We start from the raw sequence: 115,343 nt of genomic DNA on the forward strand, positions 1-115,343 counted from the left end.
TTCGTTCACTCAGAGCTGGTCTACGGTTTGGTGAATGCCTTCTCAGACGTGTCCGGGGATCGATACCTTGGATTGAACGTAGGGGAGACATTTGACCTGCAAGAGTGGCCTCCGTTCGCTCAAGCCCTGCAATCGACAAAAACGCTGTTCGAGTTTTTTACCCGCTTTATTGGGCTTGTACCGCAAGAGTCCAATTCTGTTCGGCACAACCTTGTCATTGAAGCAGACAAAGCGACGTATCGTATCGATAGGCAACAGGAACCAACTGTCCCACCCATTCAGGTTACCGGTTTTGGTGCCGCAATCTATGTACGTCTATTGCAGACCGTCGTTGGAGATTCTTGGGATTCTTCCCGTGTGCGATGGGAAAGCAGATACATCAATGGTCTGCCTATCGACTACAAGGGGATCGAGATTGGCCTTGGGTCCGATCCCGGCATGCAAATTAGTTTTCCTGTGCAATGGTTATTTTTGCACCATGTCTCAGAGGTCTCTGCCAGGCCCATAGCCTCGCCTCGACAAGAGGGAGAAGTAACCGTGGTGGCAGCTTTGCGATCTGTCTTACGCGAAAAACTGGATGAAACCGATTTGGGACCAGAGGTGGTGGCTGGATTTCTGGGAATACAGCCGGAAAGGTTTCTGAAAGCGCTTCAGCGGCAAGGCACAACGCTATCCCGCGAAATCAAACGGCTCCGTGTTGATGTCGCCAAGGAGCACCTCAAAGAAGACCAGATGACGATTGCGGAGATTGGTCTGATGCTCGGCTATTCTGACAAGTCCCACTTCACTCGCTTTTTCCGAGGCCAAACCGGGATGACACCGACCAAGTTCCGAAGCAAGTAAAGGTGGTCGAGCCAAAAGAATGCTTAGAAGACGAGGTGCTCGTCGGATCAGTTTGGAAAAGTTGTAGTGCGGCGCGAAAGGAAAAGCCGACGATTCGAAAAGGTCGGTTGCCACCGTCGATAAAACCTCTGCAACTGGCAGTTTCGATGTGTATTTCGGAGTTTACAAAGCTTGGTTGCGAATAGTCCTTAATTACCCGACCTTCGACGGCTGCTTTGTCCCGCGATTCGTGAGTGTGACAGGCCTCCTTTCTCGCGAGTGCAGCGAATGGCGGCAAAGCCATGTTCTGTAACACCATGCCGATTTTCTCGGCCCGCACCTCACACAGATCGCGCGCAGACAACTGATTGACGTCCTGGCCTTCGATGAACAGCTGGCCGGATGTGGGTTCAATCAGGCGGTTCACGTGGCGAATCAGGGTCGATTTACCCGAACCGGACAAACCCATGATGCAGAAAATCTCGCCTCGACCGACCGTGAATGTAGCGTCCTTTACACCTACTATACAGTCAAATTGATCGCGCACCTCGAGCTTACCAAGATCTTGTTCCTGAACGGCTTTTATGGCTTCTGCGGATTGCTTCCGGAAAATTTTCCACAGATTTCGACAATCGATGACGGCGTCATCATAAGAGTCTTTCACCGACTCCTCCCAACCTGGAAATGGTGTGAATACTACATATTTTTTATTGTACACACTTTGTATTTTTATTAAGCTGTCCACTTAGTGGATTCACAGCGGTGAATCAGTCATCTCTATGGCGCGAAAGGTCCTGAGGGAGGTCAGACATGAAAGACGCGTCGCGGCGCAGAAAACAAAAGCTCTTTAAACACTTGAAAGTGTCAATCCTGACATTGCGCCTGCAACCCGGCGCTGATCTGGACGAAGCGACACTATCGGAGGAATTTGAACTGTCCCGCACTCCATTGCGCGAAGTGTTCCGGCAACTGGCAGGTGAAGGTTATCTTGAGCTGCGACAAAACCGCGGAGCCCGAGTATCGGGGATGTCCTATACCACTTTGCGGGATTTCTTTCTGGCGGCACCGATGATCTATGGCGCAATCCTGCAGCTGGCCGCCAAGAATGCAAAGCCCACTCAGATTGACCTGTTAAAGCAGGCGCAAGATACATTTAAATCGGCGCTGCGTTCCGGTTCGGGTGCGGATCGGGCAATGGCGAATAACCAGTTCCACGAGGTCACCGGCGAAATGGCCGATAACGTCTATCTGCTGCCATCCTTCAAAAGGCTGCTGATCGACCATGCCCGAATTGGCATGACGTTCTACCGGCCCAAGGACCAAGTTATGGCCGATAACCTGTCGCAAGCCAGTTCCCAGCATGACGCTATCATCGCCGCCATCGAGGCGGGTGATGAGGCAGCGGCTGCGCAGCTGGCCATTGATCACTGGAATCTCTCACGCGACCAGATCGAGCTGTTCGTCACGCCGTCCGGGCTTGACCTGCCGCTGGGGACTGTGGCTCGCAAAACCCCTGCATGAGGACGTAAATGACCCCCCTGTTCAAATTTGAAGGAATCTACACCCCGGTAGTGACCCCTTATTGCGAGGATGGCAGTGTCAACTGGGATGCTCTGTCGGAGGTGATCGAATTTCTAATCGAAAATGGTGTACACGGTCTGATTTCGGGCGGGTCTACTGGTGAGAACTACTCTCAGACCGTGACCGAACGCCTCGAGTTGGCCAAATTCACCCATGACCGCCTGAAAGGCCGCCTGCCGCTGGTGGTCGGCACGGGGGCAATGATGACGCCAGATTCTATTTATCTGGCTGCAGGTGCGCGTGAAATCGGGGCGGATTCAATACTTCTGGCCAGTCCTGCTTATTCAGTACCGACTGATCGGGAAAACGCGTTGAACGCGCTGGCCATCGACAAGGCGGCTGATCTGCCGGTGATGCTGTACAACTATCCGCACCGGACCGGCACCATGATGGGCGAGGAGTTTCTTGATCGCGTGGGCCGCAGCCGGAATTTCTGCGGCATCAAGGAGAGCTCGGGCGATATCAACCGCGTGCATCTATTGGCGCGGGATTACCCACATATCCAGCTGGGCTGCGGCATGGATGACCAGGCGCTGGAGTTCTTTGCCTGGGGTGCGCCCTTCTGGGTTTGCGGCGGGTCGAACTTCCTGCCGGCGGAACATGTGGCGCTGTACAATGCCTGCGTCGTGGAAGGAAACTTTGACAAAGGTCGCCGTATCATGAGCGCGATGCTGCCGCTGATGCATGTGCTGGAACAGGGCGGCAAGTTCATCCAGACCATCAAACACGGCGTCACCATGAACGGGATCGATGCGGGCATCATGCGCCCGCCGCTGCGCGGTCTGAACAAGGATGACAAACGTGCATTGGAACAGGTCACACGCGTGTTGAAACGCAAAATCGCCGACATCGTGGCAGAAGGATAAGAGACATGGATCTGCTGACACAGGACGAATACAAATCCATTGCCACGGGTCTGGACTTGCCCACCGGCGCATTCATCGATGGCAGCTTTCGTCCGGCCATCTCGGGCAAGACCTTCACAACCATCAACCCTGCGAGCGGCGAAAAACTGACCGAGATTGCCGCGTGCGATACCTCAGATGTGGACTTTGCCGTCGAGAAAGCGCGCGAGGCGTTCGAGGACGGTCGCTGGTCGAAACTGCACCCCTCCGAGCGCAAGGACGTGCTGATCCGATTGTGCAAACTCATGACCCGCAACGCACGCGAACTGGCGGTGATGGAGAGCATCGACAGCGGCAAAACGATCTTCGATTGTGAAACCGTGGACGTGCCCGAGACCATCCACTGCCTGAAATGGCACGCAGAGGCAATCGACAAGATCTACGATCAGGTCTCGCCCGCCTCTGACGATCATATCGCCATGGTTATCCGCGAGCCCATTGGCGTCGTGGGGCTGGTGCTGCCGTGGAACTTTCCGCTGTTGATGCTGGCATGGAAAATCGGCCCGGCCCTTGCTGCGGGCTGTTCGCTGGTCATCAAACCAGCTGCTGAAACCACCCTGACCGCGCTGCGCGTGGCAGAGCTGGCGATGGAAGCCGGTGTGCCTGCCGGCGTGCTGAACATCCTCCCCGGAAGCGGAGCCGATGTGGGTGAACCCATCGGGCGACACATGGACGTCGACATGGTCTCGTTCACCGGCTCGACCGTGACGGGCAAACGCTTTCTTACCTATTCGGCGGAATCGAATGCCAAAGAAGTCGTGCTTGAGATGGGCGGCAAGAACCCGGCCATCGTGATGGACGATGCCGAGAACCTGGACCGCGTCGCCGAGCATCTGGTCAATGGTGCGTTCTGGAATATGGGCGAGAATTGCTCGGCCAGTTCGCGCCTGATCGTGCATAAAGATGTGAAGAGCGAGTTGCTGGACCGAATCGCACATCACGCCAAGCAGTGGAATATCGGTGACCCGCTGAACCCGGAAACGCGCATGGGTGCGTTGGTTTCTGAAGGTCATTTCAACAAGGTGTGCGGCTATCTGGAACAGGCAGAAAACGTCCTTATCGGCGGCAAAGCCGATAAGGGCTTTGTTGAGGCGACGGTCGTCGAAGTCTCTGATAACGAGGCCATTCTTGCCCGCGAAGAAATCTTTGGTCCTGTGTTGTCAGTCATCGAGGTATCCGGCTTTGACGAGGCGATCTCGGTCGCCAATGACACGGAATACGGGCTCTGCGCGTCGATCTTCACCGCCAATGCAAAACGCGCCATCCGAGGCGCCCGTGCCCTGCGCGTCGGAACCGTCACAGTGAACAGTTTTGGCGAAGGAGACATCTCGACACCGTTTGGTGGCTACAAGCAATCCGGCTTTGGCGGGCGCGACAATTCGATCCATGCCCATGATCAGTACACCCAGTTGAAAACCATCTGGATAGATCTGGCAGATGATGCGGATGAGGCCGTGGATTGAGCCGGTATGACGCCAAACGCCTGCCCCGACAAACGGGATCGGCGGGATGGAATGCAATCCTGCCGCCACAGACTCCTCTACCCGAGCTCGACGACGATCTGACAGCAGATATAACGATCATCGGAGGCGGGTTCGCGGGCCTAAGCGCCGCGCGGCGATTGCACCAGATCGACCCATCTCTGAAAGTCGTCCTGTTGGAGGCTGGGCGCTTTGCCGAAGGGTCCGCCGGGCGCAATTCAGGCTTCATGATTGATCTGCCGCACGATCTGGCCTCGGAGAATTATACGAGCGCGGGGTTGGAGGCGGATCGGGCCAGTATTGCGCTGAACCGGCAGGCGATTGCTTTTGCTTCCCAGGCTGCGGCAGAGTGCGAACTGCCGGAGGAGATGTTCGAACCCTGCGGCAAGATCAATGCTGCCGCAACACCGGCGGGTGACCGGCATAACGCCGATTATGCCGCGCATCTGGCGCGGTTGGGTGAGCCTTGCGAGATGTATGATCACCACCAGATGCGGGCTTTGACGGGCAGTCCACATTATACCTCGGGCCTGTTCACGCCAGGGACGGTGATGATCCAGCCTGCCGCGTATATCCGGGCGCTGTCGGCACAGTTGGCGCGCCGGGTCAGGGTCCATGAGAATTCAGCAGTGACCGGATTCAGCAAGCAGAGCAGCGGCTGGGTGGTCGAGACCGGGAAGGCGCGGGTGTCGACAGGGCGAATCGTGCTGGCCAATAACGGGCATCTTGAGAGTTTCGGCTTCTATCAGCGACGCCTGATGCACATATGCCTCTATGCTTCGATGACGGAACCGCTGAGCGAGGCGCAGATCGCAACGCTGGGCGGGCAGCCACGCTGGTCGGTGACACCTGCGGACCCAATGGGAACCTCGGTGCGGCGGGTTTCAGGTCGCTATGGGGATCGTATTCTGATCCGGAGCTGTTCCAGCTTTCACCCGACGATCGAGACCAGTTCGATGCGTCTGCGTAATGCAGGTTGGGTACACGACCGCAAGTTCAGGGAACGCTTCCCGCATCTGCCTGATGTACGGATGGAACACCGTTGGGCCGGAATGCTGTGCCTCAGCCGTAATGGATCAGCCGCATTCGGTGAGCTTGAGACGGGCGTTTATTCTGCCTGCTGCCAAAACGGTCTGGGCCTCGCACGAGGGACATTGCAGGGTATGGCCGTGGCGGAATTGGTCACTCAGGGCGGGTCGGACATCGCCGACCACTTTCTGGCCCAACCGATGCCGCCACGTCTCCCGCCGGAACCGTTCGCGTCACTGGGGGCAAACAGCTATCTGATCTGGAAAGAATGGCGATCCGGGGCTGAATAGCCGTCGGACCGTTTACGGCGAGGCTGGATCAGAATATCGAATACATCTCCATTGCCATCGATCACACGCCACAGCCAATGTTTCACTCCATTGATCGGGACGATCACTTCGTCCATATGCCATTTGTCGTGCGGCCGGGGCTGGTCGCGTCGGATACAAGCCGCGAACTGAGACCCGAAACGGTTCGCGCAGAGACGAACCGCTTCACGACTGACGATGACGCCACACTCTGCCAGAAGGTCCCCGACATCCGCCGTGCTGAGAGCAAACCGATGATATGCCCACACCGCATAGGCGATGATTTCGCGAGGAAAACGGAAGCCCTTCAGCCGCGGCAATCAGGTCGGAATGGTCATGGTACCGCGCTATCCGAGAAGGACAACCCGATCAAATTGGCAATGCTGCAGCTTTCGAAAAGTCCCGCCGTCATGCAATGATTGCAAGGCGCATATGTGTTTTTTGATGGTGTTTTCGTCTCAAAGTTTCACCTATCTATGCGTCGTTATGGCAGCTCCTGTAGAGGATCAGAACAATGAACAACGTTGTAAAAGACACACTGGGTATCGCGGCTTTGGTGGCAGTAACCGGAGTATTTGTTGGTCTGCATTCTTGGATGTACGTCCTCTGAATACCCATCGCCGCAGGTTCCGCGCCGGGCAGGCCAGCTGCGAGCGACAAGTTAGGGGCTTTGATGCTCCGAACAATGAGAAAGGCGCCCGAACCCGGGCGCCTTTGTACATTTTCGATGGTCCTACTAGCGGCTTAACAGCAAGTCCGGCAACCACAGTGCCAGTTCAGGAATGAATGTCGTCAGCATCAGCGTCGGCAGCCAGGCAAACACGATGAAAACCAATGTCGGCCACAACATCTTTGAGACCGGCGTATCGCAGATTTGAGCCCCAAGATAAAGCAACGGAGCCGTCGGCGGCGTGATATTGGCCATCCCAAGATTGACACCGATGATCGCGGCAAAATGGATCGGATCAACTCCGACACTTTGGGCGATCGGCAGCAGGATCGGAGTTGCCAACAAAAGGCCCGAGATGTCGTCCATCAGCATCCCGATCAGGATCATCACCACGTTGATCATCAAGAGGATAATGACCGGATTGTCCGAAACAGAATAAACCATGTCCTTGGCCAGTTGCGGAGCGCCCTGCGAGATCAGATTGTCCGACACGATCAGAACCATGAAAATCATGACCATGACCACACCAATGGTCACGCCTGAGTTCTGGATCGTCTGCGCCAGGGTCTTCCAGGTCAGGCCACGATAGAAGTAGATCGCAACCGGGATCGCATAGCAAACCGCGATGCCTGCGGCCTCTGTCGGGGTCATGATGCCGCCATAAATACCACCCAGAATGATAATCGGCATCATCAGCGCAGGCCCGGCCAGGCGGCCTTGACCCAAGAGAGCAGGCATGAACGGATCAGGACGATCCGTCAGTTGGATATCGTCATACTTCCGCAGCATGAACTGGTTGGTAATGATCAGAAGCGTGATCAGGATGATCGCGGGGATGACCGTAGACAGGAAGCATTTCAACACGTGTTGCTGTGCCACCCAGCCATAAAGGATGTGCGACGAGCTGGGCGGGATCAAAAGGCCTAAGGGGCTTGCCGACACGATCAGTGCCGCGGATTGCCCTTTCGGATAGTTCGCCTTTTTCAGGTGCGGCATCATGATGCCACCGATACAGGTTAGCGTCGCATTGGCACTGCCCGAGATCGAGCCGAAGACACCGCAGGCCAGCACGGATGCCGCGTTCAAACCACCTTTGATGTGACCGATGAACATCTCGGCCAGCGCCACCAGGGGGGCTGCAATCCGGCCTTTCTCCATGATGCCGCCAGCAATCATGAAGAGCGGAATTGCCAACAACACCAGAGAGCGGATCCCGGTTGCACCGGTCGGCAAGTAGCCCGTAATGGACTGATCCCCAACCAGCGCAATAAAGATCAGAACAGCTCCAAACGCCACATAGACGCTGACGCCCAGCAAGAGCATCAGACAGACAATAATAAGACTTCCGCCGATAATCATTTCGCGGCTCCTTTAAGGGTTTCGGACCGCAAAGGAAGACCGAGCCCCTTTCGGATATGCACGTAAAGATACGCAGCTGTGAACATCGCCATGAAGCCAAATGCGCACATGATCGCGATACGCCAGGTAACAAAAGGAATGCGCAACACCGGCGTCGACCTCAACCGTGGGAACGAGAAGTCGTCCAGCAGCGACACGTAGCAGGCATAAACCATAAAGAGGATTATAAGCAGTTCGACCAACAGCACTACGAATCCGCGCCACCAGATCATCCGAGGATTATGGATCACGATGCCCAGGATGTCGGCGTTGATGTGCAGGTTGCGTGCAGATGCCAGAACCGCTCCGGCAAAAAAGCCCACGATAGAGAAGGCCAAAAGCCATTCTTCGTAAGCAAAAAGATCGCCGCCAAAACCGTATCTGATCACAACAACAGCACCAAAGGTGAAGGCCATCAGGAAGCCACTGGCCATCACGATCTGTCGCATAACAAATGCGATCAATTTCATGGGATACCCAATGATCGGTGGAAGTTCGTCCGTGACTTTCTGCGGTTTTTCGGCGTCGTCGTCGCCGACATACGTCGTCATGTCATCTTTCTCAATCGACATGCCTGTCCCCCCGCTTTTTTCTTTTTTGTGAGTAAATAGCGAAAGGGCCGGCAATTTTGCCGGCCCGATTGATTGTGCTGACTATCAGTTTTTGCTGGCCAGCAAACGGTCGATCACATCCTGGCCAACGTTCTGGGCCATCATCGGCCAGATCTGTTCCTGGATATGTGCGGCCATCGCGGCCTGTTCTTCGTCGTTCAGGGACAGGATGGTATAACCTTTTTCGACCAACTTCTCTCCAAACGCCGCATCGTTGTCGCGGTTATACTGGAAGAAGTCGTCCGACGCCTTGGTCATGGCTGACTGCAGGGCTTCGCGCTGCTCGTCATTCAGCTTGTCCAGAGTACGCTGCGACGCGTAGAACGTCGTCAGTTCCGAGATTGAGTTATACTCGATAAAATGGGTGCCAACATCCGACTGGGCGAAGATAGAATAGGTTGCCGTCTTGGTGCAGCAGATCGCGCCATCAACAATACCTGACTGGATCGCAGGGAAGATATCGCCCCACGCCATGGTCGTGGCCTGGAAACCAAGCGCTTCCACCATGCCTTTTACGGCGGGCGACGACCATACACGAATGTTCATGCCTTTATCGTCGAACGTGTTCCAGTTGGTCGGCTCTTGAGTAGCCACGATGCCAACAAACCCTTCAGGGTTCTGGGCCATAACGCTCACACCGTACTCGTCGGTGATTTCCTGCAGGATTTTGTTATATTCGGAGTCCATGTTGCGCATGATGTTGTCCATGTCATCCCAGCCACCCACGAGGAACGGCATCGACAGGAACTCAAGGCGCGGGTCGGTGTCGGCATAGATGAACGCCGCCGCCAGATCGATATTACCCCGCGCCACATCTTCAAAAAGCGCCTCGCCCGAGCCAAGCTGGTTGGCCGGGAAAACTTCGATTGTCAGTCCGACATCAGCGGCAGCAACATCGGCGGCCACCTGCTCCATCATCTTGGTGCCCTGGTGGTCAATCGGGAACACACCGGCAAAGCGCAGTTTCATATCTTCTGCCAGCGCTGCGGTGGACATCAGCGCGCTTACGGCGCCAAGCATCAGGCCCTTGGTGACATATTTGAATTTCATCTAGATTTCTCCCAGTTTGCGGTTCTTATTTCGTTTGGCATCTTTTGCTGACCGCTGCAAATTATTGCGTTTGGTCACACTATGCGAACACATATCGCAGTGCAATTTGATTCAAGGCTTGTTTTTGCTTGGATCGGGTTCCTCTCTATTTAGGATTTTTTCGGGGTGTGGTTTCTGGTGCCTGCGAGCGTAAGCTCGATCCATTATCGCCTCATCAAACCGATTGGCCGACCAATTTCGGCAGGGCGGGCGATCGGTTTGTGTTCAGCCGCCAACGCGGCGATTCGGGTTTGAATGTCTGCCGGATAGGGGGCGGAGCGGCGTGTGCCGTGATCGACATTCATGAGAACCTGTTCCATCACGCAGACAGTTGTTTGATCTTTCAGCTTTATCATCGATCCCGCGATGTGTAGGCGTTTTGCATCGGCATCCAATAGTAGAAACCGGCAGAGAAACTCATCGCCTGCCAAAAGCTCACCCAGGTAGTGGACGTGGTTTTGGAGTGCAAATGGCCCGGCGTTACAGGCCTTCACGAAACTGGGGCCAATGCCCAGTTCTTCGTCCAGCATGACATCCAGCGCTTCGTCAAAGGCCATCACGTAGTAAGCCAGATTCATGTGGCCATTGTAGTCAATCCACGCTTCAGGCACCTGACGAATCTCTGATGTAACTCCGTGGGTCATGGGGTACCGTCCGCAAACCCGCTGAGAAACGCATGCAGGTTGTCACCCAATTCGTTACAGAGGTACCCTCCTTCCTGAACAATCACTGTCGGGAGACCGAGTGCGGCCAATTCTTTTCCGATCTCGGAAAAACCGGAGGTCGATACCGTCAGCCCACCAAAGGGGTCGCCCTCGTAGGCGTCGAGGCCAAGCGCAATCACTACAGCGCCCGGCGCGAAATTTCGCACATGAGCCAGACCGTCCCGCAGACCCTTCATGAATCCGTCGGTCCCGGTACCGCGTGGCAGCGGAACGTTCAGGTTGTAACCGTGCCCTGCACCTTCTCCGACCTCGTGCGCGTGGCCCCAGAAAAACGGATAGAACCGCGCGGGATCCGCATGGATGGACAGTGTAAACACGTCGTCGCGCGCAAAGAAAATGCCCTGCGTGCCGTTGCCGTGATGCAGATCAACATCGATGATTGCAACGCGGTCGTGGGTTTGCCGCAGAAACTGGGCAGCAATGGCACTGTTGTTAAGGTAGCAAAAGCCACCCGCGAGATCGGTGAAACAATGATGCCCCGGCGGGCGGCACAGCGCGTAGGCCACGTGATCCCCGTTCAGAACGACTTCAGCCGCGGATACAGCGCAATTTGCGGACCAGCGCGCTGCCTCCCAGGTATGTTCACCAATCGGGCAGGACATGTCGGTGATATGAAATCCGGCCTGTCCCACCGCTGACAATGGATAGCTGGCGGTGCGGCGATCCGGATGAATGTTCGGGAAAATCTCGGGCGTCGCATCGGGTATGCGCTTCCAACGCTCATGAACCGTGGACAGAAATTTCAAATAGACGGGACTATGAACCGCCGCGATGGGGCCAAGCCCGTGATCCTTCGGCACATGCAGGTCATGCCCACCGGCAGCCACGCCCGAAAGCAGTTTTTCTAACCGCTCGGGTGTTTCGGGGTTGGGTTGCATGACACCATTCACCAGGAAACCGCTTGGATTGTGTTGGCTTTGCCGTTTCTGATCCGAAAACACCTTCATGTGTCAGAACCCCACCTTGTCCGCGCCTTTGAGGCTGAGCATCTTGCGCGTCTCAGCCGGAGTGGCGATTTCATATCCCAGCTCTTCCAGAATGTGCCGGATTTTTCTGACCTGCTGGGCGTTGCTGGTGGCCAGTTCCCCGCGCCCGATCATCAGGCTGTCTTCGAGGCCCACGCGCACATGCCCGCCCAGAATGGAGCTCATCGTGGCGAGCGGCATCTGCTGCCGTCCTGCCGCAAGTGCCGAAAACTCGTACGCATCGCCAAGAAGACGGTCAGCGGTTTCCTTGAGGCTCATCAGACTGTGCGGGCTTGCATCGATCCCACCAAGAACCCCCATGACGAATTGAAGAAATACCGGTCGCACAAGGCGTTTTTGCTTCAGGTAGAAAGCAATCGTCTGGATATGGCCCAAATCGTAGCATTCGCATTCAAATCGCGCGCCCGCCTCCTCACCAAGCATCCGAAACACGGTTTCGATGTCATGAAACGTGTTCTTGAACACTGTGTCACGGGTGTTTTCAAGAAAACTTTCCTCCCAGTCATAGGTCCAGTCCGAATATCGATCCTTCATCGGGAAAAGCCCGAAATTGACCGACCCCATGTTCAGCGAACACATCTCGGGTGCCAGTTCGGCGGGGGCTGACAAACGCTGTTCCACGCTCATCTGGGAACTGCCGCCGGTGGTCAGATTGATGACCGCATCTGTTGCGTTCTTGATCCGGGGCAGGAACTGGCGAAAGACGTTGATATCAGCACTTGGGCGCCCGGTTTCCGGGTCGCGCGCATGCAGGTGTAGGACAGACGCGCCTGCCTCAGCGGCCTCGATCGCCGAAGTCGCGATCTCGGCGGGCGTCACCGGGAGGTAGGGGCTCATGCTCGGGGTGTGGATCGAGCCGGTGATGGCGCAAGTGAGAATGATCTTTTGTGCCATGGCTAGCACTCCAATCCGCATTCTCGGGAAAAGGCCCCGAGACTGTCGTCAAGAATGTTCAGGATTTCATTGATCTGAGGTTCAGTCACAATCATCGGTGGACACACAAGGAAGTGGTCGCCCTCCACCCCGCCACGGGTGCGGCGCGAATACGTTATTAGATTTCGGTCGTAACAAAGCTCCACAAGCCGCTCATAGGCGTTCAGGTTCTTGGGCAGCGGTGCCATCGTTTCACGATCCGAGACAAGTTCGAATGCGGTCAGCAAGCCCTTGCCGCGTACATCGCCAATGAAGGCATAGCGCTTCATCAGGTCCCGAAGGCCCTCCATCAGCACATCCCCCATGACGCTTGCATTGGTCATCAGGTCATGCCGTTCGATCTCGTCCAGAACCGCAAGCCCCGCCGAACAGGCCAGCGGGTTTCCCGCATAGGTATGCCCGTGCGCGAACCCGCCGGTATCAAGCACCGTGCCGACCATTCCTTCGTCGGCGATCATTGCCCCTAACGGCGCATAACCCGCACCAAAGCCCTTGGAAAGCGCCACGAGGTCCGGACGCACATTCCAATGATCGGACGCTAAAAACGCCCCAGTGCGTCCGACGCCTGACATCACTTCGTCCATGATCAGCAGCACGCCGAAATCATCACAAATCTCGCGTACTCTGGCGTAATAACTGTCGGGCGCCACCAGCGCCCCGGTGGACGCGCCGCCTACGGGTTCCATCGCAAAGGCCAGAACGGTTTCGGGCCCCTGAGCGATGATCTCATCTCGCAGCATCTCGGCATATTTCAATCCCCTGTCATGGTCCGACAGGTTGTCACGATCCTGATAACAGGTCGGCGCAGGGATTTTCGGCATATCTTTGTACAGCGGCCCAAAGGCATTTGTCAGCGGCCCGTAGCCGGTGATTGCCAGCGCCCCCAGCGTGGACCCGTGATAGGAGGGAAAGCGCGAGATCACTTTCCAGCGGCTTGCCTGATCTGACGCGACGGCCCATTGCCGCGCGAATTTAACGCAGGATTCAACCGCCTCGGACCCTCCAGAGACAAAGAACACCTTGCTCAACCCATCCGGCATACGATCAGCAATCGCTGTCGCCAGATCTTCCGCTGGTGCGTTTTCGAAATGCAGCCGGTAGGCAAAAGTGGCGCTGTTCATCTGCGCCATCATCGCGTCCAGAACGCGCGGGTTGGAATGGCCGATATTGCTGACCATGGCACCGGATGATCCGTCGATATACCGTTCTCCGTTCTTCGCCCAGATATAAATCCCTTCGGCGCGCTCGACTTCGGGGCGGCGCGTACGGTTCTGATAAAACAGGTTCGATGTCTTCAAAGGGCTCCTCGCTTCGGTATTTTGGTAGAACAACGCCGAGCATAACCTTGTGTTTAAAAGTGACATGGAGCAAATAGATAATGCGAGCTATTGTTATTGATGAGATCAATGATGAACACCACTGATCAGGAAAAGCTGATCCGGGAACTGGATTGGAACTTGCTGCGCACCTTCATGTTCATTGTGCAGGAAGGCAGTATCACGCTTGCGGCAAAACGCCTTATGCGCCGCCAACCCTCGGTCAGCCAGGCTCTCAAACGGTTGGAGGCCCGGTTGGGCACGCCATTGATCGATCGCAGTCCGTCGCATTTTCGCGTCACCCCAGCAGGGCAGAGCCTCTATAAGGAATGCTTGGAAATGTTCGGCAGCCTGGCGCGCGCCATTCAGAGTGCACAGAGTACCGAGGACACCGTGACAGGCACGGTCAAGCTCGCCTTGCTCAGCCGAATAGAAAACGAATTCTTCGATCAGGTCCTTTCGGATTTCCACCGACAATTTCCCGAAGTCAACTTTGACATTGAGGTCATGTCGAGCAAGGACGTGCGCCAGGCCGTGCTGACCAAATCCGCGTCTCTTGGGGTGTGCCTCGTACATGACGCACACTCGAACCTAATGTATGATGTATTGTACCGCTCATATTTTGGGTTCTATTGCGGACCCAGCCATCCTTTGTTCGGGCAACGTGACCTTTCGCTGGACGATTTGCGAAATCACTCGTCTGTGTCCTTTCGGACCGATCAACTTTGGGATGCGCTGCGTCCGGTGGCGTTGCTGCGCGCGCAGCATAAGCTGGATAACAGGGTAATCGGCTACACATCCGATCTGGGAGAGGCCCAGCGTATGATCAGCGCGGGCCTTGGGTTTGGGCCGCTCCCCAACCATGTGGCTGAAAGGTTTGTCAGGCGTGGCAAGCTTTGGCGATTGCCCCCCTATGAAAACACGCTGGCGATTGATATTCATCTGGTTCACCATAAGGATGCCCGCCTGAACCGGGCGGAACACGCCCTTCTTGAGATGTTTCGTGCGCGACTCAACAGCGTCCCGCTCACCGAGCGTAGCCGCAATCTGGCTGTGGCCGGGTAATGGGTAGACCGCAGCAAATGCTAGGAAAGGCCAAGCCGTGACCTCAAATGACGCCCTGACGCTACTGGCCTGCCAGATAGAGGTCCCGGCTACGGAAAGTGCCGCAGCGCGGGACAAACATCTGGAGATATCAGCCGCCAAAATCCGCGCCCAATTGAAGACGCGGCCGGCTGACCTTGTGGTTCTGCCCGAGCTTTCAAGCATCGACTATTCCCGCGCGGCCTTCGACCGGCTCAACAAGATTGCAGAGCCGCTGGAGGGCGCATCCTTTGAAACCTGGCGGGCTGTGGCAATCGAGTTTGGCGCGCACGTGTCCTATGGGTTTGCGCGCAAAGGGACGCAGGGCACCCATATATCTGTTGCGGTGGTATCACCCGCAGGCTTATTGGTCGGGTACTATGACAAGCTCCATCTTTGCCAATATGGTGCATCGATGGAAAAGGAATATTTCGTATCAGGAGGTCATGTATTTACGTTCGAAATCAACGGCATAACGATTTCTCCCATCATTTGCTACGACATACGAATACCCGAACTGTCGCGCGTTCTGACATTGAAGCACGGTGTTGATCTGATCCTTCATAGCGGTGCATATTACCGGGATGAATCTTTCAATACCTGGCACAGCTTTGCCAAGACCCGCGCAATGGAGAACCAGATTTACTTTTTGTCCCTGAACCGTGCCGGAAAGACGTGGGGCAATTCGATCTTCTGCCTGCCTTGGATGGATGAGAACATTCCGCCGCAACGATTTGCCGACACGGATGAAGATTTCCGCCATCTGTCAATCAATCGCGAACATCTGCTGAAGGCGAGAGAGAACTACACCTTTCTCAAAGACCGTTTGGCGGATTATGACGCGCTTTGACAGAACGGGGACTTTAGTTCTCGCAGAAGTTTTGCAGACCAACTCAAACTCGATCGAGCCAGGTAAACTCAACGCCCATCTTTCCACGCAAAGGCCAGGTTGCTCGGTTTGAACCCGTTTCGTCCCGCTTCTCGATGAAGGATCTCGTTTGCGGCGAAAGGGCAGTCTGGCTTCGGCCGGTATTCGAGGCGTGAACAAAATTCTGAGGCGATTTGGGTGCCCAGCCAAAATACGGGTCCGTTGCATTAACGTAATAGAGCTGCGTTTATCGTCGGTAGTGCTCACCGTTCATGCAGTTTCCTGGAACAGGTTTTCGACAAAGATGATCTCGTTGATCACTCTGGTCTCACAATTCTCGAACTGGCCTTTTCGAATGGTGCGGAAAGTTTCGATGCCAGCGAGCGCGGCCTTCGCTCCTGCCAATGTCTGGAACCAGCGCATGGGTCGCAATCGCTGCTTCAGCGCGGCGTGATCGCTCTCGATCCTATTGTTCAAATACTTGCGGTCAATGTGCCTGATCGTATCTTCAGGCCCGAGGCGGTCGTTGATCTCGCGGATCACCTTTGCGTAGCTGTGCGCCTTGTCGGTGACGATCGTTTGCGATTGGTACTGTCGCACGGTATCTCGGGCCTGGCGCAGAAACGCCCTTGCTGCCTTGGCATCCCTCCGCGCCGTCAGGCGGAAGTCGATCAGTTGCAAACTTTTGGCTGTTGACGAGGTCGGATGCTGCGGGTGAATGACTTTCGGTATACTCAGCCGAAAGTCAGTTCATAATTTCCTTCAAAGGCCCGCAATATCCGAAGGATGTGATCCTGTTCGCGGTGTTTTTCTATGTCCGATACGGCGTGTCATACCGGGATCTGGAAGAAATCATGGCCGAGCGCGGTGTTTCAGTGGACCACACTACGCTAAACCGATGGGTAACACGGTATTCTGGTGCAATCGCTGAGGTAGCACGTCGCCGCAAAGGGCCATGTGACCGTTCGTGGAGAATGGACGAAACTTACATTAAAGTTAAAGGCGCGTCGGTTTACCTCTATCGAGTTGTCGACAAGCGCGGCAAGACCCTTGATTTCATGCTTTCACGACATTGAAACAAACCAGCCGCCACCAATTTCTTCGCCAGGATGTTAGAGATCAATGGATTGCCGAGGAAGATTGTGATCGACAAGAGCGGTGCCAACACCGCCGGGATCAAGGCGATCAACAAAATGCTCAAAGGCTTTGGCTGCCCGATCCCAATTGAGATGGTGAGGCGGAAATACTTGAACAATATCGTGGAACAGGACCACCGTTTCATCAAGAGACGCACGCGGCCAATGCTGGGGTTCAAGGCCTTCGCTTCAGCGGCGGCAACGCTCGGCGGAATCGAAGTGTCGCACATGATCCGCAAGGGCCAACTCACGCCTGGACTCTGTCCGTTTAAGCAGTTCGCTGAGCTCGCCACCTGACTTACAAGCGATTGCTGAAACAACTCAACGGGTTCAAATCTTTGCAACAAAACCTCATCACCGACAAATTGCGCAGCTATATCAAACCGATCAAGACACTGGTCCCGGACGCTGACCACCGAGCCCACAACGGCCTCAACAACGCGATCGAAGTGTGGCACAGGCCGACCCGCAAATGGGAGAAAATGTTCGGGCGGTTCAAATCCCACCGACAGGCTCAAAGGTTTCCATCCGCGCACGACCAGATCAATTTGATTTTCCGACCGCGTCGCTATCAACTCACCGCAGTTTCATACCGCCACGCTCGCACCGATGCTATCAACCTTTGGACCGATTACACCGTTGAAATGAAGGCGTGAGACAGCTTTCGCTAGACCCCTCACAATCTGCCCTAAACATCTTGGCAATTCCTCCGTTACGATACAGCCTCAGTTCTCCGAAAAACCCTGACGACGGACAAACAGCATCGGTGTTGTCGCGTTGACTGTCCCAACATTGATACGCAACACTCACTGTGGAGCAACCGAAGCTCTAAGCAATTCCTGCGAGTATTCATGCCTGGGGTTTCCCATCCGCAGAGTTTCGGAGGACATGACTTCCACAATCTCGCCGTTTCTCATGACAGCTAGTTGGTCACACATATGCGCAATTACAGGAAGGTCATGGGATACCATCAGATACGTCAGTCCGTGTTTCGTGCGCAGGTCAGCGAGCAAATTCAGAACTTCGGCCTGAACGCTGACATCCAAGGCCGACGTGGGCTCATCCAATAGCAGGATATCTGGCTCGCCTGCCAAGGCCCTTGCAATGGCAACGCGCTGACGCTGACCACCAGAGAGCTGGTGCGGGTATCGGAACCGGAACCGTTGCCCAAGGCCGACATCATCCAACAGACCCGCCACACGTTTGTCGATATTGTCCAATCCGTGCAGATGCAGAGTTTCGCTGAGCACCTGATCGACTGTGTGCCGCGGATGAAGCGAGGCGTAAGGATCCTGAAACACCATTTGCACCGTCCGGAAGAACACGCGATCCCGTTTCGCTCCGGACAGCGCCTGACCTTCGACCTCGATGGTACCGGACCATTGCGGCGCAAGGCCCGTTATTGCGCGCAGGATGGTCGATTTACCGGATCCGCTCTCTCCCACAAGACCAAAGCTTTCGCCTTGCATGACACTGAGGTTGGCACCTTTGACCGCATCAACGCGGTCATGTGTTTGGCCGAACCAGACGTCCAAATCTTTGATTTCCAGTGCAGTCATCTCACCCCCTGACACTTGGCGCACTCGACCAGGACGGGTCACGAGTCAGGACGCTCAGATGGGTGCGGGTGTCATCAAGTCGGGGAAGGGAATTCAACAGTCCTTGGGTGTATGGGTGTTGCGCTTGGTGCAGCTTTTTCGCTTCGCAAACTTCGACAATCCGGCCTGAATACATGATGAGAACGCGGTCGCAGAACTCGGACACGAGGTTCAGGTCGTGACTGATGAAGATCAGCCCCATGCCCCGTTCCTTGACCAACCCGTCCATGATGTTTAGAACCTGTCTCTGGACGCTGACATCCAGTGCTGAGGTCGGCTCATCCGCGATCAGTATCTTGGGATTGGGGATCAGCATCATCGCGATCATGATACGCTGTCCCATACCTCCGGAAACTTCATGAGGATAAGCGCGCATCACCCTCTCAGCATCACGGATCGACACATTCTCCAGCATCTCGATAGCCATCTTCCGTGCACGAGACTTGGAGCCGGAATTGTGTTGAAGGTAGGCCTCCATAAGTTGCTCACCAACAGTGACCACCGGGTTCAGTGAGAATTTGGGGTCTTGCATGACCATGGAAATCTGCTTCCCCCGGACCTCGCGCATCTCGCGTTCGCTTAACTTCAGCAGATCGCGACCTTCCAGATTGACGTGACTGGCCTCTACTATGCCGGGTTTGCGGATAAGGCGCAGGATAGCCCGACCCGTCATTGACTTGCCGGAACCGCTTTCACCGACAATACCCAGCCGTTCGCGTCCCAGCGAGAACGATACGCCGCGTACGGCGTCGAACACGCCCTGACGGGTTGGGAAACGGACCCAAAGATCTTCGATGTCCAGCAAACTCATTGTCCGTCATCCTTCGGGTCCAGGGCGTCCCTCAAGCCGTCACCCAGCAGGTTGAAAGCCAGCGATACCGTAAAAATCGCGAGCCCCGGCACAGTGGCAACCCACCAGTGGTCCAAAATAAATCTGCGACCCTCTGATATCATCGCCCCCCATTCAGGACTGGGCGGTTGTGCGCCCAGACCGAGGAAACCCAAGCCAGCCGCCGCCAGAATAATCCCAGCCATATCCAGCGTGACGCGCACGATCAGCGACGAAATACAAAGTGGCCAGATATGGCGCGTGATGATGCGCAAAGGCCCTGCACCTTGCAGGCGGATCGCGTTGATGTAGTCAGTCGATCGGATGGTCAGCGTTTCGGCCCGCGACATACGTGCATAGGGAGGCCAAGCCGTTAGCGAAATTGCAAGCACCGCATTTTCGATCCCGGCGCCAAGGGCTGCAACAAATGCCAGCGCCAGAACCAGGCGCGGGAAAGCTAGGAAGATGTCCGTGATGCGCATCAGGACCACATCGGCCCAACCTCCAGCATACCCCGCAACAGTCCCCACCAAAAGACCCGCAACTGGGGCGATCAGAGCAACCAGAGCGACGATGTAGAGCGTGATACGTGCACCATAAATCAATCTGGACAGAATATCCCGCCCCAAACTGTCGGTGCCCAAAAGATGCCCCTCGGTCCCTATGGGCTGAAGACGGCTGGCAAGATCCTGAGAAAACGGATCATGCGGGGCCAGAACAGGGGCAAATACGGCGGTGAAAACAAGAAGTACCAGAATGGTCAAACCAACCATAGCCATGGAATTCGTTCGCAGTGTTAGCCAGCCCTTATACAGACTGGACAATCTGGCGTGACGGCGTGACGTAGGTGCGTCGGCCAGCAGCCATTGTCGCAAAGTCAAATCGCTCATTTCGACCTCGGGTCAAAGAAACGGTAGAGAAGATCAGAGAGTATATTCAGACAGATAAAGATCAGCCCGACCACAACTGTTCCGCCCAGAACAGCATTCATGTCTGCGCTCAGCAATGCCGTTGTGATGTAACTGCCGATGCCTGGCCAACTGAAGATGATCTCGGTCAGAACGGACCCTTCAAGCAGGTTGGCATAGCTCAGCGCGATGACCGTGATCAGTTGCACCCGGATATTCTTGAATGCATGGCGCCAGATCACTTGCCGTTCCGACAGGCCTTTGACCCGTGCGGTGATGACATATTCGGCCGAAAGCTGTTCCAGCATGAAGGAACGGGTCATCCGGCTGATATAGGCCAACGAGTAATAGCCGAGTAAAGCCGCCGGCAAGATGATATGGGTTAAAGCATTACGGAAGACATCCCAGTCTTGAACGATAGCGCTGTCCAACAGGATCAAACCCGTACGCGTTGGCACAACATCTTCGTAGAAAATGTCCAGCCGTCCGGGACCACCAACCCAACCAAGAACCCCATAGAACACCAGCAGACCCATCAAGCCCAACCAGAAGATAGGCATCGAATAGCCGACAAGCGCGACAACCCGAGCGATCTGGTCAATCCACGAACCACGCTTTACTGCGGCAATCACCCCTAACGGAACGCCGAGAAAAATGCCGATCAGAACACCCAGAGTGGCGAGTTCCAACGTGGCGGGGAAAACCCGGGCGATGTCCTCGGATACAGGGCGCGCATTCAGCAGTGAGTTTCCGAAATCTCCGTGCAGGACATCCCACAAATAGTACAAGAATTGCACCAACAATGGCTTATCGAGACCAAGTTGTTGGTAGACCGCATCATATGTCGATTGTGATGCACGTTCACCAACGATGGCCAGCACCGGATCAATCGGCATCACGCGGCCGATGATGAAGGTTACGAACAGCAGCCCCAGCATTGTTATTGCGATGGTACCAAGAGTTTTCAGGATGCTCTTGATCCAATGGATGAGAGGCGCCGAACGGCGCCCCCCTGTTGGTCTTTCGGCCAGTGCCATTTACTTGGTCACCTGCCAGTATGACGCCGACGTAATCGCCTGTCCGGTCGAGAAATCCGTCACATTGTCACGCATCGCCGATTGTTCAATTTGCTGGAACATGATGACAAAAGGCGATGTCTCACGGAAATCTGCCTGAATTGTCTTATACATATCAGCACGTTTTACTGTATCGTTTTCCACAACGGCAGCATTCGTCTTCTCGGTCAGACCATCTGTATCCCAGGAATTCCGCCAGGCCAGCAAACCGGTGGCATTGGCCTCATCTGAATTGTCCGGGTTGTACGCAAACGTACCGGCGTTTGTTTGCGGGTCAGGGTAATCCGGCCCCCACGCCCCAAGATAAACGTCCAGTTCACGCGAGCGGTATCGCGCCAGAATCTGCTTGGCGGTTCCGACCGTGATGTTCATCTTGATGCCGACTTGTCCCAGCGCGTTTTGCATGGCCTGCGCAATCTCAATGCGCTCCTGTGCTTCGCGCACGCCGACCTCAATCTCAAGCCCGCTTACACCGGCCTCATCCAGCAAGGATTTGGCTTTTTCGATATCAAAGTTAAACGGGGCCTCGTCGGATGCGCCCAGATATGTCTGAGGTAGAAAGTTCTGATGGATCGTGTACTGACCCTTCAGGAAACTGTCGCGCATCCCTTCATAGTCAATGAGGTACTTAAAGGCCTGCCTAACCTGAGGTTTGCTCAGTTCGGGATGCTTCTGGTTCAGCGATACATACATCAGACGGCCTTTCAGCTCGTCTGCGATTTTGACCCCATCCACCGATGAGGCACCAGCCACATCTTCGGGGTTCAGATTGCGGGCAATGTCGATGTCCCCGCGTTCCAGCAACAGACGCTGACTGGCGCTTTCTTGAACGTGGCGCACGACCACACGCTCCATGGTCGGGGCACCCAGATAGAAGTCGGGGTTGGACTTCAGCGTTACGCTTTCATTCGGCTTCCAGCTGACCAGACTATAGGCACCCGATCCAGCGGTGTTGGTTTTGAGCCATTCATTGCCCAAATCGCCATCTTTATCGTGCTCCATCACTGTCTTTTTATCGACGATCCCGCCAATTGTAGAGGTCAGGCAGTTCAGGACAAAGGATGTCGCATAAGGCTTGTCCGTGGTGATGGTCAACGTATCGCCATCTGCAACGATTGTTTGCTCAATGTTTTCAGGCGTGAATCCAAACTGTGTTAGGATAAACGCCGGAGTTTTGTTCAGAATGATCGCGCGGCGCAGCGAAAACTGAACGTCCTCGGCGGTCACAGGGTTACCAGAGTGAAACGTCAGCCCGTCCCGGATTTTGAATGTGATGGACGTTCCGTCCTCTGACACGTCCCAGCTTTCGGCAATATCCGGCTGATACCCGGCATCCAAGTCCAGCGGGTCGAAATTCACCAGTTTCTGATAAACGTTCCTGCTGACATCGGACCCGGCAAATTCAAAGCTCTCGGCTGGGTCCAGTGTGGTGATGTCGTCAATGCGATTTGCGATAACCAGCATATTTGGTGGCGTTTCAGCCATCGCAGAAGTCGAAGTCACGGCCAGCGCCATTCCAAGCGCCGCTCCGGTAAGCAATCTACTAAATGCGTTCATGATGTCCTCTCTGTCACTATGTCTTTCATCGACGGTCACGCCCCCCAGGTCTTTTCGAGAACACGTAACCAATTTTCGTGGCAGAGCTTCTTGATGAGCTCTTTACCATAACCATGGCGCTCCATGGCATTTCGTAGTCGGGGCAGCATGGATACATCTGTCACATCCTCCGGCACCATTGCCCCGTCATAGTCCGACCCAAGCCCAACCCGATCCTCACCCAATATACCGATCAGGTGATCAAGGTGCCGCAGAACCTGCGTCAAAGGCACATCTGACAACATCCGCCCATCTTCACGCAGAAATGCTGTGGCAAAATTCAGGCCAACCATTCCGTCGCTTTCAGCAATTGTGCGAAGCTGATCATCCGTCAGATTGCGCGCGTGCGGGCATATGGCATGGGCGTTGGAATGGGTTGCCACCAATGGAGCCTCAGAATACCGCGCCACATCCCAAAAGCCCTTTTCAGTAAGATGTGACAAGTCCAGCATGATGCCGAGCGCATTGCAGCGCCGAACAAGCCTGAGACCATGATCGGTCAACCCGTCGCCAGTATCCGGCCCTGATGGGAATTTCAGCGGTACTCCGTGCCCGAAGATGTTCGGTCGGCTCCAAACCGGCCCAATTGACCGCAGGCCCGCGGCGTAAAAAACGTCTAGCGCATGCAGATCGGTGTCGATCGCCTCGGCACCCTCAATGTGAAAAATGGCGGCCATACGGCCTTGCGCCATGCACTCCCGGATGTCAGCGACCGAACGAACCACCTGCAATGCGCCCAATCGCTCCAGTTCGAGCAGGATTGCGATCTGGCCCAACGCGGCAGGCAAGGCATCTTCGGCATCAATCTGATCTGGAAGCGGCAGGTCATAACTCGGCTCGACCATCTTTTTCATCTTGGCGGCCAAATCCATCGATGATGGAACCCAGATCGCAAAGAAACCTCCGGCAAAGCCTCCACTTCGGGCTTTGACCAGATCAATCGAGCCATCAAGAGCTGTAAGGAAGCGACCAGCTTCTGACAAACCACCCGCCGAGGCAAGTTTCGACAATACGTCGTTATGCCCGTCAAAGATCAGCGGAGACGTTTTCACCATTGCACCACATGCTTCAGTATCATTTTGACACATGCTAGCAGACGGGATCATCATAATTGCAAAAAAGTTCAATGAGTTTTACTCATAGAGGTAGACGGAATCATGAGGCCGCAGAGAAATGGGAAAACCTCGCAATTGGCACTCGCTGCCGGAATACCAAGCATTGCGAGCACTCATGCAGGCCGGAACAACGGCGGCGGCGGCACGACAACTGGGTTTGTCGCAATCTGCGATCAGCCGTTCGATAGGCAGCCTTGAAACGCGGCTTGGAAAAATGCTCTTCGAGCGGGATGCGGGCAGGTTACGCCCAACGCAAGAGGCGGTCAGGCTCAACATGCGGCTTGATCCATTGTTCGAATCTTTGGACCGGATCGACGGTCCGGCCGAAGCTGTGCAAGAAACACTGCGTCTGGTCGCACCACCTAGCTATGCGCATCGATATATCGTTTCTCTCATCGCAAGCTTTTTGCGGGCAAACCCCGGGTTTTTCGTCAATCTGGAAGTAACCACTTCTGAATTGGTCACTCTCGGCGTCCTAGAAAATCGCTTTGATCTAGCAGTAACCGGTGTTGAACAAAGCCGTGCGGGCATCAAACTCATTCCATTTCGGGTATCTCCTGCTGTTTGTGTTATGCGACCAGAGCATCCACTGGCAACGCGCGGCACACTCACACCGTCTGACCTTCATGAACAGGATCTGATCGCCTTGACATATCGTCATGGACGGCGCGGACAACTAGATCGGTTGTTGCACCAGGTTAGAGCCGAACCCAGAATTGTTGCAGAAGTTTCGACCTCTTTCGCTGCCGCTGACATGGCGCGAGAAGGTCTGGGCTTGGCGGTGATCAACCCATTTCCGGTGTACATGTATCGATCCCCCGAACTAGCGTTTGTCCGGTTTGAATCCCCCATGCGATATCGCGGTCATTTTGTGGTTTCAGACCAAAGGCCCGTTCCAAGGATCGCCCGCGCCTTTATGCGGCATCTCCGGCTGAACACACCTCCTGATCCCTTTTCGGATCGTAGTTAGAAAGCGTACAGACCCACCCAAATCCGTTTTCTGTTTCCACCATCGCCACTGCGGTGGGGATTCTCCGAAGCAGGTCGACGATCCAGAGAAACATTTGGGTTAACTGATTCAATACAGACTTCATGAGTTCTTCTAACAAATGGATGATTGGAAAATTGAACACCGCGCGTTTTGTTCAGGGTATGTCACGCAGCCAGAACACTGGACAGGCGTTCAACCAACGCTCGCTTAACGATCGAAAACTTCGGGGTCTGCGCAATTTCATCCAGCGTCGTGACCCACAGAGGTACTTCAATTTCGGGACCACCCTCAACCGAAAGGTGAAGCCGAGGGTCCGCATTCCCGATAAATGTGGGTAAAAACGCTTTGCCTACCCCGGACGCGGCCATCTGCTGAAGCACTAAAAAGCTATCTGCGCCGTTAGTCATTTCATCCGCACTGACATGTTCGACCAACCATTCGGCCGGGAGCGAGCGGCTCAACGCCCCATCAAGCCGCATCCATTTTCGGTTGGGAGAGCCGTCGTCAAAAACTCCGAATGACAGCGTGCCTGCGCGATCTCCAACAAGCCCGTCTTCAAGGTTTATCGAGGGCCGCACAGCGATGTCCGCTGTCAGCCTCGATAGATCGTGATGGCTGTTTCCGCTCAATAAAGTCAGCTCCAAGCCGGGGTACAACTGCGATATCTCGTTTAGTATTTGAGGCAATACAAGCTGACAAAGACTATCCGTGGACGCAATGCGTACGCGACCTACCGGGGACCGGTCCGCACCCACAATTGCCCGCTCTACTGAAAGCACCGCTTCTTCGACGCTTTCCATCGCCGACAGAATTGTGCTGGCCTCGGGGAGGGCGGAATACCCTGATGGGCTTTTCTGAAAAAGCACGCAGTCAAAGCGTTCTTCAAGGGCAGCAACTCTGCGCAGAACTGTTGCATGCGTGACACCTAAAGCGCCAGCGGCTGCATTCAGTGATCCGCGTTTTCTTACGGCAAGCGCGTATCGAATATCGTCCCAGTTTTGGTTGTTCATAAATTAACAGGGGACGATGAATAACAAACAATTACAAGAAAATTCGTTCAAGGTAGTATTCGGTGTATAGAACAGGGAGACATACCATGATGAAGAGATTTGGCATCTTCGCGGCAGGTCTATTGTCTGTAGCCGCCATCGGCACAGCCATCGCGCATGAAAGCGAAAACCCGGCTGTGAAAGCCCGGACCTCGATAATGCAACTCTATTCTTTCAATCTTGGCACTCTTGGCGGCATGGCCAAGGGAGAGGCGGAATATGATGCCGAGGCCGCAACACGGGCCGCAAATAACATCGTCGTTCTGACGCAGATCGATCAATCCGCGATGTGGCCCGCCGGATCCGATAATGTGGCCGACCCGTCCACCCGCGCATTGCCTGCAATTTGGGAGAATTTCCCGGATGTAGGCGCCAAGGGGCAGGCTTTGGCCGACGCCGCGGTTGCGATGCAGGCTGCGGCAGGACAAGATGTCGACGCGCTTAAGGGGGCGATGGGTAATCTGGGCGGCGCCTGCTCAGCATGCCATAAAGCCTACCGAGCACCGAAAGACTAAAGGAGCGCTAGCTGTGCGGCGTTTTTTCATTTTCGCCGCGGTTGTTGCAGTTCTGGTCGGGCTGGCCGGTTTGGTGCTGACCCGACCGCAGACCGTTGATCGGACCCAACTGAACGGCGTTACTCCTGATCTCGCAAGGGGCGAGACCCTTTTTTACGCTGGAGGTTGTGCATCGTGCCATTCAGCCCCGGATGCCGTCGGAGAGGATAAGCTCGTCCTCGCAGGCGGTCGTCGGTTTGAGACGGATTTCGGCACGTTCGTAGCCCCGAACATATCCAGTGATCCGAAGGCCGGAATTGGGTCGTGGTCTGCGCTGGATCTGGCCAATGCCCTGATCCATGGGACCGGGCCCAAGGGGCAGCATTATTACCCGGCGTTTCCTTATACGTCCTATGCCAACATGACGCTGGAGGATTCCGCATCGCTGCATGCATTCCTCGCCACCCTGCCAGCGGCAGCCACTGAAAGTATCGCGCATGAGGTTGGATTCCCTTTCAGTATTCGACGCGGGCTGGGCGGATGGAAGCACTTGTATCTAGAGCCGGGTTGGGTGGTTGAAGGCGATCTGACCAACCAGCAAATACAAGGCCGGTATCTGGTGGAGGCGCTGGGACATTGCGCCGAATGCCATACACCGCGAAACGGATTGGGTGGATTGAAACGCGATCTCTGGCTGACGGGCGCACCAAACCCAAGCGGAAAAGGTCATATCCCCGGGCTGACCGCGGACCAGCTTGATTGGTCCGAAGCCGACATTGCGGAATACCTGAAATCCGGTTTCACACCAGATTATGACAGCGCCGGCGGCGAAATGGTTGAAGTTATCGAGAATACTTCTCGACTAAGCGACGACGAGCGTTTGGCGATCGCCGCTTATCTCAAAGCCGTTCCTGTGCCTCAGAGTGAGCCCCCGTCAGAGTAACTGGTGTTACAGGCCGCGATGCGGAGACCAAGGCTGTTGCCCCTGTTTGCAGGCCGAATGTGCAGAGGCTTTTTTTCTTTTCTGCCAAACACCTGTTTTAGGTCTTGAGCACGCGAACTCACCCATCGTTCAAGTTTTCTTTGACGTTTGATCGACGGTCGCGGCCGAATGACACTTAAAGTCGCTCTTTGGCCCACCCCGATTCCCATTGCGGTACTGGCCCTTAAGTTGCTGGCTTTGTGGTCGACAGGTTCAGTGGCACTGCTGTTAGACGCGATAGAATCTTCAGGGAACGTAGTGGCTGTGCTGCTTGCGCAATTTGCCGTGCGGGTTGCCTCGCTGACCAACTAAATGCTCCGAATTCAGCGGACCTCGTCCGCGCGCACACAAATGCAACGGACTTCATCCGTGAAGAATTCCAGTGACTTCTATCACATGCTCTCTAAACTCTGGGCAGTTGCAAGTCATGGATTGGCACGGGAGCTTAGGCACAGGTGGGGGACAAAAAGGCATCGGGGACGACGGCAAGTCCCACGCCATCGTCTGCCCAAAGTGCGGATCTAAGCGCCGCTGACCAGCAAGCGCGGTTTGAAGCCACCGCACATGTTATGCGCGCGATCTCTGAGGCCAAAGACGACGTGCAGCCAGTTTGCGATCTGATTGTCGCGCTCGCCAAGAATCTCTGCGACGCTGTTTTTGCCGGCCTGGTCCTTGGGCGAAAAGGTGACACGCTTCAGCGGCTCGTGGCCAGCGTCAACCTGCACCCGGACATTCAACAACTCTGGCTTGACGGCAAATACACAATGGAGCCGGGCAATTCTCTGGTGACCGAAACCATCCTCAGCGGCGAGACCAAGCGCGTTGTTGATATGGGAGACACTGACTTCCACAAATCCGGTGATGAGCGCTTTAGGCTCATCGTCGACACGCACGGGTGCCGCAGCAATCTGTTTGTTCCCCTGATGCTGGATGGCGCTGCAATCGGGTGCCTGATGTTGGCGCGTGACGAGGTGCGACCCTATACCGACGATCAGGTCAAGCTGGTCGAAACCTTTGCCGCCCAAGCGGTTATCGCCATTGAGAATGTTCGCCAGTTTCGCGAATTGCAGACACGTCTGGCACGTGAAGGCGCGACGCGTGAAGTCCTTGAGAGAATTAGTCGTTCGCGGGACGATGAGGCTCCGGTGTTTCAGACAATCCTGGAAAACACCGCCCGGCTTTGCGAAACAGATGTCGCCACATTGAGCCTTTTGAACGAGGCGGGAACCCATCTCGAATATGCGGCCCATTTCGGGGATCAATTGGCGACCTATGAGGTTGGCGTAGATCGCTGGTCACTGGACTCACACCTCCAGATCGCCGAATCCGTGCGAAAGGCGCGCGTCATTCACAATGTCGATTTGCGTAAAACTGAACCCTACATCAATGGCGACCCATGGCGCCGCCAGCTTGTAGACGAAGAAGGTGTCCGCTCGTTTCTGACGGTCCCACTCTTGTCGGCAGATGGCATGCCCGTGGGCGTCATCGGAATTTACCGACGCGAGGTTCGGGCCTTTACAGACGACGAGATTTCTTTGGTAGAAGGATTTGCTGCCCAAGCCGTGATCGCGTTGGACAACACGCGACAATTGAAAGAGCTGCACACGCAATTGGAGCGTCAGACGGCAACGCAGGAAATTCTAACAGTCATTAGCCAAAGCCGTGATGACGATGCACGCGTCTTTGATTCAGTGCTTCAGCAGGCCACTAAGGTGTGTGGCGCAGATCAGGCAGTACTTATTCTGATCAACGCTGCCGGGACCCACGGGCGGTTGGCCGCGAATTGGGGGCATCAGCAAACTGAGTTTGATGTTGGAGATGAGTGGCCGCTGGAGGAATCGATTCCCGTGTCTACCGCGATACGGACAGGTAAGGTTGGTCGCATTGATGATTTGACTGAAACTGACTTTTTCCGCTCGGGCCATCCTACGGCTGTCATGATGGTTGAGATCGAAGGCATTCGATCACGCGTTACAGTTCCTTTGATGCAAGGAGATCGGGCCATAGGTGCCATCGCGGTCAGCCGCCGTGAGGTACGTCCGTTTGCTGACCCTGACGTGCAGTTGATTGAAGAATTCGCCAAGCACGCAGTCATTGCCATCGAAAATACGCGCCAGTTTAGTGAAGTTCAAGAACGGCTTGAGCGGGAAGAAGCATCGCGTGAAATCCTCGAAGTCATCAGTCGCAGCCGCGATGACGATAGCCCTGTCTTCAATAGCATACTCGAAAACGCCAGCCGTCTGTGTAACGCGCCGTTGGCCTTCCTGTGCGTCGCTGATCACGAACGTGGTCTTGCTACAATTCCGGCTAATATCGGTGCTCGAACGGATTTTAGTGAGGCCCTGAAGGGGTTCGTGGAACCCTTGACGCGTACCGAACTCGTTGCGATCCGCCCCATGATCGATGGCCAGGTCATCCGGCAAGATGATATCGCAGATGATCCACTTTATTTTCGGGATCGCGACCCAAAACGGGTTCAGATGGTTGAGGTTGAAGGTGCCCGCTCGGTTCTTGCGGTGCCGTTGATGAAAGACGACACGGGTCTTGGGGTGATCGTTCTCTATCGCCGTGAGGTTGCGCCCTTTTCGGATGACGATGTCGCATTGGTCCAAACCTTTGCAGCCCAAGCCGTGATCGCAATGGATAACGTGCGTCAGTTCCGGGAGGTGCAGGACCGTACGGCAGAAGTCACGCAAGCTTTGGAGTATCAGACCTCAACATCCGAAGTTCTGCGCGTCATTTCGGCATCTCCCAATCAGCTGTCGCCTGTTCTGGATGCCATTCTCAAAGAAGCGTCGCGTATCTGCGAATTGCAGGATGCCTATGTCGCAATGTTGAACCCGAACGATGGGCTCTTTCATGTGCACTCAACACTCACACAGGACACGGCCTTTGCAGAATACGTCAAGTCCCACCCGATTTCGCCAGAAGAGAACGGTGTAAGCGGACGTGCGATCCTGTCGAAGCGCACAAGCTACGTCGAAGATGTCGAGGCGGATTCGACTTACACTTGGTTGGAAGAAAGCGGAGTAGGTGAATATAAATCTTTGCTTGGGCTTCCTTTGGTCAAGAACGGCGAGGCGGTGGGTGTAATATCTCTTGGCTCGCCAGTGGTCTCGGGATTTTCCCCCAAGCAGATCAAGTTGTTGGAAACGTTCGCTGATCAGGCCGTCATCGCGATTACCAACGCAAACCTTTTCCACGAGTTGGAGGAACGCACAGAAGAAGTCACTCAGGCGCTGGAGTATCAGACCGCCACGTCAGACGTGTTGTCTGTGATTTCTCGATCACCGAATGAGCTGGAGCCGGTGCTGAAGGAGATATTGAGGGTCGCCAGCCGGATTTGCGAGCCAAAATACGCGGCGATCTCGATTCTGAATCCACGGGATAAGCTCTACCACACTGATATCACGCTTGATTTTGACAGCGACTTCATGAGGTTCATCAGCTCCCACCCGGTTCCCGCAGGGCACGGGAGCGGGATTGGACAGGCCGCTGAATTGGGAAGAACAGTCTACTACGAAGATACGGAAGCAGACGATTACACCTGGAAAGAGGCTTCTCGCATCGGCAAATACCGCTCGCTTCTGGGTGTCCCGCTGGTCAAGGACAATGTTGTGGTCGGGGTAATTGTGCTCTGCCACGACAAAGTCGCACCATTCAACTCAAAACAAATCTCTCTCTTGGAAACGTTCGCCTCGCAGGCGCTGATTGCCATCAACAACACCCGGCTCTTTGAAGAAGTGCGGGCGCGCACTGCCGAGGTCGAAGAGGCATTGAAGTATCAGACGGCGACGTCCGAAGTGCTCGACGTCATCTCTCGCTCGCCCAACGATCTGCCACCGGTTCTGGATGCTATCCTGCAGGTTTCCTCACGTATCTGTTCCCCGGAATATGCGTTCTTTGCGATGAAGGATGCTGACGATGGCCTTTATCGCGTGGCCATTTCCCACAACGTCAGTGATGCTTTTCTCGAATTCCTGTCGAACAACCCGATCGCGCCAGAGGAGGGTTCTTGCATCGGGCGCACGGCCCTGCATGGCAAGACAGTCTATATTAAAGACACCCGTGGAGATCCCTCTTACACATGGAAAGAGGCGGCGGAGATCGGTGACTACCTTACGACGCTCGGGGTTCCCTTGGTCAGCGATGGCGTAACCGTTGGTGTTATTGTCATGGCGCACAGGCAGGCGGCAGCGTTTAGCGACAAACAGGTCAGCTTGCTGGAAACCTTCGCGTCCCAGGCCGTGATCGCCATCAACAACACGCGACTGTTCAAGGAAGTGCAGTCGCGCACCGCCGAAGTCGAAGAGGCGCTGGAGCAGCAAAGGGCCAGCGCAGAGATACTCAGCGTCATCAGCCAGTCGGTCGAAGACACGCAGCCGGTGTTCGAGAAGATTCTCGAAAGCTGTAAAGTGCTTTTTGGCGGCGAAGAACTGGATGTGCTTCTTGTTGATGATGACGGTCTCTTGCAGGTCGAAGCGTATATTGGTGACTTCCGTGAAGAAGTCGAAAAGACCTTTCCGGCACCGTGGCAGATAACGCCCGTTGCGCATGCGTTGCGGACCGGAGAAGTCGCCAATTATTCCGATTGTGCCAACAATTCCGACACGCCTGCCGTGCTTCAAAAGATAGCACGCATTGCAGGATACCATTCGGTCGCGTTCGCCCCAATGATGTGGGAAAAGAAAGGCATCGGCGCGGTCGGTGTCGCCCGGCGGGACAATCCTTTTCACGCCAAGGAATTGCGCGTTCTGAAGGGTTTTGCTGACCAAGCTGTCATTGCAATTCAGAACGCACGGCTGTTTCATGACACGCAGACTGCGCTGTCGCGCCAGACCGCCAGCGCGGATGTGCTGAGGGTGATCTCCGAATCCCCAGCCGATACAAGGCCGGTTTTTGAAAAGATTGTTGGCCTCGCAACCACGCTGATCGATTGTGACCTATCGGTTGCCCTGCAAGCCAATAAGACAGAGCTCTGGCAGGTTGCTGCCGCTACTCCAGATGGTGTCGAAAAGATCACGTGGACAAAGCGGCTCGCGATTGATCCTGAAGACAATTTACCGTCTCGGGCGATCAAAAGCGGCAAGACACTGAATATGCCTGAATGGAGCTATGATGACCTGCCTCCGCGTGACCAGGAAATCAATCGTAAGAAGGGGTTCAAGTCGTCTCTGACCGTGCCTTTGATGCGCGGGAAGGAGTGTTTTGGTGCTCTGGCGTTCATTCGAAAGACGCCCACAGTTTTCAGCGATGATGACGTTGCCATTGCCGAGTCGTTTGCCGATCAGGCTATCATCGCGCTCGAAAACGTTCGGCTGTTCAATGAAACGCAGGCTTCACTGGCACGTCAAACCGCAAGTGCGGACATATTGCGTGTGATCAGCCAGTCGCCCGATGATATCAAACCTGTCTTTGAGGCTATTGCCGAAGCAGGTGTGCGGTTGGTCTCGTCCGATATGGTCGCAGCTATGACTGCGCAAGACAACACGTTCGAGGTTCTCGCGCGGGTTACCGGAGAAGGCGCGGAAACCCTGGAAGGAAACCAGAGCTTTCCCATCGATCCCGATCCAATGTCCAGCTTCCCGGCACAGGTTTTGCACGAGAAAAAGATGCTCCACCTGCCGGATTGGGACGCGCTTGACCTCTCGCCATTCGAGAAGGTCACATATGACCGGCACGGAATCCGGGCGGCTCTGTTACTTCCCCTTATGAAGGGAGCGGCGTGTCTGGGTGTGCTGGTCTTTGCCCGGCAAACGGCTGGCGCATTCACCAAAGACGAAATCGACCTCGCGTATTCATTCGCCGATCAGGCTGTGATTGCGATTGAGAACGTGCGCCTTTTCCGTGAGGCCGAAGAAGCCCGTGAGGTGGCCGAGTCTGCCAATGAAGCCAAAAGCGCCTTCCTTGCCACCATGTCCCACGAAATCCGCACACCGATGAACGCCGTCATCGGGATGAGCGGGCTTTTGATGGATACCGAGTTGGATGCGGAGCAAAGCGATTATGCCAACACGATCCGCGACAGCGGCGATGCGCTGTTGGCCATCATCAACGAAATCCTCGATTTCTCGAAAATCGAAGCCGGGCAGATGGATATCGAGAACCATCCGTTTGACCTGCGTGAATGCATTGAAAGCGCGCTTGATCTGATCAGCGGTAAAGCCGCTGAGAAGCAGCTTGATCTGGCCTATGAGTTTGACGATGCTTTACCCCTTGCAATCAGTGCTGACCTGACCCGGTTGCGGCAGATCCTGTTGAACCTGCTTTCCAACGCGGTGAAGTTCACTGAAAGCGGTGAAGTGGTGCTCTCTGTTGAACAAACCGCCAAGAAACGCGGATCGCTTGAGTTGACGTTCAAAGTCCGCGACACCGGCATTGGCCTGAGCGAAAAAGGGATGAGCCGTCTGTTCCAGTCCTTCAGTCAGGCAGACAGCTCAACAACCCGCAAATATGGCGGCACCGGTCTTGGCCTGGCAATTTCCAAACGTCTTGCAGAACTCATGGGCGGCACCATGTGGGCAGAAAGTGACGGCGAAGGGCATGGCTCGACCTTTACGTTTACGATCCGGGCCAAACCCTCCAAGCCGGTCAAAACGTCATCACGCGATCTGGTAGGCGTCCAGTCCGAGCTTGAAGGCAAACGCATTCTTATGGTGGATGACAACACCACCAACCGTAAAATCCTGTCCCTACAGACCGAGAAATGGGGCACTCAAACCACCACCTGTGAAACCCCGTCCGAGGCGCTAACCGCGCTCGAGAGGGCTGAAAAGTTTGATTTGGCCATTCTCGACATGCACATGCCAGAAATGGATGGTGAGGAACTTGCCCAGAAAATTCACGCCAAGCATCCGGACTTGCCGCTGATCCTCTTCAGTTCTCTCGGTCTACGTGACATGGACCTTGAAGTCGGTCTTTTTGCGGCCAACCTCGCCAAACCGCTGCGTCAGTCGCATCTTTTTGACACGCTGGTCACGTTGTTTTCGACCGAAGATGCCCCCGTGAAACCGACCAAACCGGCGGGCAAACCCCAGACCGACCCAGAGATGGCCAAACGGCACCCTCTGCGTATTCTGCTGGCTGAGGATAATTTGGTGAACCAGAAGCTTGCGCTTCGCTTGCTTGAACAGATGGGTTACCGCGCGGATCTGGCCAGCAACGGCGCTGAGGCGGTCGAAAGCGTGAACCGGCAAACATACGACGTCGTACTGATGGACGTGCAGATGCCTGAAATGGACGGGCTCGAAGCCTCACGCCGCATTAACAATGATTTCCCCGGAGAAGACCGACCGCGTATAGTCGCCATGACAGCCAACGCCATGCAAGGCGACCGCGAGATGTGTTTGGATGCCGGGATGGACGACTACATCGCCAAACCGATCCGCCTGCCTATTCTTATCGAAGCCCTTTTGAATGTTCCCAGGAAAAGCAAGTAATCCATGACAAACGGACCAATTGATCTTGATATCTTCGCTGAGCTCAAGGACGCGACTGGCGACGAATTTGCCGCCGAGCTTGTAAACACCTTTCTTGACGAGGCCCCCGGCATGATTGCCGAATTGAAAGCGGCTGCCGACGCATCCGATGCCGATGGATATCGCCGCGCAGCTCATTCCATCAAATCGAACGCAAACACTTTTGGTGCGACTGCGCTGGCGGAGTTGGCAAGGAAAATCGAACTCGGGGGCATACCCGCAACTGGCGATCCTACGGATGCCAAAGCACTGGAGGCCTCTTTCGCCAAAGCTGCTGCGGCCCTGCGGACCCTGAACAATGACTGATGCACCCGGCCATCTCCTCATTGTTGATGACAACAAGGTCAATCGGCTGCTCCTGTCTCGCAATGTTGAACTGTTGGGGCACAAAGCTTCTGTCGCGGAGAACGGCCGCGTCGCGATGGAGATGCTGTCGAGCCAGTCATTTGACCTGCTTCTACTTGATATCGAAATGCCTGAAATGGACGGGTTTCAGGTTCTGGAGGCAATCAATGCGGACCCCGACCTGCGCGAATTGCCGGTGCTTGTGACTTCTTCGGTCGAAGGGCTCGACAATATTGTGCGCTGCATCGAGTTAGGCGCAGAAGACTACTTGCCCAAGCCAGTGAACAAGACACTTCTCAGCGCTCGCGTCTCCAGCGGCCTTGAAAAGAAGCGACTGCGGGACGAACAAAGACGCCTGCTTGAACGCTTCGCAACAACCGAGGTTGCGCAAGACCTGCAAGAGTCCGGTTTTGCCATCGGCGGCAAACGTGCAAACGCATCAGTCCTCTTTTGTGATATTCGCGGTTTCACGACCCTGTCGGAAAACCTTGCACCTGAGGCAACAATTGATCTGCTCAACACTTTTTACACGCTGATGTTCGAGGCGGTGACCAGCAATGGCGGCATTGTCAGCCTGATGCTGGGTGACGGATTGATGGCTCTCTTCGGTGTTCCGCAGCCGCTGAACAATACTGCGCAAAGTGCGGTTGCCGCAGGACATGAAATGCATAGCATGATCGAGATGCTGAATCACGACCGGCTCGCTGATGGCGAAGAGAGCCTCAGGATCGGCATCGGTATCGCTACGGGCGAAGTCGTCGCGGGCTATGCCGGCACTGACAACCGGGCGACCTATACCTGTATCGGATCCACGGTAAATCTCGCGGCCCGATTGGAAGCTGAAACCCAGAACACTGGAAGCCGGATTTTGGTTGATCAAGAGACCCTGGATCTGCTGGACGGGGCTGATGTACAGAAGACATTTGACAGGACCCAGATCAAGGGCTTCTCTGATCCGTTCGACATTCACGCGTTGTGATCTTCCCGCAGGAATACTGGTTCTTGGATATCATTTCTTGCAAACGTGCATTCAACTAAAGAAGCCTGCCGTTGCAGCCATTCGATCTCGTTTCGAGAGATCAGGTCGTGATTTTTCGCCCGGCCATTTGCCACATCGACGACATGTTCCTGACCACCAAATTCGACATAGGTAATTATCGGCATTTTCTTTCTTTGTTCATGGTACGGGAACTGATGGGCTCAGCTGTCAAAATCCGACCCTTCGGTGCGCAGGATATCCTTGATCTCGCTTAGGTGAGATTCGGCCTGACCGGGGAAACCCTCGAGTTCTAAGGCTATTTTTTCGGCGATTTCGTCCGACAGGACCCGCAGCGGCAGACCGGTTCGCACAGCACGGAAATAGGTTTCAGCTTCGCGTTCGAAATAATACAACCGGCTGAACGCATCGGCCGGGTCGGAACCGACACCAGCACACCGTGGTTGCCCATGATCATTGTCTTTTTCTTCGGGTCCTGAAGTGCTGCGGAACAGCGTTCTCCCTCTTCTTCAAAGGCCAGCCCGCCAAAGTAATTATCCAACACATAGCGGTTGAAGAATGTTGCGGTGTTCTGGTCGATCGGCGGCGAGGTGCTGTCGGCCAGAGAGGCGAGAACTGTCGCAAAGATCGAATGGGTGTGCATCACGCAATGCGCATGTGGACAGCGTCGGTGGATCGCGCCATGAAGGCCCCAGGCTGTCGGATCAGGCGCGCCGGGCCGGTTCAGCGTGTGGGGGTCGGGCGTCCAGCAACAAAAGGTCTGACGCGCGGATACGGCTGAAATGTACCTGATTGGGGTTCATCAGGAACTGCGTGCCATTGTCATATACCGCCAGGCTGAAATGGTTGGCCACTGCTTCGTGCAGACCCAGGCGTGCTGCCCATTGAAAGGCCGCGGCCATGTCGATACGCAGATCTCAATGGTCGATGTTCTTGGTGTCGGAAATAGATTTTGCGGTGGCCATGTTTTCGTCCATCCGGGATGGGTGTGCCTGACACCACGCGATCAGGCACTGTTTGTGTCAGCTTGACTTATGCACCTGCCCCTTGGCGAGCATTTCACGCTTGCGGTTCCGGGTGCGTTTCGTGGCGTTTTCGGACCCGTCATGATAGGTGCCGAACCATTTGTCCCAGGGCATTTCCGCGTTGCCATAGTTGCATTCGTAATAGCGGTGATGCAGCTGGTGGAAAAAGGTACCCAGCAGCAACGCCTGACGGTCACGCGCCCAAATCGCCTCATACCCTGAATGTGACGAGGCTGCGCCGAGCATCAGCCAATAGCCCAGAAACAGCATGTGAACCGGGTGGCTGGGCAGGATCAGAACGATCAGGATCGCACTGAGGAAACCAAACGATTCAACCGGGTGCATCGACATGCCGGACCATGGGCCGGTGTTCACGTTGCGATGATGAACGGCGTGCACATGACGGTAGATGAACGGCTGGTGCAGGAACAGGTGCACCACGTAGAAATGTAAGCTTTGCCAGATGGCAAGGATTGGGATCAGCAGGACGAACCAGATCGGATGCGCGGCAAAGCTGAGCGTGCCGATATAGTTGTTGGCGTACATCCAGCGCAAAAAGCACTCAAAGCCAGAAAGGAAGGTCGCGCCGAAGACCATGGAGTAAAACATGTTGTCCCAGGTCTGATAGCCAAATTTATACAAGGCGTTCTTGCGCTTCATATATGGGCGCCGGTCGTACTTTAGCAGCTTGCCCTGCCCGTCAATTCCGTAGAACCAGAAATGCAGGCCACCCGCGACGATCAGCAACAACACCCAGTTGCGCACAAAGACATGCGCCATCCAGCCAAAAGCAAATCCGGTCTGATCCGGGCCAACCGGCTGCAGCCAGAAGCCCACCAGAAACGCCAGTACCAGAAAGATCGAGCGATCCGAAAATTGCAGCCAGTTCTGCCAGGTCCATTTTGTCAGCGCACCAAAGTTTGGCGGCCAGTTCCAATAAGGTGCGAATTTCACCGGCAGTTCGGGGTGCCAATGCCATTCCCGGCTCATCGGGCCGGGTTCGGTTTTGGGTTGCGTTTCCGCGTTTGGGTTGGTGTCGGCTGTAGTCATGTCCTGTCCTTTCGTGAAAACGTAGTGGTTTCAGGAAAGGCGCGGGGGCGGCTCATAGGGGTATTTGCGTGATGCCTTGCAATTCATCGGCACTACTCGTGGAACGGGCGGCGCTTATCCAGCGCCTCGCGCAGCTTGTCATGCTCGCCGGGTTTCAAGGCAATACTGGTGGCTGCATCGGGATAACTGCCATTCAGCACGGCCGTGCGATAGGCATTTAAGCCTTTCGTACGTTCGGCCTACAACTGAGCACGGGCGCTGGCCATGTCAGCGAATGCCTTAGCATGACGTGGCGGGTGTTCGGTGTCTCCACAGGCATCATCCTGAAACAGGAAGATGACATCCGCAGCCCCACCCGATCCGATGGAATGAGTGATCAACCCGGTGCGTGGGCTGATCTCGGCAATCGCCTGGTCCGCGACGCATTCCAGTTCTACGGCATAGGCACCGGAATCCTCCAGACGACGCAGATCGTCGGCCAGTTGCATCGCCTCATCCGCTGTGCGGCCATAGGCGCGTAGCCCGCCAATCTGTGTGGACAGGCGCGGCACCAGACCCAGATGGCCCTGCACGGCCAGCCCTTCATCGGCCAGCAATTCAACCGCCTTGAAACTGTGCAGGGTGTAAACCGCATCCGCCCCCGCAGCAGCGGCGCGAATACCGGCCCGCAGGATGTCCTGATGGGTCTTATAGTCGCTGGCCATCAGGGCGGCGGTGTTAAAGGTGTCGGGCGCGCCGGCGCGCACCTCGGCCAGATCATGATCGACAATCGAAAGATGGTCGATCCCGGCGGCTTCGGCAGCGGCTGCCTCAATCCGATTCACGGCGGTGGTCTGGACAAACTTGCGCTTGCCCTTGCCCGCTTTGATATCCGCAACCGTCAGGTTGCGCGTCGCGGGAAACCCGCCAAAGGTGTAGATCCGTTTCATGACAGCCACCGTCCTGACTTATTCAGCCGCCTTGAGCTGCGTGCCCTGCGGGATCACCTCGTAACCCGGCTCTTCGGGTTCATCGTCCAGCATTTCCGGCGGGAAACCGGGCGCGCGAATATCCAGCCCTGTTGCCTCTTCCAGACGTTTGATGATGTTGGGCGAATAGCAACGTTCGCCAAAGCGTTCGATACCGTCCTCGAAGATCTGCACCAGCATCGGTGAGATTTCCAGCGGCACATTGTGGCGATCTGCCACCTGCTGGAACAGGCCTGCGTCCTTTTTCACCAGATCCATAGTGAACGAGATATCGCGCGACCCGTTCAGGATCACCTGGCTTTCCGTTTCATGCACAAAAGACGTGCCCGAAGAGATCTTCATCGCCTCATATGTGGTGTTCAGGTCCATACCTGCCGCCTTGGCGGTCACCAGCGCCTCGCAGCAGGTGACGAGGTTGGCGGTCGCCAGATAATTGGTCACGACTTTCAGAACCGACGCAGAGCCCAACTCGCCCGTATGCAGGATGCGGCGTCCCATCGTGGTCAGGAAGGGCAGAATACGTTCGAACGTGGCGCGATCACATCCGGCAAAGATCGAAATGTTGCCTGTATCCGCGCGATGGCACCCCCCTGAGACTGGGCAATCGACGGCCGCCCCACCACGTTCCATCACCATGGCACCCAGGCGTTTGACCTCAGCTTCATCCGTGGTGGACATTTCCATCCAGATCTTGCCCTCTTTCACTTCAGGCAACATTTCCTGCATGACCACATCCGAGGCTGCAGGCGATGGCAGACAGGTGATAACCGCATCACAATCTCGCATCAGTTGCGCGGGGTTTTCACCGCGCTTTGCGCCGCGCGACACGAAGTCATCAACAAATTCCTCATTGAGATCATGCACTGTCAGGTCGATACCGTTGCGCAGCAACGAGCCCGATAGCTTGCCACCCACATTTCCAAGACCAATGAATCCAACTTTCACTTGCGCGTTCCTTTCTTCAGTACGATCCGCCAATTTGCGCCACTGACATTCCGGAATGTTAAATACCACTTGAAGCCTTGCTCAAAACGAATAAAACGGGCGAATATAGGCAAAAAAATTTGGTGCTAAAAGTGTCAAAATCGCCCAACCTGATATGGCTTCGATCCTTTGAATGCGCAGCACGGCACATGAGCTTTACCGCCGCCGCCGTTGAACTTGGTATAACCCAGACCGCGCTGAGCCTGCATGTCCGCTCGTTGGAGGCCCAGTTGGGCTGCCCTTTGTTTTTTCGCGCAGCGCGCAATCTCAGCCTGACGGAGGTCGGGCAGGCCTATGCCTTCTCTGTTCGGCGGGCTTTGGGTGACATCGACCTGTCAACTGCAAGCCTGTTTGGGACCAGTCAGTCGCAGGAGCTGATCGTGCGGGTGCCGATATCGACGGCAACCTTGTTTCTTGCTCACAGGTTACCTGAATTCTCTCGTCGTTATCCGGAATTCCCCATCAGACTTGTTTCGAACATCTGGGCAGAATCCGCCGGGCGCGAAAACGTCGATGTAGAGTTGCGATTGGGGAAGGGGGGGTGGAGTGATGCGCCGTTCCGGAAGATTTCGGATGAGCGTATTGTCCCCATCGCGGCCGTCGCTCAGGGGGCGGATAAAGTCCCGGCCAGCGAGCTACTGAACATGCCCCAGATTCAAATATTGGGGTTTCAGGATATGTGGCCCGAGTATCTCTCGGCGTTTGATGAACAGTACACGGCCGCATCCCCATCCGTGGCTGTGGATACGACAATTGCAGCAGTCGATATTGCAGCCGCTGGCGGTGGCTGCGCACTGGTTCTTGAGAGATTTGCCAAGACGGCCATCGCAACAGGAAGAACCATCGCAATTGTCGGAGATGCCGCTCCGATAGAGCAGAGCCACTATCTTGTCGGGGGGCGGAAATCCCAATCCAACGACGCTGCCAAGAAGATGCTCGAGGTCTGGATTGAACAGATATTTGCGTGATTGCCCTTCTACCTTTGAAAGAATGCCGACAGTTAACTGAGTGCCTAGCTTTTCCGCGTGGTCCGCCACGCGAGAATTTTTTACTCGATCTTGTTGCGCACGGTATAAATGACCGATCTCGAGTCTGCATTGCCGCAATAAGCGTTGAAGCAATCCGGCGGATTTCGTGCTGTGAGCGCACACAGCAAAAATTCGACACTTCAGCAACACAACCTACAAATCACCTCTTTCGGAAAATACGCACCCTTGAATGAGATCGTCACTGTCAGCTCCTGTGAAATTGGAGCATGCGCTACCAAAACTACGCTCGACCTGACAGGTGGGAACAAAGTTGGCGACAGAACTTGCATACCTCTATCAACCCTCGGTGTCCGACACACGCGCAATTGCAGAAGCGGATGTGATCTTTATCAACAGCCTTGGTTTTGAGACCGGATCCGTAGCAATATTTTGAAAAGCAATACGGAGGTTCTTGCCGCCCGGTTGAAGGGTCATCTATGTGTCTATTCGAAGCGCGTCGCGCTGAAGGGTGACAGATTAGTGTTGTTTCGCGCGCCCGTGATGACATCCGCCACGAACTGGCCGGTTTTCGGTGCCATCATCAACCCGTAGTGGCTGTCGCCGAAGGCGGCTATGAGGCCGGGTAGACCCTTGATTTCGCCGATGCAGGGCAAACTGTAGGGCAGGCTTGGCCGTTGACCTGACCAGGTGGACGTTTGTTTGTCGTTGAGATCAGGCAACAGCGCGCTGGTCAATTTGACCACACCGTCCAGCCGCTTGTGATTGGTTGGGGTGCCCAACCCGGGAAATTCTGCGGTTCCGGCCACGCGCAGACCTTTGGACATCGAAGAGGCGACGAACTTCATGTCAATAGGGGGCCAGAACTGCCAGCCCGAAGGGTTGCCAAGGAATTTGCAAATGTCGACGGTGATGCCGAATTCGGCCAGGAAACTGGTAAACAGGGCGGTCGCGGCCTCGGGATAGGCCGGTCAAGTAATCCGGTCATCCCAACGTCTCAACACTGGCCGTCAACGAATTGGTTGTGGCTGGATCCATAGACTGCCTTCCCGTCCCTGTCTGAAATCACTCGGACGGATAATGTCGTTGTCACAACCAATAGGTTGCGCGGCGAATTTGGTTTTTTCCAAACCGCATGATGTATTTAACTGCTGACAGCAATCATGACCCGACCATCGATCCCGGCTGAGACAGCCCAAATCGGTGATCCGGATCCTTTGGAAATCTTGTCGGTGCACCGAATGGAAGCGACCGTCCGTTACTCGAGTGACAAAGGGTTCGTCTTGAGAAACACTGCAGGACATGGCCAAAACGATTAATGATCAACGCAATTCTGGCGGGAAGGTGCGTAAAGCATGGTCCGGCGATCCGGGCGCTGCGGCCAATGCTGTCAATTCTTAATGTGATGCACACCTGGTCGGGTGTTGTTGCCGTCAGTCGCTGTTTTTTATCTGTGTTTGCCCAGCCCCGGCCTAACGTTCTTACCATGGGCGGGTTCAACGCGCGCGTCATGCCCCGAGGTACTGCGCTGGCCAAACGGCTGGTGGACGAGTTCGCGGTGGTTACATCACGAATACCAGATCCCCCCAAATCATGGCTGAGTTTACGTGAGAACACGCATTTCGAACTTCAACCCTGTTTCAGGAGTCAACGGACGACATGAACTGAGCAATTAGCGTGCCGTACGATTCGTGCAGCCGTCGAGCCCAGAAAGTAATCTTGCAGGCCAGGGCGATGACTTGCGATCACGATGCAATCGAAATTATGTGCGTCGGCATAGTCGAGAATACCGCGCCCCGCATGCCCCTCGACAACGTCGATACGCGCGTCGTTTACGTCTCCGATCAAGGGTTTAAGCTTTTCCGTAATCGCGGCCTTGGCGATTTCACAATGGTTCTCGGGCAGCAGATCGCTGGTGTATTGGGGCAGGTGCTCAACCACATGCAACAGCGTCAGAGTGCCGGATGGTTGTGCGAGAGCACGCCCAACGCGGATGGATTGGGCCACATCTCGATCAGCATCGAGCGACACCGGAATAAGAATGTTCTGGTACATCTTTCAAACTCCTTGAGAGAAAAAATCAACGGGCTGAAGCCACGGACGACGCGGCTTCAGCCCGTTGAATGGAAACCCGCGGATCGAGGAGAGCCGCCGCGAGTTTGGGGAGCGAAACTTCACGCTACTGCAAACATATCTTTGTATTGGTCACGCAGAATGTTCTTTTGAACTTTGCCCATTGTGTTACGGGGCAGTTCTTCCAGCAGGATCAGCTTGCGGGGGTGCTTGAACCGCGCCAGGCTGCCGTGCACGGCACCCATCATGGCATCCAGATCGGGGATCTGGCCCGGTTCGGCAACGATCACACCCAGAACGGTTTCACCAAAGTCGGGATGCGGCACACCAACAACTGCACTTTCCAAGACACCAGGCTGATCATCCAGCACCAGTTCGATTTCTTTCGGATAGATGTTGTAGCCGCCCGAGATGATCAGGTCCTTGTTGCGACCGACGATATGAACATATCCTTCATCATCGATACTACCCAGGTCACCCGTGATGAAGAACCCGTTCTCGCGCAGCTCGGCTGCGGTCTTCTCAGGCATCTGCCAATAGCCTTTGAATACGTTAGGACCGCGCACCTCGATTTCGCCGATTTCCCCTTGGGGCAGGGCATTGCCATCAGAATCACAGATCTTCAGCTCGACGCCGGGAAGCGGGAACCCGACAGTTCCGGCGCGGCGCTCGCCATCATACGGGTTTGAGGTGTTCATGTTGGTTTCGGTCATGCCATAACGCTCGAGGATGCGGTGGCCGGTGCGGTCTTCGAACTGCACATGGGTTTCCGCCAGCAGTGGGGCCGAGCCCGAAACAAACAGCCGCATATCCGCAGCCAGTTCTCTGGTGAACCGGTCATCATCCAGCAAGCGTGTGTAGAATGTTGGTACGCCCATCATGGTCGTGGCGTTGGGCATCCGGCCTATGATTTCATCCAGATCGAATTTGGGCATGAATACAATGCTGCCGCCCGCCGCCAAAGTGACGTTGGTCGCCACAAACAGTCCGTGAGTGTGAAAGATCGGCAGCGCATGCAGCAGCACGTCGTCGGATGTGAAACGCCATTCGTTGACCAGCGTTTGCGCATTCGACAACAGGTTATTCTGTGTCAGCATCGCACCCTTCGAGCGACCCGTTGTGCCCGAGGTATAGAGGAAGGCGGCCAGATCATCACCATCGCGATCGACGGTTTCAAAGCTGGCAGACATGGTCGCAGCCTGATCCATCAATGTGCCGCTGCCATCAGCGTTCAGGGTTTCCACCTTAGCGCCTAGCTGTGCGCCAACCGGTGTGAGCTTTTCTTTGCTCTTGCTGTCACAAACGATCAGAGACGCACCGCTGTTTTCGATGAAATAGGTCAGCTCATCTACCGTATAGGCGGTGTTGAGTGGTAGGAACACCAGACCAGCTTGCGCACATGCAGCATACAGCGCCAGCGCCTCGGGCGACTTTTCGATCTGCGCGGCGACACGATCACCGGGTTTCAGGCCCAGTTGGGTGGCGACATGCGCAATCTGCGCGGCGGTGCTCAGGAAACCCTGATGCGTGATGGTTGTCCCGTCTAGCAGGTGAAAAAAAGGTGTATCTTTACCGGCATGAACGCCGAACAAGCCATCATAGAGAGGGTTAGCCATGAGGTTTACCTTTCTTGTGTCGTGGTGAGAGAGGCGGACGCAGCGAGGGATTTTGCCTCGGCTGATGCGATCACCTCGCGAGTATTGGCGAATTGCTCGTGGTTTTGGGAAACGCGGGACAGGTCATACAGATAGTTGACCATGGTGCCGCCGGACTGCGCCCGCCCCTTTTCCGAGATATCGGCATCGGCATGAACCGCGTGGACCAGCGCGCCATTGCCCAGATGAAACCGGGCTACCGGGTCGAACGGCATATTGCCCCTGCTTTTGGCGTTCAGCAGATAATGCGCCGCCAGCGCCTTCATCTGATCAGATTGTTCGACATCCCATTTGAAACCCTCTTCTGAGAGCCATTTGGTCAGACCCGGAATGGGCGAAAGGGTGACGAAGGCTTTCAGCCCCGACAATTCGGCTGCCAGATCCGAAGCTACCTGTTTTATAAGCGAATTTCCGAACGAGATGCTGGCAAGGCCCGCCTGACAGTTGGAAATGGAATAAAACACCGCTGTGTCGGCCTGATCCTCTGGCATCGGGTCACGGTCTTCGGCGAGCAGGGCCTGAACCGATCCCGGAATGCCGCTGTTCAGTGCGACTTCGACGAAGATAAGCGGTTCGTCGGGCATTGAGGGGTGGAAGAAGGCGAAACACCGCCGGTCTACGGGTTCCAACCTGCGGCGCAGGTCGTCCCAGCTGTCTATGGCATGCACTGCCTCGTAGGCGATGATCTTTTCCAGAATATGCGCTGGGCTTTCCCAGTTGATTGGGCGCAGGACCAGAAATCCTCGGTTGAACCAGCTGGCAAACAGGTGCCGGAAATCCAGATCCAGCGCTTGCAACTCGGGTTCTTTACCGCCCAGCCGAAGCAGATCGGCGCGCATCTGCACCAGCGCGCCAGTGGCCCCGGGTACGCGGTTCAGCCGCCGGATCATTTCCTGCCGGGCTGGTTCTACCGCAGCCGCAAAGCTGCGATAGGTCGCTTTCGAGGGGGCACGCTCGTATGCGTCCAGCGATGACCGCACCGCATCGGGGTCGATATTCATAGCCGTGGCGAGATAGCGGAAGAACTCCAGCTTTTCGTCATCCGCCAGTGCGTCGAACCGGGTCAGTATTTCCTCGGCCAGAGCCAGCCCCGAGGTTTCCCCGGCGGACCCAACCAGCGCGTCGGCCAGTTCAGTCAGCGGGCGGCCATCCAGGGCCGCGCCCGCCGCGCCGCGGCGGTAGCGCCGCTCGAACACGGTGGACAGAAGATCCGCCAGCAGGGTCATATCGCCGCTCCCATCACCATATCAGGCAGCCATGTGGCCAGACCGGGGAACAGGCACAGCAAGACAATCGCAATCACCATGCAAGCCACAAAGGGGAGAGAGCCTGTCAGGATTGTTTTCAACGAAATGTCGGGCGCGATGCCGTTGATCACATAGAGGTTCAGGCCGACAGGGGGTGAGATCAGGCCAATCTCCATATTGATGGTCAGCACAACCGCGAACCAGATCGGGTCGAAGCCAGCGGTAGTGATGATCGGCAGCAGGATCGGCGCTGCCATCAGGATCACCGCAACGGGGGGCAGAAAGAAGCCGGCGATCAGCAGGAACACGTTGACCGCACCCATCAGAATCCAGCGGTTCACATCCAGCGTACCGATCCATTCGGCAATCGATTGCGTGATGAACAGCGAGCTGAGCATGTACGAGAACACACCGGCGGCGGCGATGATAAACAGGATCATCACGCTTTCTTTGGTGCTGTCGCGCAGCACAACCCAGATGTCCTTTGGGTTCCACAGCTTGTAGATGATCATCGCGATCAGCAGGCAGAGCAGGGCGCCCACGGCCGCGGTTTCCGACGGCGTAGCGATACCGCCATACATGGCATAGAGCACGCCCAGAATGATGCCGAGGAAGGGCAACACGCGTGGCAGGATCTCGAACCGCTCGGCCCATGTATAGCTCCCGGAACCCAGTCGGGTCGCGTCACCCGATTTCCATGTGGAATACAGCGACCAGGCCATGAACAGGCTGACCAGCATTAGGCCCGGGATCACTCCGGCCAGGAACAGGCGACCAATCGATGTCTCGGTGGCGATACCGTAGACGATCATGGTGACCGACGGCGGGATCAGGATGCCCAGCGTACCTCCTGCAGCGATCGAACCGGCAGCAACACCGTCGGGATAGCCGCGCTTGCGCATCTCGGGGATGCCCATCTTGCCGATGGCGGCACAGGTTGCGGGCGACGAACCGGACATGGCGGCGAACAGGGCGCAGGCACCAAGGTTCGAGACAACCAGACCGCCCGGAACACGGGTCAGCCAGCGTTCAAGTGCTTCATACAAGTCCGCTCCGGCCCGCGTTGAGGCGATGGAGGATCCCATGATGATAAACATCGGGATCGAGAGCAGGGCGAAGTTGTCGAGCTTACCGAACAGGATTTCCGGCATCAGTTCCAACGACCGGGGGCCGTCGAAGATGATCAGGAACCCGGCCGAGACGATCAGCAGGCCGATAGCGACCGATACGCCTGAGAACAGAACGAGAATGGTGGCAATGGCGACTACAGCGCCGAGCAGAAGAGGGTCCATCGACTTTACTCCAGTCCGAAGGGTTTATCGATGCCAAGCAGGACGGCGACGAGGTCAGCAATCAGTTGCAACAGCAGCAGTCCAAAGCCGACGGGGATGGACAGGTAGGGAATCCACAGGCGGACACCCCAGACAGTGTCGGATTTCCAGCCACGCTCCCACGCGAAGTGCCAGTATTCATAGCCGTAGAACAGCATGACCGAGATGATGGCGATAGACAGGACCGAGGTCAGGATCGCCATAAAGAACCGTGCGCGCGGGGCCAGCGATATTGGGATCAGGTCGACATTCACATGCCCGCGCAGACGCTGCACATAAGGCAGACCAACCAGTGTGGCGGCGATGACCAAATAGATAACCGCTTCGGTCTGCCAGATGGTCGAGCCATTCAGGACAAAGCGCACGATGATCATCTGACAGGTGATGGCGACGGCTGCGACGATCATGCCTGCCGAAAACCAACCCGCCAGAGTTGACAGTGCTGCGACAAAGCGAAGGAAGGGATTGTTCCCGGTGTGGGAAGCAACGGCAGAGCTGTGGCCAGCCATTTGCGCCTCCTGTGATTGAGATGCAATTAAGTCTGAAGATCAGAGAAGTTCAGATGAGATAAAGCAGGTTCCGGGCGACGGCAACGCCGCCCGGAAGTGGGGGTCACTCGACCGCCAGCGCCTTGTTCAGCAGGTCCTGACCATCAGGAACCTCTTCTACAAAGGCTTTGTAGGATGTCTCTTGCGCCAGTGTGCGCCATGCTTCGAAATCTTCCGGGCTCATTTCCGCGATTTCGACGCCGGCTTCTTCAAAGACCTTGGCCGAGTTGGCATCCTGTTTCTTGGCTTCTTCCAGATAGAAGGCCTCTGCTTTTTCCGAAGCAGCCAGCAGGGCGGCCTGCTGTTCTTCGTTCAGGCCATCAAAGGTGGACTTGTTCATCAGCAACGGCTGGTACATGAACCACAATGCCACTTCGCCCGCAGGAGTGTAGCAGGCAACCTGCTCGTAGATGCGGTAGCTGACGAAGGAAGACGACGACGTGTTGGCGGCTTGCAGAACGCCGGTCTGCATGGCGTTGTAGATTTCTGACGATGCCATCGACGCGATTGATGCGTCAGCACCAGCCAGCATCTGTTCGAACGACTTGCCCGCCGCGCGGGTTTGCAGGCCCGCTATGTCTTTGGGATTGGTAATGCATTTGTCCTTACCGGCAAAACCACCGGCCAGATAACCGTGGACCAGAACCATCACATCGTCCTCGGCCATCTTTTCCTCCAGCGCTTCCATGAAAGGAGAGGCGGCCAAACGAGCCGCATGGTCATGGTTCTTCACCAGACCCGGCATCAGAGTCAGGTTATAAGCAGGCTGCTGTCCACCGGCATAGCTAAGCGGCAGAACGGTCATGTCCAGCTGGCCACGGCTGAGCGGCTTGTACTGCTCGCGCGGTTTGAACAGTGATTTCGAACCGAAAATCTTGATCTCCAGATCGACATCTGCTGCGGCCACCTCATCCGCAACGATCTGGGCGACCTGATGTCGGATGTCTTTGTTCGACCACTGATGCGACAGGCGCAGTTCTTCCGCGGAACCCAACGTGCCCACGGATCCAAGCGCCAAAGCAGCGACGGCTGTTTTGAACATGGCTTTCATTTTTTTCCTCCCTTTTTCAACCCGGGCTTGCCGGGGATAACCAGAAGCATACGGGCAGTATGTTTTTTAAGTCAATATTTTTGTATACAAGATTTGAAATCTTGAGTTCTCACCCATTCGTGAGTAAAACATAATCCTATGGACCAAAGACTTGCCGATACCATCGCTCAGGACCTTGAAGAGTTGATCTTCGACGGCACCTTTTCGGATGGAGAACGTCTGGATGAAGTCAAACTGTCAGAGCAATTCGGAGTATCCAGAACACCACTTCGAGAAGCATTTCAGAGGCTTGCCTTGTCGGGGTTGGTTGACCTGATCCCGCGTCGCGGTGCCTTTGTCAGACAGCCTGGTCCCGTAGAACTGATGGAGATGTTCGAAGTCATGGCCGAGCTCGAAGCCGCTTGCGGTCGGCTTGCCGCGTTGCGTATTTCTGATGAAGCAATGAAAGACCTAATTGACGCCAACGCGAGATGTCAGGAGGCCGTCGATGCAGTTGATCCGGACACATATTACCTCGAAAACGAACGTTTCCACAAAATCATATACAACCAATCCGGCAACTCGTTTCTGGAGCAAGAAGCGTCAAAGTTGCACAGACGGCTCAAACCCTTCCGCCGACAACAGCTTAGGTTTCGGGGCCGTATGGATCAGTCAATGTCCGAGCATGAGAACATCGTGCGCGCGCTGGACAGTGGCAACCCTGAGGAAACGGCAAATGCGCTGCGCGATCACGTGGCAGTTCAGGGTGAAAAGTTTCATAACCTGATGGCAACGCTCAAGTGACATAGCTGAAAAGCCCATTGGTTTCTTCACACTGTTTTTTATACCTCGCTGTCGAAGTGCGACCGGGCCGCGAGGGGTCGTAGCTTGGTATTGTTCTGCGGTGGGTGCGCTTGGGGCGCTCTTCGTCTCAGGCCATAGCGTTTGAGAGTGACCCCTTGATTACTCGGGCAGTGCGCCAAACCATGCCGCAGGCCAGTCAGGGGCAGGGGGCTATCGCGAGCGCGACATTCTGGTGATCACTGAGGATGGCAACGAGAACATTACTGGTTATCCTTACGGGACAGAGTTCAACGTTGTCGCTTAGTAAACGCGGTTGAACCCAAACTCAGCCGTGATCTCCTTGTTATCACGGCAATAGACAACCGAGTGAAGATAGAAAAACGCGGCGGGGAGGATAACGTCCTACGGCTTTCTCGCCGCTGTGAATGAGGTCAATGGCAGACCCTCAAATGTTTGCCGATGCGGGGCCATTTCCTCGCTAAGATCTGGCCCAAAGCTTTGCAACAAATTCGGTCGTATGTTGTGGACCTGAAGCGGGCGGGTGCAATCGGATGGCTCCTTCAGAATCCAACCGGATCATCCTGCGTCACCCTTCATAAGAAGAGTATTTTCAGCCGAGCACAAACGATGACGGGGCTCAGTCAGCCTCGCGAGCTGCCTGGTTTTTTGCGGTGACGTATTCCGACGGTCAGGATGCAATGGACAGTTAAGAGAGCCACAATACTCCTCCCTTGCCGATGAAGCGTGTCTGATGCAGAATTATTGCGGAAAAAGGGCTTCTGGTTCACCACCAGATCAGCCCGATGCCATGCTTTGGGAGGAGTGTGTCATGACGTCCAAGCCCGAAAGGTCAACACAACCAGACAACACGACGCCTCAGCAGGCGATGCCCAAGGTCAATAAGCTGACTGCGGGGGATATCACCGCATCGCTGAAAGCCGGTTTTTCGGACTTTCTGGCACGCCCCATCATGAGCAGCTTTTTCGGGCTGTTCTATGCGGTCTTTGGATTTCTGTTGGTTTGGGCCCTGGTGTGGCTGGGAAAGATCTGGATGATTATCCCTGCCATAGTGGGCTTTCCGCTGGTTGCGCCATTTGCCGCCGCCGGGCTTTATGAGATGAGTCGCCGGTTACAAACCGGCGAGAGTTTCGGTTGGTCTGAAATCCTGACCGTCATGGCCGATCAGCGAAAGCGCGAAATGGGCTGGATGGCTTTTGTCACCCTGTTCGTTTTCTGGGTTTGGGTTTACCAAATTCGACTTTGGCTGGCGATCATCCTGCAGAACGCGTCCTTTTCGAATTTTGAGGGGTTTCTCAACACGGTTTTCTTTACACCTCAGGGCTGGACCTTTCTTGCTGTTGGTACCTGCGTCGGCGCATTTTTGTCGGCTGCGCTGTTCTCGGTGACTGTTATTGCCATGCCCATGCTGCTTGATCGGGAAACCAATTTCGTTTCTGCCATGCTCACCTCTGTTCGTGTCGTCACAGAAAACCCGGTGGTCATGCTCAGTTGGGCGGCGATCATCTCCTTCACCATGCTGGTGTCGCTGATACCGGCATTTCTGGGCCTGATCTTCACGCTGCCGATCCTTGGTCACACCACATGGCATCTCTATCAACGCGCTGTTTCACCCGCACAGACTTAATACGCCCAGATTTAGCTCTTGAGTGAGCGAGCACTTCTGACACAGCCGTCGGATCACCTGATCTGGTAATAGAAGGACAGTTTTCGGCTGACACCGCCTGGAGGGCGGGGGAAGGGGGCAGCGGTCCGGACCTGTTCCTTGGCGGCGCGTTCTATATCTGGCGAGCCGGAACTTTCGACGACATCTACCCATGCCAAACTGCCGTCGGCGCTGATCTCAAAGAACACGCGCGCATATCCGCGAGCCGCGACATAGACGAGTGGCGCGCGGTTCAAGTGAACCAGAACCTGGCCAGCATAGTTCGTTGAATCCGAGTTGCCCGGCCCGCGCCCACCGGAACGGGTGCTGCCCCTGTTTTGCCGAAAGACGTCCACACCCTCTCTTCGATAAGCGGTGAGGGGCGACTCGATTGTCTGCTCTGGAAAGCGCAGGTTGTCAAAATTGTTGAACCGGTCAAGTGTTCTGGGAAGTGCCGCTTGTGGATCGCGGTTCGGCGGGCGGGGCCGCAGCGACGAGACCACGGCCTGCTCGGATTCGCTGGTCTCTGTTTCAGGTGCCGGCAGCACCGCATCTTCTTCTGAAGATTCCGGGGCCGCATCTGGTGTGACGGGTTCTTGAGTTTGAATGTCTTCCGGGACGACCGGAGACAGCTCGGGCGGAAGTGCGGCAAGCTGTTCCTCGGACACCGGTTCTTCGACAGATGAAGGTTCGACCGGATCGACCTCTTCGCTCGGCGGAGCCTCTGGTGTTTCGGTGACGGGATCGGACGCCGCGGTTTGACCGTCTGTATCTTCGCCCGTGTCGTCCACGCTCTGGTCCACAGGTTCAGTGACTGCCTCGTCGGGTGCCCTCGGCTGAATGATCGTAGAAGAGCCGGTGTCCGGCGCATATGTCTGTTGCGGGTCAGGTGACGCAACACGGGCGTCGCTTGTGGGGATCTTGGCCTCTTGTGGCTCGATCGGTGGTTCTTCAGGAGGGAGCGGGGCCTCAGCCGGTTCCGGCTGAACCGGTTCGATCGCGGCATCAGCAAACTCTTCGAAGCTGTTGCTCAACTCGACTGAGTCCGTGCGGCTTTCACTTGGACGCGGGTTCGACAAGCTTGGTACCGTCATACTTAAGCCGAGGAAATGAGCCAGAACTGAAATCGAAATCGCAAGGAATGCGACGAATAAAGACCGCCTGATCATTCGAGCGCCTGCTCGGTCACCAGAAAAACCGAAGCCGCCCCTAACCGTCGCAGACTGCTGGTGATCTCCATCAATCGCGGCGCGGATGCGTTCCTGTCCGGAATGATCCGAACAGGCCCAGTGTCATGATTTGCCATGAAGGTTTCGGCATCTATCGGCCTGCCACGAAAGCTTAATGCCCCGTCCTGATGCAGGACAAGTGCATCCGGTGGTTCGCGGCCTTCAAGATCAGCGGTGTTCACCAAATCCAAGTCGGGGTCAAGTGGTGGCGCTATTGTGCCCGCGATCAGGAAAAAGACCAGTATCAGGAAAACGACATTGATCAGTGGAATGGTCGAGTCGCGGTTTCGGTTGGTTCGGATGTGACGGATCATAGTTTTACTCCAACACCCTTACTGTCAAACCTTCGCGCCCGCGCAATCGAACAAGAAGGTCCACAAGGCGTTGTGCAGACGTGTCAGGATCAAGGTTGACCAGAACTTGACCAGTTAAGGCCTGATCCGCCATGTCCTCAAGCGATATGGGTTGACCGTTCAGAACCACGCGCGTGGCTCCGAGTTGGACGAAAAAGCGTTCGGTTGGCTCGGCCTCGCTTTCTCTGCCCGTGGTCACGCTGCTGAGTTCAATCTCGCTGAACCGCGAAAAGGTCGAGGACAACATGAAAAACAGCAAAAGCAGAAAGATCACGTCGATCAGGGGCGTCATCGACATGCGCCGCCGGACAAATGGCGCGGTGTTACGCATGTTCCGGTACAACGGAAGCCGCTGTGGCCCCCGTTGCGCTGTCAATCGAGGGACCCGGGACCAGAACCGTGCGCAATGCCTTGTCTGCAAAGACACGCTCGCGCGCTGTGCGGCTTTCCAGCCAGGACAAAACCATCGAAGTCGGCATCGCAACGGCCAACCCTACGGCGGTGGTTATCAGGGCGACCCAGATTCCGCCCGCCAGAACCGACGGATCTACCGATGACCCCGCGGTTTGGAGACTTTGGAAGGCGCTGATCATGCCCAGAACCGTGCCGAAAAGACCCAACAGAGGTGCAAGTTGCGCCACGGTGTCCAGCAGGCGGAAACCGCGTTCCAGCCCGGCAAGAACCAGACCGGCCTCGGCATCCAACCGGTCGTCGGCCCCGGGAACGTCGGATGCATCCATCGCGGCGCGGACAATGGGGGCAAGGTAGCTGCTGCTGTCAGCCAGCCGTTCACGCGCTGCAGCCCGGTCGCCTGCGTCCCAGGCCGCAAGTGCCTGGGACAGAACCTTGTGCCGCCCGACACCGCAGGCGGCAAACTGCCAGAGTTTGTAAAGAGTGACAGCCAGTGTCAGGACGGACATCGCGATCAAGATCGCGACAACCGGCCCACCAAGTGTAAAAATTTCACGAAGTGCGTTCAACGGGTTCATCCCAAAAGCTCCATGTCTACCCGGCTGCTGAGCGTCAGGGCCTTTTCGCATATCTCGCTTTCGGAACCGGCCACCACGCATGAGTTCGTGCCATTGATCAACGCTTGCCCGACTGTGTCACACGCTCTGTTAGGCAGGTCGAATTGGCGGACACGAGGTCTGCTTGCCGGTAATTCACGGAAATCGAATAGTGAAAGGCTTATTACACCACCTTCAGCATCAAAAACGACAGTTTCAAAAACTGCGCCATCGATCGAATGCTCGGTTTCATTTTTGACCAAGAACGTCAACCTGCACGATCCGGAGACATCCTCTATTACGTTCAACTCAACGATTAGATTGCCTAGCGGTTCGGTGTCAGATTGCGCGAACGCCATGGAGGGCAGACTGCCGCAAAACAATGCCGCGACAATAAGGCGACGAAAAAACATGTGCTTACTCCGTTTTGCTGCGTTCAGTGTATCAGGCAGCGACCATCAACTGACTCTTTTGTTTGTTGTCTTAGTTGTGCGCCAAGTAAAGGGTAACGAAGGTTCGAGGAGTAAAAGGATCGTCAGCGCCAGTTGATATGTGTTTCCACAGGATAAGAGATACGGAGCCAAGACGGAATTTCAACTGTTCTGGGGAACATCAAACCCGCCCTTCACTAAACTGGGGGTCAAGTCGCAAATAGGTGCACGACAGCAGGCAGAAATGCTTACCCGATCAAAAGGATGTACGGCACCACCAACCGACAACTAGAACGCGATCTGCACATAAAACTTGCTAAGAGCGCTAAAAATAATGAATATTTGTATATATTTTTAGTGAGTCAATAAAGCTGCAAACAAGCTTATTGTGAGGCAAGTCTCGAGCACAGTGCGATCCGCACGCATCAGGACCCAAAGGGGGAAGGGGCTCGATTTTGTCGTGGTTAAAGATTGTTTTGATTCTTTTCGTCGTCGTGATCATACCGTCGCAGACGATTGCTAACATTGGGAAAGTCATCAGCGCGGAACAAGGTGCACAGCTTATTCGAGGGGGAAAAGCACAGCCCGCATATTCAGGGATGGAGGTCGCGTCAGGGGATACTATTTCGACGGACCGGACGGGTTTGATCCAAATCGTCTTTGTGGATGAAACCAAGATCGCAATTGGACCCAATGCTCGTATGGTGTTGGATGTGACCCTGTTGCGTGGCAATCGCAAAGCCAAGAGCTTTGCTGTTCAGGCGCTGGGCGGCAGCTTTCGGTTCATTTCCGGCAAAAGCCGAAAGCGGGCCTATTCGATCAGGACACCATCCGCAACGATGGCGGTGCGCGGCACAACGTTCGACATGTGGATTGTGTCAGACCAACAAAGTGCCATGCTTGTCTTGCAGGGTACGGTTCGAATGTGCGGTCTCAAAGGCTCGTGTAGGTCTTCAGGACGCCAGTGCAGTATGTACGCAACAAGCGGGCGTGGAACTGTCGGACGCCCTGCTGATCAGGCGCAATACGAACAAGCGCTGAAAAGTGGATTTCCTTTTATCCAATCGCAAGAGAGTTTGTTGCCCCCATTGCAGGTAAGAGTGGAAGGTTGCGCCGGCGAAGCCGCACCTGTGCGACGGGTCAAACCCAACAGATCAGAACCCCGCGCAGCCGCTCCTCAGCGGCAAGTGTCAACCGAAACCGTGAATGTGAGCCCTTCGTCAAGCCCGTCACCTTCAGGTAGTCCGTCACCTACAGAGCAAGCTGAACCGGAAAGAGAAGAACCAGAACAAGAGGAGCCGGAAAGAGAAGAACCAGAGTATGATGAGCCTGAGCACGACGAACCAGAGCATGACGAGCCGGATCGAGAAGGATCTGAAGAGGGGCTCTCGATAAACGTATTTGATTAACAAGGGCTTGTTCCTCTTTTCCGGAGGATAGATTGAGCGAAAAGACACGAAAAACCAAGAATGGGCGATGGGCTTTTCGCCTTGTGGGATTGGTCCTGATCCTCGTGGGCTGTTTTATCCGGGTATTGGATCCTTACCCCGTACGAATGACGCGTCTTGTCTATTTCGACGTTCTTCAAAGATTATCCCCTCGCGAGTTCAATCCCGACCTTCCAATACGCGTCGTGGATATAGATGAAGATGCACTTGCCAATTGGGGGCAATGGCCGTGGCCGCGCACCCTCGTGGCTCAGCTGGTTCAAAACCTGGGCGAATACGGTGCCGCAGCTATCGCATTCGATATGCTGTTTGCCGAGCCTGACAGGTATTCACCATCGCGCCTTCTGAATGATCCGTCCCTGGCGGGAATTCTGACCGTGGAACACCATGCCAAGAGATTGGACAATGATATATTGCTTGGGATGGAAATCGCCTATTGGCCAGTGGTTTTGGGCGCGGCCGCACGGTTGTCTGAAGAAGGCAAGAATGTCACCTCCAAAGCCGGTATCGTCGAGTTTGGTGAAAATCCGACTGCGGGTCTGATCTCGGTTCCTCATTGGACGCCAATTGCACCGCCTTTGGATCGCACCGCCGCGGGTATAGGTGGGGTCAATGTCTCTCCTATCGGCGGGACCGGAATTGTGCGTCGCGTGCCGGTTCTTTGGAACGGGCCGGATGGGCCAATGCCAGGATTGGCCGTTGAATCTCTGAGGGTCGCACTAGGAGAAACCAATATCTTTGCCGAAGGCTCAATGGATGAAGAGGGCATCATGCTGGCTGTTGAGGTCGGCGGATACCAGGTGCCAACGACCGAGAATGGCGAGCTTTGGCTGAAATACAGGCGAGACACGCCCGATCTCTACATTTCGGCCGGTGAGGTCATGACCGGTTCTGCCGACCCGGTATTGCGTGCCGAAATCGAAGGGCGCATCATACTTGTTGGAACCTCTGCCGCCGGTTTGTTCGATATTCATCAAACGGCGCTGGGTGAAAGCGTTCCCGGCGTTTCCATTCACGCACAGATGATCGAACAAGTCCTGACCCAGGAAATGCTCAGTCGGTCTGACGTGACTTCGGCGCAGGAATTGCTTGCCTTTGCGCTTCTTGGGCTTGTCGTGATCGCGGTCATGTCCAGCTTTGGCGCCGTAGCATCCTTTATTGCCGGAGGTGTTGCCGCAGCAGCTGTTCTTGCCATCAGCTGGCTGGTTTTTCAAAATCAGTCGGTGCTGTTTGATGCAACGTTTCCCCTGATCGGCGGAATCGCAAATTTTGGTCTGTTGGCTGGATACTTGTTCATATCGACCGAGCGAGAAAAGCGTGAGATCCGAAAAGTCTTTTCGCACTACGTTGCACCGGAAATCTTGGATGAAATGGAGCATACGGGCCACCAACTAAAACTGGGAGGCGAGATTCAGGAAATCACCGTGATGTTCTCGGATATCCGTGGGTTTACGGCTTTGTCCGAGTCTGCGTCGGCAACAGAACTTGTTTCGCTTTTGAATGCGCTGTTTTCCAAGATTGGGGATCAGATTCTGTATGAGCGGGGGACAATCGACAAGTTTATCGGCGACGCGGTCATGGCTTTCTGGAACGCACCTTTGCCCGTTGCGGATCACCCATGCCGTGCGGCGCTTGCTGCGCTCAGGATGAGAAGTGCCCTTGCGGAGTTCAACGCATCCGACATTATGCAAGACCGACAACCCATCGCACTGGCAACCGGAATTGCCACAGGGCAGGCTTGTGTCGGGAACATCGGGTCACAAAAACGGTTCAACTACACGGTTATTGGTGATGTGGTGAATGTTTCGGCGCGGATCGAGCAATGCTGTCGCACCGTGGACTATGACATTGTTGTCTCAAGCGCAGTCCATCAAGCAGGTCAGTCTGATCTGGCCTTATTGGAGGCTGGCCACGTCGACCTGAAAGGCAAAGCTTTTCCCGAGCCCGTCTTCATTCTGGTAGGAGACCGCTCAGTGCGGGAAACTGATGCTTTCCAGAATCTCCTTGCTTTGCATGGCGAGTTGTCTTCGGCGTTGGCGGCGCGAGAGGCTCAGGCCAGTATTGAGCATATATGTCAACGTTGCGAAGAAATAGCCGAAGACATCGAGCCGGGGTTATGCCAGTTTTATCGCGCAATACCGGGTCGCGCGGCTGATTTCAGGTCAGACATGCCGACTGGGCATTATGTGTTCAGTAGATACAATCGTAGAGTGGGAGCTGAATAGCCTCTGGATCCAACGGCTTTGCGTTATTGGTCAGCTTTGGATCTTTGCGCCACGCCTCCCAAGGGTGTCGGTTGACAGCTGACCCAAGATTGGCAGCAGAGCGACCAAGGTCCATATATGGGCGCGCGGCTGTCATTGTCGTCGGGATTGAAATCCTGGGTTTATGAGTTTCAGGTCAGTTTCAGGTTCAAGATAAACGCGCTGCAGGCGTCTATCAGACCGTCGAAGCGGGAACTCTCCTTTACGTACAGGTAAACCTGCCGTCTGTCGCGTAGATCGGATAAATCCCTGAATGTGACGTTCTCGGGGATTATGCGAGCGACGGTCTGAGGAAGAAGTGTGATCCATTTGCCGGTTCCCACCATCGTTATGAGTGATTGTGTATTGTGGATGGTGACATCGACGTCGTCGAGCGCATTTACAAACTCTGGCGTCTCAATGAGGTCACACAGAGTATTTCGCACGAACGAGGTGGTTACTACATCTTCTACGGTTGGGGGCTCGGGCTTAGTCATCAGGGGATGATCAGCCGCGCACACCAGTCCGAACTGATCTTCAAACAAAGGATGCGCCTTCACACCTTTCACAGGATGAAAGCCGGACGCAATTCCAATATCGGCTTTGCCATCTGCAAGCGCATCCAGCACTTGACGCGTATCGGCGTCCCTGAGCTCGACCTTTGCACCGGGAAAACGACGCGTCATGTGTTCAAGCACAGTTGGGAAAACCAAAGCGGCGACAGAAGGGACGGATGCTATTCGGATCAACCCATTGGCCGCATGGGCGGCGGTTTCGATGGATTGCACTGTCTGGTCGAACTGGCGAACCTGTTTGAGGGACATCTCAAACACCTGCTCGCCCAAGACTGACAATTGGTTCTTTCTTTCCCCAACAAACAACTTTTTCCCCAAATGATCTTCAAATTGCTTCAGGGTCATCGAGACGGCGGATTGGGTTCGCCCTAATCGATCCGCCGCTTCGGACAAGTTTCCCGTTTGCGCGACGGTGCAAAAACAACGCAGCATTTCGATTTTAAGTGTCACGTTTCAGAAATCCTGAAATTTAGTTAATTTAATTGAATTTGACTGATATCGCGTAAGAAGTCCATTCTGGCCTCAACTTCTTTTATCTTGGGGCAAACCGTGACCAACCTGAACCTGATTGCTGGCGAATGGCTTGCCGGCGAAAGCGAGATTGAAAACCGTAATCCTTCGGACCTGAGCGACCTGGTTGGCCATTTCGCGCAAGCCAGCGCGGATCAGCTGGAGGCGACACTGGATCAGGCGCGCATCGCGCAAGCCGAATGGGCAGCCTATGGGCTCGAACGCAAGCAGGCCGTGTTGATGAACATTGGCAATGAGCTGATGACCCGCGCCGAAGAGTTGGGCAATTTGCTCAGCCGGGAAGAGGGCAAGCCGCTTGCAGAAGGGAAGGGCGAGGTCTATCGCGCTGGGCAGTTCTTCACCTACTATGCCGCTGAATGCCTGCGCCAGGTTGGAGAGAACGCGGATTCCGTGCGTCCTGACATTGAGATTGACGTGCGCCGCGAGGCGGTTGGGGTTGTCGCCGTCATCAGCCCGTGGAATTTCCCGACCGCAACAGCCTCGTGGAAGATTGCCCCGGCGCTGTGTTACGGCAATGCAGTGGTCTGGAAACCGGCCAACATTACACCTGCCTCTGCGGTGGCCCTGGCCGAGATCATCAACCGTCAGGACATTCCCGAGGGCTTGTTCAGCCTTGTCATGGGCTCGGGTCGGTCCATTGGACAACGGCTGGTGGAAAGCCCCAAGGTTAACGCCATTTCGTTCACTGGGTCGGTGCCAGTGGGTAAGGGCATTGCAGCGGCGGCCATCCAGAACCTGACTAAGGTGCAGATGGAGATGGGATCGAAAAACGCGCTTGCCGTGATGGACGACGCCGATCTTGACCTTGCAGTTTCGTTGGCGTTGGGCGGTGCGTTTGGGGGAACCGGTCAGAAATGCACCGCCTCGTCGCGGCTGGTGGTTCATGCTGCTGTGCATGACGCATTTGTCGAGAAACTGGTGGCTGGTGCACAGGCGATGAAAGTCGGTCACGCGCTGGAAGAGGGGACACAGATGGGGCCTGTCGTCAGCGCACAGCAATTGGCCGACAACCTGGCTTATGTCGATCTGGGCAAATCCGAAGGGGCGGAACTGGCCTGTGGTGGGCAGCGTTTGGAAATGCCGCATGATGGGTACTACATGAGCCCCGGCGTGTTCCTGAACACGACCAACGACATGCGTATCAACCGGGAAGAGATGTTCGCGCCGCTGACCTCGGTGATCAAGGTCGACAGCTACGATGAAGCGCTCGCAACCGTGAATGACACCAATTTCGGTTTGACCTCGGGCATCGTCACGCAAAGCCTGGCCCGCGCCACGCATTTCCGGCGCAACGCGCGCACCGGGGTCGTGACTGTGAACCTGCCGACGGCGGGCACCGACTATCACGTGCCTTTTGGCGGACGCGGCGACAGTTCTTACGGCCCACGTGAACAGGGCAAGGCCGCGGCCGAGTTCTATACAACGGTCAAAACCGCATATATCAGCGCGGGAAAGCCAGTGTGATGCGGATAGATGGTCTGCAATACGCCAATTGGTCCGAGAAGATTTTTCGGCAATTGCGCGAAGGAGGCGTGGACGCGATCCATGTCACCATCGCCTATCACGAGAATTTCCGCGAAACTGTTCTGAACTTTGAAAAGTGGAACCGCTGGTTCGAACAATACCCGGATCTGATCATGAAAGGGCTGTGGGCCAGCGATATCGACACCGCTCGGGCAACAGGGCGCACGGCGGTGTTCTTTGGGTTTCAGAACCCATCGCCCATCGAAGATGACATTGGGTTGGTCGAAATCGTCCATACGCTGGGCGCGCGGTTCATGCAGCTGACCTATAACAATCAATCGCTGTTGGCGACGGGATGTTACGAAGCCGAAGACACCGGGATCACCCGCATGGGGCGTCAGGTGATCAAAGAGATGAACCGGGTCGGGCTTGTTGTTGACATGAGCCATTCAGCCGACCGTTCCACCATCGAGGCGGCCGAGTTGTCCGAGCGTCCGATTGCGATTACCCACGCAAACCCGTTTGATTGGGCCCCTGCCCTTCGCAACAAGCGCGACACGGTAATCCGAGCGGTGACTGAAAACGGTGGGATGCTGGGATTTTCGGTCTATCCTCATCACTTGAAAGACAAGTCGGGCTGCACCCTTGAAAGCTTCTGCGAGATGATTGCGCGGACCGCTGAGCGATTCGGAGCGAAACATCTCGGGATCGGCACGGATCTGTGTCAGGATCAGCCCGACAGTGTCGTCGAATGGATGCGGGTTGGCCGTTGGTCGAAGCAGATCGACTATGGCGAGGGGTCGGCAAGTAACCCCGGATTCCCCCCGATGCCGTCCTGGTTTCGGGACAATCGGGATTTTGGAAACCTTGAAGAGGGATTGCGTGCGACCGGCCTGAACGATGAAGAAGTGGCGGGTATCATGGGCGGAAACTGGTATAGGTTCTTTGCTGAGAACTTCGGTGCTCAGGGGTAGTCGGATGGACACTCAAGCGCAGACACAGATTGAAAGGCGAGACCCGGCCACCGTTATGCGGCTGTCGCGGCTGGGGTCGTTGCATCAGTGTCGGCTGAGTTTCATGCGGCAGTTGACCCGCCGAATGGCCAGTGAAAACTGGTCATTCACGCGGCCTGTCTTCGACATTGACACCAATGGCGTCGGTCGGGCGGTCTATACCGCTCAAGGGCCGGACCGGGCGTACTCTCTGGTTGCCTTCGCACATGACCTACCACCGGAACAACGCTCGGACCGCGTGATTGCCGAGGCGTGGGATGCCACTTTTGCCTTGTTCGACGGTATTCCGACCGAGGCTGATATCGAACGCCTTTCTCAAAACGTACCTCTGCAAGAGGCCGGACGGGTGTGCGAGAGCGAGTTGTCCTTGTCCCGCGCCAATCGCTCGGTTCGCCTTTGGGATCATGTTGTGGAGTCTCTGGCCGCAGGGCATCAGCCGGATGTGGAGCAGATCTATCAGGTCGGGTACCTGATGCGTACGACTGCTGTCTATGGCTCGGGCAAATTTGGCGCGGCAGATCGGGAGAAAGTTGCAGACCGGTCCGAGACTCAGGCCCCATTTCAGGTTGAGATGCTTTCGGTCTTCCTGACCCGGACGTTTGTACGTGATCTGGTGCAGCATATGGCAAATGTCAAAGGCTGCGGCCAGGCCGCGACTTTGGACCCCGAGATTGCCCGCTGGCTTGGCATTGGTAACTCCACCGGTCTTGGCATGGCGCCCTTCATCGTCAACCACCCGGTTCTGTTCAACAACTGGATCATGGTGCGGGAAGAGGCGATAGCACGGGTTCGGTCTGTGGAAGTGGCCAGTACGACTGAGATCTCTCAGTTCCGGGATGTCTTTGAACGCAGCCAGTTGTCGATGTCGTGGTGGCGGTCCGAGCATCCTATCCAGATTGGTAAACTTGAAGAACTAAACGCGGACCTGCATTTGATTGCCGAGTACTTGCGCCACAACGACCTGAGGGGAAGCAGCCCTTGGAATCGGGTGATGAGCTGGTCAGAAACCAAGCTTAGCGAAGAAGGTCAGGAGTTTCTGGCGTCGTTGATCCTGGAGCCTTATGGCGATCTTGTGGATGGGCTGACCTCTTGCATGGCAGACAGCTGCACGCAGGCGTTTGTGATCGATGGGACCATGCTCATCGGGAAGGTCTGCGACCTGATCCGGGAAACATACGCCTGGGCTTTAGACCTGGATTGGGAAGCCCGCGAGAACTGCGCCCGGGCCTGGTACGTGTCGGAGGAAAAGCTGGAACCCCGCATGGGCGAACGGTTTGATGAACCCATTTCAGACTATGAACAACCTCTGGCCCCGGCACGGGATGCAGCGGCTGTCTATGACGCGCTGCAGGGTTGGGAAGACACGAAACCCGTGGCCGAATTCCTGCTGCACCACCCGGAACATCGCCATACGATCCGGCGTATTCAAATGACCACCTCCGCGCCTTACGGCGAGATCCGGGACAACACAATTGGGTCTAAGGTGCTGCCCATCGACATGCTGCGGGCAAAGCTTTCTTTCTTTGGCGCGACCCATTTTGACCCCCGCTCAGATCGATGGGTTCGTATCTGCATGTATTCCGGTGCGCCGTATCCGGAAGAGCTGACTTCAGAAAGCGCGGATCTCTGGGTCTACCCGCAGGAACCAACATGAATTTTTCACTTAACGAGATGGAAGCGACCGCCAAACGCGCGACACGTGGCGCGGGCTATTCCTGGGGGCAGGCTGAAGAGGCGTCGAAGGCGGCCCGCTGGCTGTGCGCGCAGGGAATGGACGGGGCCGGGGTTTTGGCAGGGCTGTTGGAGCAGGGGCTGGCCTCGGACCCGGCGGCGCATCGTCCCGGGCGGATTGATCGTCTCTGGCTGAGTGAAGGAGCGTTGTGTCCATTATCCGCGGGGCCTTTGTTGTCTGATGCCGCCCACTTGTTGAAAACGGGCCCGGTAGAGATGCGGAATGTCGCCGCGCCCGCTTTGTTGCTGCCGTTTGCGTGCCATGCAGCTCGCCTTTTGAAAGAGGTGCTGACGATCGAGATCGACGGTGCGCAAATGATGACGGACGGGGAACGGCTTGTGGCCCCGGACAGTTTGCCCGAGACGGTCCACAAGGTTGTGGTTACACATGGGGGGGCGCTTACTACCCCTCGTAAACAAAATGCGCGCGCTTGTCCTGACCCACAGGATTGGGGCGTACTGAACCGCTTTGCCCACCGCACCTATGCCCCCGCAACCGAAGAATCCCGCCTGCTGGGTGCAGGGTCCGGGCTTTCTGACAATGATTGAAGAGATGCCAAAGTGACCGATACACAAACCCTGACCCTTGCTGAGATCGAAGACCTGTCCTTCCGCGCGCTGGTTGCCGCAGGGACATCCGAAGAAAATGCCCGCCCGCTGGCGCAGGCCACGGCGGCAACCGAAGCCGATGGCGTTGCAAGTCACGGGCTGGCCTATATCCCGATTTATTGCGAGCATGTGCAATGCGGCAAGGTCGATGGGAAGGCGGTTCCGGTTCTGTCGCGCCCAAAACCCGGCTTGGTGGCGGTTGACGCCGCAACAGGCTTTGCCCATTCGGCTATCGACGCAGGGTTCGAGGCCCTGATCCCGGCGGCTCGAGAACAGGGTGTTGCGGTGCTGGCCATCAAAAACAGCTATAACTGTGGCGTTTTGGGCTACCACACCTATCGGCTGGCCCAGGCTGGGCTGGTGGGTCTGGGATTTACCAATGCCCCTGCCTCGATTGCACCTTCCGGGGGATCGAAGCCCGTGGTTGGCACCAACCCCTTTTCCATCGCAGCGCCCGGAGTCGATGGCGAACCCGCCCTTTTGATCGACCAAAGCGCCAGCACCATTGCCAAAAGCGAGGTCATGAAACATGCCCGCGAAGGCAAGCCGATCCCTGTCGGGTGGGCACTGGATGCAGAGGGTAATCCCACAACCGACCCGGAAATTGGTTTGAAAGGGTCGATGGCACCGTCGGGCGGGTACAAGGGCGTTGGCGTTGCTTTGACCGTCGAGCTTTTGGCCGCAGCGCTGACCGGTGCCACATTGGGCATCAACGCGTCACCATTTTCCGGAACGGCGGGTGGTCCACCGAAAACAGGCCAATTTTTCATAGCGATTGATCCTGATGCGACGGCCTCTGGTGGATTTGAAAACGGCGTTTCAGCTCTGGTAGGGGCGATCCGTTCTCAAGAAGGCGCTCATCTACCCGGAGATGGTCGCGGGGCCAAACGGTTGGCCGCCCGCACAACGGGCGTCGCGGTCAGCAAGGCAACACTGGCCAAGATCGAAAGCTTTTTGTAGGGCGCGTCCGAAACGGGTTTGGCGGGCCCACACGCATAGAAATCCACTGAGGCCAAAGGCGAAAAGCACGTCGGATTCACCGGCGTGCCAAATGGATTCCTGCGATAGTGCAGCGTACCGAACCACCGGCCATTTCGATTGTCGGAATGGGAAGCGGTACGAGTTCCGCGCTCTTTTCGATGATTATTTTCTGATCTTCCGTCAACGCATCAAAAGCTGTTTGTGACAAAGCAAGAATTCGACCGTTTCTGCCCTGAAGTTCAATCGCGTTACCAGCGAAGGCTTCGATCTGGTCATGGCTGAGTTCGACCACGTCACGGCCGGATTGCCCGAGACGCTCGACGATTTCTTTGCGGCGGTTTTCGTCAGTGATCATGCCTGCACCGATCAGCGCATAGTCCGTACCGATGCACATAAGAACGTTTGTGTGATACACTGCCACACCCTGTGCATCAGTTGCGGCGAACGCCATCGGCTCATAGTTGAAGTGAGTGCAGAAACGCTCCAACAGGATCGGGCTTGTTCGATCAGATTCAACTGCATAGGCAACACGTTCGGCATGATCGATGACCATGGCGCCGGTACCTTCAAGGAACAGATTGTCCTGCTCAAGCCCCGAGTAATCGATGATATCCTGCACTCGGTACTTTTGCTTGAGCAATTCGATCACGTCGGTTCGACGCTCCAGACGTCGGTTCGGCGCCATCATCGGATAGATCGCGACATGTCCACCAGCATGGGTTGAAAACCAGTTGTTGGGGAAAACGCAGTCTGGGGTGCGGTTGTCGTCTCCCTCGAATACATGAACAAGTACACCGTGCTGGCGCACGATTTCCGCCGACCGTGTTGCCTCGTCATATGCCTGCTTGGCGATATTGTTGCTTGAAGGCAGGCTTGCCTGGAACACGTTGTCGCCGGTTTCCGTATTCACCGAAAAATGGTGCGGACGGATCATGACCACAGAAGAAGGGGCTTGAATGCTGGGCTTTTCCATTTGGTGATCTTTCAAACAGTCCGTTACTTTGCGCGCAGCAACATGCCGAACAGATCGCGGGGATCGTCCGGGTCAGCCAACATGTCTAGGTCTTGATAGAATTCCGTATCTTTGACGCGGTCACGGATGAAACGTAGGGCCGAGAAATCCTCGATCGCAAAGCCGACACCGTCGAACAGAGTGATCTGACGATCGCTGGTCCGGCCTTGCTTGGCGCCGGTGATGACTTCCCACATTTCTGTCACACCGAAATCTTCTGGCATCTGTTGAATCTCACCCTCAACACGAGTTTGCGGCGGATATTCCACGAAAACGTCCGAGCGCAGCAAAATGTCCTTGTGCAACTCGGTTTTGCCGGGGCAGTCGCCACCGATGGCGTTGATGTGCACACCAGCGCCGACCATGTTGTCGGTCAGAATTGTTGCGTTTTGCTTGTCAGCCGTACAGGTGGTGATGACCTGAGCGCCCTCGATAGCGTCTTCTGGTGTTTCACAAGCCTTAATGTTGAACCCGCGCCCTTCAAGGTTGCGGACCAGTTTCTCGGTCGCCTTGCTGTCGACGTCATAGAGGCGCAGAGTGTCGATACCGCAGAGCACTTTCATCGCGGTGGCCTGGAATTCGGACTGGGCGCCGTTCCCGATCATCGCCATGCAGCGTGCCCCCTTGGGGGCCAAATGCTTGGCAACCATAGCAGATGTTGCTGCGGTACGCAGCGCCGTCAGAATCGTCATCTCGGTCAGCAGAACCGGATAACCTGTATAGACATCCGCAAGCAGACCGAAGGCGGTGACGGTTTGCAGACCTTCTTTGGTGTTTTTCGGATGGCCATTGACGTACTTGAAGCCATACGCTTCGCCATCCGAAGTCGGCATCAATTCGATCACACCAACTTCCGAATGGCTTGCCACGCGCGGGGTTTTGTCAAATTTTTCCCAACGACGGAAATCGTCCTCAATGTAAGACGCAATTCCTTCCAGCATGGCCTCAAGTCCGATGCTGTGCACAAGGCGCATCATGTTTTCGACACTAACGAAAGGAACATATGCGAGTTCGGATGGGGACGGTTTGGTCATGGGTGCACTTTCGAATCTTGGTTTTCTTCATTATCTTCTGTAAGAAATTTTGAATAAATGAGCTAATTGCTTAAAATTAGCCCCCTCGACTAAGCGAAATGCTAAGCAATTTTGTGCAGAAAGCTAAACATGACAAAGCAAAGCCATAGCAAGCACATCTACGATGACCTCGACCGCAAACTAATCTCTTTGCTTCGTCGCGACGGTCGAGCACCTGTATCAAAGCTTGCGGACGTGCTTGGTGTGACACGGGCCACGGTTCAAAGCAGGATGGACCGATTACTGGAAACGGGCGCGCTTCTGGGGTTCACGGCCCGCGTTCGCGAAGATTATGAAGAAGACTATATCCGTGCGATCATGATGATCGAAGTCATCGGAAAATCCACCAGTCAGGTCATTCGGGCGCTGCGTGGAATGCCCGAACTCTTCACGTTGCACACGACAAACGGCAATTGGGATCTGGTTGCGGAAGTCAGGGTTGCCAGGTTGCACGATTTTGATCGGGTTTTGCGCGAAGTTCGCATGATCGACGGAGTGTCGAACAGTGAAACAAGCCTGCTTCTTTCGAGTGTTTGACTGTCCGTTGTCAGCCATTTCTAGCGCTGGGAAGAAGAGCAAAGGCTGCTCATCTGATCCAGCTTAGCGGTTAGTTTCCTTGCAAAACCGCAAACCGTAACGCTTTCCATAATTGGCCATGAATAGTTGCACGTGACGTTGGTCCTTGTATCCGCGATGCTTGATTTGTGATCGTGTGCTTGGCAACACATCAGAAATCGACCCGCTACCCTTTTCTATCGCGCTTCAGAGGGACATGAACAATGAAATGGAAAAAGACACTTCAGATTGTTGATGCTCACTGCGGAGGCGAGATCGGGAAGGTTGTGACATCGCAAGTGCTTGAGATTCCGGGCGCGACGATGCTGGATCGGATGAACTATATCAATAATACCGATGACAGCCTGCGCCGCTTGTTGACGATGGAGCCACGAGGGTCTGCGCCTATGTCCGTCAATTTGCTGATGCCGCCACTGCGGCCCGATGCAGATGCGGGTTTGATCGTCCTTCAGGCCGACAGGGCACATCCGATGTCCGGATCCAACGCGATCTGCGTCACGACTGTTCTTCTAGAGACCGGCATTCTGCCGATGCAAGAGGGGCAGAATATTGTGCGGCTTGACACCCCGGCCGGTCTGGTGACGGCGAACGCCACATGCCTTGATGGGCGTTGCGAAAAAGTCGCGCTGGATATGACGCCGGCCTTTGTTCAGGATCTCGACGTCGCCATCGACACTGAACGCTTTGGCCGTGTGTCCGCAGATATCGCTTTTGGCGGTGTCTTTTACGCGCTGGTGGATGTGGAACAGCTGGGCTTTCGGATTGATCCTGACAACGCAACACAGCTTGTCGATGCCGGAACTTACCTGAAAACCCAATTCGAACAGCACGTGGCTGTGCGACACCCTGAAAACCCGGACCTGAATAACTTGGCTTACGTGATGTTCCGCCAACGTGAAGAGGATGGGGCCATTCGCACCTGCACGACCATGAAGCCGGGGCGGCTGGATCGTTCTCCATGCGGGACCGGCAGTTCAGCGCAGCTGGCAGTGATGGACGCAAAGGGTGAGGTCAAATCTGGCGATGTCCTTGTTACACGTTCGATTATCGGGTCGGAATTCCGGGTCGAGCACAAAGGCGCGAAAACGCTATCTAGCGGCGATCCGGCTATTCTGCCCAACATCACCGGCAGCGCGTGGATTTATGGGGTGTCGCAGATTGGGCTGGACCCAACCGATCCTTTCCCAAAAGGTTTCATACTGGGCGACACCTGGGGACCGTACGCCCACGAGCTTTAGGTCAATCACCTGCGGTCCGATTGTCCCAGACCCCAAGTTTCCTGCGCATTTTGAAGTAATGATGAAGATGAAAAAATTCCTACGCCATGTCGAAAATCGATCCGCATTGACGTCCTTGAGGTGTGAACCGAATGATGAAAGGAAATTCACAATGAAATACATGCTATTGCTCTACGCAGCGCCCGACAAAGAACCTGCTTACGGGACCCCGGAATTTGATGAAATGATGGCCAGTTTTGCTGCAGTCAGTGAAACCATGGTGAATGACGGTGTATTCATAGGGGGTGAAGGTTTGCAGGGGACCGAGACGGCAACCTCGTTGCGGATCAAATCCGGCCAGGTTGAAACGATGGATGGCCCCTTTGCCGAAACCCGCGAGCACTTGGGCGGGTACTATGTCTTGGATGTCCCGGACCTGGACACCGCATTGAAATACGCCGCGTCAATTCCCATCGCCCATTTTGGCACTGTCGAAGTTCGGCCACTGTTGGATTTCAATCAGGCAGGTTAAGCGATGAAGAACGCCGCCCCCAAAGCTATTGCAGTCAACCGATTGGTTGAGCACGTGATGCGCCAGAACAGGGGGCGGCTGTTGGCTGGGCTGTTTACACGGCTCGGTGATTTCCAGCTGGCAGAGGACGCATTGCAGGAAGCGTCCGTTTCCGCCCTCAAGCATTGGGGTCGATCCGGGCCTCCTCATGATCCGGTTGCTTGGTTGATGAAGGTTAGTTTCCGCAAAGGGATCGATCTTATCCGAGACAGACAACGGGAACTAAGGAAATCGGACGTGATACGTATCGAGGAACTGGCTGATGCTGAAAGCAAAACACCTCAGATTATTCCCGACGAACGTCTTCGTCTGATCTTCGCATGTTGCCACCCCACGCTAGAAGAAAAATCCAGAGTCGCCCTTACACTGCGAACAGTTTGCGGCCTGACCACTCGAGAAATCGCAGCCGCTTTTCTTGATTCCGAACAAACAATGGGACAACGCCTGTCTAGGGCCAAGGCGAAAATCAAGTCCAAAGGGCTATGTTTCGCGGTTCCGGAGCCAGCAGAGTGGGACACACGCCTTGGAACTGTTTTATCGACACTCTACCTGATTTTCACTTCCGGCTACGTAAACGAGGACACTGGGCCTCGGGACCTGTGCCAGGAAGGTATCTTCCTGGCGCGCCTCTTGAATGAACTTCGATCGAATGAGGCTGAAATCAAAGGCGCGCTGGCCCTTATGTTGTTAACGGATGCAAGGCGTCCTGCACGAGTTGACGTTCACGGGGCTATCGTGCCCGTGGAAGACCAGGATCATCGTCTCTGGCCGGAAGACATTGTGGCAGAAGCCCGCAAGATCTTGGGAAATGCCGTAAGGCAATTGCAGCCAGGTCCGTTTCAGATCAAGGCGGCCATCGCAGATTGCCACATGGCGCGCCCCACACCCGATTGGCCGCAGATGGCGCTACTCTACGGGTCGCTTTGGGTGTTCGAACCAACACCTGTTGTCGCGTTGAACTGGGCAGTGGTTCTTGCCGAAACTGGACAAGCTGAACTTGCGTTGCAGAGGCTCGACGAGTTGCAGTCAAGTCTAAGCAACTTTCAGCCCTGGTATGCGGCCCGCGCGCATATTCTGGAAAAGCTTGGACGCACTTCGGAAGCGCACACGGTTTATCAGACAGCCATTCGACTGGCACCAAATGATGCATCGCGAAAGTTCCTGAGCCGGAAGGTGCAAGCCATCACCATCTGAAAGCGCGCGTTTTCAGGTGCAACACCATCGGAGAGTTTTCGACCCCCTCAATTGGACGCGAAGTAGTTCAGAGCCAAAGACGCAGCTTTGTCTGAAAACGGTGCCTGTCAAACCTCTAAGGATCTTGAGAGGGTTGGCTGCCGCCGTTAGCTGACCACATGGCTGGCAACACCACCCGTCCTCATGCAACCTGCGCCGATGCCGTTGATCAAAATCATCCGCTTCAGTACGGGTTCTTTCCAAAGGAATGATATCTAGCAGAAACTGCCTCAACCGAGTCAGTTCAGCATGTTGGTTGGTGTGGAATACAGCCTGAGGCAACATGTTTTCCCAATGGCTCACTAGGCGCATGAGACGCAAGTGTTTCCACTTTCCCTTCGGCCTGACGTGTCAGGGTGGTGACAGTGCGCGACCCGGTCGGTTTTTCGGCCTCAACCAACCAAGATCGGGTTTTTGGCGGTCTCGCATGCGGTGGGGTCCTTTCCCAAAAACTCTATGACTTGAGCCTTAGCCTGCTTGAGCTTACCAATCAGGTAGAGAATGGCAGGCAAAAGAACGGCGTGACTGCTTCAGATGCTAGGGAAAAGGGCGATCAAATGAGCTTTAACGTCAAACTCTCAGGCGTAATGCCTGCGCTTGTCACCCCCTTCGGGGTTGATGACAAGATTGATTTCAAGGCGTTCGAAAACCTGCTGACCCATTTTCGCGAAGCGGGGGTGACAGGCTGGGTTCCAAACGGATCGACCGGCGAATACTTTAGTCAGTCGACAGAAGAACGCCGTCAGGTGCTGCAATTCGTCAAGGATTTTGCCCGCGGTGATGAGGTTCTGATTGCCGGAACCAACGCGCCTGCGACCCGTGAGGTGATCGAACAGACCGCGATGGCCAAGGAAATCGGGTATGACAATGTGCTGCTGGCGCCACCGTTCTACACGCGCCCCACGCAAGAAGAACTGATCACGCATTACGAAGCGGTTCTGGCCGAGGTTGACGTGAACATCGTGCTTTACAGCTATCCGCTTAAGGACGGGGCCGATATCTCTTTTGAATTGATGGACCATTTCGCCGACAATCCCCGCGTGATTGGTATCAAGGAAAGCTCTGGCGTGTTGCAGCGTGCGATCGATATCGCTTCGCGCTACGAAGGCAAGATTCAGTTGGTATCCGGTTCGGACGACATCGCCCTGGATTTTATGTTCTGGGGTGCCGATAGTTGGATTTGCGGACCGTCGAACTGCATGGCTAAGGCGTGTTGCGAACTGGACCGCCTGTATAGAGCGGGTGAATTGGCATATGCCAAGGACCTGATGAAAAAGCTCTACCGTGCGATGAATATCCTGGAATGCGGCAAGTTTGTTCAGAAAATCAAGTTCGGTGCAGAGTTGCAAGGGCTGAATGTAGGCGAATGCCGCGCCCCTCTGGGGCCGTTGACTGACGCTGAGAAGGCTGAGTTTGCTGAGGCCATGAAGCCCATTTTGGCGATGTAAGCCACAGGCCGACCCAGAAGTATCGAAAAAAGAACAGGAGCGAACCATGACCGAGAAAACATGCCTTATCATCGGTGGAGGACGTGGGATGGGAGCAGCCACTGCCCGTGAGATGCACGGGCGGGGCTACAAGATGGCGTTGATGTCGCCTTCTGAGTCCTGTGAGTTGTTGGCTCAGGAACTGGATGGGGTCGCACATCGTGGTAAAGCGGAAAATGCCGAGGATACGCAGGCAGTCTTTGATCTGGCCATGTCTACTTTTGGCCGCATCGACGCCTGCCTGATCCATGTTGGTGGACCGCCCAAAGGTGACCTGCTGGACATTCCCGAAGAAGACTGGGACCGCGCACATGAGATGGTTTTGAAACCTGTCATCCGCATGGCCAAGCTGCTTACCCCCGTGATGGAGGCGCAGGGCGGTGGGTCAATCGTGAACATCACCACGTTCTCGGCCTTCGAGCCATCCCTGACGTTCCCGACCTCCAGCGTGTACCGCGTCGGTGTGTCCAGTTTCACCAAGCAATTCTCGGATCGGTACGGCCCGGCGAATATCCGTATGAACTGCTTGCTGCCGGGGTTCACCGACAGTCTTGACCTGCCACATAAATTTGCCGAAATGTCTGCGCTTGGTCGTTTGGCCCGGGCCGAAGAACAGGCCAAGGCTGCCGCCTTTTTGTTGAGTGAAGACAGTAGCTATATCACCGGTCAATCCCTGCGCGTAGATGGCGGCGTGACCCGGCATATGTAAGTGTTTACGGCGCTGGTCTTGGGGCGGCTTTTTCAGAGTTGAGGAATGCGCAGATGCGTTTGGGGTTCATCGGAACGGGCGTTATTACCGAGGCTGTTATAACCGGGCTTCTGGCGTCCGATGTCGATATCGATACAATTTTTGTAACACAGCGCAATCGCTTGGTGTCTGCCCGGCTGGCTGCATTCAGCGATCACGTGATGATCTGCGACACGTCGCAAGAGGTTTTAGACCGCTCGGATCTGGTGTTTCTGGCAGTTCGCCCGCAGGACGCGCAAGAGGTTCTTACACCCTTACTCTTCACCGAAGGACAGCACCTGTGCAGTCTGATTGCTTCTGTGACCCATGAGACGTTGCAAGATTGGATTGTTACACCTGTCCGCCTGTTCAGGTCGATCCCTTTGCCTTCGGTGGCACAACATCGTGGCGTAACCATTCTGTTTCCGCATGATCCGGTAGGCGACATGCTGTTTGGTCCACTTGGCACAGTGGTCAGCGCCAGAACCGTGGAAGAATTCGACGCGTTTGCATCCGCCAGCGCCCTGATGGGGACGTATTTCGGCGTACTTGAGGCAGCTTCGGATTGGATGCAATCTAGCGGGATCGGGCAAGAGGATGCGCGAAGTTACCTGAGCGGCGTATTTGCGGGGCTGGCGCAGACGGCGGTGGAGAACCCTGGAAAATCGTTTGATGTGCTGCGCTCCGAACATTCGACACCGGCGGGGTTGAATGCTCAGGTCTTTGAGGTTTTTTCTGAAGCCGGTGGAACAGACGCGCTGAAAGCTGGCTTGGACAGCGTCATGCAGCGGCTTACTACAGCCCGAGAGGCGGCCGTAGAACCAGAGACTTAGGTCGGCACTCATGAGCTGACAGGGCAATGCAGCTGCCATCCTGCCAAATGTCACAAGCGGTATTGGGACAACAATTCGCAAGCATTTCGAAACCAAGACGACGCTGGTTGTCTGCGTGGGACCGTGATGACAGTTTAGGGGCTGACAGAATTTCAGGGTTGATCGATGTTGCGCCCCGCCCTAGCGTTCGACATATGTCAAAGTTTGTTCATCTTGTTATCCTGGAGCGCCACTGCGCTCATCGTCGAAAGCGTTTCGCAGGATAGCGGTTCCCGGCATGTACCACCTGGGCGAAACTTTATCCGGATACTTGAGATGAATGAATTTACCGAAATTCCAGTGCTTGATCTGGCACCCTTGATCCATGGCGAAGACACAACCAAACTGTCGCTGGAATTCCTTGAGGCGTATGGAAAGACGGGGTTTGGTTATGTGATAAACCACGGGGTGGACCCGAATGTGCGCGCTGCCGTGTTTGCTGCCTCGAAACGGTTTCACGCTTTGTCAGGGGCTGCAAAAGGGGCCATCGCTCTCGACAAAAACCATCGCGGTTATATCGCCATAAACACGTCGACGGACGTGAACTCCGATTTGGCCAAAGTGACAAAGCCGAACCAGTCTGCGTCGTTCATGATGATGAGAGAGGACGCAGAGGTTGACCCGAATGTCTATCTGTCCGGGCCAAATCAATGGCCGGAACTGGATGGGTTCCGAGATTCCTGCGAAACCTACGCGAAAGCGATGACCGGATTGGGTCACAAGCTGTTAGGGTTGGCCTTGGACGCAATTGGGGTAGAGGATCGTGCGATCCTTGCGGCGTTTCAAGAGCCGACGATCTGGTTGCGTCTGCTGCACTATCCGCCACAGCCCCCGCAAGCCCCGGATGATCTGTTCGGATCAGCCCCACACAAGGACTTTGGGGTTTTGACACTGTTGGCGCAGGATGATGTTGGAGGTTTGCAGGTTCAGACACCTTCGGGCCATTGGGTCGACGCGCCGCCGATTGAAGATGCATTTGTGGTCAATGTTGGGGACATGTTGCATCGGTTGTCCAATGGCAAGCTCTTGTCCACGCCACATCGGGTGATCAATTCCAGTGGGCGAGAGCGTTATTCCGTGCCGTTCTTTTTCGATCCGAATGTATCTGCTGATATCGCACCGCTTCCGGGCACAGGGAGGGCCGAGTTTGCGCCTTTGAATTTTGGCGAATTTTTAAGGAGCGAGCTGGAAGCCAGTTATGAGGCCCACCAAGATGACACATCGGGTTCCGAGCCTTGACCGCAGCTTGAGAACACTCTAGGCCCGGCGTCCTTTGCAAATACATCTCGGAGACATGCGCCATGGCCCCTACCAGCCCGTGGATCGGAATCGACTTTGGCACGTCGAACTCAGCGGTTGCCTATCTGGATGCTGGCGCGCCCCGACTGCTGAAGGTGGATGCCGCTGCGACAACGCTTCCCACCACCTTCTTCTTTGATTTCGACACGCGCGCAACCCTGATCGGTGAGACAGCCAACCAGGCGCTGCTGGAGGGGCTGGAAGGGCGCTTCATGCGGGCGCTTAAACGGGTCTTGGGCACCACGCTGATGCATGAAAAGCGACAGATCCTGAATGAACGGGTGACATTTGTCGAGGTCATCGGCTCTTTTTTGCGTAAGCTGAGACAGCGGGCGGAGGCCGAGCGCGGCGTTCCGTGCACACGTGTCGTTTCAGGTCGCCCCGTGGTCTTTCACGGTGTGAACGACCCGCGTGAAACTCAGGCCGAGGCGGACTTGCGTGCGTGTTATGAGGCCGCCGGGTTTACGGACATTCGATTTTGTCCCGAACCTGCCGCAGCTGCCGTCGCAACTGGCGCGATTGGGCGGGGGTCGATGACGGGTGTGGTTGTCGATATCGGCGGCGGTACGTCGGACTTTTCGGTTTTTCAGGCCAGTCCGTCAGGGGTTGAAATTCTGGCCAATTATGGTGTGCGTATCGGTGGTACGGACTTTGACCGCGCGATCAGCATAGATCGGGTAATGCCCGTATTGGGCAAAGGCTCGATGATCCGGGATGTTTTTGGAGACGGGCTATCGCAGACTCCCAATGCGATCTTCAATGACCTTGCAACGTGGGAGATGATCCCGTTTCTCTATACGGCGCAAAACCGGCGTTTGGTTGGTGATATGCTGAAGCAAGCGGAATCGCCCGAGCGGTTAGGTCGGCTCGCTGCGGTTCTTGAGCATGAATTGGGCCACGAACTGGCTTTTGCGGTAGAGCGCGGGAAAATTGCTGTGAACTCAGGCACGAAGGACCCGGCAATCGAATTGAACATGCTGGAGAAAGGGCTGTCGGCCCCACTGAACGATGCTCTGGTGGCAGACTGTCTCGCTACACATGCAGCACGTTTGGATGGCGGAGCGCAAGAGGTGCTGCGCCTTGCCGGGTTCAGCGCAGATCAGATCGACCGTGTCGTCTATGTTGGCGGTTCCAGCCTGATGGCTGTGGTACCGGAAACGATGCGGCGCGTGTTTCCGGCGGCAGAGCATTCCTTTGCTTCGGTTTTTACCGCGGTTGCCGAAGGTCTGGCCATCATGGCTGGACGTGAGGGCGAATAAAAGACCGCGTTCAATAGCGGAAAGAGCCCCGCCTCGTATCGGAAACGGGTGTCATCCAGCGACATGTACAGGTGAGCTGCGTACTGTCAAACTGCGCTGATGAGTGGCATTTCGTCTGCGCGACCTTGTGGGGCGCGCCGTTGCGTGGCCCGGTGTTGCCCCAGCACGCGCAGGCGCGTCTCTTGGAAACGTTCAGCTGGTTGAGTAAATGGTTAATACAAGCACGACGACGAGCGGGGCTCAGTAGGGCTGCGCGTTCAGGCCTGCAAATCATCCACTGGATGATTTACATTTCGGCCTTCATCCCTTGTGGCTTCCCTCAGGATCAGTTTGTCCAACGTCAGATCAGAAACTGCACGTCGCAATCGCTCGTTCTCTTTTTGAAGCCGCTTCAGTTCTTTCAACTGATCTACGCCCATTCCCCATTCTCCGTTAGGCTCGAACCAATGGCGCCTTCAACAACGCCAATCTGTCTCATCGCATCAAGACGGGACATGCCTTGCCCCATCAGAACTTCAACCAGCCGTAACTTTGAGACAATCTCTTCGGGCTTCGGTCTCATGTTGGCCATTCTTAGTCCTCCGTTTCCTAAACATAGGGGTGGACCAGTTCAGGTGTGGATGCTCATTGGATGTCCGCCATGCGCGCGGGGGATAAATTGACGATTGCAGGAATCAATAGGATCGGCGAACCGATTTCCTTTACGAATGACCTGAAAGGCGAGATCGCAGAAGGGCCTCGAAGATGCATGGCCGCACCACATACTGACACACTGAATTTTAGGCAGACAAAAATAAATTTTGATCTTCCCTAAATAATTCTATTGAATGGCTTGCACTTTCCGAACCTCAGGAGACCACGAATGCAAGCCCCTACCGAGCGTGCCAAATCCAAGCAGAAAGGTAAGCCGACCGAGCTGGGGCAGGCCATTCGCAGGCGTCGAAAGGCAATGGGAAAGACACTGGACCAGGTGGCGAAATCTGCTGAGCTGACAACCGGATTTCTGTCACAGGTTGAGCGCGGGTTGAGCTCTCCTTCACTGACATCCTTGATGTCGATTGCGGCCGCGTTGCAGACCAGTGTCGAACAATTGCTCAGCGTGCCCGAGGTGTTCTCGCAATACGTTGCGCGTGACAATCGCCAGTCATATTCGCTTGGAACGCGTGGTCGGTTTTATGAAAAACTGGGTCCAGGCTTTGCCGGAGCGTTGTTTCACCCACAGATTGTGCACCGCCCACCAGGGCATGTATCCGAGCACATGTGCCACACCGGGGAAGCCTTTTGCTATTTGCTGTCCGGGCAGTTGGAATATCACCTTGGAGATCAGGTTTTTACGATGTCACCGGGTGACGTGATTCATCATGACACGTCAACGCCACATTACTCGATTGTGCTGGGTGAGACCGAGGCGGTTGAGCTTTGGGTGACGACTTCACCAATCAATAACACCGCAAACGAAAATTCACCTTCATAAAAAAATTTGCAGCGTTACTAAAAAAAACTTTAGTATTGTTAAAAACTGGGTATTCTCCCATCGCATGAAGCAGATGCTTTTGCGGGAGGAAAAGAGAATGCACTTGAAATCGGTATTGGGACTGGTTGTTGCCTCATCATTGGCAATGCCGGCATTAGCGCAGGAAAGAGGCGGCACGCTGAACTTCGCGCGATACGACGGGTCAAGGTTGATTGACCCGATCTATGCGGATCGAAACCCCGATATTTGGATGGTCGGGAGCCTTTTCGACACGTTGCTGCGTGGCAGTGCCGATGGGAATTCCGTTGAGCCCGGGCTGGCCGAGACGTTTTCGGTCTCTGACGATGGCAAGACGGTTTCGCTGACGCTGCGAGAGGGTGTTCTTTTTGCCGACGGATCATCCATGTCGGGTGAAGATGTCGTGTTCTCTCTGGACCGGGCGCGGAACCCGGATCTTAGCCCATGGGCGGGCCTGCTGGGTTCGATTGACAGCGTTTCAGCCGATGGCAATGCGGTCACGATTTCCTTGAAGGATGCGGACCCGACGATTCTGTCGATGCTGGCCACGTTCAACACGGCGGTTGTGTCAAAAGCGGCATATGACGCAGCACCGGGTGATACGGATCAGAATAAATCTGCGGCGATCTTTGCCTCGACATCTGCCGGCGTCGGCTCTGGCCCGTTCTATCTTTGCGGTTTCGAACAAGGGGCCTCGATGGATTTCTGCGCCAACGAGCACTACTGGCGTATTGGGGCGGACGGAAAGCCGCTGCCTTATCTGGAAGGTGTACACTTCGAGATCATCCCGGATGACGCCACACGCATACTGAGCTTGCAAGCTGGTGAAGTAGACGCAGCCGAGTTTATCCCGTTCAGCCGCGTGGCCGAGCTGGAGGCTGATCCAAACATCAACATGCAGCTCTACCCATCGACTCGGATCATCTATTCTCCGATCAACACGCGCGACACGCGCGCTGACGGATCGCCAAACCCGTTGGCGGATGCCCGCGTGCGGCAGGCGTTGAACTATGGCACCAACAAAGATGCCTTGATCGGTGTGGTTCTGCACGGCGCGGGTCAGCCGATGAGCTCACCACTGATGGCGAAGGCAACTCAATATGCATCTGATCTTAGCCCTCTCTATTCGTACGACATGGACAAGGCCAAGGCGCTGATCTCCGAAGCCGGTCTGGAACCGGGGACCGAGGTCACGCTGACGACGCTGGCAGGTTCAGCTGATGACGCGACCATCTTTGCGGCATTGCAACAGATGTGGGCGCCTTTGGGTATCGAATTGGTGGTCGAACAGGTTGATGGCGCCACGCGTGGTGCCAAGAATCGCTCGGGTGAGTTCGACATCCACACCTATGGCTGGGTCAACGATGTAAACGACCCAAGCCAGGTCGTGGGCTGGCTGGGATATACGCCCACCGCCAAGGCTGTCGGCACGGGTTGGGAGAATGCCGAGTTCAACTCGCTTTTCGAAGAAGCCGCGAAAGAGATGGACCCCGAGGCGCGCAAGGCCAAGTTCGCCAAGATGCAGGACCTCTATGCCGAAGCAGCGCCTCTGCTGTTTATGTATGAGACCCCCTTCGCAGTGGCGCTGGGAACTGCGGTCGAGGGCTATGTTCAGACGCCCTTGGGTAATAACATCTTCGATGAAGCCACAGTCAGCCGGTAAGAGCTGAAGCCTTTGCCTCGCCGCACCCTGGCGGCGGGGCCTTTTCGCGGAGTGCGGATGTGTCCAGCCTGAACTATATCTTCAAGCGCCTGCTGCTGATGGTGCCAACCTTCTTTCTGGTCATGGTCATCATCTTCATGCTGGTGCGTATGTTGCCGGGTGATCCGGCCATTGCGATGGCGGGTGACCGCGCCTCGGATGCCGATATTCAGGCGATCCGCGAGCGGTTGGGTCTGACCGAGCCCATGCTGGTGCAGTTCTGGTTGTTTCTCAGCAATACGGTGCAGGGGGATCTTGGACGATCGATCCTGATGCGGACGGACGTGATAGACGTCATCGCAGACCGCCTGCCGATTACAGTGTTTCTGACCGTTTACTCGGTGGTTTTGTCGCTGCTGATTGCGGGGCCGCTGGCCTTTGTCGCCGCGCTCAATCGCGGACGTTGGCCGGATGCGGTGATCCGCACGATTTTCCAGATCGGGCTTTCAATGCCTGTCTTCTATATCGGTCTGGTTCTGCTGACTTTCTTGGCAGCACAGCTGCGCCTGTTTCCGGTGGGCGGTTACGGGGACACGTTTGGAGAAAAGCTCTATCACCTGTTTTTGCCATCGGTCACGGTGGCGCTTTACACCTCGGCCATTATCATGCGGAACCTGCGCAGCGCGATTATCGAGGTGCTTGACGCCGAATATGTCCAGTTCGCCCGCGCCAAGGGTCTGCCGTCGCGCCTGATCCTTGGACGGCACGTGTTGCGCAATGCGCTGATCTCAACCGTTACACTTCTGGGTCTGTCCATTGGCAATCTGATGAGCGGAACGCTGGTCACCGAGACAGTGTTTGCCGTGCCCGGTATGGGACGGCTGATGCTCGAGGCGATCTTTGCGCGCGACTACCCGCTGATCCAGGGTCTGACCCTGACCTTTGCAGTGTTGGTCTCGCTGGTTTTCCTGATGACGGATCTTTTCCAGAGCCGCCTTGACCCACGGATGCGCCTGCAATGAGTGATGTAGCTTTCAGTTCGGACCGGCCTTCTTTCGTTCGCAAGGCGTTGCGCAAGCCTGGTCTTGTCGCCGGGATGCTGATCATCGGTTTCTCAATCCTGCTAGCGATTTTTCCCGGTCTATTTGCGCCGTATGATCCAAACGCGATTGACTACAACGCGATCCGTCAGCCCCCGTCTTGGTCGCACCCGTTTGGTACCGATCTACTGGGTCGTGACAGCCTGTCCCGCGTGATCTGGGCCTATCAGGTCAATATGCAGATGGCTGTGCTCGGCACCGTGTTCGCGCTGGTGACGGGTGTGATCATCGGAGCGCTGGTCGGGTATTACCGAGGCATCGCGGATATGATCTTTGGCCGGATCGTTGATGCGGTCATCACCTTCCCGTTTCTGGTTCTGGTTATCGCGGTGGTTGCGGTGCTGGGACCGGGGCTGGTCAATATGTATATCGCCATCTCAGTGGTCTATTGGGTGTATTATGCACGTCTGATGCGGGCTGAGGTCATTGCACAGATGGGCAATGACTACGCCGCCGCCGGGGTCGTCATGGGTTATTCTGACAGGCGCATTATATTCCGCCACTTGCTGCCCAATGCGATCACGCCCGTGATTGTCTATTGGATGACCGACATGGCGCTGGTGATCCTTTTGGGTTCTTCGCTGGGCTATCTGGGGTTGGGTGCGCAACCGCCGCAGGCCGAATGGGGCGTTCTGATTGCCGAAGGGCGAAACTTTATCTCAACCGCCTGGTGGCTGAGCCTGATGCCCGGACTTGCAATCGTTCTGACCGGCCTTGGTTTTTCCCTGCTGGGCGACGGGTTGGCCGATCTGTTGAGACCGAGGGGGTAAGGGATGGACGAAAACACACCGATCCTGCAGGTCGACGGCCTGAACACCACCTTCTACCGCAATGGCAGCGCCTTGGCTGCCTTGCGTGACATCAGCTTTTCTGTCGCACGGGGTGAAGTGTTGGGTCTGGTCGGGGAAAGCGGGTCGGGCAAAAGCGTCACTTTGCGTTCGATCATCGGATTGGCGCGCCGTTACGGGGATGTAACCGGAGCGGTGTGTTGGCAGGGGCGCGATCTGGTCGGGATGGCAGATCGCGCCTTACGTCAGATACAGGGCCGCGAGATCGCGATGATCTTTCAAGAGCCGATGACCTCACTCAACCCGCTGTTGACGGTTGGTCTGCAACTTGAAGAGACGCTGCGCGCCCATACCGACCTGCCGCGCACAGCGCGTCGGGATCGCGCAATCGAGATGTTGGATCTGGTCGGCATCCCTTCGGCTTCACAACGGTTGAAGGATTATCCGCACCAGTTTTCCGGCGGAATGCGGCAACGGGTGATGATCGCCATTGCACTGGCGGCGAACCCGAAATTGTTGCTGGCGGATGAGCCTACCACGGCGCTGGACGTAACCATTCAGGCGCAGATCCTCGATCTGATCCTTCAGTTGGCGCAGGACTTGGATATGGGCGTGGTGATGGTCACGCATGATCTGGGTGTCGTGGCGCAAACCTGCGACAACGTTGCGGTGATGTATGCGGGCCGGATCGTCGAACAAGGACCGGTAAGGGATGTTCTGCGCGAACCGCGTCATCCTTATACCGTCGGCCTCATGCGCTCGGTGCCCGAGAATTTGCCGCCGCGCACGCCTCTCTATTCCATACCCGGCGTGCCACCGGGGCTGGACGCTTTGCCAGTGGGGTGTGCCTTTGCCCCGCGTTGTGCGTCTTGCATTGCGCCATGCAGTCAGGATCGCCCGGCCTTGTCCCTGATCACCGAAGGGCGGCAGGTGGCCTGTTTCAATCCGATTGCCACGTCTCAGGGGAATGCCGCATGACCGCCACGGTGATGGAAATCCGCGACCTGCATCTGCGCTTTCCTTTGGGGCGCAGCCCGGCTGATTTTCTGACGGGCCGGCCGGGTCGCGTCGTGAACGCTCTGAATGGTGTCAGCCTGGATCTGATCCGGGGCGAAACACTGGGTGTCGTTGGAGAGTCCGGTTGCGGCAAGTCCACACTCGCCCGATGTATCGTGCGGCTTTACAAACCCAGCGATGGTGAAATCCGTTTTGATGGCAATGACATCTTTGCGGCCGATCAGCGCTCGGACCGGGTGTATAATCGCCGGGTCCAGATGATGTTTCAGGATCCGTACTCGTCGCTCAATCCGCGGATGACAACGGGACAGATCCTGACCGAAGCTTTGCGCGTGCATGAGATGCGCCCGGAAGCGGACATACCCGGGCGTGTCGCTGAACTTTTGGAACTGGTGCGATTGCCGCAGGATGCGCAACACAAGCTGCCCCATGAATTCTCGGGCGGTCAGCGTCAGCGCATCGCGATAGCCCGTGCATTGGCGGTCGAGCCCGAGGTTCTGATCGCGGATGAACTGGTCTCGGCACTGGATGTTTCGGTGCAAGCTCAGGTGGTCAATCTGTTGTTGGAGTTGCAGGATACCCTGGGGCTCACGATCCTGTTTGTCGCCCACGACCTGCGCTTGGTGCGTCACGTTTCAAACCGGGTTGCCGTGATTTATCTGGGCCGGATTGTCGAGATCGGAGACAGCGAGACGCTGTTTTCCGCCCCGTCGCATCCCTACAGTCAGGCGTTGCTACAAGCAGCTCCGTCGCTGAACCCCGATGATCGGGGCAGGGCGGTCAAGCTGGAAGGTGAACTGCCCTCGCCCCTGAATATGCCGTCCGGTTGCCCGTTCCATGTGCGCTGCCGTCACGCCACCGATATCTGCAAGTCCACACGGCCCACCTTGCAACCGTTTAAGGAGCAGGGCGAGGTTGCCTGTCATAATGTTGAAGAGATCAATACACATGCTTGACGCCCCTGATGCAAACCGGGCCCCAATTGTCGCCGCCTTGCGGGCCGAACTGCGGGCCAGACAGTTGGATGTCTTTGTTCTGCCGCGATATGACGCGCATCAGGCGGAATATGTCGCGCCCCATGATGAGCGTCTTGCTTACGTGACAGGTTTCACCGGATCCGCCGGTCTGGCCATCGTAACAATGGATACGGTCGCTTTGTTTGTGGATGGGCGCTATGTGATTCAAGCGGCGAACCAATGCCCCAAGCCACTGTTCTCGCACCACCATTTGTTCAATGATCCGCCCGAGCATTGGCTGGCGGGTGCGACGCAGCCCGGCTGGCAGGTCGGGTTTGATCCGATGCACGTTCCGCCGGCCCAGTTCGACCGGTTTGCCAAAGCGATCCAGCAAGGCACGTTGGTCGCGGTTGAGGACAATCCCGTTGACAGAATCTGGGCGAACCAACCGCAGCCGACAGCAGCACAGATAGAGCCGTTTCCGCTTCAGATTTCAGGCCAGTCAACCGGTGATAAGATTGAAGAGTTGGTCAGCCGGATGCGGGCCAACAGTGCGGATCTTTTGGTTGAGACGCAGCCCGACAATATTGCCTGGTTGCTGAATGTTCGGGGGGCCGATGTCGCCTTCAACCCAATCCCGCAGTCGTTTGTTCTGGTGAACGCGAACGGCAAGGTGTTTTGGTTTGTTGCGGCGCAAAAACTAAACTCTGATGTGACCGAATTCCTGCCGGACACGGTTCAAATCTGCGGACCTGAGGAGTTCCTGCCCGCAGTGAAAAAGCATGTGGAACCCGGACAAAGTGTCTTGGTCGACCCCGCGTTTTCGCCGGTTGCCGTGCGCACGACCATAGAACAAGCTGGTGGCATTGCGCAGCTGCATTCCAGCTTCCTGACTGCACGCAAGGCCATAAAGAACCCTGTAGAACTGCAAGGGATGCGGTCGTGCCATATCGAAGATGGCATTGCATGGGTTGAGTTCTGCGCCTGGCTCGCCGCCGAAGTCCCGCGCCGCAGCGATGGCGGACAGCCTGTTACCGAGCGCGAGGCAGAAGATGCGATCCTGCGCTTTCGTCGACTTCAGTCCGGTTTTCTTGAGCAAAGCTTCAATTCCATATCTGCCTCGGGCGGTAACGCGGCGATGTGTCATTATTCGACGCACGAGGCCAACCAGGTGGCGATCGGTTCCGGCGATACATACCTGCTGGATTCCGGTGGCCAGTACGAAACCGGCACCACCGATGCCACCCGCAGCTTTGCTTTTGGTCCGGTCCGTCCGCAGGGATACGATCGCGCCTATACGGCTGTGTTCAAGGCGTTTCATTCCATAGCAACCCTGCGCTTTCCGCATGGCACGCAAGGCCACCACATCGATGCCATCTGTCGTCGACCGCTGTGGGATCTTGGGCTGGATTACGATCATGGGACAGGCCATGGCGTTGGCCACCGGCTGTCCGTGCATGAACACCCCCAGCGAATTGGAAAGCCTTACAACCCGGTTGATCTGGTGCCGGGCATGATCCTCTCGCTGGAGCCCGGCTATTATGAGCAGGACAGGTTCGGAATTCGGATTGAAAACCTGTTTGAAATTGTCGAGGCAGATGACGGGTTCCTGACCTTCTCGAACCTGACATGGTGTCCTATTCAGACAGATATGTTGCAGACCGAAATGTTGACGGAAGCCGAGTGTGAATGGCTGAACTCCTACCATCAGAATGTTCTGGATCGCCTTGGGTCGAGCTTGTCTTCTGATGCCCTTGCATGGGCAGAATCAGCCTGCGCGAGGGTTTAGTCCAATCTGGTCAACGCGCAGAGCACTCCTAAGCCGACGGAATATGGTCTTGCGCCGCGGTGTTTCGGTATTGGCAATTGCGTCTGTCGTCTTTCGTTTCTTGTTCGTGCATTTGCGTAATCCTGGCGGAAACAACTCTGGGTATTTCCGCGAAGAAAGAAAGCGAAGAAGTTGTTCCCCCGAAAACTAGAGGTAAGGAAGTTTGCAACGCGCAGCGGATTCAAGCTGCGCGTATCATCGGCAATTTAGACCTTGCCGCAGCATGGACAATTGACGGTCGTTAATGTGAAAAGACGCCGAAGCCGGATACACAAGAGTTTTCCAATTTCATTGGGCACGCTAAGAGACTCGGAACATGTCTGGACCGAATAGCAAGGAACCTGTCATGACCGACACCTCCCAATCTGCATTGGTATTCGATGCGGCTGCCGTGCAGGATCTTTTGTCGAAGGTCGACGCCTTGGGCGCGATGCGTGCCTTGTTCACAGAGCTTGGACGCGGCCAGGCAGTGCAGCCGGCGCAGACCCTGACGCTTTTTCCAAAGGACAAAGGCGACTTCATCACTTATCTGGGTGCAAGCACTGGCGCTGAATTGTTTGGGGCCAAGCTGTCGCCTTATCTTGTGAAGCCTGGCAAGCCGGTCATCACCGCTTGGACGGTATTGATGTCCATGAAGACAGGTCAGCCGTTGATGCTGTGCGATTCAGGTGAACTGACCACGGAACGGACTGCCGCGACCACAGCACTGGCCATTGATCATCTGGCGCGCTCGGAGGCGGAAATACTGGCGGTAATTGGGTCGGGTAAAGTTGCTCAAGCGCATCTGAAGCATGTTCTGGCCCTCCGGGATTGGAAAGAGATCCGCGTTTTTTCCCCAAGTCTGAGTGGCAATGATACTCTTGCAGCGAAATGGCGTGATGCAGATGCACGCGTAAAGATTTTCGAAAGCGCCAAATTGGCCGGAATGGGCGTGGATGTGGTCATGTTGTGTACCTCTTCCGGAACGCCTGTCTTTGACACAGCGTCAGTCTCGCCAGGCGCTCTGGTCACGTCGATCAGTACCAATGTGGCCAACGCACATGAGGTCGACCCGGCCTTCCTGAAAAGCGCCGAGGTTTATTGCGATTATCGCGCGACCACCCCTGCGTCCGCCGGAGAAATGAAGCTGGCCGCCGAGGCTGGGTGGTCTGCCTCTGCCATCCGTGGCGATCTTGCCGAACTGCAAACCGAATCCTGTGACAAACCGTCGGGCAGCAAGCCGGTGTTTTTCCGCTCGATTGGACTGGGTCTGGAAGATATTTTCATAGCGCGCGCCATTTACGATGCGGCTTTGGCGTGACCGAGACTTAAGGAGAGACCCATGGACATCAGACCTTTCGGCGTCGAAATGTGGATGAATGAGTTCGAAACCAAATGCGAACTTAATCTGGCGGAAACCTGTGTTGAGTCCATCACGCTGGGTGAACTGTTCGAAATGGCCGGTCAGCATAACAGTATTCTTGGTGACCTGTCGGCCATGAAGATGACCTATGGTGCGATCGAAGGGTCGGATCGTTTGCGTGACGCAATCTGTGGGCTGTATGAAAGACAGACGCGCGAAAATATCCTGACAACACATGGCACGATCGGTGCCAACGCGCTGGTACATCAGACACTTGTCTCGCGCGGGGATCACGTGATTTCTGTGATCCCGACCTATCAGCAACATTATTCGATCCCCGAAAGCATCGGCGCGGATATCGAGTTGTTGCACCTGAAACCTGAAAACGAGTTCTTGCCTGATCTGGACGAGTTGCGCACGATGGTGCGGCCAGACACGCGACTGATTGCGATAAACAACCCCAACAATCCGACCGGCGCCCTGATGGATCGCGCGTTGCTGGAGCAGATCGTCGACATTGCCCGCAGCGTTGATGCGTGGGTGTTGTGCGATGAAGTCTATCGCGGCACCGACCAGACCGGCGATGGGTTCACGGCTGCGGTTGCGGACCTTTATGAAAAAGGGATCAGCACAGCGGGCATGTCCAAGGCTTATTCCCTGGCGGGCTTGCGGGTTGGTTGGATCGCGGGACCTAAGGACATGCTGCATGAGGTGATGGTTCACCGGGACTACAACACCATTTCGGTTGGTCAAGTTGACGAGTTGTTCGCGGCTATGGCGCTGGAAAACCGCAACAGGATTTTGGCGCGGGCGCAGCGGATCACGAGGGAGAACCTGCAGATCGTTGAAGCGTGGATCGCGAAAGAACCGTTGATCACTTGGGTGCCTCCAAAGTCGGGGACCACCGCTTTGCTGAAGTACGACCTGCCCATGTCTTCGCGTGATCTGTGTGTGGCGCTGTTGAAGGAGGAGGGGGTGATGCTGACCCCGGGCAGTGCCATGGATATGGAAGGCTGGTTACGCCTCGGCTACACCAATCCGACAGCAGACCTGAAGGCCGGGTTGGCAAAGCTCTCGGGTTTCTTGGCGCGCCACAGCGCCGCGTAGAAGGGCACATCTGGGCTTTTAAGGAGTGACCCTGGCTGACGCCTTTGGGATCATTTTGCAAGATTTGGACAAGGTCCGTGAAGCATTTCTGTCTGGCAGGGGCTGACATCAGGTGCACGGGGTCGCTGGTTCGGGTTGCGCCATGCGGTCGCTACACCGAACAATCCGCGATGGCTTTGGAAACCGATGGGTCGCCACATTCGCAGTCATCTTCGTTTGAACAGGCGCGCAGCCCTCGTGTCCCGCGCAGATGAGCAGGCTTGCTCTGAAAGGTCCATCCCACCAAGATAGAGTTCCACGGATCGAAAAATTCAACGAGTCGGAGGAAGCAGGATGTATCGCGTCAGACTATTTGCAGTCCGCCATTCTCGTTCGTTTGAATGGATCTATCGCCGTGTTGAAGCCTCTCTGGTTTCGCTTGACCCGGTATTTCGACGGATCGGGTATGAACGCGTCGAGCCTTTTGTTGCGACCTTGGAAAGATGGACCAAGTCCTTTCTGTTTGATTGCAAGATGTGCGGGCAATGCGCATTGTCTTCGACGGGTATGTCCTGTCCTATGAACTGCCCCAAGACCCTTCGGAATGGACCTTGCGGGGGTGTCCGGCCGGGTGGGTATTGTGAGGTCAAGCCCGAGATGAAATGTGTCTGGGTCTGCGCATGGGATGGCGCGTCGCGGATGAGACACGGGAACCAGATCGAAATCGTCCTGCCGCCTGTGGATCATTCGCTGAAAGGCACATCTTCCTGGTTGCGTGTCGCGCGTGAGAAGGCCGTCAGCCTGCGCGAAGCGCGAGAGGTCCGCCGCTCGACCGTCGCCAGAGCCTTTAAATCCGCGCGGGAAAAGGAACCGGCCACGGCACCGCTTGCCCCCGAGCCCGGTGAGAAGAAAGACACATAGGACCATGGCCACGGGACTAGATATACCAACCAATTCCTACCCTGAACTGTCCGAAGGTATTGTCTCTGGCAGCCGTCTTGAACTTGCTCTGAAGGCCGGAAAATTTGCGATCACGGCAGAGCTTAATCCTCCGGACAGCGCGGACCCCGATGATGTTTATCAGGCTGCAAGGCCGCTGAGCGAAGTTGCTGACGCAATCAACGCCACCGATGCCTCGGGGGCGAACTGCCACATGTCGTCGCTGGGAATCTCGGCCTTTCTGGTTCAGGCCGGTTACGAGGCCGTCTACCAGATCTCGTGCCGTGACAGGAACCGCATCGCCATTCAGGGGGACGTGCTCGGCGCGGCGGCGCTGGGTGTCAAAAACGTTCTGTGTCTTACCGGCGATGACGTCGGGGCGGGGGATCAACCGGGGGCAAAGCCAGTCTTTGATCTGGATTCCGTTTCTTTGTTGCGCACTTTGCGCACGATGCGGGATGAAAGTGTGTTTCTTTCAGGTCGAAAAATCAGTCGCCCGCCCCGGCTATTCATCGGCGCGGCAGAAAACCCATGCGTCGATCCCTTGGAGTGGCGTCCGGACAGGCTGGCCAAAAAGGTCAAGGCGGGTGCCGAGTTCATCCAGACAAACTATGTCTTTGACCTCCCGAGGTTTGAGAAATTCATGTCCAGAGTGCGGGATCTGGGCTTGGATAAACAGATCTTTTTGCTGGCTGGCGTTGGTCCGCTCGCTTCGGCGCGGGCCGCGCGTTGGATGCGATCGAACGTGCCGGGAATTCACATTCCAGATCATGTTATCGCGCGTATTGAGGGGTCGGAAAACCAGGCAGCTGAAGGCGAGAAGATCTGCATCGAACTGATACAGCAGATCCGCGAAATCCAAGGTGTGTCGGGTATGCACATCATGGCCTACAGACGCGAACACCAAGTTTCGAAGATCATAACAAGCAGTGGCTTGCTGGATCGCCGAAACCGACGCTGACGCAGCCCTTGTGTGACGTTAAGACCAAGTCCACTGAGACTGAGAACCGTGCGTCGGACCGGGTTTTGTGGGCGCAGGCCCGGACACAGAGGTGTCGGCGGCAGTCACAGTGTCGAACATGATACAGCATTGAGTCGATGGTGCGCTTGCAAGGTCGGATGGCATTTCCACACGGTCCGGCTTATATATGGCGTATGAAAGATACGGCTCCGGATTGGTTCGAAACCTGCATCAGCCAGCTGACTGCCAACGGCACGCAGCGGGTATGGTCAGTGCTGGTCACGATTTTTGGTGATCTTGCCCAAAGCGGGTCAGATCAGATCAGCGGTGCGCTGATCACGGCGCTCACCAGTCTGGCGGGGATCAAGTCCGAGGCGACGCGTGTCGCGCTACACCGATTGCGCAAGGAAGGTTGGATCGAAAGCACGCGGGTGGGGCGCAACAGTGTGCACCGTTTGACGGATTTTGGTCGCGACCAAAGTGCCGCCGCCGCGCCACGAATTTATGCCCGTGACACCAACAATCCCGACACCTGGCATGTGCTTATCGCCAGCGTTTCCGAGAGGTCCCGGAAAGAGCTGTCAGACCTGATGCTTATTGGCGACTATATCTCGGTCAACCCGTCCACTGCCATAGCGCCCGGTCCAGTTCCAGATGGGCTGGAGGATCTGTTGGGGATTGAAAGCAGCGCCATTTCAGTTCCCGACTGGATGCGGGATTTGTGTGGACCTGAACCCCTGAAAGCAGCTTATGAGCAGTTTTGGACAACGCTTCAGCTTGTCGAGCGGCATTTGCCTGCCAACGGGTTGGACGACCCCTTACAAACCGCCGTTCTCCGCGTTCTGATCGTGCATGGGTGGCGGCGACTTATCCTGCGTCATCCCTCTTTGCCCCCCGCTTTTCTGCCTGCAGACTGGAAAGGTGCAGAGTGTCGCCAGAAGGTGTTGCAGTTACTGGACAGGTTGCCTCGTCCAAGTCTTGCATCGCTGGAAGCCGTGCTGGGTGATTGATGTTTACCTAGACCCGCGCATCGACTGGTCTGCTAAGTATTGTTTGGTTCGAAACTCTATTCTGTCCGAACATCGAAATGATAAAGTCTTGCCTCAATATGTTACAGAAAACTTGAAAAATTTCGTAGTGAGGTAACATAAGGCTTGCCTCGAATCAATTGATTCAATATCAACCGACCAGACGGTTAATAAATTTGGGCGCGAACAGGAGATCTCAGAGATGGACGCATTCATCTGCGACGCGACGCGAACACCGATAGGACGGTATGGCGGGGCGTTGTCGTCGGTTCGCACAGATGATCTTGCTGCTCAGCCCTTGGCGGCGTTGAGGGAACGCAATCCTCAGGTCGACTGGGCCAGTGTGGACGATGTGATCTATGGAGATGCCAATCAGGCCGGAGAGAGCAACAGGAACGTTGCACGCATGGCGGCCTTGTTAGCCGGGTTACCGATCGACGTGCCGGGCACAACGGTGAACCGTCTTTGCGCCAGCGGCATGGACGCAGTTGGAATGGCAGCGCGTGGCATCAAGGCAGGCGATTACGATCTGGCCATTGCGGGGGGCGTGGAAAGCATGTCCCGCGCGCCGTTTGTGATGCCCAAGGCAACCACGGCGTTCACGCGCAGCAATGCGGTTTACGACACCACTATTGGCTGGCGCTTCGTGAACCCAAAGATGAAGCAGGAATACGGCGTGGATTCCATGCCGCAGACCGCCGACAACGTGGCCGAAGACTATGGTATCAGCCGCGAAGATCAGGATGCCTTTGCCGCGCGCAGCCAGGCCCGATGGGAGGCCGCTCATGCGGCGGGTGTCTTCAAGGATGAGATCACTCCGGTTTCAGTGCCCCAGCGCAAGGGCGAACCGATCATCATGGACACTGATGAGCACCCACGCCCCGGAACCACAGCGGAAAAGCTATCGGGCCTCAAAGGGGTGAATGGACCGGACAAGACGGTTACGGCGGGCAATGCCTCGGGTGTCAATGATGGTGCGGCAGCCATTCTGATGGCAAATGAGGCGGCAGCGGCCAAGAACGGACTGAACCCCATGGCTCGAGTGGTCGGTATGTCGGTTGCGGGTGTTGCGCCGCGCGTCATGGGCATCGGCCCGGTGCCCGCCAGCCGAAAGGTTCTGGCCCGCGCAGGGTTGAGCATCGAACAGATGGATGTGATTGAATTGAATGAGGCTTTTGCCTCTCAGGGCCTTGCCACCCTGCGGGAACTGGGCCTGCCGGACGACGCACCGCACGTAAACCCCAATGGCGGGGCCATCGCTTTGGGCCACCCACTGGGCATGAGTGGTGCGCGTCTGGTGCTGACCGCAGCTTATCAATTGAAACGTACTGGGGGTCGCTATGCGCTCTGCACCATGTGTGTGGGTGTCGGGCAGGGTGCGGCTCTTATTCTTGAACGCGTGTAACGGAGGAGACGGGACATGTACGCTCAGATGGTTAAATCCGAGGCGTCGAATGACGATCCGGAAAAACTGGCAGAGTTCCAGGCGCGGATTGATGCCGATATCAAGATCGAACCAAAGGACTGGATGCCTCAGGGGTATCGCAAGACCTTGATCCGACAGATCGGCCAGCACGCGCATTCCGAAATCGTCGGGCAATTGCCAGAAGGGAATTGGATCACCCGCGCACCCACGTTGGAGCGCAAGGCGATCCTTTTGGCCAAGGTGCAGGATGAGGCCGGGCATGGGTTGTATCTGTACTGTGCCGCTGAAACGCTGGGCGTCAGCCGGGATGAGTTGACTGAGATGCTGCTGGACGGGCGCATGAAATACTCGTCGATCTTCAACTACCCAACGCTGAACTGGGCCGATATCGGTGCGGTCGGATGGCTGGTCGATGGGGCCGCTATCATGAACCAGGTACCGCTGCAGCGGACATCTTTCGGGCCATATTCGCGCGCAATGATCCGCATCTGCAAGGAAGAAAGCTTTCACCAGCGGCAAGGTTATGACGCGATCCGCAAGATGGCCGAAGGTACGCCAGAACAAAAGAAAATGGCGCAGAATGCGATGAACCGTTTCTGGTATCCGTCGCTGATGATGTTCGGGCCGTCCGACAAAGAATCGGTCCATTCCGCGCAATCGATGGCATGGAAGATCAAGATCAACACCAATGACGAGCTGCGCCAGAAATTCGTCGACCAGACTGTGCCGCAGGCTGAATATCTGGGCCTGACCATTCCTGATCCGGATCTGAAGTGGAACGAGGAACGCGGACATTACGACTTCTCGGAACCCGACTGGTCCGAATTTTTCGATGTGATCAAAGGCAATGGTCCCTGCAACGTCGACCGTCTGGCGGCCCGCAACAAGGCGTGGGACGACGGCAAATGGGTCCGAGACGGGCTGTTGGCCCATGCTCGCAAGAAAAAGGCTGGCAATCTGGCCGCTGAATAAGCTTACCCTGAGGAGGAAACCCGATGAACACTGAATGGCCCCTGTGGGAAATCTTCATCCGTGGCCAACATGGGATGAGCCACCGGCATGTCGGCTCGCTGCATGCCCCGGACGCGGAAATGGCGATCAAGAACGCGCGCGATGTTTACACCCGCCGTAACGAAGGCGTTTCGATCTGGGTGGTTGAGGCCAACAATATCTCTGCCTCGTCGCCCAGCGACAAAGGCCCGCTGTATGAACCCAGCGAAAGCAAAGTGTACCGCCATCCAACCTTCTTCGACATTCCCGATGAAGTGGGAGCGATGTAATGAGTGTTTCGGTTTCCAATGACGCTTTGCTGCAGTTTCTGCTGCGGATGGGGGACAACACTCTGATCCTCGGCCACCGGGTCAGTGAGTGGTGCGGTCACGCGCCGGTCCTGGAGGAAGACATTGCGCTGGCCAATACCGCGCTGGACCTGATCGGGCAGACGCAGATGTGGCTGGGTTTGGCAGGTGAGATTGAGGGCGGCAAATCCGCCGATGATCTGGCCTTTCTGCGCGACGCCTGGGATTTCCGCAATGTGCTGCTGGTCGAGGTTCCGAACGGAGATTTCGGCCGCACGCTGATGCGCCAGTTCCTGTTCGATGCTTGGCATTCGATCATGCTGGGGCGCTTGATGACATCCTCGGATGACCGTGTCGCCGCCATTGCCGCCAAGGCCAGCAAAGAGGTTGCCTATCACCTCGAACGCTCGGGCGACACGGTTGTGGGTCTTGGTGACGGCACCGAGGAAAGCCATGCCCGGATGCAGGAAGCTTTGGATTATCTGTGGCCTTATGTCGGTGAGATGTTTGCCAGCGACGAGGTTGACGCCAAGATTGTCGCCGCAGGTATCGCGCCGAACCCAATCGACCTGCGAGAGGAATATGACGCTCTGGTCGAGCGGATTCTGACCCAGGCAACGCTGACTATTCCAGAAAGCCGCTTTGCTCATAAAGGCGGTCGCGACGGGCGAATGCATACCGAGCATCTGGGCCACCTGCTGACACAGATGCAATGGTTGCAGCGCGCCTATCCTGGGGCAAAGTGGTAAGAGCAGATGCAGACCTCGACTGATCAGATCTGGAGCTGGCTGGACGCCGTTCCCGACCCAGAGATTCCGGTGATCTCGGTCGTGGATTTGGGCATCGTTCGCGATGTGCGTTGGGACGCTGAAACGCTGGTTGTGAGGGTCACACCAACGTACTCCGGCTGTCCGGCAACGTCCGTCATCAGTATGGATATCGAAACCGCATTACGCGACCACGGGATCGGCGATGTACGGATCGAAACCAGCATAGCACCTGCCTGGACCACCGATTGGCTTAGTGAAAAAGGCCGTGCCAAGCTGGAAGATTATGGGATCGCGCCGCCACAACCGGCGGGCGGACCAGAACGTTGCCCGCGTTGCGGCAGCGAGGCCGTTGAAAAAGTCAGCCAGTTTGGCTCGACCCCGTGCAAGGCCCATTGGCGCTGCACCGACTGTCTGGAACCCTTTGATTATTTCAAGTGCATCTGAGGAGGAGCACCGGATGGCACGTTTTCATGACCTGAAAGTCACCGACATCCACAAAACCATCCGCGATGCGGTTGTCGTGACGCTTGAGCCCGCGAATTGCGGAGCGGACCAATTCAACTTTGCCGCCGGTCAGTACCTGACGTTCCGGCGCGATTTTGACGGCGAAGAACTCCGTCGCTCATACTCGATCTGCGCTGGCAAGGATGACGGCGTTCTTCAGGTTGGTATTAAACGTGTAGATGGTGGAGCATTCTCAAGCTGGGCCAACGCGGAACTGAGCGTTGGCGACGTTGTGCAGGCGATGCCACCGATGGGCAGCTTTCACGTGCCAATCGAAGCGGACGCGGAAAAACAATACGTCGGCTTTGCTGGCGGATCGGGGATCACACCGGTTCTGTCGATCCTGAAAACAACGCTGGCCCGCGAACCCAAGTCCCACTTCACGCTGATCTATGCCAACAAGGGCGTCAACACGATCATGTTCCGAGAGGAACTTGAGGACTTGAAAAACCTCTATATGGGCCGCCTGAACGTGATCCATATTCTTGAGACCGACGCCCAGGAGATTGATCTGTTCACGGGGCTCGTGACGCAGGAAAAATGCGGCGAGCTGTTCAAACACTGGATCGACATCAAGAACGTTGACATGGCCTTCATCTGTGGACCTGAACCGATGATGCTGGGTATTGCCGCCGCGCTGCGGGAGCACGGGCTTGAAGACAACCAGATCAAGTTCGAACTCTTTGCCAGCGCCCAACCGGGTCGGGCCAAGCGCAAGACAACTGCGGCAGAAGCTGGAAAGCAGGCGAACCAGACCAGCGCTTCAATTACGCTCGACGGCTCCACCCAAACAGTAACCCTACCCAAGGATCAGTCCATTTTGGACGCAGCCTTGGAAAACGCCATGGACGCGCCTTACGCCTGTAAAGCTGGTGTGTGCTCCACCTGTCGCTGCCGCGTGCTCGAGGGTGAGGTCGAGATGCTAGCCAATCATGCGCTCGAGGATTACGAGGTCGAAAAAGGCTATGTGCTGAGCTGTCAGGCTTATCCGGTAACAGACCGCGTGGTCGTGGACTACGACCAATAAAGGGAGAGGATCAATGACCGAAGCCATGACACTTGACAGCTATCTGGCCGCGGGCGGGGTGCTGACCAATCCGACCAATGTGCCACCACGCTACCGCGCCGAATTGATGAAGCTGATGGCGACCTTTGTGGATAGCGAATTGGCAGGCGCCGCCGGTTTTGCGGATATCATCAACCAGGGGCCGGGCATCAAGGAACGGATCGCGGCTGCCAAAATCGTGCTCGAGAAAACCGATCACGCAGACCGCGTCCTGAAAATCATGGGTGAGTTCGGTGCAGATACCGAGCGATATGCTACGCATCATCCCTGGACCGCGCGGCTGGATCGCGATGACGATGTCGGTGCGACCCGCAGTGAACATGACATGCGTCTTGCGGTGTTCAACTATCCGATCTCAGGCTGGACCGACGCCGTGATCATGAACCTTCTGATGAGCCGCGCGGTGGCCGAGCAATTGGCTGAGTTTTCGACGGTTTCGTACCAACCCCTCGCGGAAGTCTTCCGCCAGATCGCCCCTATCGAGGCACATCATGGCGCGCTTGCGCTTGAGGGTGCTGTGAAGCTGGCAGAAAGCGGAGAGACAGAGCAGATGCAAGGTGCCGTGGACTATTGGTGGCCCCGTGTCGCGGTGTCCTTTGGCGGAGACGATCCGAAACGGTTCGCATTTCTGACGTCGATCGGTTTGCGTCATAATCGAAACAGCGCACTGAAAGAACGTTGGGCCCAAGCCGCTGGCGCCGTTGTTGAACAACTGGGGTTGTCCACCCCAGCGTAAGACTTGGCATACTTGGAGCCGGCTTCCGTTCAAAACGGGGGCCGTGTCTTCAAGTCTCAATCTATTCTCTTTTGTAAGTTTTCGCGGGTGTTAGCACCTTCGTGCACGTCGTTGAAATCCTGGCCTGAGAATTGAATGGGCTAGGTGAAAACAAGGCGGAGCAGAACGATTTATTGCTGGCGTCCATACTTCTTAGGTGGATCAGAGGCAAAGCTCGATCTCGCGCCTCTATAATCGCCTGAACTCACGGCTCATCATAAAGCAGCGCCGCCAAGTCCGAGAATTTGGAGCCAGGTGCGCACAGCCCCCATACCGTTTTACGTATGGCTTCGGCCCGGTCCGTTCCCAAAGAGGGGGCTGCAAACTCCATGAACTTCTCGTCCACTTCTGCGTCATCCATAGGTGCTTCGGGCCCGCCCCGCGCGTGTACATCGCCTGAGTCCAGAACCTGCCCATCTGTCAGTGTTATCGAGACATCGGCGAACCGACTATTGGGGAAGCGGCGTGAGTGGCGTTCCGTCTCAAAGACGGAAATGCGATCGACAATCGACGCGACCAAAGGGTCCGATAGCCCGGCGCCAGTGATGTGTTCGACCCCGATCCGCCTATGGGCGGCCATGGTGGCGACCGCAAACGGAAGGGAATACTGTGCCTTCGACGTATCGTCTGGCATCCCTTGAAACAGACAAGCGCTTTCGCGGAAGGTATTGACCCGGATCGCCGCGATATCCGTGTGATTCAGTTCATGATCGCGCATCAACGCACGCGTTGCGTCAATTGCGGCATGTGCCCAACGGCAGATCGGGTAGGGTTTCACATATTGGTGCTCCATCTGCCAAAACCGCCCCAGGTCTTGCCAGTATGGCGCGACCTCGTCCGCTTCGATGGTGATCGCAGGAGCGCCAACAAAGCCTTTTTCCGCCAGAACGACCGAAGATACTCCGACCAAGGCACCCCAACCTGAACCGTCATGCAACATGGTGGGATTGGCGATTTCCCGCATCATCTGACTGCGGGGACCATGGTATTCGGCGATCCCCATGGCCTGCCGCATCTGCTCGGCGCTCAGCCCGCGTAACCGAGCCGCAACTGCCACCACTCCCAACGCGTTCCATGCGCCCGAAGTGTGATAATCGCTGACGGTGTTGTGCAAAGAGATCCCGGCCCGACCAGCGACCTCGTAGCCAATGGTGACACCGGCCAGAGCTTCGGGGCCTGAAAAATCTCTGACCGTTTCAGCCACAGCCGCCAGCGCGGGAATAACCGCCACACCGATATGGCCCTTGGTCGGGTTATACCCGTCATGGCCATCCAGATTATCGGTCTGGGTTGCGGCAGCATAGGCGGCTCCGGCGGCACTGACCGGGCGACCGTCAAACAGCATTCGCGCAGCATAGGCTTCGTCACCCGCGCCATAGAGTGCGCGGGCGGTTTCGCGTGCGATCACCCCGGCCGTCATCGGTGCGGATCCGATCGCGATACCCAACGTGTCCAGCGTCATCCGCGCGGCAGCTCTCAGCGTTGTGGCCGGGATATCCTCGACAGATGTTCCAAGGGTAAAGTCTGCAATATTTTGAAATCTGTCCGCCACGGCCTGCCTGCTTGTGTTTTGGGGGTCTGGATACCGGTCTTGGCAGAAAATTATGCGCCTTTTACTTTGGCGGCACGAAAACAATCCAAGGGCATTGGCCCCGGAATTTTTGTGGCAATGAGATCCGTCTTGTCCCATATGTAAAATTCTTTTTGTCGCAAAAGTACAAAAGGCCGGGCCTGCTTCGCCATACTCGACAAGTAAACTGCCATGGATCACAGCACATGATGAACCTGCCGCACCTGTCCTTTCTGCGCTCTTTCGAGGCCGCTGCCCGTCACCTCAGCTTTACCAGCGCGGCGGAAGAACTGAACTGTACGCAGTCGGCTGTCAGCAATCACGTGCGTTCGCTTGAAGAATTTCTAAAGCGCCCGCTTTTCGTGCGTCACGCCCGGTCTCTGTCACTGACGGATGTGGGCAAAGCTTATCTGCCCTCGGTGCGCCATGCGTTGCAGGAAATCGATGTGGCCACCCAATCTCTGGTGCTGCGACCTCATACCCGAACAGTTGTCGTCTCTTGTCCTGTCAGCTTGGCCGAAAACTGGTTGCCCGATGTCATTCAGAGTTTCTCGGAGGTGCATCCCGACATTTCCCTGACTGTTCACGGCACGATTTGGACCGATGTCGATCCCAATGTCTCAGACATCTCGATCGTCATTAGCCATGTCGACGACGTAGCCGAGGGCCTGACGCGGTTGTGGACGGACAAGCTGACTGTTGTCTGCGCCCCGAACTATTGTGTCGCGGGTCAACCCATGAGGGACCCGCATCAATTGGGCAGTGCACAACTGATTCACATTCTTGGCCGCCCCGCCTATTGGGAGAAGGTGGCGGTAGAATTCGGGCTGGAAGATCTGAACCAGAAAGAAGGTCCAAGGACCAATGTCTCGAATCTTGCGCTGGAGCTGGCCTCGAAATCTCTGGGATGTGTGGCCTTGCCGAAATCGCTTGCTCGTCCCTATGTGGATCGAGGTTTGTTGATAGAACCTTTCGATCTGAATCTGGAAAGCCCTTGGGCTTATTATGCTAACCTCCGGCAAACGGGGGCCACTCCTGCGGTTCAGCTGTTTCAAGACTGGCTGATGACGGTGGCGGCACAGACGGGCGATCTGCTTGGTTAAGCGGACCTCGTCTGGTGCGGCACGGACACACCGGATAAAAACCTGCGCGCCAGACGCGCAGAAAAATCGACCGCTTTGCCACAGTTTTTTTCGCATGTCACAAGATGTGAACCACCCTAGGGTCCAAACCAACATTTTGAAAGACAACACAAAGCGTCACCTGTCATGAGCCAAACCCCGAGAATTGCGTCAGTTCAGACTTGCAGCCCTTCAACTCAGATCGATCACTTCATGAAATGCGGTGAGCTTAAGGACATTTACTGATGAAAACCCACGCACAAGCTGTTGTCATAGGTGGCGGTCTTGCCGGTACTTCAATCCTGTACCACCTTGCCAAGCTCGGTTGGACTGACGTCATCCTGCTGGAACGGGACGAGTTGACCAGCGGCTCGACCTGGCACGCGGCCGCCAACATTCATGGTCTGCATGACAACAATAACATCACTCGTATCCAGCATTATACAATGAACCTGTATAAAGAATTGGAGAAGGAAACCGGCCAAAGCTGTGGGGTGTTTCAACCCGGGTCGCTTTACCTGGCCCAGACCGAAGAACGCGAGCAGCAGTTGCGCCTGCAAGAGGCCAAAGCACGATTTTATGGTCTGAACTTCCACGAGGTCAGCCGGGAAGAGGCGAAAGAACTCCATCCGCTGGCGCAGTTCGATGACATTCGTTGCATCATGTACGAACCCGATGGTGGCAATGTGGACCCCTCGGGTGTTCCTCACGCCTATGCTGCTGGGGCCCGGGCCATGGGGGCCACGATTGAACGGTTCTGCCCGGTCATTGGGACTGAACAACAGTCCGATGGCAGCTGGATCGTGCGTACGCCCAAGGGCGACATTCATACCCAGTGGGTGGTCAATGCCGCTGGCCTTTGGGGTCGTGAAGTGGCGGCACTGGCGGGCCTGACCCTGCCGCTGCAACCCACCGAACACCAGTATTTCGTGACCGAAGCCATCGACGAAGTGGCCAATCTGGGCCGCCGTTTGCCCTCGATCGCCGACCGTGACGGCGAATACTACTTCCGGCAGGAAGGCAACGGGTTGCTGATCGGTGCCTATGAGAAAGACATGAAGTTCTGGGCCGAAGACGGCACGCCGCTGGACTTTGCGCATGACCTGTTCCCCGACGATCTGGACCGGATCATGGAAAACGTCATCCGCGCCACCGAGCGGGTGCCGGTTGCGGCAACCGCCGGGGTCAAGCGGGTGATCAACGGGCCGATGATCTGGTCGCCTGACTCAAACATGCTGTGGGGGCCGGTGCCCGAGCTGAAGAACTATTTTCTGATCGGGGGGTTGATCCCCGGGTTTTCGCAGTCTGGTGGTCTGGGCCTTTTGGCGGCGCAATGGATGATCGAGGGCGAGCCGCAATATGACATGTTCGCTTGGGATCTGGCCCGTTTTGGTGACTGGGCCGACAAGAAATTCACCAAAGCGCGCGTGCAGGATTCCTACATCCACCGCTTCAAGATCCACTTCCCCAACGAGGAGCGCAGCGCAGGACGCCCGGCCCGCGTACGTCCCGCTTACGAGATGCAGAAACAGATGGGCTGCGTCTTTGGGCTCAACTGCGGCTGGGAACACCCGCTTTGGTTTGCCGATGAACCCGGCACCGAAGAAACCACCGGCTTTACGCGCCAAAACTGGTTCGATCCGGTTGGGCGCGAGGTAAAGATGCTGCGCAACAGCGTAGGTATCATCGATATCTCGAACTTTGCCAATTACGTGATCAAGGGACCGGGCGCTTATGACTGGCTGGACCGTCTGGTCGCCAATCGCGTGCCCACCGAGGCGGGGCGAAGCTGCCTGACTCCTTTGATCTCGGTTCGCGGTGGCGTGGCGGGTGATTTCACCATCACTAAGCTTGCCGACGAAGAATACATGATGATCGGCTCAGGCATGGCCGAACGCTATCATCAGCGCTTCTTCCAAATGGTCGAAATGCCCGAGGGCACCACGTTGGAGGTTGCGACCGATCGCATCGCCGGGTTCAACATCGCTGGCCCGAAATCGCGCGAGGCGCTGTCGCGTCTGACCAACGCCGACCTGTCGAACGAAGCGTTCCGCTTCATGCGGTCGCAGAAGATCACCGTCGCGGGTGTGGAATGTGTGGCCATCCGCGTCAGCTTCACCGGCGATCTGGGTTGGGAATTGCATTGCGCCGAAGACGATCAGGTTGCGCTTTACACCCCACTGCTTGACGCTGCCAAGGATTGCGGCGGAGGCCCGGTTGGTGGACGCGCGTTGGGGGCATTGCGTATCGAAAAGGGCTATGGGTCCTGGGGGCGGGAGTATTCTCAGGAGTATTGGCCGCAAGAAGTCGGATTGACCGGGCTAATCAAACTGGACAAGGACTTCCTGCACAAGGACGCCTATTTGGCGATCAAGGACAATGCCCCGCGCGAGGTTTTGTCCGTGTTCGAACTGGATGTGACCGAAGACGCCGACGCGACCGGCAGCGAGCCGATCTTTTCGCCCGATGGTGCGCCTGTGGGCCGGGTCACATCCGGGGCGTACGGGTATTCGGTCGGGAAGTCGCTTGCCCTTGGGTTCCGCAACCCCGAAGTGGCGAAACCCGGTGATGAGGTGGTGATCCAGGTGATCGGAACGCCGCACATAGGCCGAGTTCTGGCAGAGGCTCCATTCGACCCCAAGGGCGAAAGGCTGCGCGGTTAAACCTCTGCACGCGTCCAAAACAATTGGTCCTGCCCAAAATGCGGTGTGGGACCTCAAAACCATCAAGTGCATCGTGACACGCGATGCGCACGCGCCACTCACAGGCTGGGCACTGCCGGTTACACCCTCAACCTTGCGAAACCAGCCACTGGAGCACGTTCTGAACTTCGCGTCGGTCCCGGCTTTCGTCCTGGGCTTCGACAAAATAGCCATGCGTTGGTTTGATATCTTCGTCGAACAGGCGCAACACGCGCCCTTCTCTGAGGTCCTGATCGATCAGCGGCAACCAACCCACAACCGCACCTTGTCCTTCGGCTGCGCCGCGCAACAGAATATTAGCATCTTCAAAGATCACACCCGCCAACGCGGATGAGGGCTGCACGTTCATTGCGACAAACCAGTCAAGCCACCCCCAGTGGTTACGTTGGTGTAGGATAGGTTTGTTCAGCAGGTCCTCGGGCGTGTCAATTGGCCCGTATTGTTTGATGTACTGCGCGCTGGCGATAGCGACAGGCCGTAGTTCCAGCAACTTGAGTGCACCACGTGGCATGTCCGCCAGGCGATGCCAGCTCAGGACAATATCTGCATGCGTCTGATCGCCCATGCGCGGGCGGTAAGAGGGCACGACCTCAAGCTCAACCCCTGGGAAACTCTGCCACAGATCGCTGATGCGCGGCATCAGCCATCGGGCTGTCAGAATGGGTCCAGCAGCCAGGCGCACAACCTTGCGTGACGTTCTGCGCAGGGTTCCAACCGTGTCTTCCAGCAGTCCAAACGCCTGCGCCGTTGTCTCGGCCAGCCGCTTTCCATCTTCTGTCAGCCTGACTTCACGCCCTACACGTTCAAACAGCAACGTGCCCAGTTGACCTTCCAGTCCACGGATGTGGTGGCTGATGGCCGTTGGTGTCACCGCAAGGCGCTCGGCCGCAGCACGAAAACTGCCAGCCTTGGCCGCAGCATCGAAAGCGCGCAGCGCGGATAGAGATGGAAGCATGAGCGCCTCACTAATGAGTCCAGCTCACTAGTTGCTGAGGAAAGACCATTTGTAAATAGGCCATTATGGCTGCAACTATTACAGGTAGTTAAACTGGACTCATGAAAAATGACCTCTACCGCCCGCAGGCGCGGCCGCAAGCAGCGGCTGAACCAAACAACTGAACCCGCGTTGAACCCTCCGGTCTGGCCGGGTGTCAATGGGGGGCGGTTTAAGCCGCTTTTGCCTGACGAGGTGGCGCTGGTTGAAGAAACGGCGCTGACGCTGCTGGAAACGCTTGGCCTGAGCCAGGCTATTCCGTCGATGATCGAAAAGGTGCTTGCGGCCGGTGGGGCGATGACGGCCGACGACCGTTTGCTGTTCCCCCGCGCGTTGGTGCAACAGTCCATTGTTGATGCAAAGCGCAACTTTTCCCTTTGCGCTCAAACACCTGAACACGACTTAGATATCAGCAACGCCCGCGTGCACATGTCCAGCGGCGGTGCGGCCCCGGGCGTGTTTGACCTTGAAACGGGCGACTACCGGGATTCAACACTGGTTGACCTGTATGACGCGGCTCGGATTGTCGACCAGATGGAAAACATCCACCATTTCAGCCGTTCGGTTGTCGCCCGGGACATCGAAGACAATGCGGTGATGGACCTCAACACCGCTTATGCCTGTCTGGCAGGCACGTCCAAACATGTGTCGATGTCGATCAGCGAGCCTGAAAATGTGCCCACGATTGCGCAGCTATGTTATGCCGTCGCCGGCAGCGAGGCGGCTTTTCGCGCCCGACCTTTCCTGACCGTAATGGTGTGCCACGTCGTGCCACCCATGCGCTTTGCCGAGGAAGCATGCGAGGTGCTCGAGGCCGCAATTCTGGCGGGTTTCCCGGTACAATTGATCAGCGCCGGACAAGCTGGGGCAACCAGCCCGGCCACCATTGCCGGATCGTTGGTGCAGGCCGTGGCCGAAACGCTGGCGGGGCTTGTGTTCGCCCGCCTTGTTGACCCAGAGGTCAAGGCAATCTTTGCGCCCAAACCGCTGGTTGCAGATCTGCGCACCGGTTCGATGTGCGGCGGCGGTGGAGAACAAGCGATTCTGATGGCTGGCTCTGCGCAGATGGGGCGGCATTTCGATCTGCCAACCTCCTCTATCGCTGGGATTACCGACGCCAAATGTCTGGATGCGCAATACGGAGCCGAGAAATCGCTGGCTGTGACCATGGCAGCCCATGCGGGCTCGAACATCGTTACTCAAGCTGCGGGAATGCAGGCCAGTTTGCTGGGCGTCAGCCACGCGGCCTACGTCAGCGACAATGATATGCTGGGCAATATCCTGCGGACCCTACGCGGGATCGAGGCCACGTCAGAGAATATTGCCGCCGATGTAATCGCCGACGTTTGTCGGGGTGAAGGACACTATCTGGGCGAACAACACACGTTCAACCGGATGAAATCAGATTATTTCTACCCTGAAATCGGGGATCGCAAGACACCGCGGGAATGGCAGGAAGACGGTAGTCGATCAGTGGGGGACATCGCGCGGGACAAAGCGCGCGAGATAATGTCTGGCCATTTCCCACAGCACATTCCTGATGATGTTGACCGGGCGCTGCGCGCACGTTTCGACATTCGTTTGACACGACAGCAAACCGGCAGATCCTCATGAAAAGTCAAAGCCTCAGCGCCCGCGCCCATGCCGTGATGCCCGGCGGTGTCAGTCACGAGTTGCGGTATAAAACCCCACACCCGATCTATTTCGAGAGGGCGAAAGGGGCCGAGAAATGGGATGTGGACGGCAAGCGCTATATTGATTTCAAAATGGGTGCTGCCAGTCAGATACTGGGTCACGCCCATCCCGAAATCGCCGAAGCTGTCGCCCAGCAGATGGCGCGGATGCCCTATACTGCTGATTGTCATCCGCTTGAGGTCGAATGGGCCGAATGGCTAAACCGTCTGTTTCCATCTGCCGAGCGGGTACGTTTCACGGGGTCCGGCACGGAATCGACGATGCTGGCCCTGCGACTGGGCCGTGCGCATTCGGGCCGTGATAAAGTGCTGCGCATCGATGGCCATTTCCACGGCTGGCACGACATGTTGATGAAAGGTGCCAAACCCGGCATCAACACAGCGCCTTCTTTGGGTATACCGCACGCTGTCACCGATATGACGGTGATATCCCCCCCAGATCTGGGCGCTGTCGCCGAACTTTTGGACAGCGACCCGCAGATCGGAACCGTTTTTGTTGAGGCATCCGGCGCAAATTACGGTTCGGTCCCGCTACCGGACGGGTTCTTGCAGGGGGTGCGAGCTCTGACCGATCAAACTGGTCATGTGCTGGTCTTTGACGAGGTGATCACCGGCCTGCGCTGGTCGCCAGGGGGACGGCAGGCGCGTGACGGAGTGACACCGGATCTGACCACGCTGGCCAAGATTGTCACCGGAGGTCTGCCTGGTGGGGCAGTTGTCGGCCGGGCTGATATCATGGATCTGCTCAGCCCCAGTGAAACCCGCGACGGGCTGTCGCCTCCGGTCAGCCACAAGGGCACCTTCAATGCAGCCCCTTTGGTGGCTGCCGGTGCGGTCAAGGCGATGGAAATCCTATCGACCGGTGACGTTCAGACCCACGCCGATGCAATGGCCGCGCGCCTGCGCGATGGCTTCAACGCCGTATTCCGAGCATTGGACGTACAAGCATTGGCCTATGGCGACAGCTCGACCTGCCATCTTTATTTCGGTGGGCGATCCATTGACGGGCTGGATGCCGCCGCAATCCGCAAAACACCCCCCGCTGTTGTCAAAGGTTTGCGAGACGGGTTGTTGGAGAGAGGCGTGGACTTCATGTCTTTCACCTCCTGCGTCACTGGTCTGCCACATACGCCCGACCTGATCGACGAGGCGGTCTTGCATTTCCGCGACACCGTATCCGACCTCATCCGCGACGGAGTGCTGTCATGACATTGCCCACCCATGCCCGCACCGTCATCATCGGCGGTGGTGTCATCGGCTGTTCGGTCGCTTATCATTTGGCGCGCGAAGGGCGGAAGGACATCGTTGTTCTGGAACGCTCGAAACTCACCAGCGGCACCACATGGCACGCGGCCGGTCTGGTGCGGCGCTTGCGGCCTTCGGCGACACTGACGAAGCTGATCAACTATTCCATCGACCTCTACAGCGAGCTTGAACGTGAAACCGGGCAAGCTACGGGCTGGACTCAAACGGGTTCATTGACGCTTGCCACCAACCAAGACAGGCTGATCAATATCAAACGTCAAGTCTCGCTTGGCCGTGCCTTCGGGCTTGAGGCCGAGGTTGTGGATGCGACCCGTGCCAAGGATCTGTGGCCGCTGATCGAGGTTGATGATGTGATTGGCGCTGTCTGGTCGCCCTCTGATGGGCGGGTCAACCCCTCTGACGTGGCTTTGGCGCTGTCCAAAGGCGCACGGGCGCGAGGGGTTCAGATCTTTGAAGATACCCGCGTGACTGGCCTGCAAAAGAAAAGCGGTCGGATATCAGCCGTCGAGGTCGGTGACCACGTCATTGAGGCCGACGAGGTTGTGATCGCCTGTGGGCTCTGGTCGCGCGAGGTCGCGGCCATGGCCGGAGCGCACATGCCGCTTTATGCTTGTGAACATTTCTACATCCTGACCAAACCCTTGCCCGAGGTTCAGGCCCTTGGAAAAGGCGTACATCTGCCCACGTTGAACGATCAGGACGCTTTCCTTTATGCCCGTGACGATGTTGAAGGGCTGCTGGTGGGCTCGTTCGAGCCACACGCCAAGGGTCTACCGCTGGAAAAGTTGCCTGCCGATTTCTCATTCGATCTGCTGGATGAGGACTGGGACCATTTCATGCCGATGATGGAAAACGCCCTGCGCCGTATTCCGGCGCTGGAACGGGCCGAGGTGCGGATGTTGCTGAACGGGCCTGAAAGCTTCACCCTCGACAGTCAGTTCATTCTGGGCGAAAGCCCCGAAGTTCCGGGGCTGTTTCTGATGGGCGGGATGAACTCGACCGGTATTGCTCTGGCGGGTGGAGCAGGCAAAGCGCTGGCCGAATGGATTATTGCCGGTGAACCCACTATGGAGCTGAACGAGGCCGACATTCGCCGGTTCAGCCCCGAAATGAACGTCCTTGGCGCGCTGGAAGCCCGCATCCCCGAGGTGCTGGGTCGGCACTATGACAATCCTTTTCCCGGGCGCACGATGAAGACAGCGCGAGGTCAGCGCCGGTCGCCCATTCATGCCGGGTTGGTGGCCGCCGGAGCGCAATTCGAAGCCCGTGGAGGTTGGGAGCGCGCGGTGCATTTCGGCGGTGAAGCCGCCCATCTGCCGCTGACCTTTGGTGTACCAGCCTGGCGCGATCAGGTTGGACAAGAGGTTGAAGCCTGCCGCGGCGGCGCGGCCATTCTGGATCAAAGCGCCTTTGGCAAGATCATGGTGCAGGGGCCGGATGCATGTGCCTTTCTGAACCGGCTCTGCGCCGCGCAAATGGATATCCCCGAGGGCCGTATCGCCTACACTCAGATTCTGAATGCGCGCGGCGGTGTCGAAAGTGATCTGACCGTGCAGCGGCATGGGCCTGAAACCTATCTGATGATCGTCGGCGCCAATGAGACCGTCCGTGTGATGCAACGGATGCGGGACACGAGGAATAACTATCGTGCCGAGTTCTCTGATGTGACTAGTGGATATGCCATATTGGGACTCGCCGGAGCGAAAGCGCGCGAGGTTCTGCAAGCCACGACAAACACACCTGTGCCCGAACTGAAACGCTTCCGGTTCGCCCCGGTTGAGATTGGTCTGGCGCGAGGATGGGCGGGGCGGCTCAGCTTTACCGGCGAAGAAGGCTATGAACTCTACATCCCGGCCGAGATGGCGATGGCTGCGCACGAGGCGCTGGTCGCTGCTGGGGCAAGCCATGCAGGGCTTTATGCCAGCGGATCGCTTCGCATCGAAAGTGGCTTTAGGGCTTTCGGCCACGAACTGACACCGGGTACCACACCGCTTGAGGCCGGGTTGGGCGTATTCTGCGCCAAGGGTACCGGGTTTGTCGGTGAAGATGCCTTGCAGGACCACAAATCCAAGCGGCGCATCGTTTCGATCTTGTTTGACGATCCCGCTGCGATCCCCTTGCATGATGAGCCTATTTACTTCGATGGCAAAGTTGTGGGCCAGATCACCTCGGCCGCGTGGAGTTACCGGTTTGGCCGCTCAGTGGCGCTTGGGCTGATCAACGCTCCGCTGGATCTTCTGGAAACACAGGAAGTTGTGGACGGTTTCGAAGCCGAGATCGCTTGCACAGGCTTTGCCGCCAAAGCCTCTCTCAAACCCGCAAAGGTAGCTTTCGCATGAGCGATACGATCCAATCCACACGGGTAGCCATTATAGGCGGCGGCATCATGGGCGTTGCCGCGCAGTTTCAGTTGGCGGAAAACGGATGGACTGACACGATCCTGTTTGAAAAAGCAGATCTGACCAGCGGTTCCACATGGCACGCCGCCGGTCAGATCGCCCATGCGGTTGGCAGCCGCCTTATGGGGTGGATCAACAAAACCTCCATTGAAACCTACAAGCGGGTCGAGGCCGAAACCGGGCAAAGCATCGGCTGGCACGAAGTCGGCGGCATCCGGATTGCCACCACCGACGATGAAGTCGATTGGATGAAATCGATCATGGGCGTGGGCAAGCTGTTGGACCTGCCAATGGATCTGATCGGCCCGGACGAGGTGGCGCAGATCAACCCGTTTTACAGGGTTGATGACGTGAAGGCCGCGGTTCGTACCTATGCGGATGGGCATATCGACCCCTCAAGTGTGACCATGGCGCTGGCCACTGCAACCCGGTCGCGCGGTGCGCGGATCGAACGACACAACCGGGTGATCGGGGCCTCTCGCAAAGGCGATATGTGGCTGCTGCAGACGGAAAAGGGTAACGTTCTGGCCGAACATGTGGTGATTGCCGCCGGCTCATACGCCAATCAGGTTGGTGAGTGGTTCGGTTTGAAAATCCCCTCGGTGTCCTGTCTGCATCATTACCTTGTGACGGATACCGTGCCGCTGTTCGCCGACAGGCCGGAGCTACCCGTGATGCGCGACAATGCTTATGGCGGTTACATCCGGCAGGAACAGAAATCCGGCTTGATCGGAATTTATGAAGGCCATGTCTGCCCGACAGTCTGGGAAATGCCCAAAGGTGCGCCTTGGGCAGCGGAGAATGAGCTGTTTCAGGCCGATTATGACTCGATCGGCGATTTTCTTATGGTGGCCTTCGACAAAATGCCGATCTTGGCCGAGCTTGGTATCAAACGTGTCGTGCGTGGGGCCATCACGCACACGCCCGATGGTGGGATGTTGGTGGGGCCTTCTGGTGCCCCAAATGTCTGGCTGTCCTGTGGTTCGTCCATCGGGTTGGCGTGGGGCGGCGGTGCGGGCAAGGTGCTGGCCGACTGGATGGTGCATGGCGAGGCCGAGATCAACACGCGTGGCTTCGATCCCCGCCGTTACGGAGATTTCGCCTCGGACAGCTTCATCGTCGAGCGCACCAAGGACGAGTTCATGCGCCGCCATGACACGCCGTGTCCGGGCAAGCAGTTCGACAGCCTGCGGCCGTTGAGAAAGCACCCGTTGTATGACCGGCTTGCCGCCAAGGGCGCAGTTTTCGGTGAAATCGCCGGATGGGAACGCCCGCGCTATTTCGGTGAAGTGGGAGAAGTTGAACAGATCGGCTGGGGGCATCAGCGCTGGCACGAAAACGCCAGCGCCGAAGCTAAAACCACCCGCAATTCTGCCGGTGTGATAGACCTCTGCGCGTTTGCCCAATTCGAAATCTCAGGCAAGGACGCAGGCGCTCTGCTGGACAGGCTTTCGGCCAACCGTATTCCGACGAAAGACGGGCGGATCAGCTTGAACCATTTGCTGACGTCACATGGCCGTTTCGAGACCGAGATCACAATCTGGCGGATTGCTCAGGATCGGTTCTTCACCGGCTCTCCCATCGCCCGGGCCGCCCCGGATTTTGACTGGATCAGATCACACATCCGTCCGGGCGAGGATGTGACCATGATCAACCGTTCGGCGGATTGGGGGATGTTGGCGTTGTCCGGCCCTGCGTCGCGCCGTATCTTGTCCGAGCTTACCGATGCCGACCTGTCCAACCGCGCCTTTCCATGGCTTTCGGGGCAGGAAATCCGTGTTGCGGGCATTCCCTGCTATGTCTTGCGTGTCTCGTTTGTCGGCGAGTTGGGGTGGGAATTGCACGCGCCGTTAGGTCAGATCGGTGATCTCTATGACGCACTATTCGAAGCGGGGGCCAAGCATGGGCTGACCGATCTGGGTTCCTATGCCTTTAACGGGATGCGCATGGAAAAAGCTTATCGCGCAAGTGGCGAACTGACCACGGATGTTGGCCCGCTTGACGTCGGACTCGACCGTTTTGTTGTCAGCGAAGGGCGTGATTTCCTGGGCCGCGACGCGTTGTTGAAACGCGATCCGACATGGCAGCTGTTCTACGCAGAGCTACATGCAGATCACATCGACATTCACGGTGGAGAACCGGTTTTACTGAACGGAAATCCCGTGGGTCTGACGACGTCGGGCGGGTACGGGTACACGATTGGCAAGTCGCTTGGCTGGCTGTTTGTCCGAAAAGGTACGCCGCAAACAGGTCTCAGTGTCCGAATTCTGAATCGTGACATCCCGGTGACCGTCCATCAGGATGCGCTTCTCGACCCGCAGAATTTGCGGCCGCGATCCGAGGAGTGACACTTGCTGCAACGAAACAATATCATTGAGAAATCGGCGACCGAACTTGCGACCGATCTGCGCGCACAAACCCTGAGTAGTGTTGAAGTTCTTGACGCGTACCGTACCCGTATCGAAGACGACACAGCCGGGGTGAACGCTTTTGTCACGTTTGACTGGGACGCCGCAAGTGCTCGGGCCGATGAATTGGACAAGATGGCCGTGCGCGGGCAGTTTGCCGGGCCGCTGCACGGGCTGCCCATCGCGATCAAGGACTGCTTTGAGACCGCCGGTCTGCGCACCACACACGGGTCAAAAAGCTTTTCCGAACATGTCCCGACAAAAGACGCGCTCCACGTGGCGCGCCTGCGGGCGGCTGGCGCCATTATTGTTGGCAAAACAAACACGCCCGAGTTCACTTTTTCCGGTCAAACCACGAACTTTTTAGCAGGCACGACGCGCAACCCGCTAAACCCTGAAAGGACGGTCGCGGGTAGCTCTGGTGGCGCCGCGGCCGCGCTGGCCGCCAACATGGTCGCGCTTGCTGATGGCTCGGATCTTGGGGGCAGTGCCCGTACACCTGCCGCGTGGTGTGGTGTGGTCGGTATGCGCCCCACATCGGGTTTGGTGCCTATGGATCCGAACCCGGCCCCTTTCGACGGGTTGTCCGTTCCATGCCCGATGGCGCGCACCGTCTCAGATCTTGCTTTGATGCTCAGCGTGATGCAGGGGTCGACGCCCAACCAGCCCCTTGGTTTTACCGGCAGCTACCCGGACCCCGCCACGTTGGACATCCCGCTGACGGTCGGACGCGCGGCGTTGAGCCTGGCGCCCTTTGGGGCCAGTGTTGATCCTTCGGTAAAGGCGGCTTTGGCCCCGGTTGCTGATCTGTGCCGCGATCTGGGTTGGCACGTCGATGAAGACATGGCCCCGGACCTTGCCCCGCTGCTTGCACATAACAACATCATTCGGGGCCAATGCGCCTTGCAAATGCGCGCGGCTCTGAATCCAGACATGTCATTGGCAGGCGAGAGCTACCGCACGGCCTGCGCACAGGGTGATGGGCAAAGCCTGTCTGATCTGATCGCCTATCAAACGACGCGCCGTCAAGTCTGGGACTCGGTTGTCACGTTTTTCACCCGCTATGATTTTGCCCTTTGGCCCACCGCTACTGGCATGCCGTTCAGCGCTGACCTGCGCGACAGTGAAATCACCGAGGACTGGCGCACAGTCACTCTGACACCCACGATGGAGCTTCCATCGGTTTCTATCCCCATGGGCCAGTCTTCGGACGGTATGCCTGTGGGTCTTCACATCACCGGCCCGAAAGGATCGGATGAACGGCTGCTGCGCTTTGCCCGCCAGATCGAACGCCAAATTTCCGGAGACTGAACATGACCACCATAAATGGCGGAGAAGCCGTCTATCGCGTTCTGAAAGCCAACGGCATCGATACCGTTTTTGGATTGTTGGGCGGTTCGATGCTCGAACTTTACGACGCCATGTATCAGGGCGGTCAGATCGCCTATGTGGGCGCACGCGACGAACGGGCTGCGGGTCATATGGCCGATGCCTGGGCGCGGATGACGGGTAAACCTGGTGTGGTTCTGGGCGCACAGGCCGGGCCCGGCGTGGTCAACATTGTGACTGCAGTGGCCGAGGCGCAACTGGCCTATTCACCGCTTGTTGTGATTGCCGGAGCGATCACTCGCGCCGATCAATGCAAAGACACGTTTCAGGAAATCGATCAGGTCGCGCTGTTTGCGCCCATTTCCAAACGCTCGGTCATGGTGACAGACACTGCGAGGCTTGCACCGATTCTTGAAGACGCCATCCGGTTGGCAAACACAGGACGGCGTGGCCCAGTGGTGCTGCATGTCCCGCGTGACTTGTTCGCCGCAGACATACCAGCCTTTGAGCCTGCTCCGGTGAATATTGCGCGCGCGGGTCCTGCCGCGCCCTCGGACATAGCCGCCATTGCAAAGCTGCTGTCAGAGGCCGAAAGGCCGGTGATTTTTGCCGGTGGGGGATTCAAATGGGGGGCAGGGCGTGATGCCCTTACGGCGCTGGCCGAAAAACTTGAAGTACCGGTCGTCGCCTCCACCGGCCATGCCGACGTCATGCCCCACGGGCACCCGTGGTTTGCGGGGCAGGCTGGCCCACGTGGTAACGTGGTCGCCAGTGGGCTGACCCGCGATGCAGATGTCATGGTGGTTCTGGGGGCCAGGCTTGGGTTCAACTCGACCTTTCATTCCAACGATTATGTCGGAGTCGACACCCGGATCGCCCATGTCGATATCGAAGGCGCAGCGGTTGGTCGGTACTTCCCGGCCGAAATCGCAGCGCAAGGCGACGCCCGCCTGACAGCCGAAGCTCTGGCCGATGTTGCGCCCCGGCCAAACTGTGATCCTTGGCGCGCGGCCTTTCGTGCCGATATGGACGACCTTGCAGCCGAGCGCGCCGCTGAGGCAGCGCTTGAGAGCTTGCCCATGCACCCACGCCGAGCGCTGGCCGAAATCCGCGACACGCTGCCGGAAGATGCCATTGTAACACTGGACACCGGCAACACGTGTCTGCAGGCCGCCGACCGGCTGGCACATTATGCGCCGATGTCTTTGATCACGCCTTTGGACTTCGGCCTTGTCGGCTTTGGCCTTGCCGCCGCAATCGGGGCCAAGGCGGCAGCACCGGATCGCCCCGTCATAGCCCTCATGGGAGATGGCGCCGTCGGCTATACGATGATCGAAATTCAGACGGCTATTCAGAACAACCTTCCGATCACGATTGTTGTTTTGGATAATGAAGCATGGGGGGCCGAGAAAGCCTATCAGCAGGAGTTTTACGGTGGTCGGTTGCTGGGTGCCGAAATCCGCTCGCCCCGCTTTGACAAATTCGCAGAGCTGTGCGGTGGCAAAGGTATCTGGGTCGATGGCCCGGGTGATATGGGGCCAGCGCTGGAGCAAGCCATCGCGTCGAATGAAACCACTGTTATTCAGGCAAAGATCGACCCCGGCGCTTTGATGACTCTGCGCAAAGACCTGTTCAAAACGCCGCAAAAGAGTTGATTACTCAGTATATGCGCACTGCCGATCCGGCGAGACTGACAACACCGTCCGGGAAGTGTTGAATTCCTGAATATCGGGGCTGGCAGTTCGGGTTGTTTCGCTCTATCGCCCGTTTGGAACAACCCACCCGCGACAGGAGTTACCAGCCGTGACCATTACCCGCATCGAAACCGGCCAGCGCATGAGCCGCATCGTCAAGCATAACGGAACCGCCTATCTGTGCGGTCAGGTTTCGGATGCCGCCACGGTGGCTGATCAGACCCGCGACATCCTTGCCAAAGTCGAGGACCTGCTGGAGAAAGCTGGCAGTGACAAGACGCGTATCTTGCAATGTGTGATCTGGCTGTCAGACATGGCGGATTTTGCTGAAATGAACGCCGTCTGGGACGCTTGGGTGCCCGAAGGCCACGCGCCTGCCCGCGCCTGTGGCGAGGCGAAGCTGGCCCGCGATATTCTGAAGGTCGAGATGATCGTTACCGCGGCCTGCGACTGATCATTGCAAGAAACCCGCCCTGTACCGATTTTCGGTGCGGGGCGTAGCCCTTGTTTGCGAAACTTTCAAAAACCGGATGCAATCCGAAGCTGGCGGCATAAGTGTTAACACAAATGATTACCCGGTTTGGTGCTAACTTCGACGCTTTTTCACCAGTCGGACGCGGGATCTTTCTTTCTGTAAAAACGCCGCATGACCATTGGAGTCAGGTACATTGGAATCTGATAGGCCCCGATAAAGGCCATGACGGGTGCGGTCACGTCAATTGGCAACGCTACAAAGAAAAGGGCGATGTTCCGGTTGCCTGCGATAAGCGACATGGCTGTGGCCTTCGGCTGCGGTAGCCTGCCGGACGTCAGAAAAAACACTATGATCTGACTGCCAAAATTGGCCAGGCACGCGAGTACGATCCAAAACAGTGCAGTGGCGGGGTCTTTCAAGGCCATGGCACTGACTGCAGGCATCAATCCGATAACAAAAACGGCCAGAGTGATTGCGCCCAATCCTTCCAAGTTCAAAAGCATGGATTGCGAAGGATTTCGCAGCACTTTGCGCCTTACGAAAATGGCTGCTCCGGTTGCGCACAAGATTGTCAGCGACAAACGCAAACCCACCCACAAAACAGATTGAATGTCACCCAACTCGGGCATGAGCAGGAAAACGGGCAGTGCCGTCAGGGGCAACAGGGCTGTGCCAACCACCATTAGCCGCATAGCGTGCTCTGGTGCGTGCCCCATCATCATGCACATATTCGGACTGCCTGCTATGGAAGGGGCCGCGGCCATGATCAGCAAGGACAGAAGGACTGGCGTTCCGATCCACCCTCCGACATATCCTATTCCCAACAGGATCATCGGAATCACGAGCTGAAACCCAACGATCGTGACTACCACTTTGGGCAGGTCAGCCAGCGATCCTAAGATCGCTTCTGGGTCCATCCTCAGCACGGTGACGAAGAGCAACAGTACAACCAGGGGCGGAAGCAGGCCC

The 115,343-nt window shown here is 56.3% G+C and carries 99 protein-coding genes and 6 pseudogenes (1 of these 105 running past the window's edge); 64 read left to right on the forward strand and 41 right to left on the reverse strand.

The window, feature by feature from the left end:
* A partial coding sequence (locus tag AC2FLD_RS13075; RefSeq protein WP_496671417.1) for an AraC family transcriptional regulator occupies positions 1-843 on the forward strand: 843 nt, incomplete at its 5' end.
* Here the strand turns inward: AC2FLD_RS13075 and AC2FLD_RS13080 are convergent.
* A complete protein-coding gene (locus tag AC2FLD_RS13080; protein ID WP_496671420.1) occupies positions 785-1,486 on the reverse strand; it encodes an ATP-binding cassette domain-containing protein in 702 nt (233 codons plus the stop codon). The two genes, AC2FLD_RS13075 and AC2FLD_RS13080, sit on opposite strands and share 59 nt — an antisense overlap.
* Positions 1,487-1,632: 146 nt before the next feature.
* Here AC2FLD_RS13080 and AC2FLD_RS13085 point away from each other — a divergent pair, with 146 nt between their 5' ends.
* The 4 genes and pseudogenes from AC2FLD_RS13085 to AC2FLD_RS13100 all read left to right on the forward strand — a co-directional run.
* The gene (locus AC2FLD_RS13085) at positions 1,633-2,343 is read left to right on the forward strand and encodes a GntR family transcriptional regulator (RefSeq protein ID WP_496671423.1); all 711 of its coding nucleotides are present in this window, start codon (positions 1,633-1,635) and stop codon (positions 2,341-2,343) included.
* Between the two features lie 8 nt (positions 2,344-2,351).
* Positions 2,352-3,269: a dihydrodipicolinate synthase family protein gene (locus AC2FLD_RS13090; protein ID WP_050604389.1), complete on the forward strand. Its 918-nt coding sequence runs from the start codon at positions 2,352-2,354 to the stop codon at positions 3,267-3,269.
* A 5-nt stretch (positions 3,270-3,274) separates the two neighbouring features.
* On the forward strand, positions 3,275-4,771 hold the full coding sequence (locus AC2FLD_RS13095; protein ID WP_496671426.1) for an aldehyde dehydrogenase: 1,497 nt from the start codon (positions 3,275-3,277) through the stop codon (positions 4,769-4,771).
* A pseudogene (locus AC2FLD_RS13100) lies at positions 4,768-5,958 on the forward strand (NAD(P)/FAD-dependent oxidoreductase); the annotation flags it as partial. The gene AC2FLD_RS13095 and the pseudogene AC2FLD_RS13100, both read left to right, overlap by 4 nt.
* Before the next feature lie 22 nt (positions 5,959-5,980).
* Here AC2FLD_RS13100 and AC2FLD_RS13105 read toward each other — a convergent pair.
* The 8 genes and pseudogenes from AC2FLD_RS13105 to AC2FLD_RS13140 form a co-directional block, all read right to left on the reverse strand.
* A pseudogene (locus AC2FLD_RS13105) lies at positions 5,981-6,446 on the reverse strand (IS6 family transposase); the annotation flags it as partial.
* Positions 6,447-6,862: 416 nt separating this feature from the next.
* Positions 6,863-8,155: a TRAP transporter large permease gene (locus tag AC2FLD_RS13110; RefSeq protein ID WP_496671429.1), complete on the reverse strand. Its 1,293-nt coding sequence runs from the start codon at positions 8,153-8,155 to the stop codon at positions 6,863-6,865.
* On the reverse strand, positions 8,152-8,766 hold the full coding sequence (locus tag AC2FLD_RS13115; protein ID WP_083445288.1) for a TRAP transporter small permease: 615 nt from the start codon (positions 8,764-8,766) through the stop codon (positions 8,152-8,154). The genes AC2FLD_RS13110 and AC2FLD_RS13115 overlap by 4 nt, the downstream gene beginning before the upstream one ends.
* A gap of 84 nt (positions 8,767-8,850) precedes the next feature.
* A complete protein-coding gene (dctP, locus tag AC2FLD_RS13120; protein WP_050604384.1) occupies positions 8,851-9,855 on the reverse strand; it encodes a TRAP transporter substrate-binding protein DctP in 1,005 nt (334 codons plus the stop codon).
* Between the two features lie 203 nt (positions 9,856-10,058).
* Complete coding sequence (locus AC2FLD_RS13125) at positions 10,059-10,538, reverse strand: thioesterase family protein (RefSeq protein WP_496671432.1); 480 nt, start codon at positions 10,536-10,538, stop codon at positions 10,059-10,061.
* Positions 10,535-11,566, reverse strand: coding sequence for a histone deacetylase family protein (locus tag AC2FLD_RS13130; RefSeq protein WP_496671435.1), 1,032 nt, complete (start codon positions 11,564-11,566; stop codon positions 10,535-10,537). Before AC2FLD_RS13130 ends, AC2FLD_RS13125 begins: the two co-directional genes overlap by 4 nt.
* Before the next feature lie 3 nt (positions 11,567-11,569).
* On the reverse strand, positions 11,570-12,499 hold the full coding sequence (kce, locus tag AC2FLD_RS13135) for a 3,5-dioxohexanoate:acetyl-CoA acetone transferase (RefSeq protein ID WP_496671438.1): 930 nt from the start codon (positions 12,497-12,499) through the stop codon (positions 11,570-11,572).
* Positions 12,500-12,501: 2 nt separating this feature from the next.
* On the reverse strand, positions 12,502-13,836 hold the full coding sequence (locus AC2FLD_RS13140; protein WP_496671440.1) for an aminotransferase family protein: 1,335 nt from the start codon (positions 13,834-13,836) through the stop codon (positions 12,502-12,504).
* 111 nt (positions 13,837-13,947) lie between these two features.
* Here AC2FLD_RS13140 and AC2FLD_RS13145 point away from each other — a divergent pair, with 111 nt between their 5' ends.
* Both AC2FLD_RS13145 and AC2FLD_RS13150 read left to right on the forward strand, forming a co-directional pair.
* Positions 13,948-14,919 carry a LysR family transcriptional regulator gene (locus AC2FLD_RS13145; RefSeq protein WP_496671443.1) on the forward strand — a complete coding sequence of 324 codons (972 nt, stop codon included), beginning with the start codon at positions 13,948-13,950 and terminating at the stop codon, positions 14,917-14,919.
* 37 nt (positions 14,920-14,956) lie between these two features.
* Complete coding sequence (locus AC2FLD_RS13150; RefSeq protein WP_496671445.1) at positions 14,957-15,787, forward strand: carbon-nitrogen hydrolase family protein; 831 nt, start codon at positions 14,957-14,959, stop codon at positions 15,785-15,787.
* A gap of 288 nt (positions 15,788-16,075) precedes the next feature.
* Here the strand turns inward: AC2FLD_RS13150 and AC2FLD_RS13155 are convergent, their stop codons facing one another.
* Positions 16,076-16,486, reverse strand: a complete 411-nt coding sequence (locus tag AC2FLD_RS13155) for a DDE-type integrase/transposase/recombinase (RefSeq protein ID WP_496671448.1) — start codon at positions 16,484-16,486, stop codon at positions 16,076-16,078.
* Between the two features lie 71 nt (positions 16,487-16,557).
* Here AC2FLD_RS13155 and AC2FLD_RS13160 point away from each other — a divergent pair.
* Together AC2FLD_RS13160 and AC2FLD_RS13165 are read left to right on the forward strand one after the other, a co-directional pair.
* A pseudogene (locus AC2FLD_RS13160) lies at positions 16,558-17,238 on the forward strand (IS6 family transposase).
* An 8-nt stretch (positions 17,239-17,246) separates the two neighbouring features.
* Positions 17,247-17,597 (forward strand): annotated as a pseudogene (locus tag AC2FLD_RS13165) (DDE-type integrase/transposase/recombinase); the annotation flags it as partial.
* A 150-nt stretch (positions 17,598-17,747) separates the two neighbouring features.
* On the opposite strand, the gene AC2FLD_RS13170 reads toward AC2FLD_RS13165, so the two are convergent.
* Genes AC2FLD_RS13170 through AC2FLD_RS13195 form a run of 6 tightly spaced genes read right to left on the reverse strand, consistent with a single transcriptional unit; the run spans position 17,748 to position 24,003 of the window.
* Positions 17,748-18,500: an ABC transporter ATP-binding protein gene (locus AC2FLD_RS13170; protein WP_496671450.1), complete on the reverse strand. Its 753-nt coding sequence runs from the start codon at positions 18,498-18,500 to the stop codon at positions 17,748-17,750.
* A 1-nt stretch (position 18,501) separates the two neighbouring features.
* Positions 18,502-19,350 carry an ABC transporter ATP-binding protein gene (locus AC2FLD_RS13175; RefSeq protein WP_496671453.1) on the reverse strand — a complete coding sequence of 283 codons (849 nt, stop codon included), beginning with the start codon at positions 19,348-19,350 and terminating at the stop codon, positions 18,502-18,504.
* Positions 19,347-20,258 (reverse strand): nickel transporter permease, encoded by a 912-nt coding sequence (gene nikC, locus AC2FLD_RS13180; RefSeq protein WP_299669968.1) that lies wholly within the window; start codon positions 20,256-20,258, stop codon positions 19,347-19,349. Before nikC ends, AC2FLD_RS13175 begins: the two co-directional genes overlap by 4 nt.
* Positions 20,255-21,313, reverse strand: a complete 1,059-nt coding sequence (locus AC2FLD_RS13185; RefSeq protein ID WP_496671455.1) for an ABC transporter permease — start codon at positions 21,311-21,313, stop codon at positions 20,255-20,257. The genes nikC and AC2FLD_RS13185 overlap by 4 nt, the downstream gene beginning before the upstream one ends.
* Positions 21,314-22,909: an ABC transporter substrate-binding protein gene (locus tag AC2FLD_RS13190; protein ID WP_050604372.1), complete on the reverse strand. Its 1,596-nt coding sequence runs from the start codon at positions 22,907-22,909 to the stop codon at positions 21,314-21,316.
* 35 nt (positions 22,910-22,944) lie between these two features.
* A complete protein-coding gene (locus AC2FLD_RS13195) occupies positions 22,945-24,003 on the reverse strand; it encodes a dipeptidase (RefSeq protein WP_496671458.1) in 1,059 nt (352 codons plus the stop codon).
* A gap of 118 nt (positions 24,004-24,121) precedes the next feature.
* On the opposite strand from AC2FLD_RS13195, the gene AC2FLD_RS13200 reads away from it, so the two are divergent.
* On the forward strand, positions 24,122-25,033 hold the full coding sequence (locus AC2FLD_RS13200; RefSeq protein ID WP_496671461.1) for a LysR family transcriptional regulator: 912 nt from the start codon (positions 24,122-24,124) through the stop codon (positions 25,031-25,033).
* Between the two features lie 185 nt (positions 25,034-25,218).
* Here AC2FLD_RS13200 and AC2FLD_RS13205 read toward each other — a convergent pair whose 3' ends face one another.
* On the reverse strand, positions 25,219-26,064 hold the full coding sequence (locus AC2FLD_RS13205) for a LysR family transcriptional regulator (RefSeq protein WP_496671464.1): 846 nt from the start codon (positions 26,062-26,064) through the stop codon (positions 25,219-25,221).
* Positions 26,065-26,150: 86 nt separating this feature from the next.
* Between AC2FLD_RS13205 and AC2FLD_RS13210 the strand changes: the two genes are divergently transcribed.
* The 6 genes from AC2FLD_RS13210 (at position 26,151) to AC2FLD_RS13235 (ending at position 36,381) form a co-directional block, all read left to right on the forward strand.
* Positions 26,151-26,618, forward strand: a complete 468-nt coding sequence (locus tag AC2FLD_RS13210) for a c-type cytochrome (protein ID WP_496671467.1) — start codon at positions 26,151-26,153, stop codon at positions 26,616-26,618.
* A gap of 13 nt (positions 26,619-26,631) precedes the next feature.
* Positions 26,632-27,540, forward strand: coding sequence for a c-type cytochrome (locus tag AC2FLD_RS13215; RefSeq protein ID WP_496671470.1), 909 nt, complete (start codon positions 26,632-26,634; stop codon positions 27,538-27,540).
* 168 nt (positions 27,541-27,708) lie between these two features.
* Positions 27,709-27,891, forward strand: a complete 183-nt coding sequence (locus AC2FLD_RS13220) for a hypothetical protein (RefSeq protein WP_496671472.1) — start codon at positions 27,709-27,711, stop codon at positions 27,889-27,891.
* A 143-nt stretch (positions 27,892-28,034) separates the two neighbouring features.
* A complete protein-coding gene (locus AC2FLD_RS13225) occupies positions 28,035-35,018 on the forward strand; it encodes a GAF domain-containing protein (RefSeq protein ID WP_496671475.1) in 6,984 nt (2,327 codons plus the stop codon).
* 3 nt (positions 35,019-35,021) lie between these two features.
* Positions 35,022-35,363: an Hpt domain-containing protein gene (locus tag AC2FLD_RS13230; protein ID WP_050604364.1), complete on the forward strand. Its 342-nt coding sequence runs from the start codon at positions 35,022-35,024 to the stop codon at positions 35,361-35,363.
* On the forward strand, positions 35,356-36,381 hold the full coding sequence (locus AC2FLD_RS13235; protein WP_496671478.1) for an adenylate/guanylate cyclase domain-containing protein: 1,026 nt from the start codon (positions 35,356-35,358) through the stop codon (positions 36,379-36,381). The genes AC2FLD_RS13230 and AC2FLD_RS13235 overlap by 8 nt, the downstream gene beginning before the upstream one ends.
* Here AC2FLD_RS13235 and AC2FLD_RS13240 read toward each other — a convergent pair.
* The 5 genes and pseudogenes from AC2FLD_RS13240 to AC2FLD_RS13260 all read right to left on the reverse strand — a co-directional run bounded on the left by AC2FLD_RS13240 (position 36,369) and on the right by AC2FLD_RS13260 (position 40,420).
* Positions 36,369-36,566 carry a hypothetical protein gene (locus tag AC2FLD_RS13240; protein ID WP_496671481.1) on the reverse strand — a complete coding sequence of 66 codons (198 nt, stop codon included), beginning with the start codon at positions 36,564-36,566 and terminating at the stop codon, positions 36,369-36,371. The two genes, AC2FLD_RS13235 and AC2FLD_RS13240, sit on opposite strands and share 13 nt — an antisense overlap.
* A 36-nt stretch (positions 36,567-36,602) precedes the next feature.
* Positions 36,603-37,301: pseudogene (locus AC2FLD_RS13245) on the reverse strand (class II aldolase/adducin family protein).
* Positions 37,302-37,421: 120 nt separating this feature from the next.
* The gene (locus AC2FLD_RS13250; RefSeq protein ID WP_496671484.1) at positions 37,422-38,474 is read right to left on the reverse strand and encodes a sterol desaturase family protein; all 1,053 of its coding nucleotides are present in this window, start codon (positions 38,472-38,474) and stop codon (positions 37,422-37,424) included.
* 239 nt (positions 38,475-38,713) lie between these two features.
* Positions 38,714-39,403 (reverse strand): 3-methyl-2-oxobutanoate hydroxymethyltransferase, encoded by a 690-nt coding sequence (locus AC2FLD_RS13255; protein WP_496671487.1) that lies wholly within the window; start codon positions 39,401-39,403, stop codon positions 38,714-38,716.
* An 18-nt stretch (positions 39,404-39,421) separates the two neighbouring features.
* Complete coding sequence (locus AC2FLD_RS13260) at positions 39,422-40,420, reverse strand: NAD(P)-dependent oxidoreductase (protein ID WP_496671489.1); 999 nt, start codon at positions 40,418-40,420, stop codon at positions 39,422-39,424.
* Between the two features lie 98 nt (positions 40,421-40,518).
* Between AC2FLD_RS13260 and AC2FLD_RS13265 the strand changes: the two genes are divergently transcribed.
* Positions 40,519-41,394 (forward strand): LysR family transcriptional regulator, encoded by an 876-nt coding sequence (locus AC2FLD_RS13265; protein ID WP_496671492.1) that lies wholly within the window; start codon positions 40,519-40,521, stop codon positions 41,392-41,394.
* A 331-nt stretch (positions 41,395-41,725) separates the two neighbouring features.
* Complete coding sequence (locus AC2FLD_RS13270; RefSeq protein ID WP_496671495.1) at positions 41,726-41,848, forward strand: hypothetical protein; 123 nt, start codon at positions 41,726-41,728, stop codon at positions 41,846-41,848.
* A 49-nt stretch (positions 41,849-41,897) separates the two neighbouring features.
* On the opposite strand, the gene AC2FLD_RS13275 is transcribed toward AC2FLD_RS13270, so the two are convergent.
* The 7 genes from AC2FLD_RS13275 to dctP (AC2FLD_RS13305) all read right to left on the reverse strand — a co-directional run bounded on the left by AC2FLD_RS13275 (position 41,898) and on the right by dctP (AC2FLD_RS13305) (position 49,317).
* On the reverse strand, positions 41,898-42,260 hold the full coding sequence (locus AC2FLD_RS13275; RefSeq protein WP_496671498.1) for an NAD(P)/FAD-dependent oxidoreductase: 363 nt from the start codon (positions 42,258-42,260) through the stop codon (positions 41,898-41,900).
* 799 nt (positions 42,261-43,059) lie between these two features.
* On the reverse strand, positions 43,060-43,467 hold the full coding sequence (locus AC2FLD_RS13280; RefSeq protein ID WP_496671500.1) for a universal stress protein: 408 nt from the start codon (positions 43,465-43,467) through the stop codon (positions 43,060-43,062).
* A gap of 119 nt (positions 43,468-43,586) precedes the next feature.
* Complete coding sequence (locus AC2FLD_RS13285; protein WP_496671503.1) at positions 43,587-45,101, reverse strand: malonate--CoA ligase; 1,515 nt, start codon at positions 45,099-45,101, stop codon at positions 43,587-43,589.
* A 5-nt stretch (positions 45,102-45,106) separates the two neighbouring features.
* Positions 45,107-46,366 carry a malonyl-CoA decarboxylase gene (locus AC2FLD_RS13290; protein WP_496671505.1) on the reverse strand — a complete coding sequence of 420 codons (1,260 nt, stop codon included), beginning with the start codon at positions 46,364-46,366 and terminating at the stop codon, positions 45,107-45,109.
* Positions 46,363-47,679 carry a TRAP transporter large permease gene (locus tag AC2FLD_RS13295; RefSeq protein ID WP_050604352.1) on the reverse strand — a complete coding sequence of 439 codons (1,317 nt, stop codon included), beginning with the start codon at positions 47,677-47,679 and terminating at the stop codon, positions 46,363-46,365. Before AC2FLD_RS13295 ends, AC2FLD_RS13290 begins: the two co-directional genes overlap by 4 nt.
* A 5-nt stretch (positions 47,680-47,684) precedes the next feature.
* Positions 47,685-48,227 carry a TRAP transporter small permease gene (locus tag AC2FLD_RS13300; protein ID WP_496671508.1) on the reverse strand — a complete coding sequence of 181 codons (543 nt, stop codon included), beginning with the start codon at positions 48,225-48,227 and terminating at the stop codon, positions 47,685-47,687.
* A gap of 103 nt (positions 48,228-48,330) precedes the next feature.
* On the reverse strand, positions 48,331-49,317 hold the full coding sequence (gene dctP / locus AC2FLD_RS13305; RefSeq protein WP_496671511.1) for a TRAP transporter substrate-binding protein DctP: 987 nt from the start codon (positions 49,315-49,317) through the stop codon (positions 48,331-48,333).
* A gap of 138 nt (positions 49,318-49,455) precedes the next feature.
* Here dctP (AC2FLD_RS13305) and AC2FLD_RS13310 point away from each other — a divergent pair, with 138 nt between their 5' ends.
* Positions 49,456-50,100 (forward strand): GntR family transcriptional regulator, encoded by a 645-nt coding sequence (locus tag AC2FLD_RS13310; protein ID WP_496671514.1) that lies wholly within the window; start codon positions 49,456-49,458, stop codon positions 50,098-50,100.
* A gap of 829 nt (positions 50,101-50,929) precedes the next feature.
* Positions 50,930-51,745 (forward strand): DUF2189 domain-containing protein, encoded by an 816-nt coding sequence (locus tag AC2FLD_RS13315; RefSeq protein ID WP_496671517.1) that lies wholly within the window; start codon positions 50,930-50,932, stop codon positions 51,743-51,745.
* A gap of 53 nt (positions 51,746-51,798) precedes the next feature.
* On the opposite strand, the gene AC2FLD_RS13320 is transcribed toward AC2FLD_RS13315, so the two are convergent.
* From AC2FLD_RS13320 to AC2FLD_RS13340, 5 genes are all read right to left on the reverse strand, one after another.
* Positions 51,799-52,857: an energy transducer TonB family protein gene (locus AC2FLD_RS13320; protein WP_496671520.1), complete on the reverse strand. Its 1,059-nt coding sequence runs from the start codon at positions 52,855-52,857 to the stop codon at positions 51,799-51,801.
* Positions 52,858-52,928: 71 nt separating this feature from the next.
* Positions 52,929-53,306 carry an ExbD/TolR family protein gene (locus AC2FLD_RS13325; protein WP_496671523.1) on the reverse strand — a complete coding sequence of 126 codons (378 nt, stop codon included), beginning with the start codon at positions 53,304-53,306 and terminating at the stop codon, positions 52,929-52,931.
* A gap of 4 nt (positions 53,307-53,310) precedes the next feature.
* Positions 53,311-53,637 (reverse strand): ExbD/TolR family protein, encoded by a 327-nt coding sequence (locus AC2FLD_RS13330; protein WP_050604494.1) that lies wholly within the window; start codon positions 53,635-53,637, stop codon positions 53,311-53,313.
* 31 nt (positions 53,638-53,668) lie between these two features.
* Complete coding sequence (locus tag AC2FLD_RS13335; protein WP_496671526.1) at positions 53,669-54,334, reverse strand: MotA/TolQ/ExbB proton channel family protein; 666 nt, start codon at positions 54,332-54,334, stop codon at positions 53,669-53,671.
* A complete protein-coding gene (locus tag AC2FLD_RS13340) occupies positions 54,331-54,765 on the reverse strand; it encodes a hypothetical protein (protein WP_496671529.1) in 435 nt (144 codons plus the stop codon). Before AC2FLD_RS13340 ends, AC2FLD_RS13335 begins: the two co-directional genes overlap by 4 nt.
* 512 nt (positions 54,766-55,277) lie before the next feature.
* Between AC2FLD_RS13340 and AC2FLD_RS13345 the strand changes: the two genes are divergently transcribed.
* On the forward strand, positions 55,278-56,192 hold the full coding sequence (locus AC2FLD_RS13345) for a FecR family protein (protein WP_496803721.1): 915 nt from the start codon (positions 55,278-55,280) through the stop codon (positions 56,190-56,192).
* A gap of 32 nt (positions 56,193-56,224) precedes the next feature.
* Entirely contained in the window at positions 56,225-58,456 is a 2,232-nt protein-coding gene (locus AC2FLD_RS13350; RefSeq protein WP_496671534.1) for a CHASE2 domain-containing protein, read from the forward strand.
* Positions 58,457-58,626: 170 nt separating this feature from the next.
* Here AC2FLD_RS13350 and AC2FLD_RS13355 read toward each other — a convergent pair whose 3' ends face one another.
* Positions 58,627-59,499, reverse strand: coding sequence for a LysR family transcriptional regulator (locus tag AC2FLD_RS13355; protein ID WP_496671537.1), 873 nt, complete (start codon positions 59,497-59,499; stop codon positions 58,627-58,629).
* A gap of 99 nt (positions 59,500-59,598) precedes the next feature.
* Here AC2FLD_RS13355 and AC2FLD_RS13360 point away from each other — a divergent pair, with 99 nt between their 5' ends.
* From AC2FLD_RS13360 to AC2FLD_RS13380, 5 genes are read left to right on the forward strand one after another with little or no spacing between them, the layout of a single operon-like run.
* On the forward strand, positions 59,599-61,044 hold the full coding sequence (locus tag AC2FLD_RS13360) for an aldehyde dehydrogenase family protein (protein WP_496671540.1): 1,446 nt from the start codon (positions 59,599-59,601) through the stop codon (positions 61,042-61,044).
* Complete coding sequence (locus AC2FLD_RS13365) at positions 61,044-62,018, forward strand: membrane dipeptidase (RefSeq protein ID WP_496671660.1); 975 nt, start codon at positions 61,044-61,046, stop codon at positions 62,016-62,018. The genes AC2FLD_RS13360 and AC2FLD_RS13365 overlap by 1 nt, the downstream gene beginning before the upstream one ends.
* 4 nt (positions 62,019-62,022) lie before the next feature.
* On the forward strand, positions 62,023-63,711 hold the full coding sequence (locus AC2FLD_RS13370) for a hypothetical protein (RefSeq protein ID WP_496671543.1): 1,689 nt from the start codon (positions 62,023-62,025) through the stop codon (positions 63,709-63,711).
* On the forward strand, positions 63,708-64,337 hold the full coding sequence (locus AC2FLD_RS13375) for a DUF3726 domain-containing protein (RefSeq protein WP_496671546.1): 630 nt from the start codon (positions 63,708-63,710) through the stop codon (positions 64,335-64,337). Before AC2FLD_RS13370 ends, AC2FLD_RS13375 begins: the two co-directional genes overlap by 4 nt.
* A gap of 12 nt (positions 64,338-64,349) precedes the next feature.
* Positions 64,350-65,357, forward strand: coding sequence for an Ldh family oxidoreductase (locus AC2FLD_RS13380; protein ID WP_496671549.1), 1,008 nt, complete (start codon positions 64,350-64,352; stop codon positions 65,355-65,357).
* Positions 65,358-65,433: 76 nt separating this feature from the next.
* On the opposite strand, the gene ctlX is transcribed toward AC2FLD_RS13380, so the two are convergent.
* A complete protein-coding gene (ctlX, locus tag AC2FLD_RS13385; protein ID WP_496671551.1) occupies positions 65,434-66,351 on the reverse strand; it encodes a citrulline utilization hydrolase CtlX in 918 nt (305 codons plus the stop codon).
* A gap of 23 nt (positions 66,352-66,374) precedes the next feature.
* Positions 66,375-67,424 (reverse strand): ornithine cyclodeaminase, encoded by a 1,050-nt coding sequence (gene ocd / locus AC2FLD_RS13390; protein WP_496671554.1) that lies wholly within the window; start codon positions 67,422-67,424, stop codon positions 66,375-66,377.
* Between the two features lie 129 nt (positions 67,425-67,553).
* Between ocd and AC2FLD_RS13395 the strand changes: the two genes are divergently transcribed.
* From AC2FLD_RS13395 to AC2FLD_RS13435, 9 genes are all read left to right on the forward strand, one after another.
* The gene (locus tag AC2FLD_RS13395) at positions 67,554-68,000 is read left to right on the forward strand and encodes an Lrp/AsnC family transcriptional regulator (RefSeq protein ID WP_050604332.1); all 447 of its coding nucleotides are present in this window, start codon (positions 67,554-67,556) and stop codon (positions 67,998-68,000) included.
* Between the two features lie 242 nt (positions 68,001-68,242).
* Positions 68,243-69,277, forward strand: coding sequence for a proline racemase family protein (locus tag AC2FLD_RS13400; protein WP_496671557.1), 1,035 nt, complete (start codon positions 68,243-68,245; stop codon positions 69,275-69,277).
* Between the two features lie 151 nt (positions 69,278-69,428).
* Positions 69,429-69,788, forward strand: coding sequence for a YciI family protein (locus AC2FLD_RS13405; RefSeq protein WP_496671560.1), 360 nt, complete (start codon positions 69,429-69,431; stop codon positions 69,786-69,788).
* Positions 69,789-69,791: 3 nt separating this feature from the next.
* Positions 69,792-71,021 (forward strand): RNA polymerase sigma factor, encoded by a 1,230-nt coding sequence (locus AC2FLD_RS13410; RefSeq protein ID WP_496671563.1) that lies wholly within the window; start codon positions 69,792-69,794, stop codon positions 71,019-71,021.
* A gap of 596 nt (positions 71,022-71,617) precedes the next feature.
* A complete protein-coding gene (locus AC2FLD_RS13415; protein WP_496671565.1) occupies positions 71,618-72,508 on the forward strand; it encodes a dihydrodipicolinate synthase family protein in 891 nt (296 codons plus the stop codon).
* Between the two features lie 46 nt (positions 72,509-72,554).
* A complete protein-coding gene (locus AC2FLD_RS13420) occupies positions 72,555-73,256 on the forward strand; it encodes an SDR family oxidoreductase (RefSeq protein WP_496671568.1) in 702 nt (233 codons plus the stop codon).
* Between the two features lie 53 nt (positions 73,257-73,309).
* Positions 73,310-74,107, forward strand: coding sequence for a pyrroline-5-carboxylate reductase (locus tag AC2FLD_RS13425; protein WP_496671570.1), 798 nt, complete (start codon positions 73,310-73,312; stop codon positions 74,105-74,107).
* Positions 74,108-74,422: 315 nt separating this feature from the next.
* Positions 74,423-75,385, forward strand: a complete 963-nt coding sequence (locus AC2FLD_RS13430) for an isopenicillin N synthase family dioxygenase (protein WP_496671573.1) — start codon at positions 74,423-74,425, stop codon at positions 75,383-75,385.
* A 62-nt stretch (positions 75,386-75,447) separates the two neighbouring features.
* The gene (locus AC2FLD_RS13435) at positions 75,448-76,704 is read left to right on the forward strand and encodes an Hsp70 family protein (RefSeq protein WP_496671576.1); all 1,257 of its coding nucleotides are present in this window, start codon (positions 75,448-75,450) and stop codon (positions 76,702-76,704) included.
* A gap of 95 nt (positions 76,705-76,799) precedes the next feature.
* Here the strand turns inward: AC2FLD_RS13435 and AC2FLD_RS13440 are convergent.
* Positions 76,800-77,275 (reverse strand): annotated as a pseudogene (locus tag AC2FLD_RS13440) (hypothetical protein); the annotation flags it as partial.
* A 291-nt stretch (positions 77,276-77,566) separates the two neighbouring features.
* Here AC2FLD_RS13440 and AC2FLD_RS13445 point away from each other — a divergent pair.
* From AC2FLD_RS13445 to AC2FLD_RS13535, 19 genes are all read left to right on the forward strand, one after another.
* A complete protein-coding gene (locus AC2FLD_RS13445) occupies positions 77,567-78,178 on the forward strand; it encodes a helix-turn-helix domain-containing protein (protein ID WP_496671578.1) in 612 nt (203 codons plus the stop codon).
* Positions 78,179-78,275: 97 nt separating this feature from the next.
* Positions 78,276-79,859 (forward strand): ABC transporter substrate-binding protein, encoded by a 1,584-nt coding sequence (locus AC2FLD_RS13450; RefSeq protein WP_496671580.1) that lies wholly within the window; start codon positions 78,276-78,278, stop codon positions 79,857-79,859.
* Positions 79,860-79,918: 59 nt separating this feature from the next.
* Positions 79,919-80,860, forward strand: coding sequence for an ABC transporter permease (locus AC2FLD_RS13455; protein WP_050604321.1), 942 nt, complete (start codon positions 79,919-79,921; stop codon positions 80,858-80,860).
* Positions 80,857-81,708, forward strand: a complete 852-nt coding sequence (locus tag AC2FLD_RS13460; protein WP_050604320.1) for an ABC transporter permease — start codon at positions 80,857-80,859, stop codon at positions 81,706-81,708. Before AC2FLD_RS13455 ends, AC2FLD_RS13460 begins: the two co-directional genes overlap by 4 nt.
* Before the next feature lie 3 nt (positions 81,709-81,711).
* On the forward strand, positions 81,712-82,704 hold the full coding sequence (locus AC2FLD_RS13465; RefSeq protein ID WP_496671582.1) for an ABC transporter ATP-binding protein: 993 nt from the start codon (positions 81,712-81,714) through the stop codon (positions 82,702-82,704).
* Positions 82,701-83,699: an ABC transporter ATP-binding protein gene (locus AC2FLD_RS13470; protein ID WP_496671585.1), complete on the forward strand. Its 999-nt coding sequence runs from the start codon at positions 82,701-82,703 to the stop codon at positions 83,697-83,699. Before AC2FLD_RS13465 ends, AC2FLD_RS13470 begins: the two co-directional genes overlap by 4 nt.
* Entirely contained in the window at positions 83,692-85,488 is a 1,797-nt protein-coding gene (locus tag AC2FLD_RS13475; protein ID WP_496671588.1) for an aminopeptidase P family protein, read from the forward strand. Before AC2FLD_RS13470 ends, AC2FLD_RS13475 begins: the two co-directional genes overlap by 8 nt.
* 385 nt (positions 85,489-85,873) lie before the next feature.
* Entirely contained in the window at positions 85,874-86,827 is a 954-nt protein-coding gene (locus AC2FLD_RS13480) for an ornithine cyclodeaminase family protein (protein WP_496671591.1), read from the forward strand.
* Between the two features lie 21 nt (positions 86,828-86,848).
* On the forward strand, positions 86,849-87,976 hold the full coding sequence (locus tag AC2FLD_RS13485; protein ID WP_496671594.1) for an aminotransferase: 1,128 nt from the start codon (positions 86,849-86,851) through the stop codon (positions 87,974-87,976).
* 333 nt (positions 87,977-88,309) lie between these two features.
* Positions 88,310-88,876: a methylenetetrahydrofolate reductase C-terminal domain-containing protein gene (locus AC2FLD_RS13490; RefSeq protein ID WP_496671597.1), complete on the forward strand. Its 567-nt coding sequence runs from the start codon at positions 88,310-88,312 to the stop codon at positions 88,874-88,876.
* 4 nt (positions 88,877-88,880) lie between these two features.
* On the forward strand, positions 88,881-89,855 hold the full coding sequence (locus tag AC2FLD_RS13495; RefSeq protein WP_496671600.1) for a methylenetetrahydrofolate reductase: 975 nt from the start codon (positions 88,881-88,883) through the stop codon (positions 89,853-89,855).
* A 158-nt stretch (positions 89,856-90,013) separates the two neighbouring features.
* Entirely contained in the window at positions 90,014-90,865 is an 852-nt protein-coding gene (locus AC2FLD_RS13500; protein ID WP_496671602.1) for a PaaX family transcriptional regulator, read from the forward strand.
* 220 nt (positions 90,866-91,085) lie between these two features.
* A complete protein-coding gene (gene pcaF, locus AC2FLD_RS13505) occupies positions 91,086-92,288 on the forward strand; it encodes a 3-oxoadipyl-CoA thiolase (protein WP_496671605.1) in 1,203 nt (400 codons plus the stop codon).
* A 15-nt stretch (positions 92,289-92,303) separates the two neighbouring features.
* Complete coding sequence (paaA, locus tag AC2FLD_RS13510) at positions 92,304-93,281, forward strand: 1,2-phenylacetyl-CoA epoxidase subunit PaaA (protein ID WP_496671607.1); 978 nt, start codon at positions 92,304-92,306, stop codon at positions 93,279-93,281.
* Positions 93,282-93,304: 23 nt separating this feature from the next.
* Positions 93,305-93,589 carry a 1,2-phenylacetyl-CoA epoxidase subunit PaaB gene (paaB, locus tag AC2FLD_RS13515; protein WP_050604311.1) on the forward strand — a complete coding sequence of 95 codons (285 nt, stop codon included), beginning with the start codon at positions 93,305-93,307 and terminating at the stop codon, positions 93,587-93,589.
* On the forward strand, positions 93,589-94,356 hold the full coding sequence (paaC, locus tag AC2FLD_RS13520) for a 1,2-phenylacetyl-CoA epoxidase subunit PaaC (RefSeq protein WP_496671610.1): 768 nt from the start codon (positions 93,589-93,591) through the stop codon (positions 94,354-94,356). The genes paaB and paaC overlap by 1 nt, the downstream gene beginning before the upstream one ends.
* 6 nt (positions 94,357-94,362) lie before the next feature.
* On the forward strand, positions 94,363-94,821 hold the full coding sequence (gene paaD, locus AC2FLD_RS13525; protein ID WP_050604309.1) for a 1,2-phenylacetyl-CoA epoxidase subunit PaaD: 459 nt from the start codon (positions 94,363-94,365) through the stop codon (positions 94,819-94,821).
* A 13-nt stretch (positions 94,822-94,834) separates the two neighbouring features.
* Positions 94,835-95,908: a 2Fe-2S iron-sulfur cluster-binding protein gene (locus AC2FLD_RS13530; RefSeq protein ID WP_050604308.1), complete on the forward strand. Its 1,074-nt coding sequence runs from the start codon at positions 94,835-94,837 to the stop codon at positions 95,906-95,908.
* 13 nt (positions 95,909-95,921) lie between these two features.
* Complete coding sequence (locus tag AC2FLD_RS13535; protein WP_496671612.1) at positions 95,922-96,683, forward strand: Phenylacetic acid catabolic protein; 762 nt, start codon at positions 95,922-95,924, stop codon at positions 96,681-96,683.
* A 244-nt stretch (positions 96,684-96,927) separates the two neighbouring features.
* Here the strand turns inward: AC2FLD_RS13535 and AC2FLD_RS13540 are convergent, their stop codons facing one another.
* Positions 96,928-98,274 (reverse strand): MmgE/PrpD family protein, encoded by a 1,347-nt coding sequence (locus AC2FLD_RS13540; RefSeq protein ID WP_496671615.1) that lies wholly within the window; start codon positions 98,272-98,274, stop codon positions 96,928-96,930.
* Between the two features lie 224 nt (positions 98,275-98,498).
* Between AC2FLD_RS13540 and AC2FLD_RS13545 the strand changes: the two genes are divergently transcribed.
* Together AC2FLD_RS13545 and AC2FLD_RS13550 are read left to right on the forward strand one after the other, a co-directional pair.
* The gene (locus AC2FLD_RS13545) at positions 98,499-99,395 is read left to right on the forward strand and encodes a LysR substrate-binding domain-containing protein (protein WP_496671618.1); all 897 of its coding nucleotides are present in this window, start codon (positions 98,499-98,501) and stop codon (positions 99,393-99,395) included.
* Between the two features lie 263 nt (positions 99,396-99,658).
* Complete coding sequence (locus AC2FLD_RS13550) at positions 99,659-102,076, forward strand: GcvT family protein (protein WP_496671621.1); 2,418 nt, start codon at positions 99,659-99,661, stop codon at positions 102,074-102,076.
* Positions 102,077-102,203: 127 nt separating this feature from the next.
* Here the strand turns inward: AC2FLD_RS13550 and AC2FLD_RS13555 are convergent, their stop codons facing one another.
* Complete coding sequence (locus AC2FLD_RS13555; protein ID WP_496671624.1) at positions 102,204-103,070, reverse strand: LysR family transcriptional regulator; 867 nt, start codon at positions 103,068-103,070, stop codon at positions 102,204-102,206.
* 108 nt (positions 103,071-103,178) lie between these two features.
* On the opposite strand from AC2FLD_RS13555, the gene AC2FLD_RS13560 reads away from it, so the two are divergent.
* The 7 genes from AC2FLD_RS13560 (at position 103,179) to AC2FLD_RS13590 (ending at position 114,353) form a co-directional block, all read left to right on the forward strand.
* Complete coding sequence (locus AC2FLD_RS13560; protein ID WP_496671626.1) at positions 103,179-104,723, forward strand: trimethylamine methyltransferase family protein; 1,545 nt, start codon at positions 103,179-103,181, stop codon at positions 104,721-104,723.
* Complete coding sequence (locus AC2FLD_RS13565; protein WP_496671629.1) at positions 104,720-106,012, forward strand: aspartate aminotransferase family protein; 1,293 nt, start codon at positions 104,720-104,722, stop codon at positions 106,010-106,012. The genes AC2FLD_RS13560 and AC2FLD_RS13565 overlap by 4 nt, the downstream gene beginning before the upstream one ends.
* Positions 106,009-108,408, forward strand: a complete 2,400-nt coding sequence (locus AC2FLD_RS13570; protein WP_496671631.1) for a GcvT family protein — start codon at positions 106,009-106,011, stop codon at positions 108,406-108,408. Before AC2FLD_RS13565 ends, AC2FLD_RS13570 begins: the two co-directional genes overlap by 4 nt.
* Complete coding sequence (locus AC2FLD_RS13575; protein ID WP_496671634.1) at positions 108,405-110,816, forward strand: GcvT family protein; 2,412 nt, start codon at positions 108,405-108,407, stop codon at positions 110,814-110,816. The genes AC2FLD_RS13570 and AC2FLD_RS13575 overlap by 4 nt, the downstream gene beginning before the upstream one ends.
* Before the next feature lie 3 nt (positions 110,817-110,819).
* A complete protein-coding gene (locus AC2FLD_RS13580; protein WP_496671637.1) occupies positions 110,820-112,187 on the forward strand; it encodes an amidase in 1,368 nt (455 codons plus the stop codon).
* Between the two features lie 2 nt (positions 112,188-112,189).
* A complete protein-coding gene (locus AC2FLD_RS13585; RefSeq protein ID WP_496671640.1) occupies positions 112,190-113,860 on the forward strand; it encodes a thiamine pyrophosphate-binding protein in 1,671 nt (556 codons plus the stop codon).
* A gap of 148 nt (positions 113,861-114,008) precedes the next feature.
* Complete coding sequence (locus tag AC2FLD_RS13590) at positions 114,009-114,353, forward strand: RidA family protein (protein ID WP_496671643.1); 345 nt, start codon at positions 114,009-114,011, stop codon at positions 114,351-114,353.
* A 149-nt stretch (positions 114,354-114,502) separates the two neighbouring features.
* Here the strand turns inward: AC2FLD_RS13590 and AC2FLD_RS13595 are convergent, their stop codons facing one another.
* A protein-coding gene (locus tag AC2FLD_RS13595) for a hypothetical protein (protein WP_496671646.1) crosses the window boundary here: on the reverse strand, positions 114,503-115,343 show its 3' portion. Its footprint extends 98 nt past the window's final position; 841 of the gene's 939 nt are visible here — the last part of the coding sequence; its start codon lies off the right edge, out of view — the gene reads right to left on this strand; it ends in the stop codon at positions 114,503-114,505.

This window comes from Ruegeria sp. CDSA021 (genome assembly GCF_059612325.1).

Bases quoted from the DNA above. Each gene is read 5' to 3' on its own strand.
- paaD (WP_050604309.1), top strand. From the start codon at position 94,363: ATGCAGACCTCGACTGATCAGATCTGGAGCTGGCTGGACGCCGTTCCC.
- AC2FLD_RS13570 (WP_496671631.1), top strand. From the start codon at position 106,009: ATGACATTGCCCACCCATGCCCGCACCGTCATCATCGGCGGTGGTGTC.
- AC2FLD_RS13285 (WP_496671503.1), bottom strand. From the start codon at position 45,101: ATGGCTAACCCTCTCTATGATGGCTTGTTCGGCGTTCATGCCGGTAAA.
- AC2FLD_RS13190 (WP_050604372.1), bottom strand. From the start codon at position 22,909: ATGAACGCATTTAGTAGATTGCTTACCGGAGCGGCGCTTGGAATGGCG.
- AC2FLD_RS13195 (WP_496671458.1), bottom strand. From the start codon at position 24,003: ATGGTGAAAACGTCTCCGCTGATCTTTGACGGGCATAACGACGTATTG.
- dctP (WP_050604384.1), bottom strand. From the start codon at position 9,855: ATGAAATTCAAATATGTCACCAAGGGCCTGATGCTTGGCGCCGTAAGC.
- AC2FLD_RS13090 (WP_050604389.1), top strand. From the start codon at position 2,352: ATGACCCCCCTGTTCAAATTTGAAGGAATCTACACCCCGGTAGTGACC.
- ctlX (WP_496671551.1), bottom strand. From the start codon at position 66,351: ATGGAAAAGCCCAGCATTCAAGCCCCTTCTTCTGTGGTCATGATCCGT.
- AC2FLD_RS13460 (WP_050604320.1), top strand. From the start codon at position 80,857: ATGAGTGATGTAGCTTTCAGTTCGGACCGGCCTTCTTTCGTTCGCAAG.
- AC2FLD_RS13435 (WP_496671576.1), top strand. From the start codon at position 75,448: ATGGCCCCTACCAGCCCGTGGATCGGAATCGACTTTGGCACGTCGAAC.
- AC2FLD_RS13445 (WP_496671578.1), top strand. From the start codon at position 77,567: ATGCAAGCCCCTACCGAGCGTGCCAAATCCAAGCAGAAAGGTAAGCCG.
- AC2FLD_RS13230 (WP_050604364.1), top strand. From the start codon at position 35,022: ATGACAAACGGACCAATTGATCTTGATATCTTCGCTGAGCTCAAGGAC.
- AC2FLD_RS13110 (WP_496671429.1), bottom strand. From the start codon at position 8,155: ATGATTATCGGCGGAAGTCTTATTATTGTCTGTCTGATGCTCTTGCTG.
- AC2FLD_RS13255 (WP_496671487.1), bottom strand. From the start codon at position 39,403: ATGAAACGGATCTACACCTTTGGCGGGTTTCCCGCGACGCGCAACCTG.
- AC2FLD_RS13530 (WP_050604308.1), top strand. From the start codon at position 94,835: ATGGCACGTTTTCATGACCTGAAAGTCACCGACATCCACAAAACCATC.
- AC2FLD_RS13335 (WP_496671526.1), bottom strand. From the start codon at position 54,334: ATGAACCCGTTGAACGCACTTCGTGAAATTTTTACACTTGGTGGGCCG.
- ocd (WP_496671554.1), bottom strand. From the start codon at position 67,424: ATGACCAAACCGTCCCCATCCGAACTCGCATATGTTCCTTTCGTTAGT.
- AC2FLD_RS13400 (WP_496671557.1), top strand. From the start codon at position 68,243: ATGAAATGGAAAAAGACACTTCAGATTGTTGATGCTCACTGCGGAGGC.
- AC2FLD_RS13430 (WP_496671573.1), top strand. From the start codon at position 74,423: ATGAATGAATTTACCGAAATTCCAGTGCTTGATCTGGCACCCTTGATC.
- AC2FLD_RS13425 (WP_496671570.1), top strand. From the start codon at position 73,310: ATGCGTTTGGGGTTCATCGGAACGGGCGTTATTACCGAGGCTGTTATA.
- AC2FLD_RS13310 (WP_496671514.1), top strand. From the start codon at position 49,456: ATGGACCAAAGACTTGCCGATACCATCGCTCAGGACCTTGAAGAGTTG.
- AC2FLD_RS13300 (WP_496671508.1), bottom strand. From the start codon at position 48,227: ATGGCTGGCCACAGCTCTGCCGTTGCTTCCCACACCGGGAACAATCCC.
- AC2FLD_RS13475 (WP_496671588.1), top strand. From the start codon at position 83,692: ATGCTTGACGCCCCTGATGCAAACCGGGCCCCAATTGTCGCCGCCTTG.
- AC2FLD_RS13250 (WP_496671484.1), bottom strand. From the start codon at position 38,474: ATGACTACAGCCGACACCAACCCAAACGCGGAAACGCAACCCAAAACC.
- AC2FLD_RS13205 (WP_496671464.1), bottom strand. From the start codon at position 26,064: ATGAACAACCAAAACTGGGACGATATTCGATACGCGCTTGCCGTAAGA.
- dctP (WP_496671511.1), bottom strand. From the start codon at position 49,317: ATGAAAGCCATGTTCAAAACAGCCGTCGCTGCTTTGGCGCTTGGATCC.
- AC2FLD_RS13085 (WP_496671423.1), top strand. From the start codon at position 1,633: ATGAAAGACGCGTCGCGGCGCAGAAAACAAAAGCTCTTTAAACACTTG.
- AC2FLD_RS13485 (WP_496671594.1), top strand. From the start codon at position 86,849: ATGGACATCAGACCTTTCGGCGTCGAAATGTGGATGAATGAGTTCGAA.
- paaB (WP_050604311.1), top strand. From the start codon at position 93,305: ATGAACACTGAATGGCCCCTGTGGGAAATCTTCATCCGTGGCCAACAT.
- AC2FLD_RS13535 (WP_496671612.1), top strand. From the start codon at position 95,922: ATGACCGAAGCCATGACACTTGACAGCTATCTGGCCGCGGGCGGGGTG.
- AC2FLD_RS13130 (WP_496671435.1), bottom strand. From the start codon at position 11,566: ATGAAGGTGTTTTCGGATCAGAAACGGCAAAGCCAACACAATCCAAGC.
- AC2FLD_RS13560 (WP_496671626.1), top strand. From the start codon at position 103,179: ATGACCTCTACCGCCCGCAGGCGCGGCCGCAAGCAGCGGCTGAACCAA.
- AC2FLD_RS13550 (WP_496671621.1), top strand. From the start codon at position 99,659: ATGAAAACCCACGCACAAGCTGTTGTCATAGGTGGCGGTCTTGCCGGT.
- AC2FLD_RS13370 (WP_496671543.1), top strand. From the start codon at position 62,023: ATGGACACTCAAGCGCAGACACAGATTGAAAGGCGAGACCCGGCCACC.
- paaC (WP_496671610.1), top strand. From the start codon at position 93,589: ATGAGTGTTTCGGTTTCCAATGACGCTTTGCTGCAGTTTCTGCTGCGG.
- AC2FLD_RS13275 (WP_496671498.1), bottom strand. From the start codon at position 42,260: ATGAAGTTCGTCGCCTCTTCGATGTCCAAAGGTCTGCGCGTGGCCGGA.
- AC2FLD_RS13290 (WP_496671505.1), bottom strand. From the start codon at position 46,366: ATGACCCTGCTGGCGGATCTTCTGTCCACCGTGTTCGAGCGGCGCTAC.
- AC2FLD_RS13295 (WP_050604352.1), bottom strand. From the start codon at position 47,679: ATGGACCCTCTTCTGCTCGGCGCTGTAGTCGCCATTGCCACCATTCTC.
- AC2FLD_RS13125 (WP_496671432.1), bottom strand. From the start codon at position 10,538: ATGACCCACGGAGTTACATCAGAGATTCGTCAGGTGCCTGAAGCGTGG.
- AC2FLD_RS13450 (WP_496671580.1), top strand. From the start codon at position 78,276: ATGCACTTGAAATCGGTATTGGGACTGGTTGTTGCCTCATCATTGGCA.
- AC2FLD_RS13465 (WP_496671582.1), top strand. From the start codon at position 81,712: ATGGACGAAAACACACCGATCCTGCAGGTCGACGGCCTGAACACCACC.
- AC2FLD_RS13555 (WP_496671624.1), bottom strand. From the start codon at position 103,070: ATGCTTCCATCTCTATCCGCGCTGCGCGCTTTCGATGCTGCGGCCAAG.
- AC2FLD_RS13145 (WP_496671443.1), top strand. From the start codon at position 13,948: ATGAACACCACTGATCAGGAAAAGCTGATCCGGGAACTGGATTGGAAC.
- AC2FLD_RS13340 (WP_496671529.1), bottom strand. From the start codon at position 54,765: ATGTTTTTTCGTCGCCTTATTGTCGCGGCATTGTTTTGCGGCAGTCTG.
- AC2FLD_RS13235 (WP_496671478.1), top strand. From the start codon at position 35,356: ATGACTGATGCACCCGGCCATCTCCTCATTGTTGATGACAACAAGGTC.
- AC2FLD_RS13585 (WP_496671640.1), top strand. From the start codon at position 112,190: ATGACCACCATAAATGGCGGAGAAGCCGTCTATCGCGTTCTGAAAGCC.
- AC2FLD_RS13315 (WP_496671517.1), top strand. From the start codon at position 50,930: ATGACGTCCAAGCCCGAAAGGTCAACACAACCAGACAACACGACGCCT.
- AC2FLD_RS13280 (WP_496671500.1), bottom strand. From the start codon at position 43,467: ATGTACCAGAACATTCTTATTCCGGTGTCGCTCGATGCTGATCGAGAT.
- AC2FLD_RS13330 (WP_050604494.1), bottom strand. From the start codon at position 53,637: ATGACGCCCCTGATCGACGTGATCTTTCTGCTTTTGCTGTTTTTCATG.
- AC2FLD_RS13210 (WP_496671467.1), top strand. From the start codon at position 26,151: ATGATGAAGAGATTTGGCATCTTCGCGGCAGGTCTATTGTCTGTAGCC.
- AC2FLD_RS13200 (WP_496671461.1), top strand. From the start codon at position 24,122: ATGGGAAAACCTCGCAATTGGCACTCGCTGCCGGAATACCAAGCATTG.
- AC2FLD_RS13320 (WP_496671520.1), bottom strand. From the start codon at position 52,857: ATGACGGTACCAAGCTTGTCGAACCCGCGTCCAAGTGAAAGCCGCACG.
- AC2FLD_RS13545 (WP_496671618.1), top strand. From the start codon at position 98,499: ATGATGAACCTGCCGCACCTGTCCTTTCTGCGCTCTTTCGAGGCCGCT.
- AC2FLD_RS13185 (WP_496671455.1), bottom strand. From the start codon at position 21,313: ATGGCACTGGCCGAAAGACCAACAGGGGGGCGCCGTTCGGCGCCTCTC.
- AC2FLD_RS13095 (WP_496671426.1), top strand. From the start codon at position 3,275: ATGGATCTGCTGACACAGGACGAATACAAATCCATTGCCACGGGTCTG.
- kce (WP_496671438.1), bottom strand. From the start codon at position 12,499: ATGGCACAAAAGATCATTCTCACTTGCGCCATCACCGGCTCGATCCAC.
- AC2FLD_RS13405 (WP_496671560.1), top strand. From the start codon at position 69,429: ATGAAATACATGCTATTGCTCTACGCAGCGCCCGACAAAGAACCTGCT.
- paaA (WP_496671607.1), top strand. From the start codon at position 92,304: ATGTACGCTCAGATGGTTAAATCCGAGGCGTCGAATGACGATCCGGAA.
- AC2FLD_RS13365 (WP_496671660.1), top strand. From the start codon at position 61,044: ATGCGGATAGATGGTCTGCAATACGCCAATTGGTCCGAGAAGATTTTT.
- AC2FLD_RS13480 (WP_496671591.1), top strand. From the start codon at position 85,874: ATGACCGACACCTCCCAATCTGCATTGGTATTCGATGCGGCTGCCGTG.
- AC2FLD_RS13500 (WP_496671602.1), top strand. From the start codon at position 90,014: ATGGCATTTCCACACGGTCCGGCTTATATATGGCGTATGAAAGATACG.
- AC2FLD_RS13495 (WP_496671600.1), top strand. From the start codon at position 88,881: ATGGCCACGGGACTAGATATACCAACCAATTCCTACCCTGAACTGTCC.
- nikC (WP_299669968.1), bottom strand. From the start codon at position 20,258: ATGAGCGATTTGACTTTGCGACAATGGCTGCTGGCCGACGCACCTACG.
- AC2FLD_RS13490 (WP_496671597.1), top strand. From the start codon at position 88,310: ATGTATCGCGTCAGACTATTTGCAGTCCGCCATTCTCGTTCGTTTGAA.
- AC2FLD_RS13565 (WP_496671629.1), top strand. From the start codon at position 104,720: ATGAAAAGTCAAAGCCTCAGCGCCCGCGCCCATGCCGTGATGCCCGGC.
- AC2FLD_RS13220 (WP_496671472.1), top strand. From the start codon at position 27,709: ATGACACTTAAAGTCGCTCTTTGGCCCACCCCGATTCCCATTGCGGTA.
- AC2FLD_RS13410 (WP_496671563.1), top strand. From the start codon at position 69,792: ATGAAGAACGCCGCCCCCAAAGCTATTGCAGTCAACCGATTGGTTGAG.
- AC2FLD_RS13470 (WP_496671585.1), top strand. From the start codon at position 82,701: ATGACCGCCACGGTGATGGAAATCCGCGACCTGCATCTGCGCTTTCCT.
- AC2FLD_RS13115 (WP_083445288.1), bottom strand. From the start codon at position 8,766: ATGTCGATTGAGAAAGATGACATGACGACGTATGTCGGCGACGACGAC.
- AC2FLD_RS13395 (WP_050604332.1), top strand. From the start codon at position 67,554: ATGACAAAGCAAAGCCATAGCAAGCACATCTACGATGACCTCGACCGC.
- AC2FLD_RS13240 (WP_496671481.1), bottom strand. From the start codon at position 36,566: ATGCCGATAATTACCTATGTCGAATTTGGTGGTCAGGAACATGTCGTC.
- AC2FLD_RS13415 (WP_496671565.1), top strand. From the start codon at position 71,618: ATGAGCTTTAACGTCAAACTCTCAGGCGTAATGCCTGCGCTTGTCACC.
- AC2FLD_RS13175 (WP_496671453.1), bottom strand. From the start codon at position 19,350: ATGAGTTTGCTGGACATCGAAGATCTTTGGGTCCGTTTCCCAACCCGT.
- AC2FLD_RS13575 (WP_496671634.1), top strand. From the start codon at position 108,405: ATGAGCGATACGATCCAATCCACACGGGTAGCCATTATAGGCGGCGGC.
- pcaF (WP_496671605.1), top strand. From the start codon at position 91,086: ATGGACGCATTCATCTGCGACGCGACGCGAACACCGATAGGACGGTAT.
- AC2FLD_RS13420 (WP_496671568.1), top strand. From the start codon at position 72,555: ATGACCGAGAAAACATGCCTTATCATCGGTGGAGGACGTGGGATGGGA.
- AC2FLD_RS13170 (WP_496671450.1), bottom strand. From the start codon at position 18,500: ATGACTGCACTGGAAATCAAAGATTTGGACGTCTGGTTCGGCCAAACA.
- AC2FLD_RS13325 (WP_496671523.1), bottom strand. From the start codon at position 53,306: ATGATCCGTCACATCCGAACCAACCGAAACCGCGACTCGACCATTCCA.
- AC2FLD_RS13375 (WP_496671546.1), top strand. From the start codon at position 63,708: ATGAATTTTTCACTTAACGAGATGGAAGCGACCGCCAAACGCGCGACA.